Genomic DNA, 112278 nt, shown 5'->3' on the forward strand with positions numbered 1-112278 from the left:
GGCCAGGAGAACATGAGCGCGTCGCCGCACGTGCTGCCGGGCTCGCGCGACGGGTTCCGGATGGGCGACGCGAAGCTGGTCGACACGATGATCGTCGACGGCCTGTGGGACGTGTACAACCAGTACCACATGGGCATCACGGCGGAGAACGTCGCGAAGGAATACGGGATCACGCGCGAGGAGCAGGACGCGTTCGCGGCGCTGTCGCAGAACAAGGCGGAAGCCGCGCAGAAGGCCGGGCGCTTCGACGACGAGATCGTGCCGGTGGCGATTCCGCAGCGCAAGGGCGAGCCGCTGCAGTTCGCGACGGACGAATTCGTGCGTCACGGCGTGACGGCGGAATCGCTGGCGGGGCTGAAGCCGGCGTTCTCGAAGGACGGCTCGGTGACGGCGGCGAACGCGTCGGGGCTGAACGACGGCGCGGCGGCGGTGCTGGTGATGTCGGCGCAGAAGGCGGCGGCGCTGGGCCTGACGCCGCTGGCGCGGATCAAGGCGTACGCGAACGCGGGCGTGGATCCGAGCGTGATGGGGATGGGCCCGGTGCCGGCCTCGCGCCGGTGCCTGGAGCGAGCGGGCTGGACGCCGGGCGACCTGGACCTGATGGAGATCAACGAGGCGTTCGCGGCGCAGGCGCTGGCGGTGCACAAGCAGATGGGCTGGGACACGTCGAAGGTGAACGTGAACGGCGGGGCGATCGCGATCGGTCACCCGATCGGTGCGTCGGGCTGCCGGATTCTGGTGACGCTGCTGCACGAGATGGCCAAGCGTGACGCGAAGCGCGGGCTGGCGTCGCTGTGCATCGGCGGCGGGATGGGCGTCGCGCTCGCGGTCGAGCGCACCTGAGCGGGGCCTGACACACGTCCCGCATGTGGCGCCGGCCGGCGCCGCACGCGGGTGGAGCGGTTTTCGCGCACGACAAGCAGTGAACAACACGCGCGAGGTGCCGGTGCGTGCCGCGCCCGCGACGCGAGCGGCGGCGCATCGAAGCGGTGGGGCGGCAGCCTGTGCGATGCCGTCGCCCCACCTTCATCGATTACTTTTTTGTCGGTAATTAATAGGATGACTAAGCGAATTGCAGTTGTGACTGGTGGAATGGGCGGTCTTGGCGAAGCGGTCAGCATCCGGTTGAACGACGCGGGCCACCGGGTAGTCGTCACGTATTCGCCGAGCAACACCGGCGCCGACCGCTGGCTGACCGAGATGCACGCGGCCGGCCGCGAGTTCCTCGCGTATCCGGTGGACGTGGCCGATCACGATTCGTGCCAGCAATGCATCGAGAAGATCGTGCGGGACGTCGGCCCGGTCGACATTCTCGTGAACAACGCGGGCATCACGCGCGACATGACGCTGCGCAAGCTCGACAAGGTGAATTGGGATGCCGTGATCCGCACGAACCTCGATTCCGTGTTCAACATGACGAAGCCCGTCTGCGAAGGCATGGTCGAGCGCGGCTGGGGGCGCATCGTCAACGTCTCGTCGGTGAACGGCTCGAAGGGGTCGGTCGGCCAGACCAACTACGCGGCCGCGAAGGCCGGCATGCACGGTTTCACGAAATCGCTGGCGCTGGAAGTCGCGCGCAAGGGTGTGACGGTGAATACGGTGTCGCCGGGCTACCTCGCGACGAAGATGGTCACGGCGATCCCGCAGGACATCCTCGACACGAAGATCCTCCCGCAGATTCCGGCGGGCCGGCTCGGCAAGCCCGAGGAAGTCGCGGCGCTGGTCGCTTACCTGTGCTCGGAGGAGGCCGGCTTCGTGACGGGCTCCAACATCGCGATCAACGGCGGCCAGCACATGCACTGACGCACGGTGGCCCGGGCCGCATTCGCGTGCGTTTCGGGCCGCGTTCCGCTATATCCAGTGCCGGAGCGGCGGCAGGCACGCCGCTTCGGCCTCGCATTCCGGAGAAGGCATGGGTGACACCTGGATGGGACTCGTGATCGGCGGCACGGCACTGGCCGTCGGGTTGACGATGGCGATCGTGCTCCACTGGCTGGAGCGGCGTCGCGCGCGGTTGTTGCGGAACTTCGATCATCGCGACTGCTGGTTCGTCGCGTATGGCAAGTGCTTTGCCCGCCGGCCGGCGAGGCTGGCACGCCGCATGCACGGCGTGCGTTGACGCCGGCGACGTCGTGCCAACGCGACGCCGCGATTGACGAACGGTCACGCATCGCGCGCATGCGGTCGGTGATGCGCGCGATGCGCTTGATCAATGGCTTGTTTCGCTCTTTCCGGCCGACTCGCCCGCGTCTTTCTTGTGGAAGATCCGCTTCGTCGTGCGCTTGGTGGCATCCCAGCCTTCACGCGACACGTGTGCGACCCCGTGCCCGACCGCCTTCGCAGCGCTCGCGGTCGCGTGGCCGAAGCTGCGGGCCGCCTCGCCGGTCTTGTGCGCGGCTTCCTTCGAATCGCGCTTGATGTCCTGCTTCACTGCCGACATGTCCGCATGCGCGATCGGGCTGATCAGCGCCAGAACGAGCGCGGTGCCAATGAACTGACGAACTTTCACGATCGGGTTTCCTTCCGTTGAGCAAGCGGCGTCATCGAGGATTCGCATCGCCGGCTGGCGCCGGGCGAAACGCGCCGGCCGCCGACGCGCGCTGCACCGTAGCGTGCGACGGCCGCCGCGACGCGCGCGTCGAAGCCGTCCTGGGTGAGGCCGAGCCGTGCGAGGCGGTTGTTGTGGCACGCGAAGTCGGCGAGGCCGGCACGCGCGGGCTGCGCATCGACGCCGCCCACCGCACCGATCCATGTGTCGAGATCCGCACGCTCGAAGTCGCAGGGCCGCGGCCCGCTGCGCGCGTCGTGGCGCAGCGCATCGAGGGTCGCGTCGAGGCCGCGGCAGATGCAGCCGGTGACGGTGAAGCGCGAGAGCAGGAGAGGTTTCACGAGGGGCGCATCCGGTGGCCGGAACGGGTGCCGCAGCAGGGCTGGCAGGCGCGCCGTTCGAGGTCGGATTTTATCAAACGGGGGGGGCCGAACCGGCCGGCACGCCCGGCTCGCCGGGCGGCTCAGGCGCGCGCGCCGCGCGCAGCGTGGTCCATCGCAACTGCGCGTCGACGGCGAGCGCGATCGACGTGCCGCGCAAGTCCGCACGTGTCGGCAGCGGTGCGTGGCGCGCGACCTCGACGTCGGTGATGAACGGCGCGAACCGGTCGGGCTTGACAGCGATCCCGCGCGGCGATTGCTCCGTTTCCGTCTTCAATCCCGCGCCGGGGTGCCGCTTCGTTTCAATTCGGCCAGTAATGAACGTGTCATCGGATGTAAACATCTGGTAATTTTCTGCCGGATTATGCAAAATCGCCGCTCCCAAATACAACTATCGAGGGATTCCGGGATGCAACTCAAGAAAGCGGTGGCAGCGTGTGGCGTGGCGTTTCTGTTGAGCGCGTGCGGCGGGGTGCAGAGCCTTGACGCGAACAGCCTGACGTCGGCGGGGGCCAGCCTGTACAAAGCAGCGACGCTGTCGGATGCCGACATCGCCGCACTGTCGAACGAATCGTGCAAGTCGAGCGACGCCGAATCGAAGGTCGCGCCGGCGAACAGCGCGTACGCGAAGCGCCTGACGAAGGTGATGAAGGGGTTCGGCGACATGACGCTGAACGGCCAGAAGATCAACTACAAGGTCTACATGACCAAGGACGTCAACGCATGGGCGATGGGCAACGGCTGCGTGCGCGTGTACAGCGGCCTGATGGACATGATGAGCGACGACGAGCTGCGCGGCGTGATCGGCCATGAAATGGGCCACGTCGCACTCGGTCACTCGAAGAAGGCGATGCAGACCGCCTATGCGGTCAGCGCGGCGCGCACCGCGGCCGGCGCGGCATCGCCGGGCGTCGCAGCCCTGACGAGCTCGCAGCTCGGCGACATCACCGAGAAGTTCATCAACGCGCAGTTCTCGCAGACGCAGGAAAGCGCGGCCGACGACTACTCGTTCGACCTGATGAAGCAAAAGAGCATGAACCAGAAGGGCCTCGTCACCGCGTTCCAGAAGCTGGCGAAGCTCGACGGCGGCCAAAGCTCGATGATGAGCTCGCACCCGTCGTCGACGAGCCGCGCGCAGCACATCGAGGATCGCATCGCGAAGGGCAGCTGATCGTCCGTTCGACCGCCGGCCCGCGCCGGCGATCGGCATGCGAAAAGAACAACCCCACGCCCGCCCGGGCGTGGGGTTTCGTTTTGTTGGGCCTGGCTGCGCGCCGCTTACGGCACCATCCCCGGCAGCACATACGCCTGCGCGAGCGTGATCAGCCCGACGATCACCGCGAACAGCAGGCTGTGTCGCACCGTGAAGCGGAACAGCTCGGATTCCTTGCCGACGAGGCCCGTTGCCGCGCAGGCGACCGCGATCGACTGCGGCGAGATCATCTTCGCGGTCACGCCGCCCGTCGTGTTCGCGGCCACCGCGAGCGTCTCGGGCACGCCGAGCTGGTGCGCGGTGGCCTGCTGCAGCGAGCAGAACAACGCGTTCGACGACGTGTCCGAGCCCGTCAGGAACACGCCGAGCCAGCCGAGGAACGGCGAGAAGAACGGGAACGCGGCGCCGGTTGCGGCCAGCATCAGCGCGAGCGTCGACGACATCCCCGAATAGTTCGCGACGAACGCGAACGCGAGTACGAGGCCGATCGACAGGATCGGGCGCGTCAGTTCCTTCAGCGTCTCGCCGAACGTGACGAGCGCGTCGCGCGGCCTCATCCGCAGCAGCGCCATCGAGATCAGCGCGGTCACGAGGATCGCGCTGCCCACCGCCGATACGAGATCGATCTTCAGCACGGCGTCGAGCGCCTTCGGCGTCGCGGCGATCGGCGCGGTCTTCACGACGAGCTGGTCGAGCCCCGCCACATGGAACTTCAGCACGGTCGACGCGAGCGCGCCGTGCGCGGCGAACAGCGCCTTGAACGGCGCGAGGCTCCATACGGTGACGACGGCCGTCAGGATCAGGAACGGCGACCATGCACGAACGGTCTGCGCGAGCGTGTACGGCGACGCCTGCCGGCTCGTGCCGGCGCCGAAGCCGTTTCGCGAGCCTGCGCCGCCGAAGCCCGCGAGCGCGGCACTGCCGCCCGACGCGACGAGGCCGTGGGCCGTCTGCTTCGCGGTGCGCGGCTGCCAGACCTTCAGGAACGCGGCGAGCGCGACGAGGCTGACGAGCGACGACGTGATGTCCGGCAGTTCGGGCCCGATGTGGTTCGACGTGAAGTATTGCGTCACCGCGAAGCTGCCGCCCGCGACGAGCGCGGCCGGCCACGTTTGCCGCACGCCGCGCAGCCCGTCCATCATGAACACGAGCCAGAACGGTACCGCGAGCGACAGCAGCGGCAGCTGGCGGCCGGCCATCGCGCCGATATGGAACGGGTCGATGCCCGTCACCTGCCCGGCGACGATGATCGGGATGCCCATCGCGCCGAACGCGACCGGCGCTGTGTTTGCAATCAGACACAGTCCCGCCGCGTGCAGCGGCTTGAAGCCGAGCCCGACGAGCAGCGCGGCCGTGATCGCGACGGGCGCGCCGAAGCCGGCCGCGCCTTCGAGGAACGCGCCGAACGAGAAGCCGATCAGCAGCATCTGCAGGCGCTGGTCGTCGGTGATCGACAGCACGGACGCGCGAATGATGTCGAACTGGCCGGTCTTCACGACGATCTTGTACAGGAACACGGCCGCGACGATGATCCACGCGATCGGCCACAGTCCGTAGGCGAAGCCGAAGCCGGCCGCCGCGAGCGCCTGCGGCACGGGCATCCCGTACGCGAGGATCGCGACGCCGAGCGAGAGCAGCAGCGTGATCGCCGCCGCGACGTGGCCCTTGAGCCGCAGCGCGGCCAGCGCGACGAAAAAGAAGATGATCGGGATTGCGGCGACGAACGCCGACAGCCCGAGGCTGCCGAGCGGCGTGTAGATCTGGTGCCAGGCCTGCATGGATGTCTCCTCCATAGGTTTTGTCGGTACGGCTTGAAAAACGGAACGGCTACTCGGGCTGGCCGCGTGCGCGCAGCAGGTCGGACAGGCTGCGCGGCGCCGGTTCGAGCGGCGTGCGGTGCTGCGTCCAGCCCATCTGTTTCGCGGGCGTCAGCGCACGCAGCCGCGTTGCGGTCCAGCGGAACGCGCGGTACGCGCGCGGATGCGCGAACGCACCCGACCAGAAGCGCCAGACGAGGTCTTCCGCGCGGGTGTAGTTCGCGCCCTGGCCGCGCAGCGGATGCGCAACGGGTTCGTCGGGCTTGCGGTTTGCTTCAGTGCGCAGCCGCACGAGCAGTTGCGGGATCGGGATCCGCACCGGGCACACCTCGCCGCAGGCGCCGCACAGCGTCGATGCGGTCGGCAGGTCGGCCGTCGCGTCGAGGCCGAGCAGGTGCGGCGAGATGATCTTGCCGATCGGGCCCGGGTAGGTCGTGCCGTATGCGTGGCCGCCGATGCGCGTATAGACAGGGCAGTGATTCATGCATGCGCCGCAGCGGATGCACTGCAGCGTCGCGCGCAACTGCTCGTCCGCGTAGGCCTGCGTGCGGCCGTTGTCGAGCAGCACGAGATGCAGCTCGCGCGGGCCGTCGCGTTCGCCGTCGCGGCGCGGGCCCGAGATCAGGTTGAAGTAGGTCGTGATCGCCTGGCCGGTGGCCGAGCGCGTGAGCAGGCTCGACAGCGGCACGATGTGCTCGAGCTTCTCGACGACCTTCTCGATCCCCATGATCGCGACGTGCGTGTCGGGCACCGTCGTCGACAGGCGGCCGTTGCCTTCGTTCTCAACGAGCCACAGCGTGCCCGTGTCGGCCGCCGCGAAGTTCACGCCCGACAGGCCGATGTCCGCATCGGCGAACGCGCGGCGCAGCGCGCGCCGGCCGGTCTGGATCAGCTCGTCGACGTCTTCCGTGTAGCGCGTGCCGGGGATGTGTTCCTCGAACAGCTCGGCGATGTCGGCGCGCGTCTTGTGGATCGCCGGCATCACGATATGCGACGGCTTCTCGCCCGCGAGCTGCACGATGAATTCGCCCATGTCGGATTCGATGCAGTCGACGCCGTGCTCCGCGAGGTAATGGTTCAGCTCGATTTCCTCGCTCGCCATCGACTTGCCCTTGATCACGCGGCGCGCCTTCTTCGCCTGCGCGATGCCGAGCACGATCGCGTTCGCGTCGGCCGCCGTTACGGCCCAGTGCACATGCACGCCGGCTTCGGTGAGCTTCGTCTCCAGCCGTTCGAGCAGCGCGGGCAACTGCGCGAGCGCATGCTGCCGCACCGCTTCGCCGAGGTCGCGCAGTTGCTGCAGCTCGGCGTCGTCGGGGAACTGCGTCGAGCGCTTGCCCTGCAGGAAGTCCATCGCGCCGCGAAAGCTCTTGCGCAGCGCGGGATCGTCGAGCGCGGCGCGCGCGCGGGTCTTGAAGTCGCCGGGGGCGACGAATTGCAGCGTGTGGTCGCTCATTGCGGGAGATCCTCGCTGGCGGCGGCGGCCGGGCGAGCGGTTGCCGTATCGGTGACGATCACGACCCACAGACGGCGCGGGCCGTGTGCGCCATAGGCGAGCGTTTGCTGGATGTCGGAGGTCTTCGACGGGCCCGACACCAGCACGAGGTTGGTCGGCATGCCGGCGTGCCAGCGCTCCGCGTGCACGGCCGCATGCAGGTCAGGATGCAGCGTGCCCGCGTGGACGAGCGCGACATGCAGCGGCGGCACCAGCGACACCGTGCGCGGCGTGCCGGCATCGGGTGCGAGCACGACGGTGCCGGTAGCCGCGATGCCCGAGCGCGCAACGGTGAAGCCCGCGTCGATTGTGTCGAACAGTTCGGCCATCCACGTGTCGATCGGACGGTCGAACGGCACGGGCGCGACCGTGTCGGGCAGCGCGCGGGCGAGCGCCGCGGATTCGGCGCGGGCCGGGTCGAGCAGCAGGCGGCGCACCCCGGCCTCGGCGAGTCGTGCGGCTAGCTGCGCGGGCCATTCGTCACCGGTCGCGCACCAGATGTCCGCATGAGACGCGGCAAGCGCGGCCTGCATCGCGTGGGCCAGCGTGTGCGGATCGCGTGCGGTTCCGGCCTGCGCGCGGCGCGTGTCGTAATGCGTGTCGATGCGTGCGTCGAGCGCGGGGGCGGCCTCGGCGGCGACACCCGGCGCGGCGGCGCGCAGCCGCTGAAGGATTGTGTCGCGCGCGCTCATGGCTTGTCTCCGCGCAGCGACGCGGCGCCTGCCGTGCGGCGCCACAGGAAGCTCGCGAGATGCTCGACCGGCAGCGGCGCGCCGGACTTGTCGGCCGCGTGGCCGATGTTCAGCAGGCAACCGCAGTCGGCGGATACGAGCCGGTCGCAGCCCGTCGCGCAGGCCGACGCGACCTTGTCGCGCACCATCGCGCCGGAGATGTCGGGATGCTTCAGCGAGAACGTGCCGCCGAAGCCGCAGCATTCGGATTCCCGTTCATGTTCGATGCGCGTCACCCCAGGCAGCGCGTCGACGAGCGCGACGCCGTGCACGCGTGTGCCCATCTCGCGGCGGGCCGCGCACGACGTGTGCAGCACCACGCGCTCGTCGGCGCCGGCTGGCGCGGCGAGCGCATCGAGCCGCACGTCGAGCACGTGCACGAGGAATTCGGTGAGTTCGTAGGTACGTTCCGCGATCGCGCGGGCCTTGGGGCCGTGGACGGGATCGTCGGCGAACAGCGCCGGCCAGTGGTGCCGGATCATGCCGCCGCACGAGCCGGACGGCACGATCACGGGCCACGATTCGGCGAACAGGTCGAGCTGCGCGGCCGCGACGCGGCGCGCTTCGTCGGGATTGCCGCTGCTGTAGGCCGGCTGCCCGCAGCAGCTCTGGCCGCGCGGATAGTGGACGGTCAGGCCTTCGCGTTCCAGCAGGCGGACCGCATCGAGCCCGGCTTCGGGGACGAACAGGTCGACCAGGCATGTCGCGAACAGGTAGACGTGCGCGGGGGCGGCGGCGGGGTACTGCCTTTCGTTCATGTCTCGCTCCAGAGGCGCCGGCCCGGCATGCGGATGCGGGACGACGATTTCGCTGCATAATTCCCGCGACGGCGCCGTAGCTCAAATTGGTTGGGCCAATCGGCGCGGCAGGCATTCCGCAGGAGACGCGACGATGGCAGCGATGACGGCACGGGGCCGGACCGAAGTGGTGATGCGCAAGATCGAGACGGCGCTGCTCGACGGCACGTGGCCGGCCGGCGCGCGCCTGCCGGCCGAGCGCGTGCTCGCGCAGGAATACGGCGTCGCGCGCAATACGGTGCGCGAGGCGACCCAGCGGCTCGTCGCGCGCGGGCTGCTGCAGAGCCGGCGCGGCGCGGGCGTCTACGTGACGGACCAGTTGCGTGCCGGGATCGCGTCGCCGTGGGGCCAGCTGGTCGCCGATCATCCGGCGCTGCGCGACGACATCCTCGAGTTCCGCCGCGTGCTCGAAGGCGCGACCGCCTATTTCGCCGCGCTGCGCGCCGATGCGAACGACCGGCGCCGGATCCGTGCGCTGCTGCGCGAGCTCGAAACCGCGCACGCGACCGGCGCCGCGGCCGTCGAAGCCGCGACCGACGCGAAGCTGCACGAGGCGATCGCGCTCGCGTCGCACAACACGATGTTCCTGCACCTGCATACGAGCGTGATCGGGATGCTGCGCGAGCACATCTCGATCAACGTGGCGGGCATGACGACGCACGACGAGCAGGCGTCCGAGCTGCTGTTGCTGCAGCACCGCGTCGTGTGCGACGCGATCTGCGCGCAACGGCCCGAGGAGGCGCGCACCGCGATGCAGACGCATATCGACTATGTGCGCAGCCATTTCGAACGCAGCGGCGATGGCGCCTGATATTGGTTGGACCGCTTCGACGCCTGGCCCGCCCTGCGGGCGCTTCCGGCGCGGTGGGGGATCGATAGCCGGCAGGCGGGTGCAAGTCGGCGGTCTGAAGCCCGGTCGGTGCCGCTTGCGCGATTGACCGGTTCGTCCGGCGCCCACTAGAATCGGCCGGAACCGTGCGCCAGCCGCGCGTTGCGGCGCATGCGGGCCGTTTGTTCCGCCAGTCGAGGAAGTTTCCGTGTTCACGTCTTTGATCCGGCGCGCACCGGCCGCGCTGTCGTGGCGCGCCGCATGCCGCCTGGCCCGCACGCTGGCCGCCGGTGTGCTGCTGTCGCTCGTCGCCGCCTGCGCGACACATCCGCCCGCCACCACGCTCGATCGCCCGGTCTCCCATGCGTTGCCGCCCGATACCGCGACGCCGCTGCGCGAGGCGCTGGTCGCGCCCGAGGCCGCGCATCCGGGCCAGTCGGGTTTCCGGCTGCTGCCGGAAGGCGCCGAGGCGCTGCAGATGCGCATCGCGCTCGCACGGGCCGCGACGAAGACGCTCGACATGCAGTACTACATCGCGACCGAGGACACCACGGGCAAGCTGCTGCTCGCCGCGGCGCTGTACGCGGCCGATCGCGGCGTGCGCGTACGGATGCTGGTCGACGACCTGAACTTCCGCGACATCGACCGCATCATGGCCGCGCTGAACACGCACCCGAACATCGAGATCCGCGTGTTCAACCCGTTCGGCGCGTCGCAGCACGGCATGGTCGAACGCACGGCCAACTTCCTCACGCGCATCGACAGCTTCACGCGCCGGATGCACAACAAGGCGATGATCGCGGACAACCAGATTGCGATCGTCGGCGGCCGCAACCTCGGCGACGAGTACTTCAATGCGAGCCCGACGCTGCAGTTCCGCGACCTCGACGTGCTGGCCGCGGGCCCCGTGACGAACGACGTTTCGGCGAGTTTCGACGCGTACTGGTCGAGCGCGAGCAGCTATCCGCTGCGTGTGCTGAATCACCAGTCGTTCGATCCGAAGGACCTCGACGCGACGCGCGACGAGCTGCGCAGCCATTGGCGCCAGAACGCCGACCCGTACAACGCGAAGCCGCTGAACGCGACGCCGCTCGCGCAGCAGATCGCGCGCGGCGAGCTCGCGCTCGTGTGGGCGCCGGCCGAGTTCAAGGCCGACGCGCCCGACAAGGTCGCCAAGCCGACCGACGCGTACGTGAGCCCGCCGATGCAGCGCCTCGTCGAGCTCACGCGCGGCGCCCAGCAGGAATTCCTCGCGTTCTCGCCGTATTTCGTGCCGCACGACGCGGGCGTGAAGATTCTCGGCGAGACGACCGCGCGCGGCGTGCGCGTCGCGATCCTCACCAATTCGCTCGCCGCGACCGACGCGGTCGCCGTGCAGGCCGGCTACGGACCGTACCGCGTGCCGCTGCTGCAGCACGGCGTCGAGCTATACGAGTTCAAGGCGCAGCCGGGCCGGCAGCGCCCGCGCCTGTTCGGGTCGCGCTCGCGGGCGAGCCTGCATGCGAAGGCATACGTGATCGACCGGAAGATCCTCGTGATCGGCTCGATGAACCTCGATCCGCGGTCGGCGCACCTGAATACCGAACTGGCGCTCGTGATCCACAGCCCGGCGCTCGCGCAGCAGGTCGCGACGATCTTCGCGCGCGTGACGCAGCCGGATGACAGCTACCGCGTGAGCCTTGTGACGCCGGCGGGCGGCGGGATGCCCGAACTCGAATGGACGGGCACCGACAACGGCCGGCCGGCCACCTATCACGTCGATCCGCACGCAGGGCTGCTGCGCAACCTGATGACTGGCATGTTCATGCTGCTGCCGGTCGGCGACCAGCTTTAAGGGGACGGAAGCGCTTTGGCTAAACCCGCGTTTCCGGTGCGCGGGGAATGATGATATGGTTGTGTGCGCAACTAATGTGGCGTGCAAGACGGTGCCTCCAGGCAGCCCACAGCCCGCGTACCGCGCACACCCGCAACCGGAGTTCCCCCATGCAACGTGTCCCGAACCAGCCGTTCACGCGTCCCGCCCGTTTCTCCGAAGCCGAATGGCAGGCACGCGTGCAGCTCGCGGCGGCTTACCGCATCTTCGATCATCTCGGCTGGACCGAGCTGATCTACAACCATATCTCGCTGCGCGTGCCGGGCGAGGACGGGCATTTCCTGATCAACCCGTTCGGGCTCCATTACCGCGAGGTGTGCGCGTCGAACCTCGTGAAGATCGATATCGACGGCAACGTGATCGGCCATTCCGACTGGCCGATCAACCCGGCCGGCTTCACCTTCCATAGCGCGATCCATGCGGCGCTGCCCGATGCGCACTGCGTGATGCACGTGCACACGACGCCGACGATGGCCGTGTGCTGTTCGCGCGACGGGCTGTCATTCTCGAATTTCTATTCGGCGCAGCTGTACGGGAAGATCGCGTATCACGACTTCGAGGGCATCACCGTGCATCTCGAAGAAGGGCGGCGCATCGTCGAGAGCGCCGGCGGCCGGCCGGTGCTGCTGTTGCGTAACCACGGGCCCGTGACGATCGGCGCGACGCTCGCGCAGACGTTCTCGCTGATGTGGCTGCTCAATCGCGCGTGCGAGGTGCAGGTCGCCACGCATGCGATCGGCGACGCGCGGTCGATCGCGCCGCCCGTGCTCGAAGCGTGCGTGCGCGATTCGCTGAATTTCGATCCGAAGCATGGCGCGGGGCAGGACGCGTTCGACGCGCTGCAGCGTATCGTCGATCGCATCGATCCCGGCTATCGCGCGTGACGCGCAGCGGTCAGAAACGGTAGCCGAGGCCGGCCTGGATCACGTCGGTGTCGCGGTTGTACCGCGTGACCACACGGTTCCACGTGATGCGCGTGAGCCAGCGATCGGATATGCGGTAGCTGGCCGAGATCGACACGATGCCCGAGAACCGGCCGTCGCCGGGCCCTGGCTGGTCGCGCCGGTTGCGCTGGTCGATCGTGAAATAGGCGCCTGCGCCGGCCGCCAGCGTGACCCTGTCGTTCAGGAACGCGCGCGTGAGCCACAGCTCGGACGCGATCCCGTTGCGGCGGATCGATTGCTTCGCGCCTTCGTACATCCAGGTCGCGGTCCAGTCGACGGTGCGCGTCAGGCCGCGCCGGTACTCGAGACTGCCGCCGAGCGTCGATGGCGACGAGCGGCTGTTCAGGATCGTCTCGCCGAGCATCGCGGTGACTTCGTTGTTCGTGACCTTGCCGGTGCGCGTCAGCGGCGCATCGCGCGGGCCCGGCGTATCCGGTGCGTCGAGCTGGTAGCCGATGCCGAACATGACGGAAGTGGTATCCGGCCCGCTGAACACTTGCGCGCGGTTGAGCTGCAACTGCGCGACCCAGCGGTGCGACGTGTAGTACGCGGCGCGCACGCTCATCAGTACGCCCCAGCCGTGCGAGTTCGCGTAGCCGCGGCCTTCGACCGCCGGCACCGTGTCGAAGTAGCGGTAAGGGCCTGCGCCGGCCGATAGCACGAAGCGGCGGTTCTCGAGCGGCAGGCGCCCCCAGAACTGGATCGACTGGCCGTCACGGTGATGGTTCGGAATGTGGCCCTCGTTGTACCAGGTAAAGCCGAGCGCGGTATACGGGCTCAATCCTTCCTGATAGTCCATCGCCCACGAATAGGTGCGGTCGCCACCGCCCCGGAGCGAGCCGGCGAGCAGCGAGAATTCCTGCGCTTCGGCGGGGGCGGCATGAAGGGCGGCGACGGAGCAAAGACATGCCAGCACCGGTCGCACGCGGGCGGGGCGGATCGGGCGAGGCGTGGGGTGACGGATCGGCATGGTGTTGTTGTTCCAGTCACGGTGGCACGCAGTCATTTTCTCGTGAGCGCGGCGGCCTGTCGATGGATGCTCGCACAACGTCCTGTTACATATCATCACCGGCACGACGGCGACGTGATGTCATCGTCGTGCAACGATCGACGGAATCGTTTGCGTTTCGTCCGTGCAGTGCAATCGCGTGGCGCGCGAGCCGTTCGCGGCGGGCAGGTGCTTCGGTATCCTTGGTTTGATGCGCGGTGGTGCGCGTCGCGATGCATGTCCGCGTGGCCGGGCCTGCCGGGCCAGCGAGCGGCGCGCCCCAAAAAAAACGCGGCCGGGCGGCCGCGTGAATACTCGCAGACTCCTTCGGACGAAGGAAACAAGCAACTGTGAGACGCAGTGTAGCGAAAGGTCGCGCGTGGATTGAGTCATCGGGCTGCAAAGGTCCGTTCCAGGTTGACGCAGACTGACACGTCGCGCGCCGCGCGAGATAGCCGGCCGTGCGTGGCGCGGCGATTCGCTGCATGGCCGTTCGGGGGACTCCCGGAGCGGCGGCGATCGACTACCATCATGTCTGGCGCCCCCGCTCGGGCGGCGTACAACGTCGTACAAGGAGAGTCCATGCTCAAGCTGCGTTTGCTCCAGGTCGCGTTACTCGCGGGGGTGCTCGCCGCCGGCAGCGCCGCTGCCGAAACGGTGCGCCTGACCGCCAATCTCCAGCCGTCGAGTGAAGTACCACCGACGGCGACCAAGGGTTCGGGCGACGTCGAGGCCACCTACGACACGGCCACCCACATGCTGCAGTGGAAGGTCACTTACGAGCACCTCACGGGGCCGGCCACCGCCGCGCACTTCCACGGGCCGGCACCGGTTGGCCAGAACGCCGGCGTGCAGGTGCCGATTCCGAAGGACGAGCTGGCAAGCCCGATCAAGGGTTCGAAGGAGCTCACCGACGCGCAGGTCACCGACCTGATGGGCGGCAAGTGGTATTTCAACGTCCATACGAAGGAGCACCCATCCGGCGAGATCCGCGGCCAGGTGATGCCGGCGAACTGAGTGCCGGCGTTTGATATAGAGGCACCTGTCGAGCGATACGGGTGCGATCGCACGTACCATCGTCACACTGTGATTACGGAGTGCGTCCGATGAGTTGGCAAAGCAAATTCGCGTGCTGGCTGCTGCGCTGGCAGTTCCGTCCCGAGACCACGCGCGAGGTGCTCGATCCTGCCCGCGCACGGCGCTTTACCGACCTGCGAATGTATGTGCCGCGCCGCGCGCCGTCGGGCTACCGGCTGCGCCAGTGCTACGGCGCTGGCGACGCGCCGCTGCGCGGCGAATGGCTCGAACGCACCGATGCGGGCGCGGGTCGCGGGCCCGGCCGTACGCTGCTGTACTTCCACGGCGGCGGTTACTACTTCTGTTCGACGAAGACTCACCGGCCGCTCGTGTTCGGCCTGACGAAGCGCGCGGGCGTGCGCTCGTTCTCGCTTGACTACCGGCTCGCGCCCGAAAACCGTTTCCCGGCCGCGCTCGACGATGCGCTCGCGGCGTACCGGCAATTGCTGGCGCTCGGCACGCCGCCCGAGTCGATCGTGCTCGGCGGCGATTCGGCGGGCGGGGGCCTCGCGCTCGCGACGCTCGTTGCGCTGCGCGACCGTGGCGAGCCGCTGCCGGCCGGCGCGATCCTGTTCTCGCCGTGGACCGATCTGGCGGCCACCGGCGCGACGCTGCGCACGAACGACGGCGCCGATCCGATGTTCGCGGGCGCGGCGCTGCCGAAGGCCGCGAAGCTGTACCTGGGTGACGAGCCGGGCACGAATCCGTACGCATCGCCGCTCTATGCGGATTTCGCGGGCCTGCCGCCGTTGTATATCCAGGTCGGCAGCACCGAGGTGCTGCTCGACGATTCGCGCCGCGTCGCCGAGAAGGCGAAGGCGGCCGGCGTGGCGGTGGAGATCGAGGTGTGGCCGGACATGCCGCACGTGTGGCAACTGTACGCGCCGATGGTGCCGGAAGCACGCGACGCGCTCGACCGTGCGGCCACGTTCCTGCGCCGCGTCGCGGTCGAACGTGCGGTTCAGCGTGCCGGCGAGGCGTCGATCGCCTGATAGGCCGCCTTGACGGCCACCGAGCCGTACTTGCGCTCGAGCCGGCGCACGGTGAAATGGCCGTGCGCCATCTGCTGGAAGTGGTCGATGAACAGCGTATTGACGGTCGCGCCGAGCACGGCGCCGATCGCCGGAATCGATTTCGCGGCCATCTGCTCGGTCACCTGCACCGAGAAGCGCGACGCCACCGTCTGCACGAGCTTGAACACGGCCGCCGAGCTGTGCGCGGCGATGCCCTTCGTCGTGATGTCCGACGATGCCTTCGAGATCGCCTGCGCGAGCGCGCCGCGCAGCACGAAATAGCCGAGATCGGCGTCCTCTTCCTGCTTGTCCGGGTTGCCACCCATGCCGAGCACGGCCAGGCATTGCAACTGCGTATCGACCGAGCTCAGGTCTTCGCCCTCGCTGCGCGCGATGTCGCACACCGAGCGGAAGATCAGCGTTGTCGTCACCGGCAGTTCGACCGGCAGCGCGAGAAAGCCGAACGCGCCGCCCGCCGCGCCGGTGGTCGCCACTGCGAGCTTGTGCAGCAGGTTGCTCGGCTTGTCGGGCTCGGCGTCCGGCGCCGGCGGCTTGCCGAGCGTGCGCAGCGCGATGTTCAGGCACTTGCGCAGCGCGAGCTGCGTCGCGTCGTTGATCTTGCCTGTCGCGAAATCCGGCAGCCGGGCGATCATTTTCTCGACCGGCGCGCCCAGCATGCCCGTCAGCTTCATCGTCAGCGACGGGCTTTCCAGCACCTGCTTCGCGCGCCACAGCGCGTCCCGATCCTCCTGCGACAGCGTGGTCGCGGGGGTGATTGAAATCGGTTCCATCTTTCTCCTTGGGGGGCTGAGCCAGTTTGACCGTCGCCGGCCTAGATTACTCCGGCATGCTAGAATTTTGAGATTGTTTGACTCGTCAAAAGTTGCGCCAACAAAAAATGGCCGTCCATACTGCCGCCCACCATTCGAGCGGGCAAGTCCTGCCGTTCCGTGAATCGCTGCTGGCGATGATCGGGATCTCATTTGTCACCATGCTCGTCGCGCTCGACCAGACCGTCGTCGGCACGGCGCTGCCGACCATCGTCGCCGAGCTTCGCGGATTCGAACTGTACGCGTGGGTCGCGACCTCGTACCTGCTCAGTTCCGTGATCACGGTGCCGATCTTCGGCCGCCTCGGCGATTATTACGGCCGCAAGCCGTTCGTCATCGCGTCGATCGTCGTGTTCACCGGCGCGTCCGTGCTGTGCGGAATGGCGAACGACATGCTGATGCTCGTGCTCGCGCGCGGGCTGCAGGGGATCGGCGGCGGGATGCTGGTCGGCACCGCGTTCGCGTGCATTCCCGACCTGTTCCCCGATTCCGTCGTGCGCCTGCGCTGGCAGGTGCTGATGAGCTCCGCGTTCGGCATCGCGAACGCGGTCGGCCCGTCGCTCGGCGGCGTGCTGACCCAGTCGTTCGGCTGGCGCTCGGTGTTCTACGTGAACCTGCCGGTCGGCCTGCTGTCGCTGCTGTTCGTGTGGCGTTACCTGCCGCACCTGCGCCACGTCGAGCACGATCGCAAGATGCGGCTCGACTGGCCGGGCGCGCTGCTGATCGCGCTGTCGCTCGGCGCGCTGCAGTTGTTCGTCGAATGGCTGCCGAAGTACGGCGTCGCGAGCTGGGCATCGCTGCTGCTCGTCGTCGCGGTCGCGGCCGGTTTCGGCCTGTGGCACTGGGAGCGGCGCTGCGCGCAGCCGATCTTGCCGTTCGACATGTTCGGCAACCGCGCGCTGTCGGCACTTTTCGTGCTGGCGATCCTCGCCGGCTTCTCGATGTTCTCGCTGCTGTTCTATGCGCCGCTGCTGTTCCAGGGCGGGTTCGGGATGTCGCCGAAGGAGGCGGGGCTCGTGATCACGCCGCTCGTCGTGTTCATCACGATCGGCAGCATCATGAACGGCCGGGTCGTCACGCGCATCCGCAATCCGAACGCGATGCTGCACGTCGGCTTCGTGCTGTTCGCGATTACCTGTGCGGGCATCGTCGTATCGACCCACACGACGCCGAAGTGGGTGCTGATGGCGCTGATGGTCGCGGGCGGCATCGGGCTCGGCTTCGTGCTGCCGAACCTCACCGTCTTCGCGCAGCAGACGGCTGGCCGCGAGCATCTCGGCATCGCGACGGCGCTGTTGCAGTCGCTGCGGATGGTCGGCGGGATGGTCGGCACCGCGCTGACCGGCACGCTCGTCAACCAGATGTACTCGAGCGGCGTGCGCAGTGCGCTGTCGGCCGATCATGCGACCTCGTGGCATGCGCAGCTCGCCGATCCGCAAATCCTGATCGATCGGGCCGCGCAGGGCGGTCTGGTCGCGGAGCTGACGCGTGCCGGGCATAATGGCGCGCTGCTGCTGGAAGCGGCCCGCGAGTCGCTCGTTGGCGCGATCCACCTGGGCGTCGCAATGGCGGCCGTCGTCGCCGTGGTGTCGGTGTGGCAGTGCCGCCGCGTGCCGCCGATCGTACTGCGGCACAAGATCGAACCGCATGTCGCGGCCGACTGAACGATTGAACGAGTAGAACTGAGCGCATGGAAGAACAGGACCGCGTCGCGATCTTGCAGCAATTCGGACGCACGTATCGTGCGTTCACGATCGCGTTCGAGGCGCACGTCGGGCAACCGATGCCGCGCTGGCGCATCATGGTCGCATTGCACACGATGGGCGGCCATTCGTCGCAGAAGAAGCTCGTCGAAGTGCTGCGCATCGATCCGGGCGCGCTCACGCGCCAGTTGAAGTTGCTCGACGCGCTCGGTTGGATCCAGCGTGAATCCGACGCACGCGACAATCGTGTGACCAACGTGACGCTGACGGACGACGGCCGCGCCGCGTTCGACGCATGCCTGCCACGCCGCAAGGCGTTTCTCGAACAGACGATGGCGCAATTGCCGGACGATGTGCTGAATGCGCTGTCGGGCGCGCTGGCGATGCTGGAGGCGCGGATCGCGGACGTCGGCTCGACACCGGCCGCGCGCTGAAGCGCGCGGCAGGGCGGCGCGAGCACGCCGCCGGCCGGCCCTTCATCTCAGTTCACTTCCGATTTACAGCTCGATGCGCGTCCCCAGCAGCGCGAGGAACTGCGCGAGCCAGGCCGGATGCGCGGGCCACGCGGGCGCGGTGACGAACGGCGCGTCGGTCACGGCCGCGTCGACCGGGATGTCCGCGTATTCGCCGCCCGCGAGCTTCACCTCGGGCGCGCAGGCCGGGTAGGCCGAGATGCGCTTGCCGCGGATCACGTCGGCGGCCGCGAGCAGTTGCGCCGCGTGGCAGATCGCGGCGATCGGCTTGCCGGCTTCGGCGAACTCGCGCACGAGCGAGATCACCTTCGGATCGAGTCGCAGGTATTCGGGGGCGCGGCCACCCGCGATCGCGAGCGCGTCGTAGCGCGATGCGTCGACGTCGTCGAACGCCGCGTTCAGCGTGAACTGGTGGCCGGGTTTCTCCGTGTAGGTCTGGTCGCCCTCGAAATCATGGATCGCGGTCTTGATCTTGTCGCCCGCGCGCTTGCCCGGGCAGACTGCATCGACGTGGTGGCCGACGGCCTGCAGCGCCTGGAACGGCACCATCGTTTCGTAGTCTTCGGCGAAATCACCGGTCAGGAACAGGATCTTCTTCGCGGCCATGGCTTTCTCCAGTGGAACTGCGTTGAGGGCCCGCGCGGCAGGCGCGTGCAACGCCCGCCTGGGGCCCCGAGGACGAAAGCGCAGTGTACTCCGGCCGCTTGAAGCGCGCGTGACGGCCGCCCCCCGCGCGAGCGGCGGGGCGGTACGCGCGACGGGCGTCAGAAGAAGGTTTCGACGACTTCCGTCACGCTGAACTGCGGATCGAGCACGAGCACCTGGCGCCACTTGTCGAACGTCAGGCACGGGTGCGAGATGTCGAACGCGACCATGTCGCCCACTTTCACGTCCGCGCCCGGCGGGATCTGCAGGTACGCATGCTGGTCCATCATCCCGGTGACGGCCCAGCCTTCGGCGGCGGCGACGTCGCGCGGCGCGGTATCGCGGCCCGGGCGGAAATGGCGCGCCGGCTCCGGCAGCCCCGCATCGAACGCCGCGTCGCGCTTGCCGAGCGCGACGATCGCGCGATCGGCCTCCGGCACCGACTGCACATAGGCCCACAGCTGCAGCGCGGGCAGCAGCCCTTCGCCCATCGTGCGTGCGATCGGGTTGCGCGCGAACACGTCGGTCTGCGCCTTCTTGTAGATGCCGACATCGTGCGTCAGGTAGCAGCCCGGACGCAGCACGACTTCCGCGAAGCCGGCGTTCGAGGCCTTCGCGAATTCCTCCGCGACCACGTCGTACCACGCCGACCCGGCGCCGGACAAGATCGCCGGCGACCGCGCGAAGCGGCCTGCTGCGGCCAGCTCGCGCGTGAGCGCGACCGCTTCCTGCAGGAACGTGCGGATCTCGCCTTCCTCCTTCAGCACGCCTTCGTACAGTTCGATCCCGGCCAGCTTCAGCGTGTCCGGATAGCGCGCGATCGCGGCCAGCACGGCCTCGCGCTGCGCGGCATCGCGCACGCCTGCGCGGCCGCCCGGCACGCCGAGCTCGAGCAGCACGTTCAGCGGCTTCTTCAGTGCGCCAAAGAAGCGGCCGAGCTGGTCGACGCCCTCCGCCGAATCGACGAGGCAGAAGAACTCGAAGTCGGGATCGGACAGCAGCCCGGCGATGATCGTCATGTTCTGGCGGCCGACCAGCTGGTTGGCGAGCAGCACGCGCCGCACGCCGCCGTGATACGCGGCCTGCGTCTGGTGCGCGGTCGCGAGCGTGATGCCCCACGCGCCGGCGTCGAGCTGGCGGCGGAACAGTTGCGGCGCCATCGTCGTCTTCCCGTGCGGCGCAAACTTGACGCCGTACTTCCGGACGAATGCCTGCATCCAGTTCAGGTTGTGTTCGATGCGGTCCTCGTAAAGCACGGCGGCCGGCAGGCTGACGTCTTCCGCAAGCAGGTTCCATTCGAGGCGGCTTGCGTCGCCGAGCGGCACGCTCGCGCTCGGCAGATTGCCGAGACCCTTGCCGAACGGATCGATCGTCGCTTCCTGATAGTTTGTAACTTTCATGTCATCCCACTCCATCATCACTATGCATTGCACTGAAGTTGACACGCCGATGGTACAGAAAGTAGCATCGGCGCGGTGATGTTATTTAGTAACATAGAGCTTCGCACTCCTTTCCGCAGATGAATACGCCCGTCACCCCGTCCGTTCCGCCCGCGGCCGAGCTCCATCCGGCGCCTGCCGCTACGCCGATCCTCGACATCGTCGCGCGGATCGCCGAATGCGCGCCTGAGCTGCGCGAAGCCGAGCGAAAGGTCGCCGCGTATATCCTCGCCGATCTCGCGCGCGCCGCGCATGCAAGCATCGGCGCGCTTGCTCGCGACGCGGAGGTCAGCGTCGCGACGGTCACGCGTTTCGCGAAAGCGGTCGGCTGCCGCGACGTGCGCGAACTGAAAGTGCTGGTCGCGCAGGCGGCGGCCGTCGGGCAGCGCTTTCTGGTGCCATCCGATGACGCGCCGGCCGACGACGCAAGCCCCGCGTCGATGGTCTACGACGAGATCCGCGTGGCGCTCGCGCACAACCATCAGTTGCTGCGCAATACGTCGTTCGACGAAGCGGCCGACCTGCTCGCCGGCGCGAAGATGACCTATGTGTACGGGCAGGGCGGCGGCTCGACGGCGCTTGCCGACGAGCTGCGCTTCCGGCTCGTGCGCTTTGGCCGGCCGGTCGCGAGCTACCAGGACAGCGTGCTGCAGCGGATGGTGGCCGCGACGCTGTCGCGCGACACCGTCGTCGTCGCGCTGTCGGTGAGCGGCCGCGTGCCCGAGCTGCTCGAGAGTTGCCGGCTCGCGAAGCGCTACGGCGCGACGCTGATCGCGATCACCGCGCCGGCTTCGCCGCTCGCGAAGCTGGCCGACCACCTGATTCCGGTCGTCGCGTTCGAAACCGATTTCATTTACAAGCCGTCGACATCGCGTTACGCGATGATGATGGCGATCGACGTGCTCGTCACCGGAGTCGCATTGCGGCTCGGCGATGCGGGCCGAGAATCGCTGCGTCGCATCAAGCACGCGCTCGATGCTCATCGTGGCGGCGGAGACCGTCAACCGGTAGGAGACTGACCATGCATTCGCATCCCGAAGCCGCCGATACGCTGATCGTCGGCGCGCAGCTTTACGACGGTACCGGTGCGCCGCCCGTCACGCGCGACGTCGCGATCCGCAACGGCGCGATCGCGGCGATCGGCAACCTGTCGAACTGGCTTGCCGAGACCGTCGTCGATGCGGACGGCCGTGCGCTTGCGCCGGGCTTCGTCGACGTGCACACGCACGACGATACGCACGTGATCCGCGCGCCGGAGATGATCCCGAAGATCTCGCAGGGCGTGACGACCGTGATCGTCGGCAACTGCGGGATCAGCGCGTCACCGGTGACGCTCGCGGGCGATCCGCCCGATCCGATGAACCTGCTCGGCGAGCGCAATGCGTTCCGGTACCCGACCTTCGCCGACTACGTCGCGGCCGTGAACGACGCGCGTCCGGCCGTGAACGTCGCGGCGCTCGTCGGTCACACGGCGCTGCGCAACAACCAGATGGACCGCCTCGACCGCGCGGCGACCGACGCCGAGATCGCCGGCATGCGCGCGCAGCTCGAGGAGGCGCTCGCGAATGGCGCGCTCGGCCTGTCGTCGGGCCTTGCGTACGGCTCCGCGTTCGCGGCGCCCACCGAAGAGGTGATGGCGCTCGCCGAGCCGCTCGCGAACGCGGGCGCGCTGTACACCACGCACATGCGCACCGAGTTCGACGCGATCCTCGATGCAATGGAAGAGGCGTACCAGGTCGGCCGCCATGCGCGCGTGCCGGTCGTGATCTCGCACCTGAAGTGCGCGGGGCCGTCGAACTGGGGGCGCAGTACCGAAGTCCTCGCATCGCTCGAAGGCGCGCGCCGCTACCAGCCGGTCGGCTGCGACTGCTATCCGTACAGCCGCAGCTCGTCGACGCTCGACCTGAAGCAGGTGACGGGCGACATCGACATCACGATCACGTGGTCCGAGCCGCACCCGGAAGTGGCGGGCAAGCTGCTGAAGGCGATCGCGGCCGAGTGGGGGGTGACCGAGCAGGAAGCCGCGCAGCGCATCCGCCCGGCGGGCGCCGTGTACCACAACATGTCCGAGGACGACGTGCGCCGGATCCTGTCGCACCCCGCGACGATGGTCGGCTCCGACGGCCTGCCGAACGACCCGCTGCCGCACCCGCGGCTGTGGGGCGCGTTCCCGCGCGTGCTCGGCCACTACGTGCGCGACACGAACCTGCTGCCGCTCGAGGAGGCGATCCGCAAAATGACGTCGCTTTCCGCGCGCCGCTACGGGATCGTGCGGCGCGGCGAGGTGCATGTGGGTTACCACGCGGATCTCGTGCTGTTCGACCCGGCGCGCGTGATCGACGCCGCGACATTCGAGAAGCCGCAGCAGCCGGCGCACGGGATCGACGCCGTGTGGGTGAACGGCGTGCTCACTTATGAAAACGGCCGGCCGACCGGCGAGCGCGCGGGCGGCTTCGTCGCGCGCGGCGAGCGCGTGCCGGCGAGTGCCGAGGCCGCGTTCTGAGTCCGGGCGCGGCTGTTGTTCCGATCTTCCCGCGCGCGCCGCTGCAGGCGTGCGCATCCGCAACCGTGCGTTGCATGGGACTCGGGGCGGCGCTGAAGCGCCTGCCCGGGTCGACGAAACAAGGAGTGAAACGATGAAGCGATATGGCGTAGGCGAAGCGAAGGGCACGGGCGGCCAGGTGATGCCGTTCGCACGCGCGGTCGAGGCCGACGGCTGGCTGTACGTGTCGGGCCAGACGCCGATGGTGAACGGCGAGGTCGTCGAAGGCGGGATCGTCACGCAGTCGAAGCAGACGATCGAGAACGTGATCGCGATCCTGAAGGAAGCCGGCTACGGCCTCGAGCACGTCGTGCGCTGCGGCGTGTGGCTCGACGACGCGCGCGATTTCGCGTCGTTCAACAAGGTGTTCGTGTCGTACTTCGGCGAGCATCCGCCGGCCCGCGCGTGCGTGCAGTCGAGCATGGTCATCGACTGCAAGGTCGAGGTCGACTGCATCGCGTACAAGGCGCCGGCGAAGTAACGCGGCCGCGCTTCCCCGCGCACAGTAAGGCAGCCCGGTCGGTTGAACCCGGCCGGGCTGTTTCGGTTGGTCCTTGCGTGCCCGCCGCCGTCACTGCCGCGCGTTGCGCGCGTTGTCCGGCATCGGCTGGTTGTAGTTCGTGCGGAACGGGTTGATGTCGAGCCCGCCGCGGCGCGTATAGCGCGCATACACCGCGAGTTTCACCGGTTTGCACGCATGCAGGATGTCGAGGAAGATCCGCTCGACGCACTGCTCGTGAAAGCCCGTGTGATTGCGGAACGAGATGATGTAGCGCAGCAGGCCCGCGTGATCGATCTGCGGCCCGACGTAGTGGATCTGCACGCTGCCCCAGTCGGGCTGGCCGGTGACCGGGCAGTTCGAGCGCAGCAGGTCCGACACGAGCGTCTCCTCGACCGGCGCTTCGTCCTCGGCGGCCGACAGCAGCGACGGATCGGGTTCATACACATCGGTGTCGAGGTCGAGCCGGTCGAGCGACAGCCCGTCGAGTTCGTCCATCTCGAGCTTGCCGAAATCGTGCGGCGACACCAGTTGCACGGAAACGGTCGCGCCGCACGCGGCCGACACGTCGCGCTTGAGCGTGTCGCGCACCGCGTCGATCGAGTCGAACTTCGTCTGCGCGAACGAGCCGAGATACAGCTTGAAGGACTTCGATTCGACGATGTTCGGCGATTCGGCCGGCACGTAGAAGGTCGCAACCGCAATCTGCGGCTTGCCGCGCGCGTTGAGCCACGACAGCTCGTAGGCGTTCCAGATGTCGGTGCCGAAGAACGGCAGCGCCGACGTGATGCCGAGCTGCTCGCGCGCGCCGGCGCGCGGGATCGGGAACAGCAGCGACGCGTCGTACTGGGCGGCGTAGACGGTGGCCTTGCCGAGCGGGGAATGTTCGGGATTCATGCGTGACGCCCTTACGACAGGAAGAGACGGTAAGCCGGGTTGGCGCTCTCCTCGACATACGGATAGCCGAGTGCCGCGAGGAAGCGTTCGAATTCGGCGCGATCGGCCTGCGGCACCTGCAGCCCGACGAGGATCGAGCTGTAGTCCGCGCCCTGGTTACGGTAATGGAACAGGCTGATGTTCCAGTCCGGCGCCATCGACGACAGGAACTTCATCAGCGCGCCCGGCCGTTCCGGGAATTCGAAGCGGAACAGGCGCTCGTCGAGCGCGAGCGGCGAACGGCCGCCCACCATGTAGCGGATGTGTTCCTTCGACAGTTCGTCGTGCGTCAGGTCGACGGTCTTGAACCCGTGCGATTCGAAGTTCGCGGCGATCTCGGCCGATTCACCGCGGCGCTTGATCTGCACGCCGACGAAGATATGCGCGGCCTGCGCATCGGCGATCCGGTAGTTGAACTCGGTGACGTTGCGGTCGCCGACGAGCGAGCAGAAGCGCTTGAAGCTGCCGCGCTCCTCGGGGATCGTGACCGCGAACACGGCTTCCCGCGCTTCACCCACTTCCGCACGTTCCGCGACGAAGCGCATCCGGTCGAAGTTCATGTTCGCGCCGGACGTGACCGCGACGAGCGTCTGGTTCTCGATGCCTTCGCGTTCCGCATAGAGCTTCGCGCCCGCCACCGCGAGCGCGCCGGACGGTTCGAGCACGCTGCGCGTGTCCTGGAAGACGTCCTTGATCGCCGCGCACAGCGCGTCGGTGTTGACCGTCACGACGCCGTCGAGGTATTCGCTGCAGAGCCGGAAGGTTTCCTCGCCGACCAGCTTCACGGCGGTGCCGTCCGCGAACAGGCCGACCTCGCTCAGTTCGACGCGCTTGCCGGCTTCTAGCGATTGCGCCATCGCGCACGAATCCTCGGCCTGCACGCCGATCACCTTGATCTCCGGCCGCACCGCCTTCACGTAGGCCGCGACGCCGGACGCGAGTCCGCCGCCGCCGATCGGCACGAAGATCGCGTGGATCGGGCCCTGGTGCTGGCGCAGGATTTCCATCGCGATCGTGCCCTGGCCGGCGATCACGTACGGATCGTCGAACGGGTGGACGAACGTGAGGCCGCGCTCCTCCTGCACCTTGACCGCGTGTGCATACGCGTCGCTGTAGGATTCACCGGCCTGGATCACCTCGACGCTCGGGCCGCCGTGCGCGCGCACCGCATCGACCTTCACCTGCGGCGTCGTGACCGGCACGACGATCACGGCCTTCACGCCCATCCGGGCCGCCGAGAACGCGACACCCTGCGCGTGGTTGCCGGCCGACGCCGTAATCACGCCGCGCGCGAGCGCGTCCGCCGGAATGTGCGCCATCTTGTTGTACGCGCCGCGCAGCTTGAACGAGAACACCGGCTGGTTGTCCTCGCGCTTCAGGTAGACCGCATTGCGCAGCCGGGCCGACAGGTTGCGGGCGGATTCGAGTTCCGTCTCGATCGCGACGTCGTAGACGCGCGCGGTGAGGATTTTCTTCAGGTAATCGTGGGATGCCATGGGCGCTCGCGTGCAGTGCGGAAGCAGACGGTAAAGGATCAATGATAGCGCCAAGGGTCCGCCCGCATGCAAGCGGCGTGCCGAGCGCGCGCTCGCGGGGCCGTGCCGGCGGGGCGTCGGCGCGCTCGATGGCCCGTTTTTACCGGTTTAACCGCGTAGTTACCGACCGGACGGACGGCGAATGATCGCGCGAAATCGCGCCGAGCCAGGCCTGGAGCGGCTCGCGGCGATAGCCCCACGACCTGTCCGGGGTGTCACGCGTGACCCGATCATGGGTTAGAATTCCGTTTTGAATCAAGGATCGGAAGATGCAGAGGCACCCTCGGATCGCCCCGTTGAAGCCGACGCCGCGCGCAGCCACCCCCGCGGCGGAACGGCATGCGCGCCGCGCGCGATCGTGCTGATGGTTCCGAGTGCCGCCAGGCCCTGTCGCCGGCCACGAGGGGCGAGTCAACGCCCGCTCCGGCCCCATGAAGGACAGCCGCGCGCCTGGTAACAGAACAGATTTCCCCAAGATTGCGCCCACGCGCTTGCCGACGCCCGTGCACGGGGTATCGGCCCTCCGAGTCGTCCGAACATGAACGCACCACAAGTTTTCGATCCGAATGGCGCGGCCGCCGCCGTCGCCGCCGACCCCGCGCCCCGGTTGCGCGAGATTCCCTACAACTACACGTCTTTCTCGGATCGCGAGATCGTGATCCGCCTGCTCGGCGAAGAGGCGTGGTCGGTGCTCGACGAACTGCGCGCCGAACGCCGTACGGGTCGCTCGGCGCGGATGCTGTATGAAGTGCTCGGCGACATCTGGGTCGTGCGCCGCAATCCGTACCTGCAGGACGACCTGCTCGACAACCCGAAGCGCCGCGCGCTGCTGATCGAGGCGCTGAACCACCGCCTGACCGAGATCGGCAAGCGCCGCAGCGCGGATCTCACCGAGCACCGCGACGACGCGGGCCGCGAACGCGCGTCGCGCGTCGCGATGCTCGAAGCCGCCGCGCAGCGCGCGGTCAACGAGTTCGCCGACGAATTCGAGAAGATGGCCGACCTGCGCCGCCGCGCAACCAAGGCGCTCGGCCGCTGCACGCAGAAGGACAACATCCGTTTCGACGGGCTGTCGCGCGTGTCGCACGTGACCGATGCGACCGACTGGCGCGTCGAATACCCGTTCGTCGTGCTGACCCCCGATAGCGAAGCCGAGATCGCCGGCCTGATCAAGGCCTGCTTCGAGCTCGGCCTGACCGTGATCCCGCGTGGCGGCGGCACTGGCTACACGGGCGGCGCGGTGCCGCTCACGCCGTTCTCCGCGGTGATCAACACCGAGAAGCTCGAGCAACTCGGCGCGGTCGAGCTGACCGAGCTGCCGGGCGTCGCGCACAAGGTGCCGACGATCTTCTCCGGCGCGGGCGTTGTCACACGCCGCGTGACCGAGGCGGCGGAAGCGGCCGGCTACGTGTTCGCGGTCGATCCGACCTCGCTCGACGCGTCGTGCATCGGCGGCAACGTCGCCATGAACGCGGGCGGCAAGAAGGCCGTGCTGTGGGGCACCGCGCTCGACAACCTGGCCTGGTGGCGGATGGTCGACCCGGACGGCAACTGGCTCGAAGTCACGCGCCACGAGCACAACCAGGGCAAGATCCACGACATTGCGGTCGCGCGGTTCGAGCTGAAGTGGTTCGACGGCGCCTACGCGCCGGGCGAGAAGCTGCTGAAGAGCGAGATGCTCGAGATCGAAGGCCGGCGCTTTCGCAAGGAAGGGCTCGGCAAGGACGTGACCGACAAGTTCCTCGCCGGCCTGCCGGGCGTGCAGAAGGAAGGCTGCGACGGGCTCATCACGTCCGCGCGCTGGGTGCTGCACAAGATGCCCGCGCACACGCGCACGGTCTGCCTCGAATTCTTCGGCCAGGCGCGCGAGGCGATCCCGAGCATCGTCGAGATCAAGGACTACCTGTTCGAAACGTCGAAGCAGGGCGGCGCGATCCTCGCGGGCCTCGAGCACCTCGACGAGCGCTACCTGCGCGCGGTCGGCTACGCGACCAAGAGCAAGCGCAACGCCTTCCCCAAGATGGTGCTGATCGGCGACATCGTCGGCGACGATGCCGATGCGGTCGCGCACGCGACGTCCGAAGTGATCCGGATGGCGAACGGCAAGAGCGGCGAAGGCTTCGTCGCGGTCAGCGCGGAGGCGCGCAAGCGCTTCTGGCTCGACCGCAGCCGCACGGCCGCGATCGCCAAGCACACGAACGCGTTCAAGATCAACGAGGACGTCGTCATCCCGCTGAACCGGATGGGCGAGTACACCGACGGCATCGAGCGGATCAACATCGAGCTGTCGCTGAAGAACAAGCTGCAGCTCGTCGACGCGTTGGAAGCGTTTTTCCGTGCCGGCAACCTGCCGCTCGGCAAGACCGACGACGCGAACGAGATCCCGAGCGCCGAACTGCTCGAAGACCGGGTCCAGCAGGCGCTGGAGCTGCTCAAGCGCGTGCGTGCGCGCTGGGAATTCGTGCGCGACCGCCTCGACCAGCCATTGCGCGAGGCGCAGCACTACCTCGTGCAGCTTGGCTACGAGGCGCTGGCCGAGAAGTTCGCGGACCGCGCGGACGAGCAGCCGGGCGCGACCGTGTTCCACATCACGCAGGACCGCACGGTCCGCATCTCGTGGAAGCAGGAGATCCGCGCCGAGCTGCGCGCGATCTTCAACGGCGGCGCGTTCAAGCAGATCCTTGACGAGGCGCAGGCGATTCACAAGCAGGTGCTGCGCGGCCGCGTGTTCGTCGCGCTGCACATGCACGCGGGCGACGGCAACGTCCACACCAACCTGCCGGTCAACTCCGACAACTACGAGATGCTGCAGGACGCGCACGCGGCGGTCGCTCGCATCATGACGCTCGCGCGTTCGCTCGACGGCGTGATTTCCGGCGAGCACGGCATCGGCATCACGAAGCTCGAGTTCCTGACCGACGACGAGATCGCCGAATTCCGCGCGTACAAGCAGCGCGTCGACCCGAACGGCCGCTTCAACAAGGGCAAGCTGCTCGAAGGTGCTGATCTTCGCAATGCGTACACGCCGAGCTTCGGGCTGATGGGGTACGAGTCGCTGATCATGAAGCAGTCCGACATCGGCGCGATCGCCGATTCGGTGAAGGATTGCCTGCGCTGCGGCAAGTGCAAGCCGGTGTGCGCGACGCACGTGCCGCGCGCGAACCTGCTGTACAGCCCGCGCAACAAGATTCTCGCGACGTCGCTGCTGGTCGAGGCGTTCCTGTACGAAGAGCAGACGCGCCGCGGCGTGTCGATCAAGCACTGGGACGAGTTCAACGATGTGGCCGACCACTGCACGGTGTGCCACAAGTGCGCGACGCCGTGCCCGGTGAAGATCGACTTCGGCGACGTCACGATGAACATGCGCAACCTGTTGCGCAAGATGGGCAAGAAGAAGTTCAACGCCGGCAATGCGGCGGGCATGTTCTTCCTGAACGCGACCAATCCGCAGACGATCAACATCGCGCGCGGCGTGATGATGGGCGTCGGCTACAAGGTGCAGCGCTTCGCGAACGACATGCTGAAGAAGGTCGTGACGAAGCAGACGCAGCACCCGCCGGCGACGGTCGGCAAGCCGCCCGTGGTCGAGCAGGTGATCCACTTCGTCAACAAGAAGATGCCGGGCAACCTGCCGAAGAAGACGGCGCGCGCGCTGCTCGACATCGAGGACAACAAGATCGTGCCGATCATCCGCAACCCGAAGTCGACCACCGTCGATTCGGAAGCGGTGTTCTACTTCCCGGGCTGCGGCTCCGAGCGCCTGTTCTCGCAGGTCGGTCTCGCGACGCAGGCGATGCTGTGGGAAGCCGGCGTGCAGACGGTGCTGCCGCCGGGCTACCTGTGCTGCGGCTATCCGCAGCGCGGCTCGGGCCAGTACGACAAGGCCGAGAAGATCGTCACCGACAACCGCGTGCTGTTCCACCGGGTCGCGAACACGCTGAACTACCTCGACATCAAGACGGTGGTCGTGTCGTGCGGCACCTGCTACGACCAGCTCGCGGGCTACGAATTCGACAAGATCTTCCCGGGCTGCCGGATCATCGACATCCACGAGTTCCTGCTCGAGAAGGGGATGAAGCTCGATGGCGTGACGGGCACGCGTTACATGTATCACGACCCGTGCCACACGCCGATCAAGACGATGGACCCGGTGAAGCTCGTCAACGAGCTGATGGGCGCGGAGAAGGACGGCTACAAGATCGAGAAGAACGAGCGCTGCTGCGGCGAATCGGGCACGCTCGCGGTGACGCGCCCGGACGTGTCGACGCAGGTCCGCTTCCGCAAGGAAGAGGAGATCCGCAAGGGTGCCGCGAAGCTGCGCAGCATCCCGGTCGTGGCCGGCAACGCGCCGGCGCCGGCCGCCGCGGCCGCGAACGGCCCGGACGTGAAGATCCTGACGAGCTGCCCGTCGTGCCTGCAGGGCCTGTCGCGCTACAGCGAAGACGCGAACCTCGAGGCCGACTACATCGTCGTCGAAATCGCGCGTCAGGTGCTCGGCGAGAACTGGATGGCCGATTATGTCGCACGTGCGAACCATGGCGGGATCGAGCGCGTGCTGGTCTAATGCGGGCATGACGACCGCCCGACCGGGCTAGGGATGAGCGGGCGCCCGCGCAGCAATGCGGGCGCCCGTCCACATGGGAGCGACGATGGAATGCGTGTTTTGCCGTGAAGACGGCGGCGAGGTGCTCTGGCGGGACGATGCGCTGCGTGTCGTCCTCGCGACGGGCGAGCACGAGTATCCGGGCTTCTGCCGGGTGATCTGGGGCGCGCACGTGGCCGAATTCTCCGATCTTGGCGAGCCGGAGCGGGCGCATTTGATGCGCGTGGTCTACGCGGTCGAGCGGGCTGTGCGTCGCGTGATGCAGCCGAACAAGGTGAATCTCGCGAGCCTCGGCAACATGGTGCCGCACGTGCACTGGCACGTGATCCCGCGCTTTTCCAACGACGCCCATTTCCCGCAGCCCGTATGGGCGCCGCGCCAGCGCAGCGTGTCCGAGGCGCTGCTGCGCACGCGCGCGGCGCAGGCCTCGCTGCTGCACAATGCGGTGCGCGAGGAAATTCAACGCATGACCGATTCGAGGCAGCCATGAGCGGTTTGACTTCCACGACGCCGATTCCGTCCGGCGTCGTCGTGCACGCGGTGTCGCGCGTGCTCGAATTGCAGTACCCGAACGGCGACAGCTACCGGATTCCGTTCGAGCTGATGCGCGTGTATTCGCCGTCGGCCGAGGTGCGCGGCCACGGGCCCGGCCAGGAGACGCTGCAGACGGGCAAGCGCGAAGTGACGATCACCGCGCTCGAGGGCGTCGGCAACTACGCGCTGCAGCCGACGTTTTCCGACGGCCATTCGACCGGCATCTACTCGTGGGACCTGCTGTACGAGCTGGCGACGCAGCAGGACGCGCTGTGGCGCGACTATTTCGACAAACTGAAGGCGGCGGGCGTCGAGCGCGACGCCCCGATGCCGGCGGCGGGCGCGTCGCACGGCCACTGCCACTGAAATTCGACGGCGCCCGCTCGGCGCCGTCTTGCCATTTACTGAGGATCAACGCGATGAGCAAAACCCACTTCGGCTTCGAAAGCGTCGAGGAAAACGAAAAAGCGAAGAAAGTGGCGGGTGTGTTCCATTCGGTCGCGAGCAACTACGATCTGATGAACGACCTGATGTCGGCGGGCATGCACCGCGCGTGGAAGGCGTTCACGATCGCGCAGGCGAACGTGCGCCCCGGTTTCAAGGTGCTCGACCTTGCGGCCGGCACCGGCGACCTGACCAAGGCGTTCGCGAAGGCGGCCGGGCCGACGGGCGAGGTCTGGCACACGGACATCAACGAATCGATGCTGCGCGTCGGCCGCGACCGGCTGCTCGACAAGGGCATCGTGACGCCGTCGCTGCTGTGCGACGCGGAGAAAATTCCCTTTCCGGACAACTACTTCGATGTGGTCACGGTCGCGTTCGGGCTGCGCAACATGACGCACAAGGATGCCGCGCTGGCCGAGATGCGCCGCGTGACGAAGCCCGGCGGCCGCGTGATGGTGCTGGAATTCTCGAAAGTATGGGATCCGCTGAAAAAAGCGTACGATCTGTATTCTTTCAAAGTATTACCGTGGCTTGGCGACAAGTTCGCGAAAGATGCTGAAAGTTACCGGTATCTTGCTGAATCTATCCGGATGCACCCCGATCAGGACACGCTGAAGACGATGATGGAACAAGCGGGCCTCGATGCCGTCAAATATTACAATTTGTCAGGTGGCGTGGTAGCTTTACACATGGGAGCCAAGTACTAAGGGGCTCTTTCCATACATTTGTCTTACATTCGGAGAAGCTGATGTTCGAATCGCGTTCGTTGTTCAACCGTGGCAAGCCGTCGAAGCCGTGGGCTCGACGGGTCGGCACCCTGCTGATGGTCGGCCTGCTCACGGCCGGCACGTTCGCATCGCTCGACGCCGAAGCCAAGCGCATGGGCGGCGGGCGCAGCATCGGCCGCCAGAATTCCACCGTCACGCAGCGCCAGGCCACGCCGCCTGCGCAGCAGCCGATGCAGCAGGCCGCGCCGTCGCAGGCGCAGCGTGCGAATCCGGCCGCACCCGCGCCGGCCGCGCAGCCCAACCGCTCGCGCTGGCTCGGGCCGATCGCCGGCCTCGCGGCCGGTCTCGGCATCGCGGCGCTGCTGTCGCACTTCGGCCTCGGCGAGGCGTTCGCCGGCATGATGTCGAACCTGATCGTGATCGCGCTGCTCGCGTTCGTCGGCATCTGGCTGATCCGCAAGTTCATGAACCGCCGTCGCTCGCAGGAGCCCGCGTATTCGGCAGGCGGCTCGGCGTCGTCGTCGGGCGGTTACTCGCAAAGCCCGTCATTCCAGCAGGGCGGCACCGGCAGCAACTATGCGGGTAGCGGCAGCAGCTACGCGAACGAAGCGCAAGGCGTGTTCGGCGGCGGTGCCGTGGCCACCGGCGCGGCAGCGGCTGCGGCAGCGCCGCTCCAGGTGCCGGCCGGTTTCGACACCGAAGCGTTCCTGCGCAGCTCGAAGGTCTATTTCGTGCGTCTGCAGGCCGCGTGGGACCAGGGCAACCTGCCCGACATCCGCGAGTTCACGACGCCCGAAATGTTCGCCGAGATCAAGATCGACCTCGATTCGCGCGGCAACGAGTCGAACCAGACCGACGTCGTGCAGCTCGACGCGGAACTGGTCGCGATCGAGGATCGCGGCATCGAGCAGTCGGCGAGCGTGCGTTTCCACGGCCTGATCCGCGAATCGGCGAATGCGTCGGCCGCGCCGTTCGACGAAGTGTGGAACCTGTCGAAGTCGGGCAGTCAGGGCTGGCTGCTCGCGGGCATCCAGCAGATCAACACGCACTGAGCGTGACCGGCGGCCCGCGCCGCCGGTCACCCGGGCAACGGCCGCCGCACTGCGACCGCTTGCCGCCCGGGTGTGCGGTCAGGCACGGTCTGCCGACGATCCGACGTTACAATAGAAACCCGCGTGGGCGCCCGGCCTGCGCGGGTTTTTTCTTTCCCAGCCCGATGACCTTTGCCGCCAAGCCTTTTGCTGCTGCTGTCAATCACCTGCTCGCCCGCGAATCGTGGGCGCGCGACCGCCTGATTCCGTATGCGGGCAAGACTGCCCGGATCGACGTGCCTCCCGTCACGCTCACGCTGCTGGTGCAGCCCGACGGCTATCTGTCGGCCGTCGACGCGCACGATGCGCAGCAGGTCGACGTGTCGATCGCGCTCGCCGGCGACACGGTCGCCGCGTTCCTGCAGGGCGGCCAGGCGGCCGTGATGAAGCATGTGAAGATCGAGGGCGACGCGGAGTTCGCGACGCAGATCGCGAAGCTGGCCGAGCACCTGCGCTGGGAGCCTGAAGAAGATCTCGCGAAGCTGGTCGGCGACGCCGCGGCACACCGGATCGCGACGGTTGTGCGCGACGCCGGCGCGCGCGCGCGACGCACCTGCCGCAACGTGCTCGATTCCGTCGCCGAATACTGGCTCGACGAGAACCCGCAAGTCGTCAGGCGCACGTCGCTCGGCGGCTTCGACGCCGAACTGGCGCGCGCACGCGATGCGCTCGCGCGGGTCGAAAAGCGGGTCGAGCGACTCGAACAAAAAATCGGCGCGCGCACGGGTTCCGGCCCGCGCGGCGCGCACTGAGGGGCCGCAGGGCATGCGCATTTTCCGTTTCATCAAGATTGTCTACACCGTCATCCGCTTTGGCCTCGACGAAGTGATGCTGTCCCGGATCGACGACCGGCGCGTGAAGCTGCTGCTGCGGATCACGACGATCGGCCGCCGCTATTCCGATCCGCCCGCCGTGCGGCTGCGTCACGCGCTCGAGAGCCTCGGCCCGATCTTCGTGAAGTTCGGCCAGGTGCTGTCGACGCGCCGCGACCTGCTGTCGGTCGACTTCGCGAACGAACTCGCGAAGCTGCAGGACCAGGTGCCGCCGTTCGAGTCGGCGGTCGCGATCGGCATCATCGAGAAGTCGCTCGGTGCGCCGGTCGATGAGTTGTTCGACGAATTCGAGCGCGAGCCGGTCGCGAGCGCATCGATCGCGCAGGTGCATTTCGCGAAGCTGAAGCAGGGCCAGCACGCGGGCAAGGCCGTCGCCGTCAAGGTGCTGCGCCCGAACATGCTGTCCGTGATCGATTCCGATCTCGCGCTGATGCGCGACATCGCGATCTGGACCGAGCGCATGTGGGCCGACGGCCGGCGCCTGAAACCGCGTGAGGTCGTCGCCGAATTCGACAAGTACCTGCACGACGAGCTCGACCTGATGCGCGAGGCCGCCAACGGCAGCCAGCTGCGCCGCAACTTCGCGGGCCTCGACCTGCTGCTCGTGCCCGAGATGTTCTGGGATTTCTCGACGTCGCAGGTGCTGGTGATGGAGCGCATGACCGGCGTGCCGATCAGCCAGGTCGAGACGCTGCGTTCGGCCGGCGTCGACATCAAGAAGCTCGCGCGCGAAGGCGTCGAGATCTTCTTCACGCAGGTGTTCCGCGATGGCTTCTTTCACGCGGACATGCACCCGGGCAACATCCAGGTGAGCCTCGCTCCGAACACGTTCGGCCGCTACGTCGCGCTCGATTTCGGGATCGTCGGCGCGCTGTCCGATTTCGACAAGAACTACCTCGCGCAGAACTTCCTCGCGTTCTTCAAGCGTGACTACCACCGCGTCGCGACGCTCCACCTCGAATCGGGCTGGGTGCCGCCCGAAACGCGCGTCGAGGAACTCGAAAGCGCGATCCGCGCGGTGTGCGAGCCGTATTTCGACCGGGCGCTGAAGGACATCTCGCTCGGCCAGGTGCTGATGCGCCTGTTCTCGACGTCGCGCCGCTTCAACGTCGAGATCCAGCCGCAGCTCGTGCTGCTGCAGAAGACGATGCTGAACGTCGAGGGGCTCGGCCGCTCGCTCGACCCTGAGCTGGACCTGTGGAAGACCGCGAAGCCGTACCTCGAGCGCTGGATGACCGAGCAGATCGGCCTGCGCGGCTGGTACGAGCGCTTCAAGGTCGAGGCGCCGCAGTGGAGCAAGACGCTGCCGCAATTGCCGCGCCTGATCCACCATGCGATGGCCGCGCGCCATGATGCGCCGCGCGCGGCGAGCGAGGACCTGATGCGCCAGATCCTCGTCGAGCAGAAGCGGACGAACCGGTTGCTGCAGGCGCTGCTGATCTTCGGTCTCGCCGTTGGCGTCGGGGCGCTCGTTGCGCGTGTGCTGCTCGCGCTCGCGTACGGCACATGACCGAAAGGAGCAGGGCGATGTCCGATCCGAAGCAACCCGCTACACCGTCAGCCGCCGATTTCGCGACACGCGATCCCGGCAACGCATCGTTCTGGGACGAGCGTTTCGAGCGTGGCGTGACACCGTGGGAATTCGGTGGCGTGCCCGAGGGTTTTGGCGTGTTCGCGCACCGGCTCGAGCCGTGCACGGTGCTGATTCCCGGCTGCGGCAGTGCGCAGGAAGCCGGGTGGCTGGCCGAAGCCGGCTGGCCCGTGCGTGCGATCGATTTCGCCGCGCAGGCGGTGGCTGCCGCGAAGGCGCAACTCGGCGCGCATGCGGGTGTCGTCGAGCAGGCCGATTTCTTTGCGTACCGGCCGCCGTTCGACGTGCATTGGGTGTACGAGCGCGCGTTCCTGTGCGCGCTGCCGCTGGCCATGCGCGCCGGCTATGCGGCGCGCATGGCCGAGCTGCTGCCTGCGGACGGATTACTGGCCGGCTATTTCTTCCTGACGGCGAAACCGAAGGGGCCGCCGTTCGGAATCGAGCGGGCCGAACTCGATGCGCTGCTCACGCCGCACTTCGAGCTGATCGAGGATTTGCCCGTGACCGATTCACTGCCCGTGTTCGAAGGACATGAGCGCTGGCTCACGTGGCGTCGCCGCTGATGCGCGGGTGTCGCGGCCATTGCCGGAGCGCGGCAGGGTTTCGGCTATAATTCAAGGTTTTGCAAGCTGTTTCCAGTTTCCGCGGGAAAAATATCATGCCGATCTACGCCTATCGATGCGAAGCGTGTGGTTTCGCGAAGGACGTACTCCAGAAGATGAGCGACGCGCCGCTGTCGCAGTGCCCGGAATGCGGGAAGGACGCGTTTCGCAAGCAGGTCACTGCTGCGGGCTTCCAGCTGAAGGGTTCGGGTTGGTATGTCACCGATTTCCGCGGCGGTTCGGGCGGCACCAGCGCGCCGGCGACGGCGTCGGGCGACGCAGCACCGGCGGCAGCGACGGAAGCGGCGCCCGCCGCGGCTGCACCGGCTGCATCGAGCAGTTCCGAAAGCACGACGACGAGCGCCGCGCCCGCCCCGGCTGCAGCGCCCGCCGCCGGCAGTTGACCGTCGCGGCCCGGCCGGGCTGCGACCAACCCGCGCCGCTGGCGCGGTTCATTGACGGCAGATGATGAAAAAGACGACCCTGAAATCGGTGTTTCTGACCGGCCTGCTGGTTCTCGTCCCGCTCGCGATCACGCTGTGGGTGCTCGGTCTCATCATCGGCACGATGGACCAGACGCTGCTCCTGCTGCCCGAATCGTGGCAGCCCGAGCGGCTGCTCGGCTTCCATCTGCCGGGGATCGGCGCGGTGCTGACGCTCGCGTTCATCTTCGTCGTCGGGCTGGCCACGCAGAATTTCATCGGCCAGAAGCTCGTCACGTGGTGGAACGCCGTGGTGCGTCACATCCCGGTCGTCGGGCCGATCTACACGAGCGTCAAGCAGGTGTCGGACACGCTGCTGTCGAGCAGCGGTAACGCGTTCCGCAAGGCGCTGCTGATCGAATACCCGCGTCGCGGCTCGTATACGATCGCGTTTCTGACCGGCACGCCGGGTGGCGACGTGCTCAATCATCTGACGGAAGAATACGTGAGCGTCTATATCCCGACGACGCCGAACCCGACGTCGGGCTTCTTCCTGATGCTGCCGAAGAGCGAAGTCATCGAACTCGACATGTCGGTCGATGCCGCGCTCAAGTACATCGTCTCGATGGGCGTGGTGGCGCCCCCGGCGCCGGTTCCGGCGCCTGCACGCCGCCCCGTCGAGCCGCCGCTGTAAGTAAAGAATCATCGCCCGGGCCGCGCGTTGCGGCGCCCGTTGATCAAACCGAACGAAAGCAAACATCATGTCGATGCGTACTGAATACTGCGGTCTCGTGACCGAACACCTGCTGGGCCAAACCGTGTCGCTGTGCGGCTGGGTGCAGCGCCGCCGCGATCACGGCGGTGTGATCTTCATCGACCTGCGCGATCGTGAAGGCCTCGTGCAGGTGGTGTGCGACCCGGATCGCGCGGAAATGTTCGCGACCGCCGAAGGCGTGCGCAACGAGTTCTGCGTGCAGATCAAGGGCCTCGTGCGCAACCGTCCGGAAGGCACGGTCAACGCCGGCCTGAAGAGCGGCAAGATCGAAGTGCTGTGCCACGAACTGAACGTGCTGAACGCGTCGGTCACGCCGCCGTTCCAGCTCGACGACGACAACCTGTCGGAAACGACGCGTCTCACGCACCGCGTGCTCGACCTGCGCCGCCCGCAGATGCAGCACAACCTGCGTCTGCGCTACCGCGTCGCGATCGAGGCGCGCAAGTACCTCGACGAGCAGGGCTTCATCGACATCGAGACGCCGATGCTGACGAAGAGCACGCCGGAAGGCGCGCGCGACTACCTCGTGCCGTCGCGCGTGAACGCAGGCCAGTTCTTCGCACTGCCGCAATCGCCGCAGCTGTTCAAGCAGCTGCTGATGGTCGCGAACTTCGACCGTTACTACCAGATCACCAAGTGCTTCCGCGACGAAGATCTCCGCGCCGACCGTCAGCCGGAATTCACGCAGATCGACTGCGAAACGTCGTTCCTCGGCGAGCAGGAAATCCGTGACCTGTTCGAAGACATGATCCGTCACATCTTCAAGACGACGATCGACGTCGAACTCGACGCGAAATTCCCGGTGATGCCGTACTCGGAAGCGATGGCGCGTTTCGGTTCGGACAAGCCGGACCTGCGCGTGCAGCTCGAGTTCACCGAGCTGACCGACGCGATGAAGGACGTCGACTTCAAGGTGTTCAGCACGCCGGCCAACGCGAAGGACGGCCGTGTCGCGGCACTGCGCGTGCCGAAGGGCGGCGAGCTGTCGCGCGGCGACATCGACGGCTACACCGAATTCGTGCGCATCTACGGCGCGAAGGGTCTCGCATGGATCAAGGTCAACGAGAAGGCGAAGGGCCGTGACGGCCTGCAAAGCCCGATCGTCAAGAACCTGCACGACGCGTCGATCGCGGCGATCCTCGAGCGCACCGGCGCGGACGACGGCGACATCATCTTCTTCGCGGCCGACCGCGCGAAGGTCGTCAACGACAGCCTCGGCGCGCTGCGCCTGAAGATCGGCCATTCGGAATTCGGCAAGGCGAACGGGCTCGTCCAGGCCGGCTGGAAGCCGCTGTGGGTCGTCGACTTCCCGATGTTCGAATACGACGACGAAGATGCGCGCTACGTCGCTGCGCACCACCCGTTCACGAGCCCGAAGGACGAGCACCTCGAGTACCTCGAGACGGATCCGGGCCGCTGTCTCGCGAAGGCGTACGACATGGTGCTGAACGGCTGGGAAATCGGCGGCGGCTCGGTGCGTATCCACCGCGAGGAAGTGCAGAGCAAGGTGTTCCGCGCGCTGAAGATCGGTGCGGAAGAAGCGCAACTGAAGTTCGGCTTCCTGCTGGACGCACTGCAGTACGGCGCGCCGCCGCACGGCGGTATCGCATTCGGTCTCGACCGCATCGTCACGATGATGGCCGGCGCCGATTCGATCCGCGACGTGATCGCGTTCCCGAAGACGCAGCGTGCGCAGGATCTGCTCACGCAGGCGCCGAGCCCGGTCGACGAGCGTCAGCTGCGCGAACTGCACATCCGTCTGCGTCAGCCGGAGCAGCCGAAGGCGTAACGCGCTTCGTACCCGGTCGTGTGTGCGTTCGCGCGCACACGACGCACATGAAACAGGCGCAGCGATGCGCCTTTTTCGTTTTTTGCGGTACAGTCGCAGCACTTGCCGCCCGTTCGGAGTACATGCCCGGCGCGCGGCCCCGTGCTGCATGAAACAACGATGACGAAGCCGCCGAAAATCCCCGAATCCGTTCTTGTCGTGATCTACACGCCCGACCTCGATGTGCTCGTGATCAAGCGTGCCGACCAGCCCGATTTCTGGCAATCGGTGACCGGCTCGAAGGACGCGCTCGACGAGCCGCTCGCGGTCACCGCCGCACGCGAAGTGGCCGAAGAAACCGGCATCGCGATCGGCACGCCGGACGTGCCGGCCAGCGTGCTCGTCGACTGGCGCCACCGGATCGAATACACGATCTATCCGCAATACCTGCACCGCTATGCGCCGGGCGTCACGCGCAACACCGAACACTGGTTCGGCCTGTGCGTGCCGCATCGCGTCGACGTGACGCTGTCGCCGCGCGAGCACGTCGACCATGCATGGCTGCCGTTCCGCGAGGCGGCCGCGCGCTGCTTCTCGCCGTCGAACGCCGAAGCGATCCTGCAACTGCCCGCACGCGTGGCACTCGCGCGCGCGCCGCACGGCTCGTCCGCATGACGGCGGAAGCCCGCAAGCGCTTCGCGCAATTGCGGCAGATGTTCCTGCAGGAACGCGGTTCCGCGTCGCGGCTCGCCTTCACGTCGGGCAACACCGTCAGGCTGTGCGAGGGCGGCGGCGCATTCTTCCGGGCATTGATCGAACGGATCGATGCCGCCCGCGAGCAGGTGATGCTCGAAACCTACATCTTCTGCGACGACGCGGCCGGCCGGCCGGTGTCGGACGCGCTGATCCGCGCGGCGCAGCGCGGCGTGCGCGTGCGCGTGATCACCGACGGCATCGGCACCGCACGCCTGCCGTTGTTTGACACATGGGTGGCGGCCGGCGTCGAGCACTGCATCTACAACCGTTTCCTGTTCGGCCGTTTCGGCTTTTCGCGCACGCATCGCAAGCTCGCGGTGATCGATCATGCAGTCGCATTCTGTGGCGGCATCAACATCATCGACGACTACGCGCAGGGCGGCGCGACGCTGCCGTTTCCGCGCTGGGATTTCGCGGTCGAGATGGCGGGGCCCGCGGTGTCCGACGTGCGAGCCGCGTTCGAACTGCAGTGGCACCGGATCATGTTCGGCCACAAGCCGTATGCGCAATACGCGGCCGGGCTGCATGGCGGCGAGGCATTCCCCGAGATGTTCCGGCGCTGGATGCGCAGCCACCGGTGGATCAAGGCCGGTGCGCTGCGGGTCGTGACGGAGCCGAGCATCGCGTTCGTCGCGCGCGACAATGTCGTGAACCGCCGCGCGATCGAGAAGGCGTATCTCGCCGCAATCGGCCAGGCGCGCCAGCGGATCCTGCTCGCCAATCCGTACTTCATGCCGGGCCGCAAACTGCGCCGTGCGCTGTCGGGCGCCGCGCGACGCGGCGTCGACGTGCGGATCCTGATCGGCCGCAAGGAATTCGCGGCACTCGATACGGCCGTGCCGTTCCTCTATCACGCGCTGCTGCGCGCAGGCGTGCGCGTGGCCGAATACGACAAGACGATGCTGCACGGCAAGGTGGCCGTGATCGACGACAACTGGGCGACGGTCGGCTCGTCGAACCTGGACGCGCTGAGCCTGATGTTGAACAACGAGGCGAATGTCGTGCTGGTGCGCTACGATGCTGTCACGAACGAACTGCGCGACGCGATCGCGGCCGCGTTTGCCGACGGCCGGGAAATCGATCCCGCACGATTCGCCGCGCGCCCCCGGATCGAGCGCATGCTGAACTGGCTCGCCTATACGACCTATCGCCTCGTGATGAAGGCGCTGACGGTCGGTGGTTACGACTGACGAAGACTAAGCGTTCGCTTTAAAAATCTGTCCGCACGTTCGTGCGGAAAAGCCGCTCCGGTCCCGCCGGAATCGCGCAAAATAGCGGCTCGGTTAGACACCGGTTTCTAATAATTTCCTTGTTTCGCGAGCGGCCGCACTCAATAATAGTACGGCCGTTCGATTTTATTCGAACCCCCGAACGGTTACAGAAATAGCTATGCGAAAAGGCGAACAGACGCGTGCCGCGATACTTGAAGCTGCTTTGGACCTCGCCAGCCGGGACGGGCTGGAGGGGCTGACGATCGGCCTGCTGGCCGAGCGCATGCAGATGAGCAAGAGCGGCGTGTTCGCGCACTTCGGATCGCGTGAGGATCTGCAGGTCGAGGTCGTCCGCGAGTACCACCATCGTTTCGAAAACGAGGTGTTCTTTCCGAGCCTGCGCGAGCCGCGAGGCTTGCCGCGCCTTCGGGCGATGCTGGCCCGCTGGACGGAGAAGCGCATCCAGGAGGTGACGACCGGATGCATCTACATCAGCGGTGCCGTCGAGTACGACGACCGGCCTGACAGCCCCGTGCGCGAGCAGTTGATCGCAAGCGTGACGGCCTGGCGTGCCGCGATGCTGCGTGCCATTTCGCAGGCGAAGGAAGAAGGCCATCTGCGTGCGGATACGGATCCGGACCTGATGCTCTTCGAGTTGTACAGCTTCACGCTCGGCCTGCATCACGACGCACGCTTCCTGCATTCGCCGGACGCCGTGCGCCTCACGTGGGCCGCGCTGGAAAAGACGATTGTTTCGTATCAGAGCGAGAGCCGTTAGCGGCGCGTGATCCGCCCGCCAGGAGCTCGAGCCGTTTTGCCCACCTTTGGAGAGAGTCATGGGACAGTACGCCGCGCCGCTGCGCGACATGCAATTCGTGTTGCACGAGCTTCTGAACGTCGAAGCCGAAGTCAAGCAAATGCCCAAGCATGCGGACCTCGACGCCGACACGATCAACCAGGTCCTCGAGGAAGCGGGCAAGTTCTGCTCCGAGGTACTGTTCCCGCTGAACCAGGTCGGCGATCGCGAAGGCTGCACGTATGAAGGCGACGGCGTCGTGAAGACCCCGACCGGCTTCAAGGAAGCCTACCAGCAGTACGTCGAGGCCGGCTGGCCGGCACTCGGCTGCGATCCGGAGTACGGCGGCCAGGGCCTGCCCGCGTTCGTGAACAACGCGCTCTACGAAATGCTGAACTCGGCGAACCAGGCCTGGACGATGTATCCGGGCCTGTCGCACGGCGCCTACGAGTGCCTGCACGCACACGGTGCGCCGGAACTGCAGCAGCGCTACCTGCCGAAGCTCGTGACGGGCGAATGGACGGGCACGATGTGCCTGACCGAGCCGCACTGCGGCACCGACCTCGGCATCCTGCGCACCAAGGCCGAACCCAACGGCGACGGCTCGTACTCGATCAGCGGCACGAAGATCTTCATCTCGAGCGGCGAGCACGACATGTCGAAGAACATCATCCACCTCGTGCTCGCGCGCCTGCCGGACGCGCCGCAGGGCACCAAGGGGATCTCGCTGTTCATCGTGCCGAAGTTCATCCCCGACGCGGCGGGCGAGCCGGGCGAGCGCAACGGCATCAAGTGCGGCTCGATCGAGCACAAGATGGGCATCCACGGCAACTCGACGTGCGTGATGAACCTCGACGGCGCGAAGGGCTGGATGGTCGGCGAGCCGAACAAGGGCTTGAACGCGATGTTCGTGATGATGAATGCCGCGCGCCTCGGCGTCGGCATGCAGGGCCTCGGCCTCACGGAAGTCGCATACCAGAACTCCCTCACGTATGCGAAGGAGCGCCTGCAGATGCGCTCGCTGACGGGCCCGAAGGCACCGGACAAGCCGGCCGACCCGATCATCGTGCACCCGGACGTGCGCCGCATGCTGCTCACGCAGAAGGCCTACGCCGAAGGCGCGCGCGCATTCACGTACTGGTCCGCGCTGCAGATCGACAAGGAACTGTCGCACGGTGACGAAGCGGTGCGCAAGGAAGCAGCCGATCTCGTCGCGCTGCTCACGCCGATCATCAAGGCGTTCCTGACCGACAACGCGTTCGAGTCGACCAACCACGCGATGCAGATCTACGGCGGCCACGGCTTCATCTCCGAGTGGGGCATGGAGCAGTACGTGCGCGACGCGCGGATCAACATGATCTACGAAGGCACGAACTCGATCCAGTCGCTCGACCTGCTGGGCCGCAAGGTGCTCGGCGACATGGGCGCGAAGCTGAAGAAGTTCGGCAAGCTCGTCACGGAATTCGCGGAAGCCGAAGGCGTGAAGCCGGAAATGGCCGAGTTCATCAACCCGCTCGCCGACATCGGCGACAAGGTGCAGAAGCTGACGATGGAAATCGGCATGAAGGCGATGCAGAACCCGGACGAAGTCGGCGCTGCCGCCGTGCCGTACCTGCGCACCGTCGGCCACCTGGTGTTCTCGTACTTCTGGGCGCGCATGGCGCGCCTCGCACTCGACAAGGAAGCGTCGGGCGATCCGTTCTACAAGTCGAAGCTCGCGACGGCACGCTTCTACTTCGCGCGCCTGCTGCCCGAGACGGCGTCGACGATCCGCGCCGCGCGCGCCGGTTCGAAGACGCTGATGGAAGTCGACGAATCGCTGTTCTGACGCGAGCCCGGGCGGCGCGCGCTGCGCGTCGCCCGAACGCAACGGTTCCTGGTACTCACTTCGCCGTGCAGCCCACACCTCCCGCGCTGCACGACACTATCCGGAGACATCCCGTGAGCAATTTCCTGATTCGCAAGGTCGCCGTGCTGGGCGCCGGCGTGATGGGCGCGCAGATCGCCGCGCACCTCATCAACGCGCGCGTGCCGGTGCTGCTGTTCGACCTGCCGGCCAAGGAAGGCCCGAAAAACGCGATCGCGCTGAAGGCGATCGAGAACCTGAAGAAGCTGTCGCCCGCGCCGTTCGGCGTGAAGGACGACGCAAAGTACCTCGAGGCAGCGAACTACGAAGACGACATCGCGAAACTCGCCGAGTGCGACGTCGTGATCGAGGCGATCGCCGAGCGGATGGACTGGAAGCACGACCTGTACAAGAAGGTCGCGCCGCACATCGCACCGAACGCGATCTTCGCGACCAACACGTCGGGCCTGTCGATCACGAAGCTGTCCGAAGGTTTCTCGGACGAGCTGAAGTCGCGCTTCTGCGGCGTGCACTTCTTCAACCCGCCGCGCTACATGCACCTCGTCGAACTGATCCCGACCGCGCATACGCGTCCGGAGATCCTCGACCAGCTTGAGACGTTCCTGACGAGCATCGTCGGCAAGGGCGTCGTGCGCGCGAAGGACACGCCGAACTTCATCGCGAACCGCGTCGGCATCTTCTCGATTCTCGCGGTGATCACCGAGGCCGCGAAGTTCGGCCTGCGCTTCGACGAAGTCGACGACCTGACGGGCAGCCGCCTCGGCCGCGCGAAGTCGGCAACGTTCCGCACCGCGGACGTGGTCGGCCTCGACACGATGGCGCACGTGATCAAGACGATGCAGGACAACCTCGCCGACGATCCGTTCTTCCCGGTCTATCAGACGCCTGCCGTGCTCGCCGAACTGGTGAAGCAGGGTGCGCTCGGCCAGAAGACGGGCGGCGGTTTCTACAAGAAGGAAGGCAAGGCGATCAAGGTGCTCGACGCGAAGACGGGCACCTACGTGGATTCGGGCGCGAAGGCGGACGAAACCGTCGGCCGCATCCTGAAGCGCCCGCCGGCAGAACGCCTGAAGCTGCTGCGTGAAACGGACCATCCGCACGCGCAGTTCCTGTGGTCGATCTTCCGCGACGTGTTCCACTACATCGGCGTGCATCTCGAATCGATCGCCGACAACGCGCGCGATGTCGACCTCGCGATCCGCTGGGGCTTCGGCTGGAACGAAGGCCCGTTCGAAGGCTGGCAGGCCGCCGGCTGGAAGCAGGTCGCCGAGTGGGTGCAGGAAGACATCGCGGCCGGCAAGGCGCTCGCGAACGTGCCGCTGCCGTCGTGGGTACTCGACGGCCCGGTTGCCGAGAAGGGCGGCGTGCACACGGCCGAAGGCTCGTGGGCACCGGCAGCGAAGCGCTTCGTGCCGCGTTCGGACCTCGCGGTCTACGACAAGCAGGTGTTCCGCGCACCGCTGCTCGGCGAAGCCGGTGCCGATCCGAAGACGTACGGCAAGACCCTGTTCGAGACCGATGCCGTGCGTGCATGGGTCGACGACCGTGCGGGTGAAGACGACGTCGTGATCGTGTCGTTCAAGTCGAAGATGAACACGATCGGACCGAGCGTGATCGACGGCCTCGTGCAGGCGATCGAACTCGCGGAGAAGGACTACAAGGGTGTCGTGATCTGGCAGCCGACGTCGCTGAAGCTCGGCACGCCGGGCGGCCCGTTCTCGGCTGGCGCGAACCTCGAAGAGGCGATGCCCGCGTTCATGATGGGCGGCGCGAAGGGGATCGAGCCATTCGTGAAGAAGTTCCAGGAAGGCATGCTGCGCGTGAAGTACGCGAACGTGCCGGTCGTCGCGGCCGTGTCGGGCATCGCGCTCGGCGGCGGGTGCGAGCTGATGCTGCACAGCGCGAAGCGCGTCGTGCACGTCGAGAGCTACATCGGTCTCGTCGAAGTGGGCGTCGGCCTCGTGCCGGCGGGCGGCGGCCTGAAGGAAGCCGCGCTGCGCGCAGCGGAGGCCGCAACGGCCGCGAACGCGACCACCGACATCCTGAAGTTCGTCACGAAGTCGTTCGAGAACGCGGCCATGGCGAAGGTGTCGGCGTCCGCGCACGATGCACGTGCGATGGGCTACGTGAAGCCGTCCGACACGATCGTCTTCAACGTGTTCGAACTGCTCGACACCGCGAAGAAGGAAGCGCGCGCGCTGGCGGCAACCGGCTACCGCGCGCCGCTGCGCGCGAAGGACGTGCCGGTCGCAGGCCGGTCGGCGATCGCGACGATCAAGGCATCGCTCGTCAACATGCGTGACGGCCGCTTCATCAGCGACCACGACTACCTGATCGCGAGCCGCATCGCCGAAGCCGTGTGCGGCGGCGACGTCGAAGCCGGCAGCCTCGTCGACGAGCAGTGGCTGCTCGCGCTGGAGCGCCGCGCGTTCGTCGAGTTGCTCGGCACGCAGAAGACGCAGGAACGGATCATGGGCATGTTGCAGACCGGCAAGCCGGTGCGTAACTGAGCGAGCGGATAAGGCAAGGAGTCTCAAATGAGCAAACAATTGCAAGACGCATACATCGTCGCCGCCAGCCGCACGCCGATCGGCAAGGCCCCGCGCGGTGTCTTCAAGAACACGCGCCCGGACGAGCTGCTGGTCCATGCGATCAAGTCGGCGGTTGCGCAGGTGCCCGGCTTCGACACGAAGCTGATCGAGGACGCGATCATCGGCTGCGCGATTCCGGAAGCCGAGCAGGGCCTGAACGTCGCGCGGATGGGCGCGCTGCTCGCGGGCCTGCCGCAGACGGTCGGCGGCGTGACGGTCAACCGCTTTTGCGCGTCGGGCATCACGGCGCTGGCGATGGCGGCCGACCGCATCCGCGTCGGCGAGTCGGACGCGATCTTCGCGGGCGGCTGCGAATCGATGAGCATGGTGCCGATGATGGGCAACAAGCCGTCGATGTCGCCGCACATCTTCGATCGCAACGAAGACTTCGGCATTGCGTACGGGATGGGCCTGACGGCCGAGCGCGTCGCCGAGCAGTGGAAGGTGAGCCGCGAAGACCAGGACGCGTTCTCGGTCGAGTCGCACCGCAAGGCGCTTGCCGCACAGCAGGCCGGCGAGTTCGACGACGAGATCGCCGCGTACACGATCACCGAGCGTTTCCCGAACCTGGCGACGGGCGAGGTCGACGTGAAGACGCGCGAGATCAAGCTCGACGAAGGTCCGCGTGCGGATACGTCGATCGAAGGCCTCGCGAAGCTGCGCACGGTGTTCGCGAACAAGGGCTCGGTCACGGCCGGCAACAGTTCGCAGACGTCGGACGGCGCGGGTGCGCTGCTCGTCGTGTCGGAGAAGGTGCTCAAGGAGTTCAACCTGACGCCGCTCGCGCGCTTCGTGAGCTTCGCGGTGCGTGGCGTGCCGCCGGAAATCATGGGCATCGGTCCGAAGGAAGCGATCCCGGCCGCGCTGAAGGCTGCCGGCCTGAAGCAGGACGATCTCGACTGGATCGAGCTGAACGAAGCGTTCGCCGCGCAATCGCTGGCGGTGATGCGCGATCTCGGCCTCGACCCGTCGAAGGTCAACCCGATGGGCGGTGCGATCGCACTCGGCCACCCGCTCGGCGCGACCGGCGCGATCCGCGCGGCGACCGTCGTGCACGGCCTGCGCCGCCGTAACCTGAAGTACGGGATGGTCACGATGTGCGTCGGCACCGGCATGGGCGCCGCGGGCATCATCGAACGCCTGTAAGCGGGGCGGAACAAGAGCGACGACGGTGCGCGGGCCACGAGCTCGCGCACCGTTTTTTCATTCCGATAGAGGAAAGTCAAAGGAGACGGTTGTGGCCGAAATTCAAGTGGAACGCGCCGATGGCGTGATGACGATCACGATCGCGCGCCCGGCGAAGAAGAACGCGCTGACGGCGGCGATGTACCAGGCGATGGCCGACGCACTCGCCGAAGCCCAGGAAGACAAGGCGATTCGCGTGATCCTGCTGCGCGGTGGCGACGGCAATTTCACCGCGGGGAACGATCTCGAGGATTTCCTGAAGTCGCCGCCGAAGGACGACACCGCTCCGGTGTTCCAGTTTCTTGCGCGGATCAGCAGCGCGAGCAAGCCGATCGTGGCCGCGGTGCCGGGCCTGGCGATCGGTGTCGGCGTGACGATGCTGCTGCATTGCGATCTCGTGTACGCGGCCGACACCGCGACGTTCTCGCTGCCGTTCACGCAGCTCGGGCTGTGCCCGGAAGCCGCGTCGAGCGTGCTGCTGCCGCGTCTGGCCGGCCATCAGGTAGCGGCCGAGAAGCTGCTGCTCGGCGAGGCGTTCGATGCGCTGGAGGCGCACCGGATCGGCATCGTCAATCGCGTGCTGCCGGCGGCCGAGCTCGACGCGTTCGCGGCGAAGCAGGCGGCGAAGCTCACGGCGCTGCCGGCGGCATCGCTGCGTGTGACGAAGGCGCTGCTGAAGGATACGGGCGGTGTGGCGACGCACGCGCGGATGGCCGAAGAGGCGGCCCACTTCTCGGCGATGCTGCGCGCGCCGGAAGCGCGCGAGGCGATGACGGCGTTCTTCGAGAAGCGCAAGCCGGACTTCCGTCAGTTCGACTGACGGAGCGGGTCGCGCTGGCGGCGTATCGTCGGCGTGAGTTCGCGCTCGCGATCAGGCCGTGCCGTAGTCGACGTGCCCGGTTTCGCGGCAGAAGCTGACGAGCCGCAAGCCGGCCGCTTTCGCGATTGCGATCGCGAGCGACGATGGTGCGGAGATCGTCGCCACCAGCGGGATGCCGACCCGTGCGGCCTTGCGCACGAGCTCGTAGCTCGCGCGGCTCGACAGGAACACGAAGCCGTCGGTCGCGTCGGCGCGTGACAGCACGAGCGAGCCGATCAGTTTGTCGAGTGCGTTGTGGCGGCCGACGTCCTCGAACGCGATCCGGATCGCGCCTGTTGCGTCGCACCACGCGGCCGCATGCAGGCCGCCCGTGAGCTGCGTGAGCGCCTGGTGGGCCGGCAGCCCGTGCGCCGCGCGCGCCAGCGCGTCGGGCGCGAGGCGCGCGAGAAAGCCCGTGTCGGGCACGCGTTCGGGCGCGAGGTCGAGCAGGTCGATGCTTTCGATTCCGCACACGCCGCAACCGGTGCGCCCGGCGAGCGCGCGGCGCCGGTCCTTCAGCGCGGCGAATGCCTGCTGGACGACCTCCAGGTGGACTTCCGCATGCGGCAGCGGCGCGTCGGCGTGCAGGATCACCTCGATGTCCTTGATATCGCTGCCGCGCGCGACGATCCCTTCCGAGATCGCGAAACCGACCGCGAACGCTTCGAGGTCGCACGGCGTACACATCATCACCGCATGCGAGATGCCGTTGAAGACGAGTGCGACGGGCCATTCCTGGCCCACGTAGTCGTGTGCGGTCTCGACGGCGCCGCCGCGCGTGCGGCGCACGGTCAGTTCGATCGCGCCGCGCGGTTCGTCGCGCATGTCACCGGATTCGGTCGGATTCACGAGCACTCCCGTTGATTCGGCGCGAGGCCGGCGGCAATCGTGTCCGCCGCCCGCGCGCAGAGGTTCTAAAATACCTCAGGCAAGCCGGCCGCGCCGGCATCCGCCACGTCAGGTAACGACCATGGGACTCAGCGACGCTCCGTTGCTATTCAACTTCGAACACGATTCGTCGGAAAACTTCACGTACATCCCGATGATCGTGCGTTTCAACCTCGACCGCTTCGGTCTGCGGATTTCGCTCGAGCAGTGGCAGCTGCTGCCGCTCGAGGACCGCAAGCTGCTCGCGCGCTTTCCGGCCGACGACGACACCGCGATCGAGCCCAACTTCGATCACGCGCTGTTCGAGATGCTGCGCACGCACGCGGATCTGGAACCATCGTGGTTCCAGCCGGACGAGCAGCCGACCTGGCGCGCCACCGATACGGTGCCCGAGTCGCTCGTGCAGCAGAGCGCGCTGGCCGGGCTGTCGGCGCCCGCGCTCGCGCAGTGGCAGCGGCTCGCGCCGTTCCAGCGCTACGTGCTGGTGAAGCTGTCGCGCAAGCCGAAGCTGAACCACGATTTCCTGCCCGCGATGCGGGAGTTCGGGCTGACGGCCACGCACTGAGGTGGCCGCCGGCAGGCGGAGGGCGCCGTCGCGCGGTGCTCGCCCGTCAGAGCGGCGGCAGTTGCCGCGGCTTGCGGTCGGTGCCGGTGGCGACGTAGGTGAGCGTCGCCTCGGTGACTTTCACGACTTCACCCATCAGGCGCATGCGCTGTGCGTACACCTCGACGTCGATCGTGATCGACGTGTTGCCGGTGCGCGTGATGGTCGCGTAGAAGCTCAGCAGGTCGCCGACGAACACCGGCTGCTTGAACACGAACGAGTTGACCGCGACCGTCGCGACGCGACCGTTCGCGCGCTGGCTCGCGGGGATCGAGCCGGCGATGTCGACCTGCGACATGATCCAGCCGCCGAACACGTCGCCGTGGACGTTCGCGTCGTGCGGTTGCGGGACGACGCGCAGCGCGGGCTGCTTTGCCGGAAGTTCGAGGGTCGAATCGGTCATGGCGGGGGCTTTCATCCTGTAATGAATTTGCCGCCGCGCGCAGCCCGGCCGGCGAGGGCGCCGGCAGCGGCGCGAAGCGGCTTCTGCGACAATACAACGTTCGCAAATTGTACGAGAAAGTGAGCGAGCCGGCCGCCGTTGCACGCGTCCGGCACCGCCGCCGATCCTTCCCCCCATGCGCCGATTTCCTGCTTCCGGTGAGCCCGCGCCGGCTTCAACCGGGCCCCGCAACGACTGGCAGACCATCCGGTCGCTGCTGCCGTACCTGGCCACCTACAAATGGCGCGTCGCGCTCGCGCTCGGCTGCCTGATCGGCGCGAAGGTCGCGAACCTCGGCGTGCCGGTCGTGATGAAGCGCATCGTCGACCACCTGTCCTACGTACAGCAGATCACCGCGATCGGCCGCGCCGAACAGTCGGCCGGCATCGTGCTCGCGGGCGGCGTGGGGCTGCTGGTCGTCGCGTATGCGCTGGTGCGGTTGTCCACTTCGCTGTTTACCGAGCTGCGCGAGATCCTGTTCTCGAAGGTCACCGAGAGCGCGGTGCGCCAGCTCGCACTGCAGGTGTTCCGGCACCTGCACGGACTGTCGCTGCGGTTTCACCTGGAGCGCCAGACGGGCGGCATGTCGCGCGACATCGAGCGCGGCACGCGCGGCATCCAGCAACTGATTTCGTATTCGCTGTACAGCATCCTGCCGACGCTCGTCGAGGTCGGGCTCGTGCTCGGCTTCTTCGTGGTCAAGTACGAGGCGTATTACGCGTACGTGACGTTCGCGGCGCTGGTCACGTACATCGTGTTCACGGTGAAGGTCACCAACTGGCGCACGCATTTCCGCCGCACGATGAACGAACTCGATTCGCGCGCGAATTCGCGGGCAATCGATTCGCTGATCAACTACGAGACGGTGAAGTACTTCGGCAACGAGGAGTGGGAAGCGCAGCGCTATGACGAGAACCTGAAGCGCTACCGCAAGGCCGCGATCCGCTCGCAGAACTCGCTGTCGGTGCTGAACTTCGGCCAGCAGGCGATCATCGGCACGGGGCTCGTGTTCATCCTGTGGCGCGCGACGCAGGGCGTGCTCGCGGGCAAGCTGACGCTCGGCGATCTGGTGCTGATCAACACGTTCATGCTGCAGCTGTACATTCCGCTGAACTTTCTCGGCGTCGTCTACCGCGAGCTGAAGCAGAGCCTCACCGACATGGACCGGATGTTCGGGCTGCTGTCGGCCGCGAAGGAAGTCGCCGACCTGCCCGATGCGCGGCCGCTTGCGGTCGCCGGCGCGCAGGTGCGCTTCGAGCACGTGAATTTCGCGTACGAGCCGGCGCGGCAGATCCTGTACGACGTGTCGTTTACGATCGACGCGGGCACGACGACCGCGGTGGTCGGCCACAGCGGCTCCGGGAAGTCGACGCTGTCGCGGCTGCTGTTCCGCTTCTACGATCTCGACCGGCAGGCGGGCGGTGCGATCCGGATCGACGGGCAGGACATCCGCGACGTCACGCAGGACTCGCTGCGCGCATCGATCGGGATCGTGCCGCAGGATACCGTGCTGTTCAACGACTCGATCTACTACAACATCGCATACGGCCGGCCGACCGCGACCCGCGACGAGGTGATCGCGGCCGCGCGTGCCGCGCACATCCACGATTTCATCGAAAGCTTGCCGAAGGGTTATGACACGCCGGTCGGCGAGCGCGGGCTGAAGCTGTCGGGCGGCGAGAAGCAGCGCGTCGCGATCGCGCGCACGTTGTTGAAGGATCCGCCGGTGCTGCTGTTCGACGAAGCGACGTCGGCGCTCGATTCGCGCTCGGAGCGCGCGATCCAGCACGAACTCGACCAGATCGCGCGGCATCGGACGACGCTCGTGATCGCGCACCGGCTGTCGACGGTCGTGCACGCGCAGCAGATCCTCGTGATGGACCACGGGCGGATCGTCGAGCGCGGCACGCACGACGAACTCGTGCGCGCCGACGGGCTGTATGCGCAGATGTGGGCGCTGCAGCAGCAGCGCGCGGCGGCGGGCGGGGAAGAGGCGGAAGCCGCGTGAGCGGCGGTGCTGCGCGCAGCGGGAAGGCAGTAGGCTTGGCGGGCGGGAGTCGCGCCGGCATGAGGGGCCGGCAGGCGCTGGTCCTGTTGTTCAGCCAGGCCAACCCGGCCGGTTTGCCGGTCGGCCAACCAGCGGACCAACCGGCCATCCGATCGATCGTCCCGACGACCCGTCAGCCGGTCACTCCGCGGCGCGCAGCCGCGCATCCAGCTCGCCGAGCTGCGCGGGTGTGCCGATGTTCTCCCAGATGCCTTCGTACAGTTCGCCGCTTGCGCGGCCGGCTTCGATCGTCGCGCGGAAGTACGGCGTCAGTGCGCGTCGCGTGCCGGGCGCGAGACCGCGGAACATTCGCGTGTCGTACAGGCCGATGCTGCCGAACGTGACGCGCTCGCCACCGTCGAGCGACAGGCGCCCGTCGCCATCGAGCACGAAATCGCCGGACGGATGGAATGGCGGATTCGGCACCATCACGAGATGCATCGCGGGCGCGTCGAGCGCCGACATGCGCGCTGCAGGGGCGGCGAGCGTCCCGTAATCGAACTCGGCGAACACGTCGCCGGCCACCGCGACGAACACCGTCGACCGCCCGTCGCGCTCGAGCAGCGGCAGCGCCTTCGCGATGCCGCCGGCCGTTTCCAGTGCCTCGCCCTCGGCCGAATACGCGAGCCGCACGCCCCAGCGCGAACCGTCGCCGAGCGCAGCCTCGATCAGTTCGCCTAGCCACGCGTGGTTGATCACGATCGTCTCGATGCCCGCGCGGGCGAGCGCTTCGATCTGCCACACGATCAGCGGCTTGCCGCCCGCTTCGAGCAGCGGCTTCGGGCGAGTGTCGGTGAGCGGGCGCATCCGTTCGCCGCGCCCGGCGGCGAAGATCATCGCCGTGGTCAGGGTGTTGCTCATGTTCGGCCGGGTTTCAGGAGAGTCGGAGCGATCAGAACGTATAGCCCACGTCGGCCGGTGCGTTGCCCTCGAACTCGTCGAGCAGCTTCGCGAACGGCACGAGCGGGCGGTAGCGCAGCGCGACCTTGCGCGCATACGCGATGAAGCGCGGCAGGTCGTTCAGGTAGTGCGGCTTGCCGTCACGGTAATTGATACGCGCGAACAGGCCGAGCACCTTGATGTGGCGCTGCAGCCCCATCCATTCGAGCTGGCGGTAGAACTCGCCGAAATCGGGGTCGACCGGCAGGCCGGCCTTTTTCGCCTTTTCCCAGTAGTACGCGAAGCAGTCGAGCTCGAACGCCTCGTCCCAGCTGATGAAGGCGTCGCGCAGCAGCGACACGACATCGTACGTCAGCGGCCCGTAGACGGCGTCCTGGAAATCGAGGATGCCCGGGTTCGGCTCGCACACCATCAGGTTGCGCGGCATGAAATCGCGCAGCATGAAACCCTGCGGCTGCGCGTGCGCGCTGGCGACCAGCAGCGCGAAGGTGCGGTCGAGCGTGCCGCGCATCGCGTCGGTGACGGGCTTGCCGAGGTGGCGGCCGACGAACCATTCGGGCATCAGCTCCATCTCGCGGCGCAGGAATGCCTCGTCGAACGGCGGCAGCACGTCGGGCTTCGACGTGAGCTGGAAGCGGATCAGCGCGTCGAGCGCCGCACGCATCAGCGGTTTTGCGGCGGCCGGGTCGGCCGGATCGAGCACCGAGATGTACGACGTGCGGCCGAGATCGGTCACGAGCATGAAGCCCGCGTCGAAATCGTGGGCCAGCACGTCGGGCACATGGTTGCCGGCCGCGACGAGCAGTTGCGCGACCTGGACGAACTCGCGGCATTTCTCGGGCGGCGGCGCGTCGACGGCGATCAGCGTGCCGCCGGCGCTCGTGGCCGATGCGACACGGAAATAGCGGCGGAAACTGGCGTCCGACGATGCGGGCGAGAGGGTCGACAGGTCGAGCGCATGGCGTTCGGCGAGCGGGTGCAGCCACGCGGTGAGCGCTTCGAGGCGGGCGTCGGGCTGGGATGCGGCGGATGGGGGCGTCATGAAACTCGGAGGAGGGGGGAACGTCTTGCCATATAATACCCCACGACTTTTTTGACGCGCCCCGCGTCAGCTTCCGCCGTGCAGGCCCGCTGCCTGCCGCGCCGTCCGCCCGATCGCCTCCCCGGTTTGCGCTCAGCCGCAGTCGCGGTGCGACGGTGCGGGCCGCCGCGCGCGAATGTGCCGTGACGGCGCGGTTGACAAGGGGCGATTCGCCAAACGATAGATGCCGCCCAAACCGCTATTCCCGAATGTTTTCCCCGGTGACGGGGCGCCGCGCAAACGGCGGCTCGCGCTCGCGCTCCTGGCCGTGCCCGGGCTCGTGCCGGCCGTGTCGTACGCGCAGCTGTCGGGCGCGGCCGCGCAGCCGCAGCCGCTCGACTCGCCGTGGGATCTGCGTCTCGCGCCCCAGCTCGAGGATCATCCGCTGAAGGACGGCTCGAAGCCGGCCGCCTTCGTGATCGCCGACCACACGAGCGGCACGGCCGAGCAGGATCTCGCCGCGAAGGGTTCGGCCGAGCTGAGGCGCGGTGACGCCATCGTGAAGGCCGACGCGATCCACTACGATCAGGATACCGACATGGCCGATGCGTACGGCCAGGTCAGGGTGATCAATGGCGGCATGTCGTTCGCGGGCCCCGAGGCGCACCTGAAGATCGAGGCGAGCCAGGGCTTCATGACGGCGCCGAAGTATCACTTCAACATGACGGGCGGGTCGGGCAGCGCGGAGCGCGTCGACATGGTCGACGACGAGCGCTCGGTGTTCGTCAACGGCACGTACACCGCGTGCCAGTGCTCGACGAACCCCGCGTGGTACATCAAGGGCAGCCGCTTCGACTTCGATACGGGCGCCGACGAAGGCACCGCGCGCAACGGCGTGCTGTTCTTCCAGGGCGTGCCGATCTTCGCGAGCCCGTGGATGACGTTCCCGCTGTCGGGCGAGCGGCGCAGCGGCTTCCTGCCGCCGACGTTCTCGATGAACTCGAGCAACGGTTTCGAGCTGACGCTGCCGTACTACTTCAACATCGCGCCGAACCGCGACCTGACGCTCACGCCGCGCATCATCTCGCGGCGCGGCGTGATGGCCGAGGCGACGTTCCGCTACCTGTCGCCGTCGTATTCGGGCACGTTTACGGCCAATTACCTGCCGGATGACCGGCTCGCGCACCGCAACCGCTACGCGATCTACTGGCAGCACCAGCAGAACTTCGGCGGCGGCTTCGGCGGCTACGTCTACTACAACAAGGTTTCGGACAACACCTATCCCGAAGATCTCGGTTCGGCGAACCAGTTCATCAACGGGACGCAGACGCTGTACCAGCAGGAAGCCGGCCTCACGTACAACAACGGCCCGTGGTCGGTGCTCGCGCGCTACCAGCACTGGCAGACGCTGCCGCCGTCGATCGCGCCGTATAGCCGCGAGCCGCAGTTGAACGTGAAGTACACGAAGTACAACGTCGGCGGCTTCGACTTCGGCGCGGAAGCCGACTATTCACGGTTCCGCATCACGACCGCCGATGCGACCCAGGGTGACCGGATCGCGTTCAATCCGTACATCGCGTACGGCGTGTACGGCCCCGGCTACTTCGTCGTGCCGAAGGTCCAGTACCACTTCGCGTCGTACGACCTGAACTACCTGTCGTCGACCACGCCGAACAACCCGAAGCGCTTCACCGAGTCGATCCCGACCGTGACCTTCGACTCGGGCCTGATCTTCGACCGCTCGGTGCGCCTGTTCGGCCAGGACTTCATCCAGACCCTCGAGCCGCGCCTGTACTACGTGTACACGCCGTATCGCAACCAGTCGAACGCACCGCTGTTCGATACCGCGGAATCGGACTTCGGCCTCGCGGAGATCTACCAGCCGAACACGTTCGTCGGCAACGACCGGATCGCCGATGCGAACCGGATCACGGCCGGCCTCACGTCGCGCTTCATCGATCCGCGCACCGGCGACGAGCGTGCGCGCTTCGTGATCGCGCAGCAGTATTACTTCGCCGATCAGCGTGTCACGCTGAATTCCGGGCAGAGTGCCGTACTGGCGCGCCACTCGGACCTGATCGTCGGCGCCGCGCTGAAGCTCGGCTCGGGCTTCATGTCGGAGACGGCGTTCCAGTACAACCAGAACAACAACCAGCTCGTGAAGTCGAGCGTCGGTTTCGGCTACAGCCCGGGCGAGCGCCGCGTGATCAACGTCGGCTACCGCTATACGCGCTCGAACACCACGCTCGACAACCAGCCGATCAACCAGTTCCTGGTATCCGCGCAATGGCCGCTCACGCGCCGCCTGTATGCGATCGGCCGCTTCAACTACGACCTCGCCGGCGATCGCGTGGTCGACGGTCTGGTCGGCTTACAATACGACGCGGACTGCTGGGCGCTCGGAGTCGGGGTGCAACGGGCCGCGAACGGCATCAATTCGTCGGGACAGCAGAACTCGTCGACGCGAGTCATGATGCAGCTGACGCTCAAGGGCCTGTCGACCGTCGACAACGGCCTCGTGTCCGCATTCCGCGCCGGGGTGCCGGGCTACACGCCGCTGCCGCCGCCGCCGCCGCCGATGTCCCGCTTCAGCAACTACGAGTAACGCCGGCTTGTCTGCACCGGTCAGCACGATTTCAATGGAGTTCCAGTGGCAATGAAGAAAACCCTTCGTTTCGCGGCAGTCGTGTCCAGCCTCGCTGCGGCCTCCGCGCTGCTCGCCGCCGCGCCGGCCGCGGCACAGGCGCTCGGTTCGCAAGGTGCGCAGCTCGCCGACGAAGTCGTCGCGGTCGTCAACAACGACGTGATCACGGGCCGCGAACTCGACCAGCGTGCCGGCCTGATCGCGCGCCGGCTGCAGCAGCAGAACGCACCCGTGCCGCCGACCGACCAGTTGCGCGCGCAGGTGCTGAACCAGATGGTGCTCGAGCGTATCCAGGTGCAGAAGGCCAAGGACGACGGGATCCGCATCGACGACGCGACCGTGCAGTCCACGCTGCAGCGTCTCGCGCAGGCGAACGGCATGACGCTCGAGCAGTACCGCGCGCGTCTCGAGGCGCAAGGCGTGCCCTGGAGCATCTTCACGAGCGACGCGCGCACCGAACTGATGCTGTCGAAGCTGCGCGAGCGCGAGGTCGACGGCAAGATCACCGTGTCGGACGCCGAGGTCGCGAACTACATCGCGAGCCAGCGCGGGCCGAACGCGTCGCAGCAGCAGGACCTGCGCTTCCAGCACATCTTCATCAAGGCGCCGACCAACGCGCCGCAGGCCGACATCGAAGCCGCGCAGAAGAAGGCTGACGCGTTGCTGCAGCAGGCGAAGGCGGGCGCCGATTTCGAGAAGCTCGCGAAGAACAATTCGGAAGCGAACGACGCGAAGAACGGCGGTGACCTCGGCTTCAAGGCGCCGAGCGCACTGCCGGCCGACGTCGTCGACGCCGCATCGAAGCTGCGCCCGGGCGAGGTCAACCCGACGCTGATCCGCGTGCCGGACGGCTTCGAGATCGTGCGTCTCGTCGATCGCCGCCAGAGCCAGGGCGCGACGGCCGCCGCACCGAAGATCGTCCAGACACACGTGCGCCATATCCTGTTGCGCGTGGGCGAAGGCAAGTCGGAAGGCCAGGCGCGCCAGCAACTGATCGACATCCGCAACCAGGTCGAGGCCGGCGGCGATTTCGCGAAGTTCGCGCGCACCTACTCGCAGGACGGTTCGGCGTCGCAAGGCGGCGATCTCGGCTGGATCAGCCCGGGCGAGACCGTGCCGGAGTTCGAGCGCGCGATGAACAACCTGCAGGACGGCCAGATCAGCCAGCCGATCCGTACCGAGTACGGCTATCACCTGATCCAGGTGCTGAGCCGGCGCGAAGCGGAAGGTTCGGTGCAGCAGCAGATGGATATCGCGCGCCAGGCGATCGGCCAGCGCAAGGCCGAGCAGGCGTATGCCGACTGGCTGCGCGAACTGCGCGATTCGTCGTACGTGCAGTACAAGATCGGCGGCGTCGGCCCGGCGAACTGAGCGCGCTTCAGATGACCACGCCCGCGCTGCAGATCGCGATCACGACTGGCGAACCCGCGGGGGTCGGCCCGGAGCTGACCGTGCAGGCGCTGCGTGATGCTGCGCAGCGCTGGCCCGACGCGCATTTCACCGTGCTCGGCGATGCGGCGCTGCTCGACGCGCGCGCGGCGGCCGTCGGCGCCGAGCTGGCCACGCTGGCCGGCGGCGGGCCGGTGTCGGTCGCACATCACGCGCTCGCCGTGCCCGTGCAGGCGGGCAAGCTGGACGCGGCGAACGGCCCGTACGTGCTCGGGCTGCTCGACGCGGCGATCGACGGCGCGCTGGCAGGCCGGTACGACGCGATCGTCACCGCGCCGCTGCAGAAGAGCACGATCAACGATGCAGGCGTGCCGTTCACCGGCCATACCGAATACCTGGCGGAGCGCACGCATACGCCGCGTGTCGTGATGATGCTGGCCGGTACCGGCCACAAGCCGCTGCGCGTCGCGCTCGCGACCACGCACCTGCCGCTGAAGGACGTGTCGGCCGCACTCACGATCGACGGGCTCGTCGAGACGCTTGCGATCATCGACCGCGACCTGCGGCGCGACTTCGGCCTGGCCGCGCCGCGCATCCTCGTGACGGGCCTGAACCCGCACGCGGGCGAGAACGGTTATCTCGGCCGCGAGGAGATCGACGTGATCTCGCCGGCGCTGGCCCGCGCGAACGCGCAGGGCATCGACGCGCGCGGCCCGTACCCGGCCGATACGCTGTTCCAGCCGCGCCATCTTGCCGACGCCGATTGCGTGCTCGCGATGTTCCATGACCAGGGCCTGCCCGTGCTGAAGTATGCGACGTTCGGCGAGGGCATCAACGTGACGCTCGGGCTGCCGATCATCCGGACGTCGGTCGATCACGGCACGGCACTCGATCTGGCCGGCACGGGCCGCGCGGATCCGGGCAGCATGATCGCCGCGCTCGACACGGCCGTCACGATGGCGCGCCATCGCCGCACGGCCTGACGCGGCCCGGCTTCCCCTCTTTCGTCGTATTTTTCGTTTTACTCAGTCGATGTCGAACAGCAGACAGCACCAAGGCCATTTCGCGCGCAAGCGCTTCGGGCAGAACTTCCTCGTCGATCACGGCGTGATCGACTCGATCGTCTCGACGATCGGCCCCGCGCGCGGCCAGCGCATGGTCGAGATCGGCCCCGGGCTCGGCGCGCTGACCGAGCCGCTGATCGAGCGGCTCGCGACGCCGGAGTCGCCGCTGCATGCGGTCGAGCTCGACCGCGACCTGATCGGGCGCCTGCAGCAACGCTTCGGCGCGCTGCTCGAACTGCACGCGGGCGACGCGCTCGCGTTCGATTTCCGTTCTCTCGCGGCGCCCGGCGACAAGCCGTCGCTGCGGATCGTCGGCAACCTGCCGTATAACATTTCCAGCCCGCTGCTGTTTCACCTGATGACGTTCGCCGATGCGGTCATCGACCAGCATTTCATGCTGCAGAACGAAGTCGTCGAGCGGATGGTCGCGGAGCCGGGCACGAAGGCGTTTTCGCGTCTGTCGGTGATGCTGCAGTACCGCTACGTGATGGAGAAGATGCTCGACGTGCCGCCGGAATCGTTCCAGCCGCCGCCGAAGGTCGATTCGGCGATCGTCCGGATGATTCCGTACGAGCCGCACGAACTGCCGGACGTCGATCCGGTGCTGCTCGGCGAAATCGTCACCGCCGCGTTCTCGCAGCGCCGCAAGATGCTGCGCAATACGCTTGGCGACTATCGCGAGACGATCGACTTCGACGCGCTCGGTTTCGATCTCGCGCGCCGCGCGGAGGACGTGAGCGTGGCCGAATACGTCGGCGTCGCGCAGGCGCTCGCGGCGGTGCGCAAGGCCGGTTGAGGCCGGTCGCGCGAGCTGGATCGGATGTGTGCCGAAGAGGCTGCCCTGCGGGCAGCCTTTTTATTTGCGTGGACGCGCGCGTGTTGCGCACGGTCGTCATGTACGACGCACTCGTCAGCGTCAGCCCGAAGAACACAACGCACCGATGAATTCGCCGGCGAACAGCACGCCGGCCGCAAGACCCGCATCGAACGTGCCGTCGGCCCGGAACAGCGGCGTACCGCGCGAACGGGCCCAGCCCCCACAGCAGCACTGCCGCGATCACCGGGCGCAGCCCGCCTGGAACGTCGGCGCGATCGCGGCGTTCGTGCGCTTGATCGCGACCTGCTGGAGGCCCCGGATTGCGCGCAGCAGCATCAGGCCGACGGCGCGCGTGTCGAGCGCGCGGCGCACGGGGGCGGCGAGCGTGGTCACCGGCGAACCTCGCCGGTCCGGTATGGCGGCTGCAAGATCGGGAGGGCGGCGCATCCGGCGCGCTCGAATCGGCGGTTTCGCACGGCAGTGTGGCCGCAGGGGAGAGTGGCGGCCGCGTTCGGGCGGCGGGTCGCATGCCCGTTTTGGGTGCGAGGCGGAAGGATGTTCCCCGATCGGTACGGTAGCCGGGTGAGCCGGATGGTGCCGGTTTCCGCCGTCGTACTTGCGCCGCCCGGCGCCGACGGGCCGTACCGGCCGCGCTCCGGGCAAGCGCCCCGGTTGGCCGTTCCAGGCTAGGCGCCCCCGGCTGGGCGCCCCCGGCGAAGTTCACCCGACTCTGGTAGAGTTCCCGGTTCTGGAAAGTCCCCACAGGAGTACAACACATGCGATTGCTGCATACGATGCTGCGAGTCGGCGATCTCGACCGCTCGATCAAGTTCTACACCGAATTGCTCGGCATGAAGGTGCTGCGCCGCGACGACTATCCGGAAGGCAGGTTCACGCTCGCATTCGTCGGCTACGGCGATGAAAGCGATAACACGGTGATCGAACTGACCCACAACTGGGATACGCCGTCCTACGACCTCGGCACGGGTTTCGGTCACCTCGCACTGGAAGTCGACGACGCGTACGCGGCCTGCGACAAGATCAAGGCGCAAGGCGGCAAGGTCACGCGTGAAGCGGGCCCGATGAAGCACGGCACGACCGTGATCGCGTTCGTCGAGGATCCGGACGGCTACAAGATCGAGTTCATTCAGAAGAAGGCGCACTGAGCGCCGGATGAACCGGGCGGCGGCGCGCGACGTGCGCCGCAGCAGCAAAAAGGGCGATGCGGGGTGACCCGCGTCGCCCTTTTTCGTTGGCGGCGAAGCCGCGCGCGTCAAAGCGACGGCAGCAACTCGGGAGGATGATGCTTGAGCGTGTGCCGCGCCTCGCGGAACTCGGGGAAGATCGATTCGACGGTCTGCCAGAAGGCCGGGCTGTGGTTCATCTCGCGCAGGTGCGACAGCTCGTGCGCGACGACGTAGTCGATGATCGACATCGGGAAATGGATCAGCCGCCAGTTCAGGCGGATCTTGCCGTCGCTCGAGCAGCTGCCCCAGCGCGTCGCGGCCGACGACAGCGCGTACACCGAATACGTGACGCCGAGTTTCTCCGCGTAGACCGCGAGGCGTTCACCGAAGATCCGCTTGGCTTCGCCCTGCAGCCAGCCCTGCACGCGATCCTTGATCTGCTGCATGTCGGCCTGCACGGACAGCGGCAACGAGAGCCGCAGCGCATCGGCATCGAACGAGACGGCGCCCGCGCCGAGCGCGATCGTCACCGTCTTGCCGAGATACGGAAGCTGCGCGCCGTCGCGCCAGTCGATCTGCGGCAGCGCGCGCTGCTCGGTGCGCGTCTTCCACTCCGCGAGCTTCGCGAAGATCCAGCGCTGTTTCTCGGAAATCGCGGCTTCGATGTCGGCGAGCGTGACCCAGCGCGGCGCGGTGATCGACAGCCCGCTGCCGTCGATCGTGAAGCCGATCGTGCGGCGCGCGGAGCGCTTCAGGCGGTATTCGAGCACGCGGCTGTCGAGTGCGAACGTGCGCACGCGCGAGCGGTCGGGTGCCGGACCCGGATCGAGGGGCGCGGCGGGTGCCGCTTCGGGCGGCGCCGGCGGCGTAGCAGGCGCCGACGGTGCGGCGGCCGGCCCGTCGAAGAGCGGCAGGTCCATCTGGCGATGATCGAGGGCCACGACGGCAGGCCGTGGCCGCGGACGCTGTTTCATCAGTTCGCTTCTTTTTGTCGTACGCAACGGCTGCAACCTGGAGGCGTCAGACGCGCGCGGCATCGCGCGTGCCGGCATTGCCCGCCTGGCGATACGAATCCGGATCGATCCGGCGCATTTCCGCTTCGATCCATGCTTCGACCTGCGAGTTCAATGCATCGGGCGTCAGCCCCTCGCTGGGGATCGGCTTGCCGATCGACACGGTGACGACGCCCGGGAATTTCGTGAACGAGTTGCGCGGCCACACCCGGCCTGCATTGTGCGCGATCGGCACGACGGGTGCGCCGGTTTCGATCGCGAAGCGCGCGCCGCCCGTCTTGTACTTGCCCTGCTTGCCGACCGGCGTGCGCGTGCCTTCCGGGAACATGATCATCCATGCGCCTTCCGACAGGCGCTTCTTGCCCTGGCGGATCACCGAAGCGAACGCGTTCTTGCCTTCCTTGCGGTTGATGTTGACCATGTGCAGCAGCCCGAGCGCCCAGCCGAAGAACGGCACGTACAGCAGCTCGCGCTTGAACACGTAGCAGAGCGGCTTCGGCATCAGCGCCGGAAACGCGAGCGTTTCCCATGCGGACTGGTGCTTCGACAGCAGCACGGCCGGGCCGTCGGGCAGGTTCTCGAACCCTTCGATCCGGTAGCGGATGCCGTTCAGCCAGCGCACGACCCACAGCGTCGACTTGCACCAGCCGGCCGCCATCCAGTAGCGCGCGTCGGGACGCATGAACGGAAAGGCGATGAAGCACGCGGTGGCGTACGGCACCGTGTACAGGATGAAGTAGATCAGCAGCAGCAGGGAGCGGACGAAGCGCATCGGCGTGAGTCTGGCGTTAGGGAGGATGCGCGCGGCGGCCGCATCACTCGTGTTCGTGTGAAAGGAAATCGAGCGCGAACGCGCGCAGGTCGTCGTGAACCTTCGTGCCGGGCGGCAGGTTGCCGGCGGCGAGCGTCTTCTTGCCCTTGCCGGTGAGCACGAGGTGCGGCTGGAAGCCGACCGCGACGCCGGCCTGCAGGTCGCGCAACGAATCGCCGACGGCCGGCGTGTGACCGGGGTCGATCTCGAAGCGCTCGGCGATCATCTGCATCATGCCGGGTTTCGGCTTGCGGCAGTCGCAGTGATCCTCGGCCGTGTGCGGGCAGAAGAACACCGCGTCGATACGTGCGCCGACCGAGGCCGCCGCGCGATGCATCTTCAGATGCATCTCGTTGAGCGCGGCCATGTCGAACAGCCCGCGACCGATGCCGGACTGGTTGGTCGCGACGACCACGCGATAACCCGCGTGGTTGAGCCGGGCGATCGCCTCGAGGGCGCCGGGCAGCGCGATCCATTCGTCGGGCGTCTTGATGAACGCATCCGAATCGACGTTGATCACGCCGTCCCGGTCGAGGACGACGAGCTTTCGGTTGGGGCTGGTCGGCATCGTGAGGCCCTTATGCGGCGAGCTTCGAGATGTCGGCGACGCAGTTCATCTGCTGGTGCAGCGCGGACAGCAGTGCAAGACGGTTCGCGCGCAGTGCCGGATCTTCCGCGTTGACCATCACGTCGTTGAAGAACGTGTCGACCGGCACGCGCAGCGCGGCGAGCGCCGACAGCGCGCCCGTGTACGCACGCGCCTCGAGCTGCGACTGCACGTGCGGCGTCACGGCCGCGAGTTGTTCGTGCAGCGCCTTCTCGGCGGCTTCGACGAGCAGCGCCGGCTGCACCGCGCCGTTCGCGCCGCCTTCCGACTTCTTCAGGATGTTCGAGATCCGCTTGTTCGCGGCCGCGAGCGCTTCCGCTTCCACGAGATGCGTGAATTCGCGCACCGCGTCGAGGCGTGCGACGAGATCGTCGATGCGCGTCGGGTTCAGGCTCAGCACCGCGTCGATTTCACCGGCCGAATAGCCGCGCTCGCGCAGCAGGCCGCGCAGGCGATCCATGAAGAACGCGAGGATCGCATCGGTCGATTCGGCCACGCCCGGCACGCCTTCGAAGCGCGCGTGGGCCGTGCGCAGCAGCGACACGAGATCGAGCGGCAGCTGCTTCTCGAGCAGCAGGCGCAGCACGCCGAGCGCGTGGCGGCGCAGCGCGAACGGATCCTTCTCGCCGGTCGGCGCGAGGCCGATGCCCCAGATGCCGACGATCGTCTCGAGCTTGTCGGCGAGCGCGACGGCGGTCGATACGGGCGTGGTCGGCAGTGCGTCGCCGGAGAAGCGCGGCTGGTAGTGCTCGGCGCAGGCGAGCGCGACGTCGTCGGCTTCGCCGTCGTGGCGCGCGTAGTACGTGCCCATCGTGCCCTGCAGTTCCGGGAACTCGCCGACCATGTCGGTCAGCAGGTCGGCCTTCGCGAGACGCGCGGCGCGCTTCGCGAGCGTGGCGTCGGCGCCGATCGCGGGCGCGATCTCGCCGGCCAGCGCTTCGAGGCGCTCGACGCGTGCGAGCGCCGAACCGAGCTTGTTGTGATACACGACATTCGCGAGCTGCGGCACGCGGTCGGCGAGCGGCTTCTTCTTGTCCTGCTCGAAGAAGAACTTCGCATCGGCGAGGCGCGGGCGCACGACGCGCTCGTTGCCTTCGATGATCTCGCCCGGCGTCTTCGTCTCGATGTTCGACACGATCAGGAAGCGCGAGCGCAGCTTGCCGCCGACGTCGGTCAGCGCGAAGTACTTCTGGTTCGTCTGCATCGTGAGGATCAGGCATTCCTGCGGGACCTGCAGGAATTCGTCCTCGAAGCGGCAGGGATAGACGACCGGCCATTCGACCAGCGACGTCACTTCGTCGAGCAGCGACTCGGGCATCACGACGGTATCGCCGTTTGCATGTTCGTTCAGCTGCGTGCGGATCGTTTCGCGGCGATCGGCGAAGTGCGCGATCACGCGGCCCTTGTCGCGCAGCGTGTCGGCGTACGCGCGCGCATGCTGGATCGCGACGAGGCCGTCGGACAGGAAGCGGTGGCCGAGCGTCGTGTCGCCGGCGTCGACGCCGAATGCGGTGACGGGCACGATGCGATCGTCATGCAGTACCGTCAGGCGATGCACCGGGCGCACGAACTTCACGTCGGAGCCGTCCGGGCGCTGGTAGGTCATCACCTTCGGGATCGGCAGCTTCTCGAGCGTTTCGTCGAGCGCGGCCTGCAGGCCGTCGGCGAGCGTCGCGCCGGCTGCCGAATAGTTGATGAAGAACGCTTCGGCCTTGCCGTCCTGCGCGCGCTCGAGATCGGCGATCGACAGGTTCGGATGGCCCAGCGCCGCGAGCTTCTTCGCGAGCGGGGCAGTCGGCTTGCCTTCGGCGTCGAGCGCGACCGACACGGGCAGGACCTTTTCGCGGACCTGCTTGTCAGGGGCGACGGCGCGCACGTTCTGCACGACGACGGCGAGGCGGCGCGGCGTGGCGTAGCGTTCGAACACGAGTTCGCCTTCGACGAGGTCGCGCGCCGCGAGGCGTTGCGCAAGACCTTCGGCGAATGCGTCGCCGAGGCGCGCGAGGGCCTTCGGCGGCAGCTCTTCGGTCAGCAGTTCGACGAGCAGGGGGGCGGGATGATTGTGCGTCATGTTTGGAATGAATCTCGTCTCGTCAGTCCTGATCGATCTTGCGTTCGACCTTGAGCGGCGGCGCCCACGCCGGCTGTGCGGCGTCCTGGGCGTCGGTGGTGAGGCCCGGCACGCCCGGCGGGTTGCCGAGCATCGGGAAGCCGAGCTTCTCGCGCGAGTCGTAGTAAGCCTGTGCGACGAGACGCGACAGCGCGCGGATGCGGCCGATGTACGCCGCGCGCTCGGTGACCGAGATCGCGCCGCGCGCATCGAGCAGGTTGAACGTGTGGCCGGCCTTCAGCACGAGCTCGTACGCGGGCAGCGCGAGCTGGGCGTCGATCATCTTCTTCGCTTCCGCCTCGTAGCTGTTGAAGAACGTGAACAGCAGGTCGACGTTCGCGTGCTCGAAGTTGTAGGTCGATTGTTCGACCTCGTTCTGGTGGTAGACGTCGCCGTACGACAGGCGGCGCAGCTCGGGGCCGTTCGGGCCTTGCTCCTCCCACTCGGTCCACACCAGGTCGTACACGTTCTCGACCTTCTGCAGATACATCGCGAGGCGCTCGAGGCCGTAGGTGATCTCGCCGAGCACCGGCTTGCAGTCGAGGCCGCCGACCTGCTGGAAATACGTGAACTGCGTGACTTCCATCCCGTTCAGCCACACTTCCCAGCCGAGGCCCCACGCGCCGAGCGTCGGGTTTTCCCAGTCGTCCTCGACGAAGCGCACGTCGTTCTGCTTCAGGTCGAAGCCGAGCGCCGCGAGCGAGCCGAGGTACAGGTCGAGGATGTTCTCCGGCGCCGGCTTGAGCACGACCTGGTACTGGTAGTAGTGCTGCAGGCGGTTCGGGTTCTCGCCGTAGCGGCCGTCCTTCGGGCGGCGCGACGGCTGCACGTACGCGGCGCGCCACGGCTCGGGGCCGATCGCGCGCAGGAACGTGTGGACGTGCGACGTGCCCGCGCCGACTTCCATGTCGATGGGCTGGAGCAGGGCGCAACCCTGCTTGTCCCAGTAGGACTGCAGCGTCAGGATGATTTGCTGAAACGTAAGCATGAAGAGCCTTCGTGGCGCTGGCGCTCCGTTGCGGGCGGCGCTCCGGGCGGGGCCCGGAGGGTCGGCTCGCGCGGCGGCGCGGCTTGTTAGTGTGCTGAAACGCGTAATTTTACCGGATCGGCGAGCGGATGCGGCCGGAACGCGGGCGGGCGCACCGCGGGCCCCCGTTCGGGCGGCCTGCACGGGCGCGACCGGCGTGCGTCGGGCGGCCGCGCGCGGCCTGTCGCGACGCGGGTGCCGCGCGACTGCGCGCGGGCGTTAAGATGCGCGTATTGCGGTGCGCGCGCGACGTGTGCCGCGCCACCCGCTTGCCGATTCCGACCGCATGGACGACCCGACCGACATCCTCATTCCCCTGCTTCCGCCCTTTCTCGCGCTGCTCGGGCAGGCCGCCGATGCGCAGGCGCGCGGCGAGCGTGCCGCGCACGATCTGTGGCTCGCCGCCGCCGCGCATCTGCATGCGGTCGACGCCGATGCGCTCGCGCAGCTCACCGGCGCGCTCGTCTCGCGGCAGCGCACGGCCGATGCGGTCGCGCTGGCCGAATGCGCGGCGCGCGTTCAGCCGTGTGCCGCCGCGTACTTCAATCACGGCTACGCGCTGCAGATGGCGGGCCGTCACGCGGACGCCGTGGCGCCGTATCGCGCGGCGCTGGCGCTCGATGCCGGGCGGCCGTCGCTGCGCAACAACCTCGCGATCGCGCTGCGGCTGTCGGGCGGCGACCGCGCGGAGGAGATCGCGCTGCTCGACGCGGCCGTGCGCGCCGATCCGCGCGACGTGCAGGCGTGGATCAACCTCGTCGTCGCGCGGATCGCGACGCACGACCTGGACGGCGCGCTCGCGTCCGCGGCGCGGCTCGTCGAGCTGGCGCCCCACAACGCGCTCGCGATGAACAACATCGCGATGGCGATGAAGGAGGCGCAGCGCTGGGACGACGCCGAGCGCTACGCGGCGCGCGCGTGCGAGCTCGCACCCAGCGACGCGTCGTACCGGTTCAACCTGGCGATCATCCAGCTCGTGCGCGGCAACTACGCAGCCGGCTGGCGCGGCCACGAGGCGCGCTGGGACGGCTCGGGCGAGTTGCGCGGGCGCCGGCCGGTGCTGCCGGGCCCGCGCTGGCAGGGCGAGCCGCTTGCCGGCAAGACGCTGCTCGTGTGGGGCGAGCAGGGGCTCGGCGACGTGCTGCAGTTCTGCCGCTTCGTCGCGCCGCTCGCCGAGCGCGTGCATCGCGAGGGCGGCCGGCTCGTGTGGAATACGTTCCCGCAGGTGGGCACGCTGATGCAGCGCAGCCTGGATGCGCATGCGGATGCGTTCAGCGCGGGCGGCGGCGTCGAATTGCTGCCCGCCTTCGATTACGAAGTGCCGCTGATCGGCCTGCCGCTGATGCTCGGCATGGAAGCGTCGACGCTCGCGTCGTCGGTGCCGTACCTGCGGGCCGATCCGCCCGCGCGCGACGCATGGCGCGCGCGGCTCGCGGGCGAGCGCCGGCTGAAGGTCGGGCTCGTGTGGACGGGCAGCGCGGGGCACCAGCGCAATCCGTTCCGGCGCGTCGGGCTCGAGCGCTATGCCGACGCGTTCCGCGGAATCGACGGCGTCGCGTTCTATTCGTTGCAACCGGGTGCGCAGGCGGATGTCGCGGCGGCGCGCGCGGCCGGGTTCGCGATCGAGGATTTCACGGCGGAACTGACGAGCTTCGACGATACGGCCGCGTTCATCGGCGCGCTGGATCTCGTGATCACCGTATGCACGTCGGTCGCGCACCTGGCGGGTGCGCTCGGCGCGCGCACCTGGGTGCTGCTCGACGTGAATCCGCACTGGCCGTGGCTGCTCGAGCGCAACGACAGCCCGTGGTATCCGACGGCGACGCTGTACCGGCAGCCTGTGTTCGGCGCGTGGGAGCCGGTGATGGAGGCCGTGGGCCGCGACCTGCGGCGCCTGGCCACGCAGCCGGCTCAATCGGCGGAGTCGTCCCGGCAGGCCTGAGCGGCCGGCCGGTTTGCGGCCGTGGGCCGCCGCTGCGTGTTGCATTTGGCGGCGGCCGCCACGCACTGCGCAGCGGCCGCCCGCTGCGTCATTCCGGCTGGTCGTCGCCGTTCTTTTTGCCGTTGCGGCGGCGCAGCCCGGGGCCGAACGTGAAGCCGAACGCGAGCAGCACCAGCGACACCGCGAGCACGAGGTTGTTGCCGCTCGTCACGTAGGGCGTGAAGCCGCTCGTGCCTTCGATCCGCACGTCGAGCGAGCCGATCGTGAACGGCTTCAACTGGCCGAGCACGCGGCCGTGCGCATCGATCGCGGCCGTCATCCCCGTGTTGGTCGAACGCACCATCGGCCGGCCCGTCTCGAGCGAGCGCATTCGCGCGATCTGCAGGTGCTGGTCGAGCGCGATCGTGTCGCCGAACCACGCGAGGTTCGTCACGTTGACGAGCACGCCCGGCGGCTGCGGGTTGTCGCGGATCGTCGCGGCGATTTCCTCGCCGAACAAGTCCTCGTAGCAGATGTCGGCCATCACGGGCTGGTTGTGCACGAGGAACGGCTTCTGCACCGGCGCGCCGCGCGCGAAGTCGCCGAGCGGCATCTTCATCAGGTCGACGAACCACCGGAAGCCCCACGGGATGAATTCGCCGAAGGGCACGAGATGGTGCTTGTCGTAGTGATAGATGTCGCGCGAGTTCGGCGTCACGCCGTACAGGCTGTTCGTATAGTCGACGTAGTGGCCGTCCTCGGTCACCGATGCGCCGACCGCGCCGAACAGCACGGCCGAGCCCGTCGTGTCGCTGAACTTGCGGATCGCGACGGCGAACGGCTCGGGCAGCTCCTGGATCATCACCGCGATCGCGGTTTCGGGAGTGACGATCAGGTCGGCCGGCTTCTCGACGATCATCTGCGTGTACATCTTGATCGCCGCGTCGATGCCCGCTTCCTCGAACTTGATGTCCTGCTTCACGTTGCCCTGCAGCAGCCGCACGGTGAGCGGCTTGTTGGCGGGCACGGTCCATGTGACCTGCGACAGGCCGAGACCGGCAGCGAGCAGCGCGACCGCGATGCCGGCCGGCGCGGCGATGCGCACGCGCGCATTGCCGGCGCGGGGTTCGGCAAGCGGCGACGGCCGGGCGGCGGCGAGCGCCTGCACGACGAGCGCGGCGAACAGCGCCAGCACCCAAGCGATCCCGTACACGCCGGCGACCGGCGCGAAGCCCGCGAACGGGCCGTCGACCTGTGGATAGCCGCTGGCGAGCCACGGGAAGCCGGTGAACACGGTGCCGCGCAGCCATTCGCCGAGCGCCCATGCACTCGCGAACGCGAATGCGCCGTGCCAGGTCGGCGAGTACGGCCGCGGGTCGGGCATGCGGCGATGCCACGCATGGCCGGCGCAGAACGACCACAGCCCGGCGGAGAACGCCGGGTATAGCGACAGGTACAGCGAGAACAGCACGAGCGCGCCGCCCGCGAGCGGCGCGGCCATCTCGCCGTACACGTGCATGCTGATGTAGAGCCACCAGATGCCGGTGATGAAGTTGCCGAAGCCGAACGCGCCACCGGTGAGCGCGGCGCTGCGCCAGCTTGCGGTGCGCGTGAGCTGCGCGAAAAACCAGACGAATACGACGAGTTGCAGCCAGCCGCCGTGCGGCGTCGGTGCGAAGCTGAGCGTATTGGCGGCGCCGGCGAGCAGCGCGGCCGGGTAGTGCCAGCGCGGCAGCGCGCGGCCGGGTGCCGGCGCGAGCAGGCCGCCAGCCGGGCGGGACAGGATCGGATCGTCCATGTGAAGCGAAAGTGGGCGAGCGGTTGTGGAATGCGCGGCTGGCGCGCGACGGTCAGTCTTCGTGCGAGGTTTCGGCGCGACGGCTGGCGAGCGGGTTGCGGCGCACCAGCAGCACGTGGACCTGGCGCGCATCGCCGCGCTGGATCTCGAACACGAGGTTGCCGAGCTGCAGCTTTTCGCCGCGATGCGGGACGCGGCCGAAATGATGCGTGATCAGCCCGCCGATCGTGTCGACTTCGTCGTCGGGGAAATCGGTGCCGAACGTCTCGTTGAACTGTTCGATCTCGGTGAGCGCGCGCACGCGGTAGCGGCCATCGGGCCCCGAGATGATGTTGCCGGCTTCCTCGTCGAAGTCGTACTCGTCCTCGATGTCGCCGACGATCTGCTCGAGCACGTCCTCGATCGTGATCAGGCCGGCGACGCCGCCGTATTCGTCGACGACGATCGCGAGGTGATTGCGGTTCACGCGGAAGTCGTGCAACAGCACGTTCAGGCGCTTCGATTCGGGAATGAACACGGCCGGGCGCAGCATCCCGCGCACGTCGAATTCCTCTTCGGCATAGAAACGCAGCAGATCCTTCGCGAGCAGCACGCCGATGACGTTGTCGCGGTTCTCCTCGTACACGGGGTAGCGCGAGTGTGCCTTCTCGAGGACGAACGGGATGAAATCTTCCGGCTTGTCGGCGATGTTGATCGCGTCCATCTGTGCGCGCGGCACCATGATGTCGCGTGCGCACAGGTCGGATACCTGGAAAACGCCTTCGATCATCGACAGCGAATCGGCGTCGATCAGGTTGCGCTCGTGGGCGTCCTGGAGGATTTCCAGCAGCTCGCCGCGGGATTCGGGCTCGGGCGAGATGAAGTCGGTCAGGCGTTCGAGCAGCGAACGCTTTTCTTGCGGTTTGTCGGTTGGCTTACGACTGGGATACGAATCGTTCATGGTGGTGCGCCCGGGTCATGCCGGAGCGCGCTGTCACGGAGTAGGCAAGGATACACCAAGGGCACGACGCGGCCGTGTCACACCGGCCGCCCGGCCAGGGTGGGCAGCTCGCGCGGGCCCCGCTCGCGGACGGCCGCGCCGGGCGACGTCGTCCTTGCGTCCATCCTATCCCAGAAAAGGGCGGCGGCGCAGCAGCGGCCAAAAAACGGGTGCGCGAAGCGCGGGGGCGAGCGGCGCGGGAAGGCGGTCGGCCGATGGGGCGGCGTGACGGCGGCATTCTGCCGCATGCGGGCGCAGTCGGGCCGCGGATCAGAACCGCAGGCCGGTCGAGCAGCCGCCGCCGGCCGCGCCGTTGGTCGCGGCGCCGCCGCAACCGATTATTCCGCAACCGGACAGCACGACGCTCGCGGCGACGAGTAGCGCGGCGACCTTGCAGCGCGACCAGCGGGACGGTTTCATCGGTCATCTCCTCGTTCGAACGGGCGAGTGGCGCGGCGCGCGGCAAGCCGGGCGCCGCGTTGCGTCATCGGCATCGCGCGAGCAGCCCTTCCAGCGCGCGGTCGGGAATGCCGCTCGCGCGCAGCGCGTCGACGGTGCGGCTCACGTAGTCGAGCGTCGTGCCGTAGCGGCCGGCCGCGCAGCCGAACACTTCCTTCACGACGGCGTCGGGCAGCTTGCCCGTATAGGTCGGCGCGTCGCGGCGCATCACGAACGCGAGCGCGTTTACGCGTTCGCCGTTCTCGAGCGAGCACGGCAGCCACGCGGGCCGGTACGAACCCATCGGCATCTCGCGCTTCCACAGCGTCTCGAGGTGCGGCTGCGCGGTCGGGCCGGCAAGCCGGAACGCGATGCCCGAGCACGAGCCGCCGCGATCGAGCGCGAGCACGAGGCCCGGGCGTTCGGGCGTGCCGCGGTTCACGCGCGACCACAGATAGAGCCCGCGATGGTAGCCATGCACCTTGCCGCGCACGGCGGCGACGGTCGGCAACCCGGGGTTCCAGATCAGCGAGCCATAGCCGAACAGCCAGAGGTCCTGCCGGCCGTCCCAGTCGCGCATCGTGTGCGCGAGCGACGCCGCGAGCTCGTCTTCCGTCAGCAGGCGCCCGTCGCCGATCGACGGCGGGTAGGCGGGCGGAAGCATCGCGGCGTTGCGCATCGTGCAGATGGCTTACTGGTACGGGTTCGGGAAGCCCAGCTTCGCGAGGATGTCGACTTCGAGCGCTTCCATTTCGGCCGCGTCCTCGTCGCTCGTCTCGTGGTCGTAGCCTTGCGCGTGCAGCGCGCCGTGCACCAGCAGATGCGCGTAGTGGGCCGTGAGCGGCTTGCCCTGGTCGTGCGCTTCCTTCTCGATGACCGGGCAGCACAGCACGAGGTCGCCGATCACGGTGCCGTCGGGCGCCGCGTCGTACGCGAAGGTCAGCACGTTGGTCGGGTAGTCCTTGTGGCGGTAGCCGGCGTTCAGCGTGCGGCCTTCTTCTTCGCCGACGAAGCGCACGGTGAGCTGCGCGCTGGCGAACAGCGCCGGCTCGATCCATTCGGCGATCAGCTTGCGTTTGGGCAGCGTCTTGCGCACGTCGCTCGTGATTTCGTCGCCGTATTGCACGGAGAGATCGAGCTCCGGCTCGCGCAGCGCGTCTTCGGTGTCGTCTTCGCGCGGTGCGGGCTCGGCGCCCACGTGCAGCGTCACGCTGTCGTAATGCTCGGGCTGCAGCGCGAGCTTCGCGCGCATGGCCGGATCATTGTGCTGCGCGACGATCGCGACGGCCGCTTCCCCCGAACTGCCCGACAGGTCGAACATCAGGCTGCGGCCATCCGGGAAGTCGATTCGCAGCCCTTGCGCGTTGACGGTCCGGGCCTTGCCTTTCGCATCGAACAGCGAAAGGCGGGGGGAGGCGGGCGCGGCGGACTGGGCGCGCCCGGACTTGCGAGAACGGGAGGATTTCATGACGCGTGCGGCGATTAGGACGCGTTGAGGATACACCAAACGGCCGATCGCACCCGAATTCACGCAGGCGAAAAAATGCCCGGCGCGCCGTCTGGTGGGCCGGGCCGGGCTGTCTGGCCGGGGCGGCGTGCAGGTGCCGCTGGCCGCTCAGCCGTCCTGGTGCTGCGCGTGGAATTCGTCGTACGCCTCGACGATGCGCGCGACGAGCGGATGGCGCACGACGTCCGCGCTCGTGAAGCGCGTGAGCGCGATGCCGCGCACGCCGCCGAGCACCTGCTGCGCCTCGACGAGGCCGCTCTTGTGGCCGCGCGGCAGGTCGACCTGGCTCGTGTCGCCGGTCACCACCGCCTTCGAACCGAAGCCGATCCGCGTGAGGAACATCTTCATCTGTTCGGGCGTCGTGTTCTGCGCCTCGTCGAGGATGATGAACGCGTGGTTCAGCGTGCGGCCGCGCATGTACGCGAGTGGCGCGATCTCGATCATCTGGCGCTCGAACATCTTCGCCGTCTTGTCGAAGCCGAGCAGGTCGTACAGCGCGTCGTACAGCGGACGCAGGTACGGGTCGACCTTCTGCGCGAGATCGCCCGGCAGGAAGCCGAGCCGCTCGCCGGCCTCGACGGCCGGGCGCGTCAGCACGATCCGCTTGACCTGGTCGCGCTCGAGCGCGTCGACCGCGCATGCGACCGCGAGGTAGGTCTTGCCGGTGCCGGCCGGCCCGATGCCGAACGTCACGTCGTGCGACAGGATCTGCTTCAGGTACTCGCGCTGCGCCGGCGTGCGGCCGCGCAGGTCGGCGCGCCGTGTGTAGAGCTTCGGCGCGGGCTCCTCGTCCGGCTCGCTGGCGTCGAGCTGCACGACCGGGTCGTCGAACGGATGGTCGGGGTCGCCGCGAAAGCGCACGTCGAGCGTATCCTGGCGGCCGTTGCCGGACGTGTGGCGCACTTCGACCAGCGCGAGCTGGATGTCGTCGACCGACAGCACATCGCGCGCGCGGTTGTAGAAATTCTCGAGCGCGGTGAGCGCGAGCTTGGCGCCGCGCCCGCGGATCGTGATCCGGTGGCCGCGTCGCGACAGCGTGACGTCGAGCGCCTGTTCGATCTGCCGCAGGTTCTCGTCGAGCGGGCCGCAGAGGTTGGCGAGGCGCGCGTTGTCGTCGCGCGGCGCGACGAATTCCAGTGCTTGGGTCGGCTTCAAAGTGGCGTCGGGCTCCTGTTGAGCATCAGTCAGTGGGTGGCTGCGCTCGCGTCGTCGCTCACGAGCACGAGCTCGCCGCGCAGCGAATGCGGGTACGCGTGGTTGATCTTCACGTCGATCATCTGGCCGATCAGGCGCGGGTGCGACGCGAGCGGCGCCGGGAAATTCACGACCCGGTTGTTCTCGGTGCGGCCTGCGAGTTCGTTCGGGTCCTTGCGCGACGGGCCCTCGACGAGGATCCGCTCGACCTTCCCGACCATCGACTGGCTGATGCGCGCGACGTTTTCCTCGATGGTCGCCTGCAGATGTTGCAGGCGTTTGAGCTTCACCTCGCGCGGCGTGTCGTCGTGCAGGTTCGCGGCCGGCGTGCCGGGGCGCGGGCTGTAGATGAACGAGAAGCTGGTGTCGTAGCGCATCTCGTGCACGAGCGCCATCATCTTGTCGAAATCTTCCTCGGTCTCGCCGGGGAAGCCGACGATCATGTCGGTCGACAGCGACAGGTCGGGGCGGATCGCGCGCAGCTTGCGGATCACCGACTTGTATTCGAGCACCGTGTAGCCGCGCTTCATCGCCATCAGGATGCGGTCGGAACCGTGCTGGACGGGCAGGTGCAGGTGGCTCACGAGCTTCGGCACCTTCGCGTAGGTGTCGATCAGGCGCTGCGTGAATTCCTTCGGGTGCGACGTCGTGTAGCGGATCCGCTCGATGCCGGGGATGTCGGCGACGTATTCGATCAGCGTCGCGAAATCGGCGATCTCGGACGCGCCGGCCGTCAGCGCGCCGCGATAGGCATTGACGTTCTGGCCGAGCAGCGTGACTTCGCGCACGCCCTGGTCAGCGAGGCCGGCCACTTCGGTCAGCACGTCGTCGAGCGGGCGCGACACTTCATCGCCGCGCGTGTACGGCACCACGCAGTAGCTGCAGTACTTCGAGCAGCCTTCCATGATCGACACGAATGCGCTCGGCCCCTCGACCCGCGCGGGCGGCAGGTGGTCGAACTTCTCGATTTCGGGGAACGTGATGTCGACCTGCGCACGGCCGCTCGCGCGGCGCGCGTCGATCATCTGCGGCAGGCGGTGCAGGGTTTGCGGGCCGAACACGAGGTCGACGTACGGCGCGCGCGACACGATCGATGCGCCTTCCTGGCTCGCGACGCAGCCGCCGACGCCGATCAGCAGGCCGGGCTTCGCTTCCTTCAGCTCGCGCACGCGGCCGAGATCGGAGAACACCTTCTCCTGCGCCTTTTCACGCACCGAGCACGTGTTGAACAGGATGATGTCCGCGTCTTCCGGCGTATCGGTCTTTTCGAGGCCCTCGGCCGCATTCAGCACGTCCACCATCTTGTCCGAGTCGTACTCGTTCATCTGGCAGCCGAAGGTCTTTACGTAAACTTTCTTGGTCATGGGGGTTCGCCGTTCGCAGTGGTTGACCTGGGGGCGTCGTCAAGAGTGAATCGGGACGGCCGTGCGCGGCGCGCAGGTTGCGCACGCGAAGCATGAAAAGCCGTCGGGAAAGCCTTCCATTATAGCTTTTCGCGCTGCTCCGGGCGGGCGGCGGGTTGCGGCCGCGCGACGTCGTCGGTCGCCGGGTTCGGACCCCTGAACGGCGTGGCCGCGGCCGTCAGCGGCACGCGTTCAGCAGGTCATCGAGCGCGGCTTCCTCGCGCGCGAAGCGTTGGGCGAGAAAATCGAGCAGCACGCGCACGCGCGGCGCCATGTAGCGCTTGCTGTGATAGATCGCGTGCAGCGGCGCGTCCTGGTGCCGCCAGTCGGGCAGCAGCACGCGCAGCCGGCCCGCGCGGACGTCGTCGGCGATGTCCCACAGCGATTTCAGCGCGATGCCGTGGCCGCGCAGCGTCCATTCGCGCGTGAGGCCGCCGTCATTGGTCTCGAACGCGGTCGCGATCGGCACCCGGTGGATCTGCACCTCGTCGCCGCGCGTGAAGTGCCAGACGTTCATCGGCCCGGACGCGATCGTGATCACGTTGCACGGGAAGCGGGCCAGATCATGCGGATCGGCCGGCATGCCGTGGCGTTCGACGAACGACGGCGCCGCGCACAGCACGCGCCGGTTCGTCGCGAGCCGGCGGGCGATCAGCGCGCCGTCGGGCGGCGCGGCGAAGCGGATCGCGAGGTCGATCTCGTCCTGCCACAGGTTCGACGACGAATCGGACGCCGTCAGCGAGAACGTGACGTCCGGATGGCGCGTCGTGAATTCGTCGAGCCAGTCGAGCAACTGGTTGCGGCCGAAATCGGAGGTCGACGACAGCCGCACCTTGCCGCCGACCACGTTGCGGCCTTCCTGCAGCATCGCGTCCGCGTCGTCGAGCGCCTGCAGCGCCTGGCGGCAGCAGTTCAGGTACAGCCGGCCTTCGTCGGTGAGCCGCAGTTGCCGCGTCGAGCGCTCGAAGAGGCGCGTCGCCACCTTGGCCTCGAGCTTGGCGAGACGCGCGCTCGCGGCGGCCGGCGTCAGATTCAGCTTGCGTCCGGCAGCCGACAGGCTGCCGAGTTCGGCCGCCTCGACGAACAGCCGGATATCGCCCAGTCGATCCATTGGATTTTCCAAAGATTTTTGAAAATGATTCAAATGCCACGCCAGTTATCAAATATAGGCGTATTCGGGACAATGCGCGCACATCCCGCTTCTTGTGCGGTGCGGCACCGACCGGGCGCCGCGGCCGCCGCCTCCCGGAGAACGTCATGCCCATTCCGTTACTGGCGCTCGCGATCAGCGCCTTCGCCATCGGCACCACCGAGTTCATCATCATGGGCCTGCTGCCCGAAGTCGCGCACGATCTCGCCGTGTCGCTGCCGTCGGCCGGCCTGCTCGTCACGGGCTACGCGCTCGGCGTCGCGGCCGGCGCGCCCCTGCTCGCGGTGCTGACGAGCCGCATGCCGCGCAAGGCCGCGCTGCAGCTGCTGATGGCGATCTTCATCGTCGGCAACGTGCTGTGCGCGACCGCGTCCGGCTACGCGATGCTGATGGTCGCGCGGGTCGTCACGTCGTTCGCGCACGGCTCGTTTTTCGGGATCGGCGCGGTGGTCGCCGCGTCGCTGGTGCCGGCCGACAAGCGCGCGAGCGCGATCGCGCTGATGTTCACGGGGCTCACGCTGGCGAACGTGCTCGGCGTGCCGTTCGGCACCTTCGTCGGCCAGCTGCTCGGCTGGCGCGCGTCGTTCTGGATCGTCGCCGCGCTCGGCGTGCTGGCGCTCGGCGGCGTCGCCGCGCTCGTGCCGAACCGCCGCGACAGCGGGCCGGTCGGCCTCGGCCACGAAGTGCGCGTGCTGAAGGAGCCGCAGGTGTGGCTCGCGCTGCTGATGACCGTGCTCGGCTTCGGCGGCGTGTTCGTCGTGTTCACGTACATCGCGCCGATTCTCCAGTCCGTGTCGGGCTATTCGCCGCGCGCGGTTGCACTGATCCTCGTGCTGTTCGGCGTGGGCCTGACGATCGGCAACACGCTTGGCGGCAAGCTTGCCGACCGCGCGCTGATGCCGTCGTTGATCGCGATCCTCGTCGCGTTGATGGCCGTGATGGTCGTGTTCGCCAAGACGAGCCACCATCCGGTCGCGGCGGCCGCCACCGTGTTCGTCTGGGGGATCGCCGCGTTCGCGACGGTGCCGCCGCTGCAGGCGCACGTGGTCGAGAAGGCCGCGAGCGCGCCGCATCTCGCATCGACGCTGAACATCGGCGCGTTCAACGTCGGCAACGCTCTCGGCGCGTGGCTCGGCGGCCTCGCGCTCGATCGCGGCTTCGCGCTCGATGCGCTGCCGTGGGTCGCCGTCGCGGTGACGTTCGCGGCGCTCGTCGTCACGTGGTGCGCGATGCGGCTCGACGCGCGCGGGCCGGCACGCGGCGCGGCGCCGGCGGCGCAATGAGCGACGCGATAGCGGCGGGAAAAGGTTCGCGAGGAACGCATTCCTCCGCGATGCTGATAACGGTGTGAAGATAACTTCGTTTGCCGGCGCAAGGCCGGGTGATAGCGTCTCGATACGCGCCGTTGCTGGCGCACCCCGATTCCGATCCCGGCTTACCCCATACGCAGGGCTGCACAAGCGGCCCGGAGGCAATGCTATGTCTTCATCCCTGGCGCTCGTGCGCGACGTGTCTTCCTTCGAGTCCGGCAATGCCGCCGATGCGCGGGCGTCCGCGTCGCTCGACGTTCTCGAGCAGGTCGTCGGCGTGAACCTCGCACGGTTGCGCGCCGAGCGGCAGTTGTCGCTCGATGCGCTCGCGCGGCTGTCCGGCGTGTCGCGCGCGATGCTCGCGCAGATCGAGTCGGCGCGCAGCGTGCCGTCGATCAAGGTGCTGTGCAAGATCGCCGCGGCGCTGAAGGTGTCGGTCGCCGCATTCCTGCGCCGCCATGCGGTGAACGGCTTCGAGCACCTGGCGGCCGAGCGCGCGTCGCGTGTCGTCAGTTCGAATGGCCGCTTCTCGGCGCGCGCGCTGTATCCGGAAGGCGAGCCGGCCGCGGCCGAGTTCCACGAGCTGCGGATCGCGCCGCTGCATACGGAGCCCGGCGCCCGCCGCGCGCCCGGCACGACGGTCAACCTCGTGGTCAGCGAGGGCACGCTCGAAGTCAGTGTGCATGAGCGCCGCCAGTTGCTCGCGACCGGCGACGCGATCGTGTTCGATGCCGACCAGCCGTACAGCCTGCGCAATCCGGGCGACAGCGAGGCGCGTGCGTTTCGCGTGACGGTGAGCCCCGAGGTGCCGCCGCGCTGGCTCGTGCCCGATGCGGCGCACGCCGCACATGCAGCGCACGCGGCCGGCTGAGCGCGCAGGCAGCACGAAAGCGGGCCGCGTTCCCGTCGTTCGGGCGAGATCGCGGTGCGCTTGTCGGCGGTTTGGACGATGCCGTTAGACGGGGTCGTCGGTAAGGTTTTAGGCGGTGTTCGCTGCGCCGCGCGCGCAGCTGTTGTATGCTTGGCCCGCCGCTGATGGGGTTGGCCCATCCGGCAATCAGTGCGTCTTCAGGGCGGGGCGAAATTCCCCACCGGCGGTAGGCTGGCGTAAGCCGGCGAGCCCGCGAGCGCCCGCGCATCCGCGCGGGGTCAGCAGATCTGGTCGAATGCCAGAGCCGACGGTCATAGTCCGGATGAGAGAAGATGTGCAGATAGTCATGTCCGCCAGGGCCGCTTCGCCACGTGTGCGAAGCGGGTTGTCGTTCTGTCTGTTTGCAATGCCCTGAAACGTTTTTCGCCCAAATCGTATTAGCGAGGAGCGTTTCACATGTCCTTGATGTCCATTTCGTCGGCACCCGCCGACGCCTTTGCCGATCTCCCGTTGCTGGATTCCGAACCGGTGCCGCCGCGCATCGCCGCCGCGCTCGATGCGATGCGCGCAGGCCGTGCGGTCGTGTTGCAGGACGACCACGACCGCGAGAACGAAGCCGACCTGATCGTTGCCGCCGAGCGCATCACGCCCGAGACGATGGCGCTGCTGATCCGCGAATGCAGCGGCATCGTGTGCCTGTGCCTGACCGACGACACGGTGCGTGCGCTCGAGCTGCCGCCAATGGTGCAGACCAACGAGAGCCGCAACGGCACCGCGTTCACCGTCTCGATCGAGGCACGCGAAGGCGTGCATACGGGCGTATCGGCGGCCGATCGCGTCACGACGATCCGCGCGGCGATCGCGGAAGGGGCGAAGCCGCACGACATCGTGCGCCCCGGCCACGTGTTTCCGTTGCGTGCGCAACCGGGCGGCGTGCTGGCGCGCCGCGGTCACACCGAAGGCACGGTCGACCTGTCGATCCTCGCGGGCCTGAAGCCGGCCGGCGTGCTGTGCGAGCTGATGAATCCGGACGGCACGATGACGCGTGGCGACGATGTCGAGCGTTTCGCGCAACGGCACGGGCTGCCGATGCTGACGATCGCGGAGCTCGTCGAGTTCCGCGAGGCGCTGGCCGCCGCGCGCGAGCGCTGCTGCGAACCGGCTTGAGGGAAGGCGGGCGCGTTCGCGCGCCCGCAGCACGGCGTGCGTGAACCGGCGCACGCCGGACTGGCCCGATCAGCCTGATCGGGCCGGCGCGACCATCAGGACTGCACGTCGCCGAATTCGCCGCGGATGCCGGCTTCGACGAACGCCGGCAGTTCGTCCATCTTGCGCATGATCCGCGTGATGCCCATCGCGCGCAGCGCGTCCGCGTAGTTGTCGGGGATGTGGCTCGCGCCGACGAATGCGATCGTCTTCATGCCCGCCGCACGCGCGGCATTCAACCCCGACACGCTGTCCTCGACGACGATGCAGCGCTCCGGCGCGACGCCGAGCGTGTGCGCCGCATGCAGGTAGACGTCGGGGTAGGGCTTCGGCCGCGCCACCTGCTCGGAGCTGAACACGCGATCGCCGAAGATCTCGGTGAGCGATGCGCGCTTCAGCGAGCTGCGCACGCGCACGAGCCGGCTGTTCGACACGACGGCCGCCGGCAGGCTCACCTTCAGCAGCGCGTCGCGCACGCCCGAGATCGGCGCGAGCGACTGGGCCAGCGCGCTCTCGATGCTGTGTTCGATGGTCTCGATGAAGTCGGCGGGCATCTCGACCCCGAAGCGGGATTCGATTCCCGCCAGGAAGCGCGACGTCTGCTGGCCGAACGCCGACTTGGCGGCGGCTTCGAAATCGAGATTCGGGAACGTGGCGGACAGCGTGTCGAGCAGTACGCGGTCGGCGATGACTTCGCTGTCGACGAGCACGCCGTCGCAGTCGCAGATGAGGTGATCGAGCATGGTGGTGAAAAAGCGGGATGTCGGCGACGCAGATCAATGCGCCATCATACGTGCTTTCACGCGCATGCCGCGCGCCGCTTCGGCAAATTTTCCCGATGCGGCCGCGCGCTCGCCGCGCATCGTCCAGGCGGGTTGCCGATCGTCCGGCGGCGGCCCGCCTGCGCGGTTCGCCGCCACTTGCGACCGGTGACGTTACAGCGCGATTACGCGCCCCGTTTTCCACGAGGTCATCGCGGCCTCGGCCAGTTCGAGCGCGGCGAGCCCGTCGTCGATCGTCGTCCTGACCGGCATGCCGTCGCGCAGCGCGTCGACGAAGTGCGCGATCTCTGCCGCGTACGCATGCCGGTAGCGCTCGAGGAAGAACGGCTCCGGCACGTCCGTCGCAATGCCTCCCGCGAGCCACGCGCTCACCTCGGTCGGCCGCACGTTGCCGGCCTGCAGCATCCCGTTGCTGCCGAGCAGCTCGAAACGCTGGTCGTAGCCGTACGCGGCGCGCCGGGACGTGTTGATCTGGCACAGCAGCCCGCGCCGCGTGCGGATCGTCACGGCGGTCGAATCGATGTCGCCTGCGTCGTGCACGGCCGGATCGGTCAGGCAACTGCCGGTCGCGTGCAGCGTCTGCGCTTCGTCGCCGAGGATCCAGCGGAACACGTCGAAGTCGTGGATCAGCATGTCCTTGAAGATGCCGCCCGAGCTGCGGATGTAATCGACGGGCGGCGCGCCCGGGTCGCGGCTCGTGACGACCAGCATTTCCGGCGCGCCGATCTCGCCGCGCTCGACGCGCGCCTTCAGCGCGGCGAACGTCGGGTCGAAGCGGCGCTGGAAGCCGATCATGCAGGTCACGCCGCTGCGCCGGACGACGTCCGCGCAGGCACGCGAGCGCTCGACGCTCAGGTCGACGGGCTTCTCGCAGAACACGGCCTTGCCTGCGTTCGCGGCCGCGACGATCAGGTCCGCGTGCGTGTCGGTGCTCGATGCGATCACGACCGCCCGGACGGCCGGATCGCCGAGCGCGCGCTCGACGTCGGCCACTTGCGCGCCATGCGCGCGGGCCAGCGCGTCGGCCGACGGCGCATGCCGGTCGACGACGTACTTCAGCTTCGCGCCCGGATGGCGCGCGAGATTCGCCGCGTGGATCTTGCCGATCCGTCCCGCGCCGAACAACGCGAATTCGATCATTCCGTTCTCCTGTTGATGATGTGATTTTGCGCCGGCACGCGGCTCGAGTCGGCCGCGTACGTTGGCGGCGGTCATTGATCCGACAGTTCGCCGCGCACGTAGTCGATGCTGGCCCGCAACCGCTCCTCGATGTCGTCGGCTTCGGCGATTTCGTTTGCGAACGGCTCGAACGAGCATGCGCCGCGGTAGCCGCGCGCGAGCAGTTCGCGCAGTTGCCGGAGATTGCCGAGCCGGTCGGCGCGGCCGACCAGCACGCGATGGCCGTCGCGCATCCGGTCGGCCGGCAGGTCGTCTTCCTCGACGCCCGAGATGTGCACGAGGCCCGTCAGGTTCGGGAAGAAGATGTCCTCGCCGGCCAGGTGATGGTGGAACGTGTCGTGCACGAGCCGGAACACCTCCTCGCCCGCCGCGTCGTAGATGCCTTTCACCGCATCCGACTTGCGACGCAGCGCACATTCCTCGAAACCGAGCGGCTCGATGAAGCCGAGCAGGCCGCGCGCGTCGAGGATCGGCTTGAGCGCCTTCAGCGCCTTCACGAGATCCGCGTGGCGCACGTCTGCGCTGCGCGTGTCGCCACGGCTGTTGGTCGGGCACAGCACCAGCGCATGCGCGCCGCATTGCGCCGCGTAGTCGGCCAGCACGGCCGCCTCGTCCGCGCGCTCGGCGTTCCATTGCTCGAAGCGCTGCAGCGCGTTGATCGTCAGGATCGTCACGCCGCCGGCTTCGGCGGTCGCGCGAACGGTGGCGGGTGGCGTGCCGTCGGCGATTTCGACGCCGTCGAGATCGTTGCGGATTTCGATCGCGGCGACGCCGAGGCGCTGGCACAGCGCGACGTAACGGTCGAACGGCAAGCGCGGTGCGCTCATCCGGTTCAGCGAAAAATGGAAGGCTTGCGTCATCGTTCTGTCCTTGGGTCTCGAGTGGGGGCCGGGTTCGAATCAGGTGCCGGTGCGCGCGATGTCGGCGGCGCGGCGAGTGCATGCCACGTGTCGCGCAGCCAGTGCGCGCACGCGACGTTGTTGTCGAAGATCGAATAGCGTGCGCCGCCGCCGTAGTCGGGAAACGGGATGAACTCGCAGCTGATCTGTTCGACCTGCGCCGGCCGTACGTGGGCCTGCGCGTGCAGCAACTGCCGAAGCGCGGCCTTCCACGTATCGAGCGCTGCCGCGCGCCATGCACCGTGATAGGCGCCCGGCGCCGGGGCGACGAACGGATACTGGATGCCGCGCCCGGGCCTGCCGTCGGCGCGGCGCATCCACGGATTGTGCGGATTGTTCGGCATCACGCTGCGCGCATGCGCATGCCGGACCCAGCCGCGCGCGATCCAGTCGGCGTAGAGGGCGTCCGGCGACGCAGGGTCGAGCAACCGGCGGCCGCCGTCGGCCGCGTCGCGCATGCCCGATGCGGCGAGTTCGGCGCGATTGCCGATCTTGAACAGCAGGTGAGAATGATCGAGCGTGATCCGGAACGGCACGCCGGCCTGTTCGACATGCCGCGCGACGCGTGCGACACGCGTGAAATCCTCGCTCCACATGTCGACGTGCACTTCGAGACTCGGCAGGCAGCCGGCCGGCTCGCCGCGCTCGTAAGTGCGAAGGTAGAAATCGGCGACCTCGCGGTCGGACAGCGGATGGCCGTCCGCGTGATGCGCGTGCAACTGACAGTTGAGCACCGTGCTGCCGAAATGCGCGCCCGCGTCGACGATCTCGGCCACGTGTGCTTCGTCACGGCCCGCGCACCAGACGCCGCCGATCACGCGAATCGGCAGCGCATGGCGTTCGACCAGCGCGAAATAGGGCGACAGGTCTTCGCCGCGCGCCGGGTTCTTTTCGACGTAGTCGAACACACCGGCGCCGGCGACCATGCGGAAGCGTTCGGCGGGCGGGGCCGGCGGCAGGCCGTCGTGTTCGAGCACGCCGTCGAGGTTCACGCCGATGAGGATCGGTTCGGCCATCGTCTCCTGTCCGCCGTTGTCATGGGATTGGCTGCCCAATGTACGGATGCGCGACGCGGGCTGCATGACAAACGTTGACGAAAAATCGCCAATGCGGCGGTCGATTTTTTCGCAACGCGCATGCGGTGCGACAGACGGTGTGCCGGGCGTCGGAATTCAGGCCGGCAGGTAGGCGCTCGTCCTCACGTTTGCCGGACAGAACACGCGGAATTCGACCGGATCGGCCGGCGGCGGCTGTTCGACGATCCCGCACGCATGCAGCACGTGTTGCAGTGCGGAAATCACCTGGCCGTCCGGATCCTGGTCGATCGCGAGATCCATTGCGCCGGCCTCGATGAAGGTGCGGTGCAGGTCGATCATCTCGTGGCCGATCCACACGACGCGGCCGGCCGCGCCGGCCTTGCGCAGCGCCGCTTCGATGCCGGCGGAGCCGGCACCGCTGTTGTAGATCGCGACCACGTCGTCGTGCGCTTGCAGCGCCTTCGTCACGGCGCGGTAGCAGCGGTCGTCCTGGTCGAGCGTCTCGATCGGCTCGTCGTCGCAGCGGACGGCGGCGAACGCTTCGGCGAGCTGGTCGCGGCAGCCGGCCATCCGGTCCGCGTGCGCGCGGTAGCCCATGCGCCCGCCGAGCAGCAGCACGCGGCCGTGGCGGGCCGCCAGGCGGCCGATGTAGTAGCCGGCCGTGCGCCCGGCCCGGTAGTTGTCGATGCCTGCGAAGTGCACGCGGTCGATGCCGCCGATGTCGGTGACCATCGTGACGACGGTTTCGCCGCGCGCGATCGCGCCGGCCAGCGCGTCGCGCACGCGGGCGGTGTCGCGCGCCGTGACGATCAGCGCCGCGCGCCGGTAGGCGGGCCGCTCGATCAGCGTGGCGGCGCGCTCGTCGTCGGCGGCGGGCAGGATCGTCCGGTGCACGACCACGCGCCGGTCGAGCATCTGCAGCGAGCGCTGCAGCGCCAGCTGCAGCCGGCGGAAGAACGCCGCGTCGGTGTCCGGCAGCAGTACGTCGACGTGGATCAGCCCGTGCCGCGTGTCGGGTAGCTGGCGCGGCACGCCGAGCTGCCGCGCGGCCGCCACCACGCGTTCGCGGGCCTGCGCCGAGACGCTGCCGCGCTCGTTCAGCACGCGGTCGACGGTGGTCGTGCTGACGCCGGCGAGCGTCGCGATCTCGTCGAAGCGCGCGGTGCGCTTGCGCCAGCGCGGCCCGGATTCGCCTGCCATGGTTGTCTCCATCGTGGTGTCGCCATCGAGACGTGGCGATGCGAGGAACGCTAAAGCGATGGCGAAATTTCGTCAACGTTTCGATTGAGCGGGGGAGGCCGCGGGCCTAATTTTGATTCCATGCCGAAGCGCTTGCCGCGCTTCCCACGGACAGGGAATCCAGGAGACGCACGTGGTTCATATCGACGATCAGGCGCACGACCGCACGGCGGCGCGGCGCGAGGCATACCGGATGATCGGCGGCGCCGGCGAGCGTGCGCAGGCGGCCGGGCTCGTTAACGCCGAGTGGTACCGGTGCCCGGTACCGCGGCCGCTGATGAAGCAGCTGATGCAGCGCGGCGATGCGCGCGCGATCCGCGATACGCTGCTCTGGTACGCGGCGATTGCGACCAGCGGCGTGCTCGCGTGGCTGGCATGGCGCGCACATTCCGCATGGGCGATCCCCGCGTTCTTCGTGTACGGCACGCTCTACTGCAGCCCGGCCGACTCGCGCTGGCACGAATGCGGGCACGGCACCGCGTTCCGCACGCGCTGGATGAACGACGTGCTGTACCAGGTCGCGTCGTTCCAGGTGTTCCGCCGCGCGACGGCGTGGCGCTGGAGCCATGCACGCCATCACACCGATACGCTGGTCGTCGGGCGCGATCCGGAAATCGCCGCGCCGAAGCCGACCGACTGGCTCTCGCTCGCGCTGAATATCGTCGCGCTGAAGCATGTGGCCGGCGAGCTGCGCAAGATGATCGCGATTGCCTTTACCGGCCGGCTCGACGACGAGGAGCGCACCTACGTGCCCGAATCGGAGCGGCCGAAGGTGGTGCGCGAGTCCCGCATCCATCTCGCGGTCTATGCGATGGCGGTCGGTGCGTCGTGGTACTGGCACACGATCCTGCCGCTGCTCTACATCGGGCTGCCGAGCCTCTACGGCGCGTGGCTGTACCTGTATTTCGGCCTCACGCAGCACGCGGGCATGCCCGAGAACGTGCTCGATCACCGGCGCAACTGCCGGACCGTGATGATGAATCCGGTGTTCCGCTTTCTGTACTGGAACATGAACTACCACGTCGAGCACCACATGTTCCCGATGGTGCCGTTCCACGCGCTGCCGAAGCTGCACGACGCGGTGAAGGCCGACATGCCGCCGCCGTACCGCAGCACGCTGGCCGCGTATGCGGAGATCGTGCCGGCGCTGGTCAGGCAGACGCGTGACCCGTCCCATTACGTCGTGCGGCCCGTGCCTGACGCCGCGCGCGCCTGACCGACATCGAACCTGCCAACCGAGGAGACACGCAACATGACGCAATGGATCGACACCGGCGCGCTCGACGAGATCGACGATGAAGACGTCGCGCGCTTCGACCATGCCGGCCACACGTACGCGATCTACCGCATCGCCGGCGAAGTCTATGCGAGCGACGGCCTGTGCACGCACGAGCACGTGCATCTCGCGGACGGGCTCGTGATCGACCACGTGATCGAATGTCCGAAGCACAACGGGCGCTTCGACGTCCGCGATGGTCGGCCGCTGTCCGCTCCCGCATGCGAGAAGCTGCGCACGTACCGCGCGAAGATCGAAGACGGCCGCATCCTGATCGAGGTGTGACGCGATGACGAACGACCGGGTGATGGCGATCGTCGGTGCGGGCCACGCGGGCGGCCGCGCGGCGCAGGTGCTGCGTGAATCCGGCTGGCGCGGGCGGATCGTGCTGATCGGCGCGGAGGCGCACCTGCCGTACGAGCGGCCGCCGTTGTCGAAGGGGGTGCTGACCGGCGAGCGCAGCGCGGCGCAGTGCCGGTTGCGCGATCCGGACGCATGGGCGGCCGATCGCATCGAGCCGGTCGTCGCGACGGTCGAGCGAATCGATCCGTGCGCGCGTGAGCTGCGCGTGTCGGGCGCTCGCGTGTTCGGCTACGACGCGCTGCTGCTCGCGACCGGCGGCCGCGCGCGTCGCCTCGCGATTCCGGGCGCGGCGCTCGACGGCGTGTTCGCGTTGCGCACGCTCGACGACGCGGCGGCGCTCGGCGCGCGGCTCGTGCCCGATGCGCGGGTCGTGCTGATCGGCGGCGGCTTCATCGGTCTCGAGGTCGCGGCGTCGGCGCGACTGCGCGGCTGCCGCGTGACGGTGCTCGATGCGGCGCCGCGCCTGCTCGGGCGCGCGGTGCCGGAGTCGATCGCGGCGCGCGTGCACGCGCTCCACGAACGGCAGGGCGTAGCCATTCGCGTGAGCCGGAAGCCGGTTACGATCGAGCGGACGGCGAGCGGGGCGCTGGCCGTCATGCTCGACGACGGCGACACGCTGATCGCCGACACGCTCGTCGCCGGCATCGGTATCGAGCCGGCCGACGAACTGGCGCGCGACGCGGGCCTCGCAGTCGAGGGGGGCATCGTCGTGAACGAGCGGCTCGAGACTTCGGCGCGCGGCATCTACGCGGCCGGCGACGTCGCGGTGTTTCCGAGTGCGTTGTCGGGGCGGCTGGTCCGGCAGGAGACGTGGCACGGCGCCGAGACCCAGGCGCGCGTCGCCGCGCGCAACATGCTCGGCGCCGCCGAGCCGTATCGCGAGACGCCGTGGTTCTGGTCGGATCAATACGACGCGCAATTGCAGGTGGCCGGGGATCCGGCACTCGGCGAGCGGTCGGTCGCGCGCGTGCTCGGCGACGACGCGGAAATCCATTTCCATTTCGACGCCGGCGCGCGGCTCGTCGCCGCGAGCGGTTTCGGCCGCGCGTCGGAGTTCGTCAAGGACATGCGCGTGGCGAGAGCGCTGGTCGAGCGCGGGATCGACGTGAGCCCGGCGGCCGTGGCGGATAGGGGGGTGAAGCTGAAGTCGCTGATATCGGCCGAGGGCGGCCGGTAGCGGAAACGAGGCGGCGAAGCGCGAGAGAACGGGAGGGAAACGCGCGGCGGCGAATGCCGCGCGTTTTGGTCAAGCCACGATCAGATCGTCGTGTGCAGGTGCAGGTACAGGCCGGCCGCCGCGGCGCCGCCGAGCAGCGGGCCGACGACGGGCACCCATGCATAGCGCCAGTCGCTGTCGCGCTTGCCGGGGATCGGCAGCAGCGCGTGCATGATGCGCGGCGACAGGTCGCGTGCGGGGCTCATCGCATAGCCGGTCGGGCCGCCGAGCGAGATGCCGATGCCGAGCACGAGCAGGCCGACGGGCAGTGCGTCGAGCGCGCCGAGGCCGACTTGCGGCGACGCGAGGTACAGCACGCCGAGGATCAGCACGAACGTGCAGATCGCTTCGGTCAGCACGTTGTGCGTGACGCTGCGGATCGCGGGCGCCGTGCAGAACACCGCGAGCTTCAGGTCCGCATCGGCTTCCTTCGCGAAGTGCTGGCGATAGGCGAGCCACACGAGCAGCGCGCCCGCCATCCCGCCGAGCATCTGCGCGAGGATGTAGCCACCGACTTTCGACCACGCGAACTTGCCCGCGAGCGCGAGACTGATGGTGACGATCGGGTTCAGGTGCGCGCCGCTGAACGACGCGGTCACGTAGACGGCGACGAATACGGCCATCGCCCAGCCCATCACGATCACGATCAGGTCCGCGCCTTTGCCCTTGGTCTTGGCAAGCAGCACGTTTGCGACCGCGCCGTTGCCGAGCAGCACGAGGATCGCTGTGCCGATGAACTCTGCAATATAAGGTGACATGGTTGTCTCTCGTATGTCATCGCGGACTCGCGCGTTGCGCGGTCCGCCGGTGTTGTTGTATTTCGTCTGGAAGTCTCGGGGTTACTGGGCGTCGTCGGCCCATGCCTTCGCGGCGCGCACCGCTCGCTGCCAGCCCGACATGCAGCGTTCGACCTGCTCCTTCGGCATCGACGGCGAGAAGCGGCGATCGAGCTGCCACTGGTCGCGCACTTCGTCGAGGTTCTTCCAGTAGCCGATCGCGAGGCCCGCGAGGTAGGCCGCGCCGAGCGCGGTCGTCTCGGTGATCTGCGGGCGCACCGCGTCGACGCTGAGCAGGTCCGCCTGGAACTGCATCAGCAGGTCGTTCGCGCTCGCGCCGCCGTCGACACGCAGCTCGCCGATGCTGATGCCCGAATCGGCTTCCATCGCGGCCAGCACGTCGAGCGACTGGTACGCGATCGAATCGAGCGCCGCGCGCGCGAGGTGTGCGGAGGTCGTGCCGCGCGTGACGCCGAACACCGAGCCGCGCGCCCGCGGGTTCCAGTGCGGTGCGCCGAGGCCGGCGAAGGCGGGCACCAGGTAGACGCCGTCGGTGTGCGGCACGCTCGCGGCGAGCGCCTCGATTTCAGCGGCCGACTTGATGATGCCGACGCCGTCGCGCAGCCACTGCACCACCGCGCCCGCGATGAAGATGCTGCCTTCCAGCGCGTACTGCACGTTGTCGCCGATCTGCCAGGCGATCGTCGTCACGAGGTTGTTCTTCGATTCGATCGGCTTGTCGCCGGTGTTCATCATCAGGAAGCAGCCGGTGCCGTAGGTGTTCTTCACCATGCCGGACTGCGTGCACATCTGGCCGAACAGCGCCGCCTGCTGGTCGCCCGCGATGCCCGCGAGCGGGATCTTCGACGCGAACACGGTGGTCTTCGTATGGCCGTAGATTTCCGACGATGCCTTCACTTCCGGCAGCATGCTGCGCGGGATGTCGAGCAGCTCGAGCAGTTCGTTGTCCCACTCGCGCGTGTGGATGTTGAACAGCATCGTGCGCGACGCGTTCGTCACGTCGGTCACGTGCAGTTCGTGCTTCGTGAAGTTCCACACGAGCCAGCTGTCGACGGTGCCGAACGCGAGCTTGCCCTGCCGGGCCTTCTCGCGTGCGCCGGGCACGTTGTCGAGAATCCAGCGGATCTTGGTCCCTGAGAAGTACGAATCGATCGGCAGGCCGGTCTTCGCGCGCACCTTCGCCTCGAGGCCCTGTGCTTTCAGCGAATCGCAGAAGTCGGCCGTGCGGCGATCCTGCCAGACGATCGCGTTGTAGACGGGCTGGCCCGTCTCGCGGTCCCAGACGATCGTCGTTTCACGCTGGTTGGTGATGCCGATCGCCGCGATCGACGTGCCGTTCAGGCCCGTGCGCGTGACCGCTTCGGCGGCGACGCCGGCTTGCGTCGACCAGATTTCCTGAGGGTCATGCTCGACCCAGCCGGGTTGCGGGTAGATCTGCTCGAATTCCTTCTGGGCGATCGAAACGATATTGCCCTGGCGATCGAACAGCATCGCGCGGGAACTCGTGGTGCCCTGGTCAAGCGCGAGGATGTACTGATCCTGCATGTCTCTCATCTCCATCCGTGGATTTGGCTTAGTTGTGATGCGCGCCGCATGTGGGGCGGCGCGTCGGTGAGTCAACGTCGGTACGGCAACTGCAACTGCATTCCGATCAGGCCTGCGGCGCGTGCGCGGCGGCGAACCACGCGTCGACCGCGGCGGTCACCGCGTCGAGCGTGCCGGGCGCCACGTGCAGGCCGAGCTTCGAGCGGCGCCACAGCACGTCCTGCGCGCGGGTCGCCCACTCGGCGTCGCGCAGGTAGCGCAGTTCGGCGTCGTAGATGCCCGGTGCGATTTCGGTGCCGAGATCGGCAAGCGACTTCGCGTCGTCGATCACGCGCTCCGCGCGCGTGCCGTATGCACGCGCATAGCGGCGGGCGAGCGGGGCGGGCAGCCACGCGTGGCGTTTGGCGAACGTATCGGCGAATGCGTCGAACTTCGCGTTCGCGATGTCGCCGCCCGGCAGCGGGACGCCGGCCGTCCAGGTCTTCGCGTCGCGGCCGAGTGCGCGGCACAGCATGTCGCCGGCTTCTTCCGCGAGCTTGCGGAACGTCGTGATCTTGCCGCCGAACACCGACAGCAGCGGGGCGCCCGCGCCGTCGTCCAGCTCGAGGCGGTAATCGCGCGTGACGGCCGATGCGTTCGCGGCGTTCTCGTCTTCCAGCAGCGGGCGCACGCCCGAGTAGGTCCAGTGCACGTCGGCCGGCGAGATCTTGCGCTTGAAGTAGCGGTTGATCGAGTCGCACAGGTACTGCGTCTCGTCGCGATCGATCGCGACCTTCGCGGGATCGCTCGTGTATTCGACGTCGGTCGTGCCGATCAGCGTGAAATCGTGCTCGTACGGAATCGCGAAGATGATCCGCTTGTCCGGGTTCTGGAAGATGTATGCGTGGTCGTGATCGAACAGCCGGCGCGTGATGATGTGGCTGCCCTTCACGAGCCGCACGCTGTGGTGCGCGCCGCGGCCGAGCGCGCCTTTCAGCACTTCGCCGACCCACGGGCCGGCCGCGTTCGCGATCGCGCGTGCATGCACGACGCGGATCGAGCCGTCGGCGTGCTGCAGTCGCGCTTCCCATTCGTCGCCGCGACGTTCGGCACTGACGAGCTTCGTGCGCGTCAGGATCTCCGCGCCACGCTCCTTCGCATCCATCGCGTTCAGCACGACGAGGCGCGCGTCGTCGACCCAGCCGTCCGAATAGACGAAGCCGCGCTTGATCGAATCGATCAGCGGCGCGCCGGCCGCATGGCGGTGCATGTCGATGCCGCGCGAGCCGGGCAGCAGTTCGCGTTTCGCGAGGTGATCGTAAAGGAACAGGCCGATGCGGATCAGCCAGGCCGGACGCAGGTTCGGCATGTGCGGCATCACGAAGCGCAGCGGCCACATGATGTGCGGCGCCGCGCGCAGCAGCGTCTCGCGCTCCTGCAGCGCCTTGCGCACGAGCCCGAACTCGTTGTACTCGAGGTAGCGCAGGCCGCCGTGAATCAGCTTCGTGCTGGACGACGACGTGTGCGACGCGAGATCGTCCTGCTCGCAGAGCATGACCGACAGGCCGCGGCCGGCCGCATCTCGCGCGATGCCCGCGCCGTTGATGCCGCCGCCGACGACGAGCAGATCGTAGCGATTCGGTTGGGTCACCTGCTGTCCTTATCGTCTGAGGGAAATAGTTGAACAGAAAATGTTCGAATTCGAAATTTAACGAACGAAATCGAAAAAGTAAAGTTCGAAAAAGCGGGGCCAGTAGCGCGCGGCGCGATCCCGGACGATACTGGCGGAATCGACCGTTTCACGAGGTGAATCATGCGTATAGGGATGTGGGCCGGCGTGTGCGCCGTCCTTCTGGCGGGGTGCAGCGCCGGCATGCCGCCGCTCGTCGGCAACTGGCGCACGCCGTCGTTCGTCGACCTGCAGACGTCGTGCGGCGGCACGGCACGCGACTGGGGCGCGGACGCGCAGCCGGTCTACTCGACGCTGGTCGACGCGTACGTGGCGAAACGGTATCGCGGGCTGACCGAAGCGAACTATTGTGCGTTCGTAAACGAACTTTCGACGCACTATGCGGCGCCTGGCGCGGCGACGCGCGCCGGCTGGGTCGCGTATTTCAACGGTGCGCGCGCGCAGGCGATCAGCTGGCGGGCGGCGGTCGATCCGACGCTGCGCGGCGGCTGAAGCAGGCTGCGGCGGGGCGGCGAGCGGGAAACAGGAATGGCCGCGCGGCCCGGAATCCGGGCGGCGCGGTCAGGTTACGAGCGGTGTGGCTTTTTACGAATAGCGGTATTTGATGGATCGCAGCGCGGCGTCGCCGGTTTCGGTCACGCAGTATTTGCGCCCCGACCCGAGTCCTTCCAGACGAACGAGCTGCTGTTCGAGCAGTGCGTCGATTTCGTCCCGATCCATGTTGGTTTGATCGGGAGCGTCCTTCACAAGCAATAGCGTGGCGAATTCATGCGGACTCAGCATCGTTCTCTCCATGGCGACCAGTCAGCCCGCGCGGCCGGCGCGAAAGCCGGCGCGCGATACCCATCGGGGTATGGCTTGGGGGGAAAAGCTGCATTCGCCGGCCATGCCATTCGTCCGCGCCCTGGCACAGGCGGAACGGTCGAATGGGCCGGGGAACTGGAGTCTAGTCGAGCAAGCAGGCAACGACAAATCGTGCCCCGTTAATTTTCCCTTTGACAGCCGGGCCGCGTGCAAGCGGTTTGCTCGCGACGCCAACTTCTTGATTTCACTTGAAGTTCAGGGTGCGGCGCAGCATCGGCGCCGTCACTCCGCGACGTACACCTGGGTGCCGGCGGCCGCCACGGTGTCGGCCATCTCGGGCGGCAGCGGCTTGTCGGTGAACAGCGCGTGCACCTGGCTCAGGTGGCCCTGACGCACCAGCGCGGGGCGGCCGACCTTCGAATGGTCGGTCACGAGATAGACGGTGCGCGCATGCTGCATGATCGCCTCGGCCACGCGCACCTCGCGCGTATCGAAGTCGCGCAGCGTGCCGTCGGCCTCGATCGCCGACGTGCCGATGATCGCGTAGTCGACCTTGAACTGGCGGATGAAGTCGATCGCGAGTTCGCCTACGATGCCCTTGTCCCACGGCCGCACGATGCCGCCCGTGATCAGCACCTCGCAGTCGGGGTAGCCGCTCATCATCGACGCGACGTTCAGGTTGTTCGTGATCACGTGCAGCCCGTGGTGGCGGTTCAGCGCACGCGCGACTTCCTCGGTGGTCGTGCCGAGGTTGATGAACAGCGAAGCCTGGTCGGGAATGTGCGATGCCGCGAGCGCCGCGATGCGCCGTTTCTCGTCATGGAACATCCGCTGGCGTGCCGTGTACGACACGTTCTCCGAGCTGGTCGGCAGGCTGGCGCCGCCGTGGTAGCGGCGCAGCAGGTTCAGGTCGGCGAGCCAGTTCACGTCGCGGCGGATCGTCTGCGGCGTCACCGCGAAGTGTGCGGCGAGATCGTCGACGGTCACGAAGCCGTCGCGCTGCACCCATTCGAGCAATTCCTGCTGGCGCGCGTTGAGGGTGAGGCGGGGATCTCGGGTCATGGCTCGATGGTCGTGTCGTGAGACGGAGCGGGTATTGTAAGGGCGGCAATGGCGTTAGGCCGTCCCGGCCCGCAGGGTCGCCCGTTATTCATGCGGAAATGGCATTGATTCATGTGATAAATGAATTTGTGCGATTGCGCCGATCGCGCTGCAATGACGGCTTGCCCGCGCACGCGGGCGCGCGTCCGGCGCGTTCATTCAGCTTTCGACGAGGTGGCATCGATGACTGGCTTCAACTGGCACAACCCGTATCCGACGACCCGCATTCCGGTGTTCGCGCGCAACGTCGTGTCGACGTCGCACCCGCTCGCCGCGCAGGCCGGGCTGCGGATGCTGTGGAAGGGCGGCAACGCGGTCGACGCGGCGCTGGCCGCCGCCGCCGCGATCACGGTCGTCGAGCCCGTGTCATGCGGGCTCGGCGGCGACGCGTTCGCGCTCGTGTGGGACGGCGAGCGGCTGTCCGGGCTGAACGCGTCGGGCGTCGCGCCGGCCGCATGGAGCGTCGACTATTTCCGCAAGCGCCACGGCGAGGCGGCCAACGGCATCGCGAACAAGCCGACGCGCGGCTGGGACACCGTCACCGTGCCGGGCGTGATCGCGGGCTGGGAAGCGCTGCATGCGAAGTTCGGGTCGCTGCCGTTCGCGGACCTGCTCGAACCGGCGATCGAGATCGCGGAGCGCGGCTATGCGGTGCCGCCGATCGTCGCGCACAAGTGGGCGGCCGCGGTGCCGGAACTCGAGGGGCTGCCGGGTTTCGCGGACACCTTCATGCCGCACGGCCGCGCACCGCAGGTGGGCGAGTGCATGTGCCTGCCGGGCCATGCGCAGACGTTGCGCACGCTGCAGAAGGAAGGTGCGCGCGCGTTCTACGAAGGTGCGCTCGCCGAGCGCATCGCCGCGTTCTCCCGCGAAGGCGGCGGCGCGCTGACCGCAGCCGACCTGCATGCGTACCGGCCCGAATGGGTCGAGCCGATCGGCAAGCGCTTCGGCCGTCACACGATCCACGAGATTCCGCCGAACGGGCAGGGTATCGCCGCGCTGATCGCTCTCGGGATCGCCGAGCACGCGGGCGTGACCGAATGGCCAGTCGACTCGGCCGACTCGCAGCATCTGCAGATCGAGGCGATGAAGCTCGCGTTCGCCGATGTCTATCGCTACGTCGCCGATCCGCGCGCGATGGAAGTCACGCCCGAACAGATGCTCGACGATGCGTATCTCGCCGAACGCGCGAAGCTGATCGATCCCGCGCGTGCGACGCATTTCGGCGCCGGCCGGCCGCATTCGGGCGGCACGGTCTACCTGTCGGCGGCCGACGAGCGCGGGATGATGGTGAGCTTCATCCAGTCGAACTACATGGGCTTCGGTTCGGGGCTCGTCGTGCCCGGCACCGGCATCGCGCTGCAGAACCGCGGGCACGGCTTTTCGATGGATCCGGCCTCGCCGAACGTCGTCGCAGGCGGCAAGCGGCCGTTCCACACGATCATCCCGGCGTTCGTCACGGAGGAGGTCGATGGCCGCACCGAGGCCGTGATGAGCTTCGGCGTGATGGGCGGCGACATGCAGCCGCAAGGGCACTTGCAGACTGTCGTGCGGATGCTCGGCTACGGGCAGCAACCGCAGGCGGCCTGCGATGCGCCGCGCTGGAAGGTCAACCGCGACTTCACCCTCGACGTCGAGGCAACCATGAATCGCGCGACCGTCGATGCGCTGGCCGCGCGCGGCCATACGATCAAGTCGATCGACGATCCTTACATGGATTTCGGTTCGGGGCAGTTCATCTGGCGTCTCGACCGCGACGATCGCGAGCGCGGCTACGTGGCCGCGAGCGACAGCCGGCGTGACGGTCTCGCGGCCGGTTTCTGACGGATTGCAGCCGGCTTTCGCCGGCATTTCGTGCGCTTCGCGGGCGGCCGAATGGCCGCCCGTTGCGTTTGCGGCAGCCCGTATCGCCGGGCGGGCGCAAGCGGTTTGAAGGACTCGTCTAACGAACGGCAACAGACGCCGAGGAACTGCGCTTGTCGGGTATGGTCAGTGCTCTGGAGCACGAACGTCAAAGTCCGGCTAAGATGCCAGCATGGTTCGGCCGGACCAATCCACTATAAACGCAAGTAAAGCGCCGCCTGCGGGGCGTTTGGCGCCTGTGCCGAAGGCATGGGCCGGCCCCCGCGCGACGACTGGGAGCGCACTACCATGGACACCAAAACGACGCATGTGATGCCGTGGCGAATCGAGGACATCGACCTGAACCGGATCGATCGTCAGCGTGCCGCCGCGAACGAGGATCTGTTGCTGCTGCTGTGCGCGTCGTCGTTCATCGAAAGCGGCTCGGATCTCTACACGAGCAATCTGAGCCAGTTCTTCAACGACGATCCGGAAGTCTCCGCATGGCTCAACAATGCATGGGAGCACGAAGAATTGCAGCACGGGCGCGCGCTGAAGGCGTACATCGCGCACGTGTGGCCGGAGTTCGACTGGGATACCGCGTTCGCGAATTTCTTCGCCGAGTATTCGAAGACCTGCAAGGTCGAGGCGTTCGAGAAGACCCGCGCGCTCGAGATGGTCGCGCGCTGCGTCGTCGAGACGGGCACGGCCACGCTCTATCGCGCGATCAACGAGTGCTCGGACGAGCCCGTGCTGAAGGAAATCACCGACAACATCCGCACGGACGAAGTGCGCCACTACAAGCACTTCTTCAAGTTCTTCAAGAAGTACAACCAGCTCGAAGGCAATGGCCGGCTCGCGGTGCTCGGCGCGCTGGCGCGCCGCGTGATGGAAATCAAGAACGAGGATTCCGAGATCGCGCTGCGCCACGTGTTCGCGGTCCGCTATCCGGATCGTGTCGGCGACAGCCAGTACAACCGTGAGCGCGCCGCGCGCATCAGCACGCTGGTGCGGCGCAACCTGTCGGCCGACATGTGCGTGAAGATGCTGCTCAAGCCGCTCGACCTGCCCGCGAAGATCCAGCCGGGCGTCCACTATCCGCTCACGAAGATCACGCGGCACGTGTTCCTGCGCTGACCGCCGCGGCGCGGCCCGTCGCGCGTATGCTGCGGCTTTTTCATCCGCTCACCACCGGGGCCCCGCCATCATGACCGATACCCATCGCCACGCGCTCGAACAATGGACGTTCGATGCGTGGCCGCCGGCCGTCGTTGCGTTGTTCGACGGCACTGCGCTCGAGCGTCATGCCGACTTCGCCGCATCGCTGATCGTCGCGACCGACGACGGCCAGTTGCGCACGACGCTGCTCGGCGTCGGCGAAATCTATGCACACGATGCGCGCACGCTGCTGCTGGCGCTCTGGCCGCAATCGCGCGCGGCGCGCGCGATTGCGCAACGGCGTACGGCCGCGTTGACGCTCGTCGCGGACGGCGCGTTCCTTCAGGCGCAATTGAGGATGGAGCCGCTCGAAGGAGACTTCGGCGGACTGGCCGGATTCGCTGCGACGATCGCGCACGGCGATGCGCAGCGGGTGGGCTATGCGCGTCTCGCGACCGGGGTCACGTTCACGCTGGAGGGGGAGCGCGCCGCGGTGCTCGCGCGCTGGCAACGCCAGGTCGAGCACCTGCGGCGCGCAGCCGCGCGGCTTCAGTGACCGCGCTGGCCGCTGCGCGACGAACGGTTGCGGTTCGCGTGCGCGGCGTTGCCGTTTGCCGGGCGTGCGCTGTTGCCGCCGCCAGCCGGACGCCCGCCGCTGCCGCCGGCGCCGCCTTGCCCCTGCGTGCGCGGCTTCGCCGCCTTCTGCTGCGATGCCTTCGGTTGAGACGCCTTCGGTTGCGCGTTGCCGTCGCGTTTCGCGGCCGGCTGGCCTGAGCCGCCTGCGCGCGGCTGGCGATTGCCGCCGCCACCGCCGCCACCGCCGCCGCCGCGCGGCTGCTGCTGCCCGCGGCGCTGCTGGATCGGCTCCGGCTTCGCGTTCGGATCGGGTTCGAAGCCCGCGATCACTTCCTGCGGAATCTCGCGCTTGATCAGCCGCTCGATATCGCGCAGCAACTGCTTTTCGTCGACGCACACGAGCGACACGGCTTCGCCGGTCGCGCCCGCGCGGCCCGTGCGGCCGATCCGGTGCACGTAGTCTTCCGGCACGTTCGGCAGGTCGAAGTTGACGACGTGCGGCAACTGGTCGATGTCGATTCCGCGCGCGGCGATATCGGTCGCGACGAGCACCTGCAGCGTGCTGTTCTTGAACTCCGCCAGCGCGCGCGTGCGGGCCGACTGGCTCTTGTTGCCGTGGATCGCCATCGCGCTGATGCCGTCCTTCGTCAGCTGCTCGGCAAGCCGGTTCGCGCCGTGCTTCGTGCGCGTGAACACGAGCACCTGGAACCAGTTGTGTTCGCGGATCAGGTGCGTGAGCAGTTCGCGCTTGCGGTCGCGGTCGACCGGGTGGATCTTCTGCGCGACGCTTTCGGCGGTCGTGTTGCGGCGTGCGACCTCGATCAGCGCGGGCGAGTCGAGCAGGCTGTCGGCGAGCGCCTTGATCTCGTCGGAGAAGGTGGCCGAGAACAGCAGGTTCTGGCGCTGCGGCGGCAGCTTCGCGAGCACGCGCTTGATGTCGTGGATGAAGCCCATGTCGAGCATCCGGTCGGCTTCGTCGAGCACGAGGATGTCGAGGTCCGACAGGTCGATCGTCTTCTGCTGCATGTGATCGAGCAGGCGGCCCGGCGTCGCGACGACGATGTCGACACCGCGCTTGAGCGCATCGATCTGCGGATTGATGCTGACGCCGCCGAACATCACGGTGGAGCGCAGCTTCACGTACTTGCTGTACGCACGCACGCTTTCCTCGACCTGGGCGGCGAGTTCGCGCGTCGGCGTGAGGATCAGCGCGCGCACCGCGCGCTTCGCGCCGCGATGCTCTGCGTAAAAAGTATGCAGGCGTTGCAGGATCGGCAGCGTGAAGCCGGCGGTCTTGCCGGTGCCCGTTTGTGCGCCGGCGAGCAGGTCGCCGCCGCCGAGGACTGCAGGGATCGCCTGCTGCTGGATCGGAGTCGGCGACGTATAGCCGAGCTCATTGACCGCCTTGACAAGCGGTTCGGCCAGGCCGAGAGATTCGAAAGACATAGATACCACTCTTGAGTTTTATGATCGGCGACACCTCGCGCGGCCCGCGCGGGGACTGGCGTCGCAAAAAGCAAAGGGGCGCGGCTGCGGTTTCCCGCAGCCGCGCCCCGTTTGCATCACGCGTTATTTAGTCAAGCGGCGCGGAACGCAGGTCGCTCACCTGTTGCGGCGAGATCGGCGTACCGTTGTTGCCCCACGACATCCGGATATACGTTACTACGGCTGCGACTTCCTGGTTCGACAGCGACTGTGCGAACGGCGGCATCCCGTACGGACGTGGATTCTTGAACGTGCTCGGCGGATAGCCACCATTCAGCACCATGCGGATCGGGTTGACCGCCGATTCCATCACGATCGAGTGGTTGCCCGCGAGCGGCGGATACGCCGGCGGCTTGCCCGCACCGGTTGCGGCGTGGCAGGTCGCGCAGTTGTCGGCGTAGATCTTCTTGCCTTGCTCGAACAGCGCATTGCCGAACTGCTTCGACGGCTCGTACTGCATGTTCTTCGGCGCTTCAGCCTTCTGCGGGATCGACTTCAGGTACGTCGACATCGCGCGCGTATCTTCGTCGGTCATGTACTGCAGGCTGTTGTGAACCACGTCTGCCATCGGGCCGAACACCGCGCCCTTCTGCGACACGCCGGCCTGCAGCAGGTCGGACAGCTCCTGCACGTGCCAGTCGCCGAGGCCGAGTTCCTTGTCGTTCGTCAGCGACGGCGCGTACCAGTTCTGCAGCGGGATCAGGCCGCCGGCGAACGCCGACGAGTTCACCGGGCCGCCCATCATGTTGATCGACGTGTGGCACATCGAGCAGTGGCCGAGGCCTTCGACGAGGTAGGCACCGCGGTTCCATTCGACCGACTTGGTCGGATCCGGCTTGTACTCGCCTTCCTTGAAAAACAGCGTGCGCCAGCCGATCAGCAGGTTGCGGTTGTTGAACGGGAACTTCAGTTCATGCGGACGGCTCGGCACCGACACCGGCGCGACCGAGCGCAGGTAGGCGTAGATCGCGTCGGAATCCGCACGGGTGACCTTCGTGTAGCTCGCGAACGGGAAGCCCGGGTAGAGCAGGCTGCCGTCCTTCGAGCGACCCGTGTGCATCGCGCGGTAGAAGTCGTCCGACGTCCACTTGCCGATGCCGTCCTGGTCGTCCGGCGTGATGTTCGGCGTGTACATCGTGCCGAACGGCGTCGCCATCGGCAGGCCGCCCGCGAACGGCTTGCCGCCGCGCACGGTGTGGCACGCGATACAGTCGCCGACGCGCGCGAGGTATTCGCCCTTCTTGATCAGCGCGGCCTGGTCGGCCGGCGTGGCCGCCACGGCGGAGGCGCCGTGCAGCGTGTCGTTGCCCGGCCACAGGACCGGCACGAGGGCGGCAGCCGCGACGATCGCGACGGCCGAGAGTGCAAACAGGGACTTGCGTTTCATTGTGTCTGTCTCCCTTGCCTTATTGCGGTTCGCTGCCGCAGGCGAGCGGAGTCTTCATCGAACGCGCCGGAGCCGGCACGGGGTTGGCGGGCGCCGGTTGCGCGGCGAGCCATGCGGTCACGGCCGTCACGTCTTCGTCGGAAAGCTTCGACGCGATGTCGTGCATGCAATCGGGCGCCTTCGCATGGCGGTTGCCCGAGCGCCACGCGCCGAGCTGCGCGCTCAGGTAATCGGCGTGCAGGCCGACGAGACCCGGGATCGCCGGCTGCATGCCGGTCAGCCCTGCGCCGTGGCAGGCCACGCAGGCCGGCAGCTTGCGGGACGGGTCGCCTTGCGTGACGAGCTGCTTGCCGCGTGCGAGCGTCGCGGCCGGCAGCGTCGGCTTCGCCGGCGTCGGGTACGGCGGACGTTCGGCCGAGAAGTGCTCGGCGATTTCCTTCAGGTAATCGTCGTTCAGGTACGTGAGCAGGTAGTTCATCGGCGGGTACTTGCGCCGGCCGTCACGGAAGTTGACGAGCTGGTTGTACAGGTACTCGGCCGGTTTGCCGGCAAGACGCGGGAAGTAGTCGTTGTCCGTGCCCTGGCCATGGACGCCGTGGCAGGCCGTACAGCCGCGCACGCGCTCGGCCATGGTATCGGGTGCCTTGAGCGGCGCCTGCTGGGCGTGCGCTTGCTCCGTGGGCTTGGTCTGCGCTTGGGCAGCGCTCATAAGGCCCGCGCCGCCGAACATCAGAACGGCGAGCAGCGGACGGAAGAGGCGTCTTGAAGACACACGAGACTCCATGTTTATTCGACGGGGACCTGTTGTCCGGGCTACGATCGGCTCGGCGCATGACGGCAGGGCAGCCGGGCTGCTGCGACGCGGCATTCTATCATCGATGGGTAATGACGGCTATTTGGCAAAAGGACATCGGTTCCTGTCCGTTTGCGACTTGCGACAATTTGACGCGCATTGCGACGCGACCGTGTGAACCGGCGTGCGTTTTCACCATCGAAGACCGTACACTCGCGGGTCGCGCGGCGCCGCCTCCGCCGCAGGTCCAGTCATTTCTCCCGTTTCCGGATTCATCGATGACGTTTTCTACCGTGCCGTTGCCTTCCTCACGCTGTCCGTCCCGTTGCCGCCGCTCCGTCGGCCTGCCGCTTTCGGGAGGGTGTGCGCGATGAAGTTCGACAGCTTGTGGATCGGTCAGGTCGCGCTCGCGGCGCTGATGGACGCCGCGTTCGCGATGGCGGTCGGCTCGGCGATGCTCAAGGCATGGCTCGGCAAGGACGGTGCACGTCCGGTCGTCGCGCCGTCGCATCCCGCGTGGCTGCGCGCGCAACATTCGCTGGTCGCGGCGGCGCTGGCGCTGGTGCTCGCGGATCTCGGCTGGCTCGTCTACCAGGCCGCGACGATGAGCGGGGCGGGGCTCGGCGGCGCGTTCGCCGCGATTCCCGTCGTGCTGACGCAGACGCATACGGGCTTCGCGTGGAGCGTCGCGTTCGCCGGCGCCGTGGTGCTCGCGATCGTCTCGCTGGCGAAGCCGGAGGGCCCGGTTGCACACGCGGTGCTGTGGCTCGCGGTGATCGTGGTCGCGGCCGGCAAGGCGTCGCTCGGCCACGCGGCCGATACGGGTGCGCTGTCCGCAGCGGTCGGCGTGCAGACGCTGCACCTGCTCGCGACGGCCGTGTGGGGCGGTCTCGTGCTCGCGGGCGGGCTCGCGGTGCTGCCGGCGCTCGGTGCGTCGGTCGCGCGTGGTGCGCTGATCCGCATCGGCCAGCACCTGTCGCGTACGTCGATCATTGCGGTCGTCTTCGTGCTCGGCACCGGCGCGCTCAACGCGATCCGCGGGCTCGGCGGTTCGCTCGCGCCGCTCGACGGCAGCACATGGGGGCGCGTGTTGCTGCTGAAGCTGCTGCTCGTCGCGCTCGCGCTCGTGCTCGGCGGCCTGAACCGCTTCGCGGCGCTGCCGCGCCTGCGCCGCACCGCATCGACCGAGGATGCACACACGTTCCGCAACATCCTGCATCTCGAAGCGCTGACGATGATCGGCGTGTTCGTCGCGTCCGCCGTGCTGTCGTTCAGCGTGCCGGGGTTCGCGGCCCTCGGCTGACGGCAGGGCTCGTGCGGCGCGGCGCAAGGCCGCCGTCCCGCACCCGGCACGTGCCGGATATCGCACTGCGCATGTAAAAACGGCTGCCCGTCGGGCAGCCGTTCTCGAATCGATACGTGCCGCGCGCGCCGCGCGTCGCGTTCACCACTCGGCGACGCTGCCGTCCGCGTGACGCCACACCGGGTTGCGCCAGCGGTGCCCCGTCTTCGCCATCTCGCGCACCTTCTCCTCGTTCACGTCGATGCCGAGCCCCGGGCCCTGCGGGATCGCGACGAAGCCGTCCTCGTAGCGGAACACCTCGGGGTTGCGCAGATAGTCGAGCAGGTCGTTGCCCTGGTTGTAGTGGATGCCGAGGCTCTGCTCCTGGATGAACGCGTTGTAGCTGACCGCGTCGAGCTGCAGGCACGCGGCGAGCGCGATCGGGCCGAGCGGGCAGTGCAGCGCGAGCGCGACGTCGTAGCTCTCCGCGAGCGTCGCGATCTTGCGGCACTCGGTGATGCCGCCCGCGTGCGACGCGTCGGGCTGGATGATGTCGACGTAGCCGCCTGCAAGGATGTGCTTGAAATCCCAGCGCGAGTAGAGCCGCTCGCCGAGCGCGATCGGCGTGTTGGTCTGGTTGACGATGTCGCGCAGCGCCTCGGCGTTTTCCGACAGCACCGGCTCCTCGATGAACATCAGCTTGTACGGGTCGAGCTCCTTCGCGAGCACCTTCGCCATCGGCTTGTGCACGCGGCCGTGGAAGTCGACGCCGATCCCGACGTGCGGGCCGACTGCGTCGCGCACCGCCGCGACGTTCGCGATCACCTGCTCGACCTTGTCGTAGGTATCGACGATCTGCAGCTCCTCGGAGCCGTTCATCTTCACGGCCTTGAAGCCGCGCTCGACCACCGCGCGCGCATTGTTCGCGACGTCGCTCGGCCGGTCGCCGCCGATCCACGAATACACCTTGATGCGATCGCGCACCTGGCCGCCGAGCAGCGCGTGCACGGGCACACCGTGATGCTTGCCCTTGATGTCCCACAGCGCCTGGTCGACGCCCGCGATCGCGCTCATCATGATCGGGCCGCCGCGGTAGAAGCCCGCACGGTACATCACCTGCCAGTGATCCTCGATCAGCAGCGGATCGCGGCCGACGAGGTAGTCGGCCAGTTCCTGCACGGCGGCCTCGACCGTGTGTGCGCGGCCTTCGACGACCGGTTCGCCCCAGCCGACGATGCCCTCGTCGGTTTCGATCTTGAGGAACAGCCAGCGCGGCGGGACGACGAAGGTTTCGAGGCGGGTGATTTTCACGATGCGGGTCTCCAGGGTTGACCGGCGCGGGCGCTCGGGCGCGTCGCACGGTCGCGTGCTTTCGCGGTTATCCTAGCGCAGCCCGATAAAAAATAGTATTAATAGCACTATTGTGCAGATAGTGGGCAGCCGGCACGCCCGGGGGCCGGCATAACGGAGAACGATCATTCGACGCGACCTGCATGGACAGACGGCCTTCCGGCTCGCCACGGCGATCCTGCGCGGCGACTACCCGCCCGAGTCGCTGCTGCCGAGGGAGCCCGACCTGATGGAGATGTACGGCGTGAGCCGCACGGTGATGCGCGAGGCGCTGCGTACGCTCACGTCGAAGGGGCTCGTCGAGTCGCGGCCGAAGATCGGCACGCGCGTGCGGCCGCGCGGCGTATGGAACCTGCTCGATGCCGACCTGCTCGACTGGTACGCGCGTGTCGCGCCGCCGCTCGCGTTCGCGCTGAAGCTGCAGGAGATGCGCGAGATGGTCGAGCCGTACGCGGCCGCGCTTGCCGCGCGCATGCATACGCCGGACACGTTCGACGCAATCGACGACGCGGCGCGTGCGATGGCCGCCGCGCGCAACGTCGACGAATGGGTGCGCGCCGACCTGCGTTTTCACCTTGGCGTGCTCGAGGCCGGCGGCAACGAGTTGCTGGTGCCGTTCGGCACGCTGATCGATCGCACGCTCGAGGCGCAACTGCATCTGAATGCACGCCGCGCGGACGTGTATAACGCGTCGCTCGCCGAGCACACGGCCGTCAGCGACGCGATCCGCGTGCGCGACGAGGAGGGTGCGCGCCGCGCGATGGCGGCGCTGCTCGCGGTGACGCGCGCACGGATCGAGATGTCCTGACGGGGAGGGGCGTTTTCCCTGGTTTGGGCAGGGCCCCGACGCGCGGCCGTCAGGACGGTTGCGCGGCAGCGGCGCCCGGCGCGGGCGTATCCGCCTGCGGGGCGGGGCCCGCGGTGCGCGTGCCGGCCGGGCGTTCGATCAGCGGCGCGAGCGCCGGGGCCATCGACTTCAGCAACTGCACGGCCATCGCGCTCGTGAAGTCGTAGCGCGCCGCATACGGCTCGTGCGCCGTTGCGGTCAGGACCCCGAAGAAGCGATCGCCGAGCACGAACACGAAGGTGCCGCTGCGGTTCACCTTGCGCGATTCGATCAGCCGCGCGCCGCGCGCATAGACGTTGAAGCGCTGGTCGCCGGTCCCCGTCTTGCCGTACACGTCGAGCGTCTTGCCGTCGGGCAGCGTGAAGCCGCCCGCTAAGCGGCGCGCGGTGCCGTTGAGCACGACGTCGCGCAGCAGCGTGTGCGCCACGTTGACGATCTCCGGCGACAGCATCGGCTGCGGCTGCGCGGCCGCGCGCACGAAGCGCGTTTCGTACGGCGTGCCCTTCGCGAAGTCGAGTCGCGTGATCGTCTCGGTCGGCGCTTTCTGGCCGCCGTTTGCGATCAGGCCGATCAGTTTCGCGAGTGCGTCGGGCTGGTCGCCCGATGCGCCAATCGCGGCCGCGTACGACGGCGTGACTTCCGCGAACGGATAGCCGAGCGCGCGCCACGACTTCGTGATTTCCGCGTATGCGCGCAGCTCGACCATGCGGCGGATGCGGCGGTCCTGGGTCGCGTGGTAGCGCGTCTTGTACAGCCACGAGTACGTGTAGAAACGCGCATCGCGGCTGTCGCGCTGGACGTCGGCGAGCGACGCCGCCGGGTGCGCGCGCAGGTAGTTGAGGGTCCACAGCGCGAGCGGATGCACGCTCGCGATGTAGCCGCGATCGTTGAGGTTGAAGCGGTCGATCGCGTACTTCGCGTAAAGCCTGGCGAGGTCGTCGTCGGACAGCGTCGCGGCGGGCGTGCCCTTCAGTTGCACGCGCATCTGCGTGTCGAACCACGCGAGCGATTCGTTCGGCGCGACGCTGCGCAGCACCGTCGCGATCTTCGGCGGCGACTTGCGCACGTCCTTCAGCAGCAGCGCGAGCGCATCATCGGGCGCCTTGCCCGCATAGCGCGTGTAGTAGCGCTTCACGTAGACCTGGCTTTCGCCGTCGACGAACTGCCGCAGGTAGTGCTCGCGCTGCTCGGGATCGCCGAGCCACGACGACGACGGGCCGGCCGCCTGCAACATCTCGTAGTGGACGATGTCGCGCATCAGCCGCACGAACACGAGGTTCACCGAGTGCTCGAACGCCGTGTGCAGCGTCATGATGCGGCCGTTGTCCGACTTCTCGAAGTTCGAGAATACCTGCGCGCCGCCGCCCGTGTAGAACACGTCGGGGCTTGCCGAATACTTGCGTTCGACGGCCGCGTCGAGCATCGCCTGCAGCGAGCGGTCGCGCGTATGCGACAGGTAGTCGAGCGCCCAGTGCGACAGCCCGTCGATCGGGTCGGGCTTCACGCGGGCCAGTTCCGTGTTCGACAGGTTCGCGTAACGCGCATGCAGGTCGGACACGATCTGCAGATAGGTGATCAGCGTACGCAGTTTCGCGGTCGAGCCGAGGTTGATGCGGCCGCCGCGATTGACGTCGAACGGCTCGTTCACGCTGTCGGTCTGCACGCGCAGCAGGTTTGCGCCGTTGCGGTGTTCGTACAGCGTGAAGCTGTACGTGAGGTGCGACGGGTCGTCCTTCGGCGCGAGCATCTCGAAACCGTACAGGCCGGCTGCCTGCGCGCCGGCGCGCGTCGACGCCTGGGCGAGCCGTTCGGCGACCGCCTGCTGCACGCCGTTGTCGAGCGTGCTGGTCGCCTGCAGGTCGAACTGGTCGAGCTGGTACAGGTCGCTGATGCCGAGCGCCGACAGCAGCGACGCGCGAGCGGACGTCACGGCCTTGCGCGACACGAACGACCGGACGTGCGCGGCGGCCGGCGGCGCGCTGCGTTCGATCTGCGCGTCAAGCGCGGCGTCGCGCAGCGCGGGCGAGATCACGCCGCCGTTGGACAGCAGCCGCAGGTAGCTGTCGGTCAGCTTCTGCAGCGCCGGATAGCCGCGGTTGAGGAAGTACGACGGCGCGCGCTGCGCAATGATCAGCGACAGCACTTCGCGGAACGTCTTGCCCTGTTCGTCGACGTTGTCGCCGGTCGTCGGCGCGGACAGGATCCGGTTCGCTTCGTCGAAGTCGCGGCCGTACCACGCGGCGAGACCGTCGCCGATGCCGGTGATTTCGCCGATATGCGGCCGCGCGGCGAGCGGTACCGAGTTCAGGTAGCGCACGACGATGGTGCGGCGCGCGAGCATCGTCTGCGGACCGTTCAGGTACGCGCGCACCGACGCGGACGCGATCTGCCGCAGCTTCTCGGGCGGCGTCGCGGTGCGGCCCTCGGGCGAATGGCGGAACTTCTCGATCTGCGTCGCGAGCGTGCTGCCGCCCGGGCGCGCCTGATGGCGGTTGACGACGTGCAGCGCCTGGTCGGCCAGCGCGCGGCTGAAACGCCCCCAGTCGATCGCCGGGTTGCGGTTCGGCTCGTTCGCGTCGAGCAGGTAGCGATCCTCGATGAACAGCAGCGAATCGGTGACCACGCGCGGCACCATGTCGAAGTCGGCATAGATGCGCTGCGGGAACACGGTCGCGAACAGCGGCGCGCCGGTCGAGTCGAACAGCATCAGGCCCGCCTGGTCCTTCTCGTCGAACGGGAGGAACAGCCCGCGATCGCCGAGCGACAGCATTCGCTGCGAATCGCGCGCCTGCTTGCCGACGACGAAGCCGCGCGCGAGCAGCCGCTCCTGGAACGCCGGAATCATCGCGTAGCCGAGGCGCTGGTCGTACGGGCCGTTCGCGGGAAAGCGGATGTGATCGCTCGGGCCCGTCTCGACTGTGTAGCCGACGTCGCGGGTGAGCTCGGACAGGTAGCGCGCCTGCAGCCGGGACGTTTCGATCTCGCTCTGCACGAGTCGCGCAACGATCGCCACGGCGATCAGCAGCGCGGCCAGCAAAGACCACTTGACCCACGTCCAGACCGATGCGGGACCGGTCACGCGCGGCAGGATACGATTCAGCGGCCGATTCATGGCGGCGTCTCCCTGAAGGCGCGGGCTCCGGCCGCACCCCATTAAGGATTAGTGTAGTCCTCCGCAGCGGGCTGCCAAGGGCGTTCACTACCGAGATGCGTCGACGCAACGGGCGTGCCCGCGGCGCGCTGTAACCCGCGTTGCGTTGCGGTGGTGCATGCCGTCGCAGCGTAACGTTTGCGCGTGTCGTGCCGGGGCACCCGGCGGGCGGGTGTGTCGGCGGGCAAGCCCGAACGGCCGGGCAGGCGGGCAATGCACCGGTTTCGTGCCGGGCGGCGCAGCGACAATTAGGATCGGAACCCGACCGTAAAACTGTGTCCGGCGAGCGATGCTGCTGCGGGTTTCCGTGATGGCCGCGCGTGTCGGCCACGGGTACGATCGCCGGATGTGCCGCGCTTTTCCGCTTTTGCCGGGAGTCCCATGCCGATCCACCCCGTCGCGCTCGCTTGTACGGCCATCCTTGGGCTGCTGCTGTTCGGGCTCGGGCTCGTCGTCTCCATCACGCGCTTCCGGTGCACCACCGGTTCCGGGTGTGCGCCCGATCCGACGAACGGGTTGCACAAGATCGTGCGCGCGCACGGCAACACGGCCGAATACGCGCCGTTTCTCGCGGTGCTGTTTCTCTACTTCGGCACGCACGATCCATCGGGCGCAATCCTGGCGCTGATCGTCGCGGCGACCGCGTGCCGTTGCCTGCTCGTGATCGGCTTGCTCGCGTGGCCGACGATGGCCAGCCCGAATCCCGTGCGTTTCGTCGGCGCGCTCGGCACGTATCTGTGCGGCGCTGCGCTGTGTATCGCGTTGTTCGTCTGAACGGCGGCACGCGTCGGCATGCGGCACGCGTCCTGATCCGGGGGCGGCTGCGGCGGGCGGTGATATGCTCGCGGGACGCCCGCGACCGACGGGCGGATTCCGACTGCCTGCGCGCTGCCGCGTTGCACGGCATTTCCGAGGGAAGAACCGACAACATGAGCCGCAAATTCATTCTGAAGGGCGACACGACCGACCACGGCGGCGTCGTGCTCGAAGGGATCGCCAATTCGTCGTTCGACGGACGCGAACTCGCCTATCTCGGCGCACCGGTGTTCTGCGCCGCCTGCAAGTCGCCGGGCGTGATCGTGTCCGACGGCGGCGAGCGGACGATGACCGTGATGGGCAAGGTCGTCGCGCTCGAACACGACCTGTGCCAATGCCTGTGCACGCCGCAGCCGAAGCTGATCGCGTCGCAGGCCACCGGGACGATTACCGGATGAAACCCGCCGCGCGGAGGCGGTTGCCACCCGCGCGGCATCGACACCCGGCCGCCGGCCGTCAGACGCTGCCTTCGGTTTCGATCACGAGGATGCGGGCTTCCCCGAGCGGATGCGCGACGTGCTCGGTGCCGGCCGACGCGTGGAACACGTCACCCGTTTCGAGCACCGTCGCGTGCTCGGCGCCTGCTTCGCGATAGCGCATCTCGACGCGACCGTCGAGCACCGCGAACACTTCCTCGCCGTCGTTCACGTGCCACCGATACGGCTGGTCGGTCCAGTGCAGGCGGACCGTGATGCCGTTCAGGTTCGCGATGTCGAGCGCGCCCCACGCGCGGTCCGCGGTGAACGCGGCGCTGCGGATGATGTTCATCGATGTGTTCTCCGGCGCGGATGCGCGTCGTCTTCCCGTCTTCAAGTCTTCCAGTCGATTTTCCGGTGTCCGCATTCAGCGCGACATCGCGCGCAGCGCCTGCTCGATCGTCGCCTTGCGCTTTGCGAAGCCGGCCGCCGACCGTTCGGTGACGCGCTTCACGATCGCTGCCGGTGCCGTGTCGGGCGAACCGGCGTCGAACGGCGGTGCGGGTGCGTATTCGAGCTGCAGCTGGATTGCCTGCGCTGCTTCTTCGCCGGCCAGCTCCGCGGCGATCGTCAATGCGAAGTCGATGCCGGCCGTGACGCCGCCGCCCGTGATCAGGTTGCCGTCGCGCACCACGCGCTCGTGCACCGGCACCGCGCCGAGCGGTTCGAGCAGCGAGTGGAACGCCCAGTGCGTCGTCGCGCGCCGCCCGCGCAGCAGGCCGGCAACGCCCAGCAGCAGCGCACCCGTGCAGACCGACGTCACGTAGCGCGCGGCGGCCGCGCGCTGCTGCACGAACGCGATCGTTTCGGCATCGAGCAGCAACTCGTTGATCCCGATCCCGCCCGGAATGCAGATCACGTCGAGCGGCGGGCAGTCGTCGAACGTGCAGGTCGGCGCGAGCGCGAGCCCGCTGCTCGATGCGACGGTGTCGCGCGACTTCCAGACCAGATGAACGGTTGCGTCGGGCAGCGACGCGAGCACGTCGTGCGGGCCGGTGAGATCGAGTTGCTGGACGCCCGGAAACACGAGAAAGCCGATATGCAGGGTCATGCGAAGACTCCGATTGGAAGGGGAACGGGCCGTAGCCGGTACGGGATGGACAGATCGATTCTAGGCGCGTAGTGTTTGGCGAAATTGCCATATCACCCACGTTTTCAGCCAATCGCCATGCCTGCCGCCCCGCGTTCGATCCTGGTCCTCGCGTTCCCTCGTGCCCAGCTGCTCGACGTGTCGGGGCCGCTGCAGGTGTTTGCGTCCGTCAACGAGCTGGCGCAGGAGCGCGGCCAGCCGGCGCCGTATGCGCCGCGCGTCATCGCGGCCGAGGCGGGGCCTGTCGAGACGTCGTCGGGCCTGGTCGTGATGGCGGAATCGCTGCGCTCGGCTTCGCGCCATCCCGACACGCTGATCGTCGCCGGCGGCAAGGGCGTGCATGCGGCATCCAGGGATGCGCGGCTGGTGCGCTGGGTGCGGCAGCAGGCGGCGCGCACACGGCGCGTGGCATCGGTCTGCACGGGCGCGTTCCTGCTCGCCGAGGCTGGCCTGCTCGACGGACGGCGTGCGGTCACGCACTGGGCGCGCTGCGATGAATTCGCGGCGCGCTATCCGAACGTGCGCGTCGAATCCGATCCGATCTTCATCCGCGAAGGTGCGTTGTGGACCTCGGCCGGCGTGACGGCCGGCATCGATCTCGCACTCGCGCTGGTCGAGGAGGATCTTGGGCGGGCGACCGCCCTCGACGTCGCGCGCGAACTCGTCGTGTTCCTGAAGCGCCCGGGCGGGCAGGCGCAGTTCAGCACGATGCTGTCGATGCAGCGCACCGACGACCGGTTCGGCGAACTGCACGCATGGATGGCCGAGCACCTGACGGCCGACCTGTCGGTGCCCGCGCTGGCCGAG

The 112278-nt window shown here is 67.8% G+C and carries 101 protein-coding genes, 2 pseudogenes and 1 riboswitch (1 of these 104 only partly in view); of the genes and pseudogenes, 55 read left to right on the forward strand and 48 right to left on the reverse strand.

All coding sequences use genetic code 11. The annotated features are described in order from the left end of the window. The 3 genes from HWX36_RS26845 to HWX36_RS26855 all read left to right on the forward strand — a co-directional run. On the forward strand, window positions 1–843 hold an 843-nt coding region (locus HWX36_RS26845), incomplete at its 5' end, for an acetyl-CoA C-acetyltransferase (RefSeq protein ID WP_175956267.1). A 216-nt stretch (window positions 844–1059) separates the two neighbouring features. Continuing rightward, window positions 1060–1803 carry an acetoacetyl-CoA reductase gene (gene phbB, locus HWX36_RS26850; protein WP_175956268.1) on the forward strand — a complete coding sequence of 248 codons (744 nt, stop codon included), beginning with the start codon at window positions 1060–1062 and terminating at the stop codon, window positions 1801–1803. A 109-nt stretch (window positions 1804–1912) separates the two neighbouring features. After that, entirely contained in the window at window positions 1913–2119 is a 207-nt protein-coding gene (locus tag HWX36_RS26855; RefSeq protein WP_175956269.1) for a hypothetical protein, read from the forward strand. Window positions 2120–2209: 90 nt separating this feature from the next. On the opposite strand, the gene HWX36_RS26860 is transcribed toward HWX36_RS26855, so the two are convergent. From HWX36_RS26860 to HWX36_RS26870, 3 genes and pseudogenes are all read right to left on the reverse strand, one after another. Beyond that, window positions 2210–2557 carry a hypothetical protein gene (locus tag HWX36_RS26860; RefSeq protein WP_175956271.1) on the reverse strand — a complete coding sequence of 116 codons (348 nt, stop codon included), beginning with the start codon at window positions 2555–2557 and terminating at the stop codon, window positions 2210–2212. 32 nt (window positions 2558–2589) lie between these two features. After that, a pseudogene (locus tag HWX36_RS26865) lies at window positions 2590–2889 on the reverse strand (beta-ketoacyl-[acyl-carrier-protein] synthase II); the annotation flags it as partial. A gap of 73 nt (window positions 2890–2962) precedes the next feature. After that, complete coding sequence (locus HWX36_RS26870; RefSeq protein ID WP_175956266.1) at window positions 2963–3271, reverse strand: hypothetical protein; 309 nt, start codon at window positions 3269–3271, stop codon at window positions 2963–2965. A gap of 66 nt (window positions 3272–3337) precedes the next feature. On the opposite strand from HWX36_RS26870, the gene HWX36_RS26875 reads away from it, so the two are divergent. Beyond that, window positions 3338–4099, forward strand: a complete 762-nt coding sequence (locus HWX36_RS26875; RefSeq protein WP_175956273.1) for a M48 family metalloprotease — start codon at window positions 3338–3340, stop codon at window positions 4097–4099. 107 nt (window positions 4100–4206) lie between these two features. Here the strand turns inward: HWX36_RS26875 and HWX36_RS26880 are convergent, their stop codons facing one another. From HWX36_RS26880 to HWX36_RS26895, 4 genes are read right to left on the reverse strand one after another with little or no spacing between them, the layout of a single operon-like run. Beyond that, window positions 4207–5919: a lactate permease LctP family transporter gene (locus HWX36_RS26880; RefSeq protein WP_175956275.1), complete on the reverse strand. Its 1713-nt coding sequence runs from the start codon at window positions 5917–5919 to the stop codon at window positions 4207–4209. Window positions 5920–5968: 49 nt separating this feature from the next. Next, the gene (locus HWX36_RS26885) at window positions 5969–7414 is read right to left on the reverse strand and encodes a LutB/LldF family L-lactate oxidation iron-sulfur protein (RefSeq protein WP_175956277.1); all 1446 of its coding nucleotides are present in this window, start codon (window positions 7412–7414) and stop codon (window positions 5969–5971) included. Continuing rightward, window positions 7411–8145: a lactate utilization protein C gene (locus HWX36_RS26890; RefSeq protein ID WP_175956279.1), complete on the reverse strand. Its 735-nt coding sequence runs from the start codon at window positions 8143–8145 to the stop codon at window positions 7411–7413. Before HWX36_RS26890 ends, HWX36_RS26885 begins: the two co-directional genes overlap by 4 nt. Further along, window positions 8142–8942, reverse strand: coding sequence for a (Fe-S)-binding protein (locus HWX36_RS26895; RefSeq protein ID WP_175956281.1), 801 nt, complete (start codon window positions 8940–8942; stop codon window positions 8142–8144). Before HWX36_RS26895 ends, HWX36_RS26890 begins: the two co-directional genes overlap by 4 nt. Before the next feature lie 133 nt (window positions 8943–9075). Between HWX36_RS26895 and HWX36_RS26900 the strand changes: the two genes are divergently transcribed. The 3 genes from HWX36_RS26900 to HWX36_RS26910 all read left to right on the forward strand — a co-directional run bounded on the left by HWX36_RS26900 (window position 9076) and on the right by HWX36_RS26910 (window position 12567). Continuing rightward, a complete protein-coding gene (locus HWX36_RS26900; RefSeq protein WP_175956283.1) occupies window positions 9076–9792 on the forward strand; it encodes a FadR/GntR family transcriptional regulator in 717 nt (238 codons plus the stop codon). 226 nt (window positions 9793–10018) lie between these two features. Continuing rightward, window positions 10019–11644, forward strand: a complete 1626-nt coding sequence (locus HWX36_RS26905) for a phospholipase D family protein (protein WP_175956285.1) — start codon at window positions 10019–10021, stop codon at window positions 11642–11644. 149 nt (window positions 11645–11793) lie between these two features. Next, window positions 11794–12567: a class II aldolase/adducin family protein gene (locus HWX36_RS26910; protein ID WP_175956287.1), complete on the forward strand. Its 774-nt coding sequence runs from the start codon at window positions 11794–11796 to the stop codon at window positions 12565–12567. A gap of 10 nt (window positions 12568–12577) precedes the next feature. Here the strand turns inward: HWX36_RS26910 and HWX36_RS26915 are convergent, their stop codons facing one another. Then, window positions 12578–13597, reverse strand: coding sequence for a hypothetical protein (locus HWX36_RS26915; protein ID WP_175956519.1), 1020 nt, complete (start codon window positions 13595–13597; stop codon window positions 12578–12580). Between the two features lie 600 nt (window positions 13598–14197). Between HWX36_RS26915 and HWX36_RS26920 the strand changes: the two genes are divergently transcribed. Both HWX36_RS26920 and HWX36_RS26925 read left to right on the forward strand, forming a co-directional pair. Then, the gene (locus HWX36_RS26920) at window positions 14198–14632 is read left to right on the forward strand and encodes a CHRD domain-containing protein (RefSeq protein ID WP_175956289.1); all 435 of its coding nucleotides are present in this window, start codon (window positions 14198–14200) and stop codon (window positions 14630–14632) included. 89 nt (window positions 14633–14721) lie between these two features. Then, window positions 14722–15684: an alpha/beta hydrolase gene (locus HWX36_RS26925; RefSeq protein WP_175956291.1), complete on the forward strand. Its 963-nt coding sequence runs from the start codon at window positions 14722–14724 to the stop codon at window positions 15682–15684. On the opposite strand, the gene HWX36_RS26930 is transcribed toward HWX36_RS26925, so the two are convergent. Next, window positions 15654–16496 (reverse strand): EcsC family protein, encoded by an 843-nt coding sequence (locus HWX36_RS26930; RefSeq protein ID WP_043190554.1) that lies wholly within the window; start codon window positions 16494–16496, stop codon window positions 15654–15656. The two genes, HWX36_RS26925 and HWX36_RS26930, sit on opposite strands and share 31 nt — an antisense overlap. Window positions 16497–16603: 107 nt before the next feature. On the opposite strand from HWX36_RS26930, the gene HWX36_RS26935 reads away from it, so the two are divergent. Beyond that, entirely contained in the window at window positions 16604–18199 is a 1596-nt protein-coding gene (locus tag HWX36_RS26935) for an MDR family MFS transporter (RefSeq protein ID WP_175956293.1), read from the forward strand. Window positions 18200–18225: 26 nt separating this feature from the next. Further along, the gene (locus tag HWX36_RS26940) at window positions 18226–18672 is read left to right on the forward strand and encodes a MarR family transcriptional regulator (RefSeq protein WP_175956295.1); all 447 of its coding nucleotides are present in this window, start codon (window positions 18226–18228) and stop codon (window positions 18670–18672) included. 63 nt (window positions 18673–18735) lie between these two features. Here the strand turns inward: HWX36_RS26940 and HWX36_RS26945 are convergent, their stop codons facing one another. After that, entirely contained in the window at window positions 18736–19317 is a 582-nt protein-coding gene (locus HWX36_RS26945; protein ID WP_021161332.1) for a DJ-1/PfpI family protein, read from the reverse strand. Between the two features lie 158 nt (window positions 19318–19475). Continuing rightward, complete coding sequence (locus HWX36_RS26950; RefSeq protein ID WP_175956297.1) at window positions 19476–20756, reverse strand: amino acid deaminase; 1281 nt, start codon at window positions 20754–20756, stop codon at window positions 19476–19478. A gap of 119 nt (window positions 20757–20875) precedes the next feature. Here HWX36_RS26950 and HWX36_RS26955 point away from each other — a divergent pair, with 119 nt between their 5' ends. The 3 genes from HWX36_RS26955 to HWX36_RS26965 all read left to right on the forward strand — a co-directional run bounded on the left by HWX36_RS26955 (window position 20876) and on the right by HWX36_RS26965 (window position 23818). Beyond that, complete coding sequence (locus HWX36_RS26955; protein WP_175956299.1) at window positions 20876–21814, forward strand: MurR/RpiR family transcriptional regulator; 939 nt, start codon at window positions 20876–20878, stop codon at window positions 21812–21814. 2 nt (window positions 21815–21816) lie between these two features. Continuing rightward, window positions 21817–23298, forward strand: coding sequence for a D-aminoacylase (locus HWX36_RS26960; RefSeq protein ID WP_175956301.1), 1482 nt, complete (start codon window positions 21817–21819; stop codon window positions 23296–23298). Between the two features lie 133 nt (window positions 23299–23431). Then, a complete protein-coding gene (locus HWX36_RS26965; RefSeq protein WP_006751946.1) occupies window positions 23432–23818 on the forward strand; it encodes a Rid family hydrolase in 387 nt (128 codons plus the stop codon). Window positions 23819–23908: 90 nt separating this feature from the next. Here the strand turns inward: HWX36_RS26965 and queF are convergent, their stop codons facing one another. Further along, complete coding sequence (gene queF / locus HWX36_RS26970) at window positions 23909–24733, reverse strand: NADPH-dependent 7-cyano-7-deazaguanine reductase QueF (RefSeq protein ID WP_175956303.1); 825 nt, start codon at window positions 24731–24733, stop codon at window positions 23909–23911. Between the two features lie 11 nt (window positions 24734–24744). Further along, a complete protein-coding gene (ilvA, locus tag HWX36_RS26975; RefSeq protein ID WP_175956305.1) occupies window positions 24745–26268 on the reverse strand; it encodes a threonine ammonia-lyase, biosynthetic in 1524 nt (507 codons plus the stop codon). A gap of 577 nt (window positions 26269–26845) precedes the next feature. Here ilvA and HWX36_RS26980 point away from each other — a divergent pair. The 18 genes from HWX36_RS26980 to HWX36_RS27065 all read left to right on the forward strand — a co-directional run bounded on the left by HWX36_RS26980 (window position 26846) and on the right by HWX36_RS27065 (window position 48924). Further along, a complete protein-coding gene (locus HWX36_RS26980) occupies window positions 26846–30871 on the forward strand; it encodes a DUF3683 domain-containing protein (RefSeq protein WP_175956307.1) in 4026 nt (1341 codons plus the stop codon). Between the two features lie 85 nt (window positions 30872–30956). Continuing rightward, entirely contained in the window at window positions 30957–31400 is a 444-nt protein-coding gene (locus HWX36_RS26985) for an HIT family protein (protein WP_175956309.1), read from the forward strand. Beyond that, window positions 31397–31810 carry a DUF971 domain-containing protein gene (locus tag HWX36_RS26990; RefSeq protein WP_122946246.1) on the forward strand — a complete coding sequence of 138 codons (414 nt, stop codon included), beginning with the start codon at window positions 31397–31399 and terminating at the stop codon, window positions 31808–31810. The genes HWX36_RS26985 and HWX36_RS26990 overlap by 4 nt, the downstream gene beginning before the upstream one ends. 53 nt (window positions 31811–31863) lie before the next feature. After that, entirely contained in the window at window positions 31864–32595 is a 732-nt protein-coding gene (gene ubiE / locus HWX36_RS26995) for a bifunctional demethylmenaquinone methyltransferase/2-methoxy-6-polyprenyl-1,4-benzoquinol methylase UbiE (protein ID WP_124498964.1), read from the forward strand. A 41-nt stretch (window positions 32596–32636) separates the two neighbouring features. After that, the gene (locus HWX36_RS27000; protein ID WP_175956311.1) at window positions 32637–33668 is read left to right on the forward strand and encodes a TIM44-like domain-containing protein; all 1032 of its coding nucleotides are present in this window, start codon (window positions 32637–32639) and stop codon (window positions 33666–33668) included. Between the two features lie 164 nt (window positions 33669–33832). Further along, a complete protein-coding gene (locus HWX36_RS27005) occupies window positions 33833–34459 on the forward strand; it encodes an SCP2 sterol-binding domain-containing protein (protein WP_175956312.1) in 627 nt (208 codons plus the stop codon). A 13-nt stretch (window positions 34460–34472) separates the two neighbouring features. After that, window positions 34473–36050, forward strand: coding sequence for a ubiquinone biosynthesis regulatory protein kinase UbiB (ubiB, locus tag HWX36_RS27010; RefSeq protein ID WP_175956313.1), 1578 nt, complete (start codon window positions 34473–34475; stop codon window positions 36048–36050). A 17-nt stretch (window positions 36051–36067) separates the two neighbouring features. Beyond that, the gene (locus HWX36_RS27015) at window positions 36068–36694 is read left to right on the forward strand and encodes an SAM-dependent methyltransferase (protein ID WP_175956314.1); all 627 of its coding nucleotides are present in this window, start codon (window positions 36068–36070) and stop codon (window positions 36692–36694) included. Window positions 36695–36789: 95 nt separating this feature from the next. Continuing rightward, entirely contained in the window at window positions 36790–37137 is a 348-nt protein-coding gene (locus HWX36_RS27020; RefSeq protein WP_175956315.1) for an FmdB family zinc ribbon protein, read from the forward strand. A 61-nt stretch (window positions 37138–37198) separates the two neighbouring features. Further along, on the forward strand, window positions 37199–37849 hold the full coding sequence (locus tag HWX36_RS27025; RefSeq protein ID WP_175956316.1) for a DUF502 domain-containing protein: 651 nt from the start codon (window positions 37199–37201) through the stop codon (window positions 37847–37849). 67 nt (window positions 37850–37916) lie between these two features. After that, the gene (aspS, locus tag HWX36_RS27030; RefSeq protein WP_175956317.1) at window positions 37917–39719 is read left to right on the forward strand and encodes an aspartate--tRNA ligase; all 1803 of its coding nucleotides are present in this window, start codon (window positions 37917–37919) and stop codon (window positions 39717–39719) included. Window positions 39720–39878: 159 nt separating this feature from the next. Then, entirely contained in the window at window positions 39879–40373 is a 495-nt protein-coding gene (gene nudB, locus HWX36_RS27035; protein WP_175956318.1) for a dihydroneopterin triphosphate diphosphatase, read from the forward strand. Continuing rightward, window positions 40370–41644 carry a cardiolipin synthase ClsB gene (gene clsB, locus HWX36_RS27040; protein ID WP_175956320.1) on the forward strand — a complete coding sequence of 425 codons (1275 nt, stop codon included), beginning with the start codon at window positions 40370–40372 and terminating at the stop codon, window positions 41642–41644. The genes nudB and clsB overlap by 4 nt, the downstream gene beginning before the upstream one ends. A 199-nt stretch (window positions 41645–41843) precedes the next feature. After that, window positions 41844–42443 (forward strand): TetR/AcrR family transcriptional regulator, encoded by a 600-nt coding sequence (locus HWX36_RS27045; RefSeq protein WP_006751498.1) that lies wholly within the window; start codon window positions 41844–41846, stop codon window positions 42441–42443. A gap of 58 nt (window positions 42444–42501) precedes the next feature. Next, entirely contained in the window at window positions 42502–44289 is a 1788-nt protein-coding gene (locus tag HWX36_RS27050; RefSeq protein ID WP_069257557.1) for an acyl-CoA dehydrogenase C-terminal domain-containing protein, read from the forward strand. Window positions 44290–44402: 113 nt separating this feature from the next. Continuing rightward, window positions 44403–46838, forward strand: a complete 2436-nt coding sequence (locus HWX36_RS27055) for a 3-hydroxyacyl-CoA dehydrogenase/enoyl-CoA hydratase family protein (protein WP_175956322.1) — start codon at window positions 44403–44405, stop codon at window positions 46836–46838. Window positions 46839–46865: 27 nt separating this feature from the next. After that, window positions 46866–48065: an acetyl-CoA C-acyltransferase gene (locus HWX36_RS27060; protein WP_175956324.1), complete on the forward strand. Its 1200-nt coding sequence runs from the start codon at window positions 46866–46868 to the stop codon at window positions 48063–48065. Window positions 48066–48156: 91 nt separating this feature from the next. Beyond that, window positions 48157–48924, forward strand: a complete 768-nt coding sequence (locus HWX36_RS27065; protein ID WP_175956326.1) for an enoyl-CoA hydratase — start codon at window positions 48157–48159, stop codon at window positions 48922–48924. A gap of 51 nt (window positions 48925–48975) precedes the next feature. On the opposite strand, the gene fdhD is transcribed toward HWX36_RS27065, so the two are convergent. Further along, window positions 48976–49812 carry a formate dehydrogenase accessory sulfurtransferase FdhD gene (fdhD, locus tag HWX36_RS27070; RefSeq protein WP_175956328.1) on the reverse strand — a complete coding sequence of 279 codons (837 nt, stop codon included), beginning with the start codon at window positions 49810–49812 and terminating at the stop codon, window positions 48976–48978. Window positions 49813–49933: 121 nt separating this feature from the next. Between fdhD and HWX36_RS27075 the strand changes: the two genes are divergently transcribed. Further along, window positions 49934–50416, forward strand: a complete 483-nt coding sequence (locus HWX36_RS27075; protein ID WP_047898989.1) for a nitrate reductase associated protein — start codon at window positions 49934–49936, stop codon at window positions 50414–50416. Window positions 50417–50462: 46 nt separating this feature from the next. Here the strand turns inward: HWX36_RS27075 and HWX36_RS27080 are convergent, their stop codons facing one another. Then, window positions 50463–50858, reverse strand: coding sequence for an acyl-CoA thioesterase (locus tag HWX36_RS27080; RefSeq protein WP_175956330.1), 396 nt, complete (start codon window positions 50856–50858; stop codon window positions 50463–50465). A 175-nt stretch (window positions 50859–51033) separates the two neighbouring features. On the opposite strand from HWX36_RS27080, the gene HWX36_RS27085 reads away from it, so the two are divergent. Then, window positions 51034–52905 (forward strand): ABC transporter ATP-binding protein/permease, encoded by a 1872-nt coding sequence (locus HWX36_RS27085; protein ID WP_175956332.1) that lies wholly within the window; start codon window positions 51034–51036, stop codon window positions 52903–52905. A 180-nt stretch (window positions 52906–53085) separates the two neighbouring features. Here the strand turns inward: HWX36_RS27085 and murU are convergent, their stop codons facing one another. Both murU and HWX36_RS27095 read right to left on the reverse strand, forming a co-directional pair. Beyond that, window positions 53086–53805 (reverse strand): N-acetylmuramate alpha-1-phosphate uridylyltransferase MurU, encoded by a 720-nt coding sequence (murU, locus tag HWX36_RS27090; RefSeq protein WP_175956340.1) that lies wholly within the window; start codon window positions 53803–53805, stop codon window positions 53086–53088. Between the two features lie 31 nt (window positions 53806–53836). Further along, on the reverse strand, window positions 53837–54886 hold the full coding sequence (locus HWX36_RS27095; protein WP_175956342.1) for a phosphotransferase: 1050 nt from the start codon (window positions 54884–54886) through the stop codon (window positions 53837–53839). Window positions 54887–55109: 223 nt separating this feature from the next. Here HWX36_RS27095 and HWX36_RS27100 point away from each other — a divergent pair, with 223 nt between their 5' ends. Genes HWX36_RS27100 through rsmA form a run of 4 tightly spaced genes read left to right on the forward strand, consistent with a single transcriptional unit; the run spans window position 55110 to window position 60758 of the window. Continuing rightward, entirely contained in the window at window positions 55110–57470 is a 2361-nt protein-coding gene (locus HWX36_RS27100) for an LPS-assembly protein LptD (protein WP_175956344.1), read from the forward strand. 51 nt (window positions 57471–57521) lie between these two features. Beyond that, on the forward strand, window positions 57522–58880 hold the full coding sequence (locus HWX36_RS27105) for a peptidylprolyl isomerase (RefSeq protein ID WP_175956346.1): 1359 nt from the start codon (window positions 57522–57524) through the stop codon (window positions 58878–58880). 11 nt (window positions 58881–58891) lie between these two features. Continuing rightward, window positions 58892–59881, forward strand: coding sequence for a 4-hydroxythreonine-4-phosphate dehydrogenase PdxA (gene pdxA / locus HWX36_RS27110; protein WP_175956348.1), 990 nt, complete (start codon window positions 58892–58894; stop codon window positions 59879–59881). A 49-nt stretch (window positions 59882–59930) separates the two neighbouring features. Continuing rightward, window positions 59931–60758: a 16S rRNA (adenine(1518)-N(6)/adenine(1519)-N(6))-dimethyltransferase RsmA gene (gene rsmA / locus HWX36_RS27115; RefSeq protein WP_047852199.1), complete on the forward strand. Its 828-nt coding sequence runs from the start codon at window positions 59931–59933 to the stop codon at window positions 60756–60758. Window positions 60759–60855: 97 nt separating this feature from the next. Here rsmA and HWX36_RS27120 read toward each other — a convergent pair. Further along, window positions 60856–61172 (reverse strand): annotated as a pseudogene (locus tag HWX36_RS27120) (EamA/RhaT family transporter); the annotation flags it as partial. 383 nt (window positions 61173–61555) lie between these two features. Between HWX36_RS27120 and gloA the strand changes: the two are divergent. Beyond that, the gene (gene gloA, locus HWX36_RS27125; protein ID WP_175956350.1) at window positions 61556–61945 is read left to right on the forward strand and encodes a lactoylglutathione lyase; all 390 of its coding nucleotides are present in this window, start codon (window positions 61556–61558) and stop codon (window positions 61943–61945) included. Window positions 61946–62052: 107 nt separating this feature from the next. Here gloA and HWX36_RS27130 read toward each other — a convergent pair whose 3' ends face one another. From HWX36_RS27130 to glyQ, 5 genes are read right to left on the reverse strand one after another with little or no spacing between them, the layout of a single operon-like run. Further along, complete coding sequence (locus tag HWX36_RS27130) at window positions 62053–62940, reverse strand: SprT family zinc-dependent metalloprotease (protein WP_175956352.1); 888 nt, start codon at window positions 62938–62940, stop codon at window positions 62053–62055. 46 nt (window positions 62941–62986) lie between these two features. After that, window positions 62987–63751: a lysophospholipid acyltransferase family protein gene (locus tag HWX36_RS27135; protein ID WP_175956354.1), complete on the reverse strand. Its 765-nt coding sequence runs from the start codon at window positions 63749–63751 to the stop codon at window positions 62987–62989. A gap of 43 nt (window positions 63752–63794) precedes the next feature. Further along, complete coding sequence (gene gmhB, locus HWX36_RS27140; protein ID WP_175956355.1) at window positions 63795–64358, reverse strand: D-glycero-beta-D-manno-heptose 1,7-bisphosphate 7-phosphatase; 564 nt, start codon at window positions 64356–64358, stop codon at window positions 63795–63797. Between the two features lie 10 nt (window positions 64359–64368). Next, a complete protein-coding gene (gene glyS / locus HWX36_RS27145; RefSeq protein ID WP_175956357.1) occupies window positions 64369–66468 on the reverse strand; it encodes a glycine--tRNA ligase subunit beta in 2100 nt (699 codons plus the stop codon). A gap of 22 nt (window positions 66469–66490) precedes the next feature. Next, window positions 66491–67495: a glycine--tRNA ligase subunit alpha gene (glyQ, locus tag HWX36_RS27150; protein ID WP_175956359.1), complete on the reverse strand. Its 1005-nt coding sequence runs from the start codon at window positions 67493–67495 to the stop codon at window positions 66491–66493. Between the two features lie 325 nt (window positions 67496–67820). Here glyQ and HWX36_RS27155 point away from each other — a divergent pair, with 325 nt between their 5' ends. Further along, window positions 67821–69476, forward strand: a complete 1656-nt coding sequence (locus tag HWX36_RS27155) for a tetratricopeptide repeat protein (RefSeq protein WP_175956361.1) — start codon at window positions 67821–67823, stop codon at window positions 69474–69476. A gap of 88 nt (window positions 69477–69564) precedes the next feature. Here HWX36_RS27155 and lnt read toward each other — a convergent pair whose 3' ends face one another. From lnt to HWX36_RS27195, 8 genes are all read right to left on the reverse strand, one after another. Beyond that, a complete protein-coding gene (lnt, locus tag HWX36_RS27160; protein WP_175956363.1) occupies window positions 69565–71253 on the reverse strand; it encodes an apolipoprotein N-acyltransferase in 1689 nt (562 codons plus the stop codon). Window positions 71254–71305: 52 nt separating this feature from the next. Continuing rightward, the gene (locus HWX36_RS27165; protein WP_021160150.1) at window positions 71306–72193 is read right to left on the reverse strand and encodes a transporter associated domain-containing protein; all 888 of its coding nucleotides are present in this window, start codon (window positions 72191–72193) and stop codon (window positions 71306–71308) included. Between the two features lie 309 nt (window positions 72194–72502). Next, on the reverse strand, window positions 72503–72652 hold the full coding sequence (locus HWX36_RS27170; protein WP_175956365.1) for a hypothetical protein: 150 nt from the start codon (window positions 72650–72652) through the stop codon (window positions 72503–72505). A 64-nt stretch (window positions 72653–72716) separates the two neighbouring features. Beyond that, on the reverse strand, window positions 72717–73349 hold the full coding sequence (locus tag HWX36_RS27175; RefSeq protein WP_175956367.1) for a gamma-glutamylcyclotransferase: 633 nt from the start codon (window positions 73347–73349) through the stop codon (window positions 72717–72719). Window positions 73350–73361: 12 nt separating this feature from the next. Beyond that, window positions 73362–74138, reverse strand: a complete 777-nt coding sequence (gene ybeY, locus HWX36_RS27180) for an rRNA maturation RNase YbeY (protein WP_175956369.1) — start codon at window positions 74136–74138, stop codon at window positions 73362–73364. A 147-nt stretch (window positions 74139–74285) separates the two neighbouring features. Beyond that, a complete protein-coding gene (locus tag HWX36_RS27185; RefSeq protein ID WP_175956371.1) occupies window positions 74286–75332 on the reverse strand; it encodes a PhoH family protein in 1047 nt (348 codons plus the stop codon). 29 nt (window positions 75333–75361) lie between these two features. After that, window positions 75362–76735, reverse strand: coding sequence for a tRNA (N6-isopentenyl adenosine(37)-C2)-methylthiotransferase MiaB (gene miaB, locus HWX36_RS27190; RefSeq protein WP_175956373.1), 1374 nt, complete (start codon window positions 76733–76735; stop codon window positions 75362–75364). Window positions 76736–76952: 217 nt separating this feature from the next. After that, window positions 76953–77885 carry a LysR family transcriptional regulator gene (locus HWX36_RS27195; RefSeq protein ID WP_175956375.1) on the reverse strand — a complete coding sequence of 311 codons (933 nt, stop codon included), beginning with the start codon at window positions 77883–77885 and terminating at the stop codon, window positions 76953–76955. 146 nt (window positions 77886–78031) lie between these two features. Between HWX36_RS27195 and HWX36_RS27200 the strand changes: the two genes are divergently transcribed. From HWX36_RS27200 to ribB, 3 genes are all read left to right on the forward strand, one after another. Then, the gene (locus HWX36_RS27200; RefSeq protein ID WP_175956377.1) at window positions 78032–79207 is read left to right on the forward strand and encodes an MFS transporter; all 1176 of its coding nucleotides are present in this window, start codon (window positions 78032–78034) and stop codon (window positions 79205–79207) included. Window positions 79208–79403: 196 nt separating this feature from the next. Continuing rightward, window positions 79404–80105, forward strand: coding sequence for an XRE family transcriptional regulator (locus HWX36_RS27205; RefSeq protein WP_011353124.1), 702 nt, complete (start codon window positions 79404–79406; stop codon window positions 80103–80105). A gap of 189 nt (window positions 80106–80294) precedes the next feature. After that, a riboswitch (FMN riboswitch) is annotated at window positions 80295–80443 on the forward strand. 118 nt (window positions 80444–80561) lie between these two features. Further along, on the forward strand, window positions 80562–81272 hold the full coding sequence (gene ribB, locus HWX36_RS27210; protein ID WP_175956379.1) for a 3,4-dihydroxy-2-butanone-4-phosphate synthase: 711 nt from the start codon (window positions 80562–80564) through the stop codon (window positions 81270–81272). Between the two features lie 95 nt (window positions 81273–81367). On the opposite strand, the gene HWX36_RS27215 is transcribed toward ribB, so the two are convergent. From HWX36_RS27215 to HWX36_RS27235, 5 genes are all read right to left on the reverse strand, one after another. After that, window positions 81368–82054 (reverse strand): HAD-IA family hydrolase, encoded by a 687-nt coding sequence (locus HWX36_RS27215; protein WP_175956381.1) that lies wholly within the window; start codon window positions 82052–82054, stop codon window positions 81368–81370. Window positions 82055–82246: 192 nt separating this feature from the next. Continuing rightward, window positions 82247–83233 carry an inositol 2-dehydrogenase gene (gene iolG / locus HWX36_RS27220; RefSeq protein WP_175956383.1) on the reverse strand — a complete coding sequence of 329 codons (987 nt, stop codon included), beginning with the start codon at window positions 83231–83233 and terminating at the stop codon, window positions 82247–82249. A 71-nt stretch (window positions 83234–83304) separates the two neighbouring features. Continuing rightward, window positions 83305–84132, reverse strand: coding sequence for a TIM barrel protein (locus HWX36_RS27225; RefSeq protein ID WP_175956385.1), 828 nt, complete (start codon window positions 84130–84132; stop codon window positions 83305–83307). Beyond that, the gene (locus tag HWX36_RS27230; protein ID WP_175956387.1) at window positions 84129–85187 is read right to left on the reverse strand and encodes a xylose isomerase; all 1059 of its coding nucleotides are present in this window, start codon (window positions 85185–85187) and stop codon (window positions 84129–84131) included. Before HWX36_RS27230 ends, HWX36_RS27225 begins: the two co-directional genes overlap by 4 nt. Window positions 85188–85343: 156 nt before the next feature. Then, window positions 85344–86408 (reverse strand): LacI family DNA-binding transcriptional regulator, encoded by a 1065-nt coding sequence (locus HWX36_RS27235; RefSeq protein WP_175956389.1) that lies wholly within the window; start codon window positions 86406–86408, stop codon window positions 85344–85346. Between the two features lie 172 nt (window positions 86409–86580). Between HWX36_RS27235 and HWX36_RS27240 the strand changes: the two genes are divergently transcribed. The 3 genes from HWX36_RS27240 to HWX36_RS27250 are packed head-to-tail and all read left to right on the forward strand — an operon-like array spanning window position 86581 to window position 89263. After that, entirely contained in the window at window positions 86581–87663 is a 1083-nt protein-coding gene (locus HWX36_RS27240) for a fatty acid desaturase family protein (protein ID WP_175956391.1), read from the forward strand. A 36-nt stretch (window positions 87664–87699) separates the two neighbouring features. Next, window positions 87700–88008 (forward strand): non-heme iron oxygenase ferredoxin subunit, encoded by a 309-nt coding sequence (locus tag HWX36_RS27245; RefSeq protein ID WP_175956393.1) that lies wholly within the window; start codon window positions 87700–87702, stop codon window positions 88006–88008. A 4-nt stretch (window positions 88009–88012) separates the two neighbouring features. Then, window positions 88013–89263, forward strand: coding sequence for an FAD-dependent oxidoreductase (locus tag HWX36_RS27250; RefSeq protein ID WP_175956395.1), 1251 nt, complete (start codon window positions 88013–88015; stop codon window positions 89261–89263). 80 nt (window positions 89264–89343) lie between these two features. Here the strand turns inward: HWX36_RS27250 and HWX36_RS27255 are convergent, their stop codons facing one another. The 3 genes from HWX36_RS27255 to glpD all read right to left on the reverse strand — a co-directional run bounded on the left by HWX36_RS27255 (window position 89344) and on the right by glpD (window position 93274). Continuing rightward, window positions 89344–90060 carry an MIP/aquaporin family protein gene (locus HWX36_RS27255; protein WP_059233266.1) on the reverse strand — a complete coding sequence of 239 codons (717 nt, stop codon included), beginning with the start codon at window positions 90058–90060 and terminating at the stop codon, window positions 89344–89346. Window positions 90061–90141: 81 nt separating this feature from the next. Then, complete coding sequence (glpK, locus tag HWX36_RS27260; protein ID WP_175956397.1) at window positions 90142–91644, reverse strand: glycerol kinase GlpK; 1503 nt, start codon at window positions 91642–91644, stop codon at window positions 90142–90144. 106 nt (window positions 91645–91750) lie between these two features. After that, on the reverse strand, window positions 91751–93274 hold the full coding sequence (gene glpD, locus HWX36_RS27265) for a glycerol-3-phosphate dehydrogenase (protein ID WP_175956399.1): 1524 nt from the start codon (window positions 93272–93274) through the stop codon (window positions 91751–91753). A gap of 162 nt (window positions 93275–93436) precedes the next feature. On the opposite strand from glpD, the gene HWX36_RS27270 reads away from it, so the two are divergent. After that, window positions 93437–93805, forward strand: coding sequence for a hypothetical protein (locus HWX36_RS27270; protein ID WP_175956402.1), 369 nt, complete (start codon window positions 93437–93439; stop codon window positions 93803–93805). Between the two features lie 93 nt (window positions 93806–93898). Here HWX36_RS27270 and HWX36_RS27275 read toward each other — a convergent pair whose 3' ends face one another. Beyond that, entirely contained in the window at window positions 93899–94096 is a 198-nt protein-coding gene (locus HWX36_RS27275) for a hypothetical protein (protein ID WP_006751304.1), read from the reverse strand. Window positions 94097–94399: 303 nt separating this feature from the next. After that, window positions 94400–95179 (reverse strand): DeoR/GlpR family DNA-binding transcription regulator, encoded by a 780-nt coding sequence (locus tag HWX36_RS27280; protein ID WP_006493999.1) that lies wholly within the window; start codon window positions 95177–95179, stop codon window positions 94400–94402. A 222-nt stretch (window positions 95180–95401) separates the two neighbouring features. On the opposite strand from HWX36_RS27280, the gene HWX36_RS27285 reads away from it, so the two are divergent. From HWX36_RS27285 to HWX36_RS27295, 3 genes are all read left to right on the forward strand, one after another. Continuing rightward, window positions 95402–97042: a gamma-glutamyltransferase family protein gene (locus tag HWX36_RS27285; protein WP_175956403.1), complete on the forward strand. Its 1641-nt coding sequence runs from the start codon at window positions 95402–95404 to the stop codon at window positions 97040–97042. 327 nt (window positions 97043–97369) lie between these two features. Further along, window positions 97370–98197 (forward strand): ferritin-like domain-containing protein, encoded by an 828-nt coding sequence (locus HWX36_RS27290; RefSeq protein ID WP_011353107.1) that lies wholly within the window; start codon window positions 97370–97372, stop codon window positions 98195–98197. A 70-nt stretch (window positions 98198–98267) separates the two neighbouring features. Further along, window positions 98268–98774 (forward strand): hypothetical protein, encoded by a 507-nt coding sequence (locus HWX36_RS27295; protein ID WP_175956405.1) that lies wholly within the window; start codon window positions 98268–98270, stop codon window positions 98772–98774. On the opposite strand, the gene HWX36_RS27300 is transcribed toward HWX36_RS27295, so the two are convergent. The 3 genes from HWX36_RS27300 to HWX36_RS27310 form a co-directional block, all read right to left on the reverse strand. Further along, complete coding sequence (locus HWX36_RS27300; RefSeq protein WP_175956414.1) at window positions 98768–100240, reverse strand: DEAD/DEAH box helicase; 1473 nt, start codon at window positions 100238–100240, stop codon at window positions 98768–98770. The genes HWX36_RS27295 and HWX36_RS27300 overlap by 7 nt on opposite strands. Before the next feature lie 127 nt (window positions 100241–100367). Next, complete coding sequence (locus HWX36_RS27305; RefSeq protein ID WP_175956416.1) at window positions 100368–101666, reverse strand: cytochrome c; 1299 nt, start codon at window positions 101664–101666, stop codon at window positions 100368–100370. Between the two features lie 19 nt (window positions 101667–101685). Next, on the reverse strand, window positions 101686–102450 hold the full coding sequence (locus HWX36_RS27310; RefSeq protein ID WP_175956418.1) for a c-type cytochrome: 765 nt from the start codon (window positions 102448–102450) through the stop codon (window positions 101686–101688). Window positions 102451–102829: 379 nt separating this feature from the next. Between HWX36_RS27310 and HWX36_RS27315 the strand changes: the two genes are divergently transcribed. Next, window positions 102830–103762, forward strand: a complete 933-nt coding sequence (locus HWX36_RS27315; RefSeq protein WP_175956420.1) for a CopD family protein — start codon at window positions 102830–102832, stop codon at window positions 103760–103762. Between the two features lie 141 nt (window positions 103763–103903). Here HWX36_RS27315 and dgoD read toward each other — a convergent pair whose 3' ends face one another. Beyond that, window positions 103904–105052: a galactonate dehydratase gene (gene dgoD, locus HWX36_RS27320; RefSeq protein ID WP_021160175.1), complete on the reverse strand. Its 1149-nt coding sequence runs from the start codon at window positions 105050–105052 to the stop codon at window positions 103904–103906. A gap of 163 nt (window positions 105053–105215) precedes the next feature. On the opposite strand from dgoD, the gene HWX36_RS27325 reads away from it, so the two are divergent. Further along, entirely contained in the window at window positions 105216–105899 is a 684-nt protein-coding gene (locus tag HWX36_RS27325) for an FCD domain-containing protein (RefSeq protein WP_175956521.1), read from the forward strand. Between the two features lie 49 nt (window positions 105900–105948). Here HWX36_RS27325 and HWX36_RS27330 read toward each other — a convergent pair whose 3' ends face one another. After that, window positions 105949–109050, reverse strand: coding sequence for a transglycosylase domain-containing protein (locus tag HWX36_RS27330; RefSeq protein WP_175956426.1), 3102 nt, complete (start codon window positions 109048–109050; stop codon window positions 105949–105951). Window positions 109051–109470: 420 nt separating this feature from the next. On the opposite strand from HWX36_RS27330, the gene HWX36_RS27335 reads away from it, so the two are divergent. Both HWX36_RS27335 and HWX36_RS27340 read left to right on the forward strand, forming a co-directional pair. Then, window positions 109471–109863 (forward strand): MAPEG family protein, encoded by a 393-nt coding sequence (locus HWX36_RS27335; protein ID WP_175956428.1) that lies wholly within the window; start codon window positions 109471–109473, stop codon window positions 109861–109863. A 155-nt stretch (window positions 109864–110018) separates the two neighbouring features. Further along, complete coding sequence (locus tag HWX36_RS27340) at window positions 110019–110303, forward strand: PAAR domain-containing protein (protein ID WP_048242675.1); 285 nt, start codon at window positions 110019–110021, stop codon at window positions 110301–110303. Between the two features lie 58 nt (window positions 110304–110361). Here the strand turns inward: HWX36_RS27340 and HWX36_RS27345 are convergent, their stop codons facing one another. Continuing rightward, complete coding sequence (locus HWX36_RS27345) at window positions 110362–110673, reverse strand: cupin domain-containing protein (protein WP_089456869.1); 312 nt, start codon at window positions 110671–110673, stop codon at window positions 110362–110364. Window positions 110674–110748: 75 nt separating this feature from the next. Next, window positions 110749–111432, reverse strand: coding sequence for a DJ-1/PfpI family protein (locus HWX36_RS27350; protein ID WP_175956430.1), 684 nt, complete (start codon window positions 111430–111432; stop codon window positions 110749–110751). A 117-nt stretch (window positions 111433–111549) separates the two neighbouring features. On the opposite strand from HWX36_RS27350, the gene HWX36_RS27355 reads away from it, so the two are divergent. Next, a protein-coding gene (locus tag HWX36_RS27355) for a GlxA family transcriptional regulator (protein ID WP_175956432.1) crosses the window boundary here: on the forward strand, window positions 111550–112278 show its 5' portion. It continues 243 nt past the right edge of the window; only the first 729 of its 972 coding nucleotides appear in the window; its start codon is at window positions 111550–111552; its stop codon lies off the right edge, out of view.

Origin of the sequence: Burkholderia sp. BCC0405 (genome assembly GCF_902833075.1) — a bacterium.
Lineage (GTDB): Bacteria > Pseudomonadota > Gammaproteobacteria > Burkholderiales > Burkholderiaceae > Burkholderia.

Bases quoted from the DNA above. Each gene is read 5' to 3' on its own strand.
- pdxA (WP_175956348.1), top strand. From the start codon at position 58,892: ATGACCACGCCCGCGCTGCAGATCGCGATCACGACTGGCGAACCCGCG.
- HWX36_RS26900 (WP_175956283.1), top strand. From the start codon at position 9,076: ATGGCAGCGATGACGGCACGGGGCCGGACCGAAGTGGTGATGCGCAAG.
- HWX36_RS27175 (WP_175956367.1), bottom strand. From the start codon at position 73,349: ATGCGCAACGCCGCGATGCTTCCGCCCGCCTACCCGCCGTCGATCGGC.
- HWX36_RS27230 (WP_175956387.1), bottom strand. From the start codon at position 85,187: ATGGCCGAACCGATCCTCATCGGCGTGAACCTCGACGGCGTGCTCGAA.
- HWX36_RS27015 (WP_175956314.1), top strand. From the start codon at position 36,068: ATGTCCGATCCGAAGCAACCCGCTACACCGTCAGCCGCCGATTTCGCG.
- HWX36_RS26950 (WP_175956297.1), bottom strand. From the start codon at position 20,756: ATGAAAGTTACAAACTATCAGGAAGCGACGATCGATCCGTTCGGCAAG.
- HWX36_RS27085 (WP_175956332.1), top strand. From the start codon at position 51,034: ATGCGCCGATTTCCTGCTTCCGGTGAGCCCGCGCCGGCTTCAACCGGG.
- nudB (WP_175956318.1), top strand. From the start codon at position 39,879: ATGACGAAGCCGCCGAAAATCCCCGAATCCGTTCTTGTCGTGATCTAC.
- HWX36_RS27270 (WP_175956402.1), top strand. From the start codon at position 93,437: ATGCGTATAGGGATGTGGGCCGGCGTGTGCGCCGTCCTTCTGGCGGGG.
- HWX36_RS26930 (WP_043190554.1), bottom strand. From the start codon at position 16,496: ATGGAACCGATTTCAATCACCCCCGCGACCACGCTGTCGCAGGAGGAT.
- ilvA (WP_175956305.1), bottom strand. From the start codon at position 26,268: ATGGCATCCCACGATTACCTGAAGAAAATCCTCACCGCGCGCGTCTAC.
- HWX36_RS26985 (WP_175956309.1), top strand. From the start codon at position 30,957: ATGGAATGCGTGTTTTGCCGTGAAGACGGCGGCGAGGTGCTCTGGCGG.
- iolG (WP_175956383.1), bottom strand. From the start codon at position 83,233: ATGATCGAATTCGCGTTGTTCGGCGCGGGACGGATCGGCAAGATCCAC.
- HWX36_RS27315 (WP_175956420.1), top strand. From the start codon at position 102,830: ATGAAGTTCGACAGCTTGTGGATCGGTCAGGTCGCGCTCGCGGCGCTG.
- HWX36_RS26960 (WP_175956301.1), top strand. From the start codon at position 21,817: ATGCATTCGCATCCCGAAGCCGCCGATACGCTGATCGTCGGCGCGCAG.
- HWX36_RS27305 (WP_175956416.1), bottom strand. From the start codon at position 101,666: ATGAAACGCAAGTCCCTGTTTGCACTCTCGGCCGTCGCGATCGTCGCG.
- aspS (WP_175956317.1), top strand. From the start codon at position 37,917: ATGTCGATGCGTACTGAATACTGCGGTCTCGTGACCGAACACCTGCTG.
- HWX36_RS26980 (WP_175956307.1), top strand. From the start codon at position 26,846: ATGAACGCACCACAAGTTTTCGATCCGAATGGCGCGGCCGCCGCCGTC.
- queF (WP_175956303.1), bottom strand. From the start codon at position 24,733: ATGAATCCCGAACATTCCCCGCTCGGCAAGGCCACCGTCTACGCCGCC.
- HWX36_RS27060 (WP_175956324.1), top strand. From the start codon at position 46,866: ATGAGCAAACAATTGCAAGACGCATACATCGTCGCCGCCAGCCGCACG.
- HWX36_RS27045 (WP_006751498.1), top strand. From the start codon at position 41,844: ATGCGAAAAGGCGAACAGACGCGTGCCGCGATACTTGAAGCTGCTTTG.
- HWX36_RS27235 (WP_175956389.1), bottom strand. From the start codon at position 86,408: ATGGCAGGCGAATCCGGGCCGCGCTGGCGCAAGCGCACCGCGCGCTTC.
- HWX36_RS26880 (WP_175956275.1), bottom strand. From the start codon at position 5,919: ATGCAGGCCTGGCACCAGATCTACACGCCGCTCGGCAGCCTCGGGCTG.
- HWX36_RS26890 (WP_175956279.1), bottom strand. From the start codon at position 8,145: ATGAGCGCGCGCGACACAATCCTTCAGCGGCTGCGCGCCGCCGCGCCG.
- HWX36_RS27025 (WP_175956316.1), top strand. From the start codon at position 37,199: ATGATGAAAAAGACGACCCTGAAATCGGTGTTTCTGACCGGCCTGCTG.
- HWX36_RS27135 (WP_175956354.1), bottom strand. From the start codon at position 63,751: ATGCGCTTCGTCCGCTCCCTGCTGCTGCTGATCTACTTCATCCTGTAC.
- miaB (WP_175956373.1), bottom strand. From the start codon at position 76,735: ATGACCAAGAAAGTTTACGTAAAGACCTTCGGCTGCCAGATGAACGAG.
- HWX36_RS26860 (WP_175956271.1), bottom strand. From the start codon at position 2,557: ATGCGAATCCTCGATGACGCCGCTTGCTCAACGGAAGGAAACCCGATC.
- HWX36_RS26920 (WP_175956289.1), top strand. From the start codon at position 14,198: ATGCTCAAGCTGCGTTTGCTCCAGGTCGCGTTACTCGCGGGGGTGCTC.
- HWX36_RS27275 (WP_006751304.1), bottom strand. From the start codon at position 94,096: ATGCTGAGTCCGCATGAATTCGCCACGCTATTGCTTGTGAAGGACGCT.
- HWX36_RS27000 (WP_175956311.1), top strand. From the start codon at position 32,637: ATGTTCGAATCGCGTTCGTTGTTCAACCGTGGCAAGCCGTCGAAGCCG.
- HWX36_RS27335 (WP_175956428.1), top strand. From the start codon at position 109,471: ATGCCGATCCACCCCGTCGCGCTCGCTTGTACGGCCATCCTTGGGCTG.
- HWX36_RS27350 (WP_175956430.1), bottom strand. From the start codon at position 111,432: ATGACCCTGCATATCGGCTTTCTCGTGTTTCCGGGCGTCCAGCAACTC.
- gmhB (WP_175956355.1), bottom strand. From the start codon at position 64,358: ATGCCGACCAGCCCCAACCGAAAGCTCGTCGTCCTCGACCGGGACGGC.
- HWX36_RS27340 (WP_048242675.1), top strand. From the start codon at position 110,019: ATGAGCCGCAAATTCATTCTGAAGGGCGACACGACCGACCACGGCGGC.
- HWX36_RS27255 (WP_059233266.1), bottom strand. From the start codon at position 90,060: ATGTCACCTTATATTGCAGAGTTCATCGGCACAGCGATCCTCGTGCTG.
- HWX36_RS26965 (WP_006751946.1), top strand. From the start codon at position 23,432: ATGAAGCGATATGGCGTAGGCGAAGCGAAGGGCACGGGCGGCCAGGTG.
- HWX36_RS26915 (WP_175956519.1), bottom strand. From the start codon at position 13,597: ATGCCGATCCGTCACCCCACGCCTCGCCCGATCCGCCCCGCCCGCGTG.
- HWX36_RS27200 (WP_175956377.1), top strand. From the start codon at position 78,032: ATGCCCATTCCGTTACTGGCGCTCGCGATCAGCGCCTTCGCCATCGGC.
- ybeY (WP_175956369.1), bottom strand. From the start codon at position 74,138: ATGAAATCCTCCCGTTCTCGCAAGTCCGGGCGCGCCCAGTCCGCCGCG.
- HWX36_RS27075 (WP_047898989.1), top strand. From the start codon at position 49,934: ATGGGACTCAGCGACGCTCCGTTGCTATTCAACTTCGAACACGATTCG.
- glyS (WP_175956357.1), bottom strand. From the start codon at position 66,468: ATGACGCACAATCATCCCGCCCCCCTGCTCGTCGAACTGCTGACCGAA.
- HWX36_RS27250 (WP_175956395.1), top strand. From the start codon at position 88,013: ATGACGAACGACCGGGTGATGGCGATCGTCGGTGCGGGCCACGCGGGC.
- phbB (WP_175956268.1), top strand. From the start codon at position 1,060: ATGACTAAGCGAATTGCAGTTGTGACTGGTGGAATGGGCGGTCTTGGC.
- HWX36_RS27050 (WP_069257557.1), top strand. From the start codon at position 42,502: ATGGGACAGTACGCCGCGCCGCTGCGCGACATGCAATTCGTGTTGCAC.
- ribB (WP_175956379.1), top strand. From the start codon at position 80,562: ATGTCCTTGATGTCCATTTCGTCGGCACCCGCCGACGCCTTTGCCGAT.
- HWX36_RS27245 (WP_175956393.1), top strand. From the start codon at position 87,700: ATGACGCAATGGATCGACACCGGCGCGCTCGACGAGATCGACGATGAA.
- gloA (WP_175956350.1), top strand. From the start codon at position 61,556: ATGCGATTGCTGCATACGATGCTGCGAGTCGGCGATCTCGACCGCTCG.
- HWX36_RS26945 (WP_021161332.1), bottom strand. From the start codon at position 19,317: ATGGCCGCGAAGAAGATCCTGTTCCTGACCGGTGATTTCGCCGAAGAC.
- ubiE (WP_124498964.1), top strand. From the start codon at position 31,864: ATGAGCAAAACCCACTTCGGCTTCGAAAGCGTCGAGGAAAACGAAAAA.
- HWX36_RS26895 (WP_175956281.1), bottom strand. From the start codon at position 8,942: ATGAACGAAAGGCAGTACCCCGCCGCCGCCCCCGCGCACGTCTACCTG.
- HWX36_RS27295 (WP_175956405.1), top strand. From the start codon at position 98,268: ATGACCGATACCCATCGCCACGCGCTCGAACAATGGACGTTCGATGCG.
- HWX36_RS27095 (WP_175956342.1), bottom strand. From the start codon at position 54,886: ATGACGCCCCCATCCGCCGCATCCCAGCCCGACGCCCGCCTCGAAGCG.
- HWX36_RS27215 (WP_175956381.1), bottom strand. From the start codon at position 82,054: ATGCTCGATCACCTCATCTGCGACTGCGACGGCGTGCTCGTCGACAGC.
- HWX36_RS26990 (WP_122946246.1), top strand. From the start codon at position 31,397: ATGAGCGGTTTGACTTCCACGACGCCGATTCCGTCCGGCGTCGTCGTG.
- HWX36_RS27310 (WP_175956418.1), bottom strand. From the start codon at position 102,450: ATGGAGTCTCGTGTGTCTTCAAGACGCCTCTTCCGTCCGCTGCTCGCC.
- HWX36_RS27225 (WP_175956385.1), bottom strand. From the start codon at position 84,132: ATGACGCAAGCCTTCCATTTTTCGCTGAACCGGATGAGCGCACCGCGC.
- HWX36_RS27005 (WP_175956312.1), top strand. From the start codon at position 33,833: ATGACCTTTGCCGCCAAGCCTTTTGCTGCTGCTGTCAATCACCTGCTC.
- glpK (WP_175956397.1), bottom strand. From the start codon at position 91,644: ATGCAGGATCAGTACATCCTCGCGCTTGACCAGGGCACCACGAGTTCC.
- HWX36_RS27105 (WP_175956346.1), top strand. From the start codon at position 57,522: ATGAAGAAAACCCTTCGTTTCGCGGCAGTCGTGTCCAGCCTCGCTGCG.
- lnt (WP_175956363.1), bottom strand. From the start codon at position 71,253: ATGGACGATCCGATCCTGTCCCGCCCGGCTGGCGGCCTGCTCGCGCCG.
- HWX36_RS26870 (WP_175956266.1), bottom strand. From the start codon at position 3,271: ATGTTTACATCCGATGACACGTTCATTACTGGCCGAATTGAAACGAAG.
- HWX36_RS27205 (WP_011353124.1), top strand. From the start codon at position 79,404: ATGTCTTCATCCCTGGCGCTCGTGCGCGACGTGTCTTCCTTCGAGTCC.
- HWX36_RS27285 (WP_175956403.1), top strand. From the start codon at position 95,402: ATGACTGGCTTCAACTGGCACAACCCGTATCCGACGACCCGCATTCCG.
- HWX36_RS27330 (WP_175956426.1), bottom strand. From the start codon at position 109,050: ATGAATCGGCCGCTGAATCGTATCCTGCCGCGCGTGACCGGTCCCGCA.
- HWX36_RS27345 (WP_089456869.1), bottom strand. From the start codon at position 110,673: ATGAACATCATCCGCAGCGCCGCGTTCACCGCGGACCGCGCGTGGGGC.
- HWX36_RS27130 (WP_175956352.1), bottom strand. From the start codon at position 62,940: ATGAAACAGCGTCCGCGGCCACGGCCTGCCGTCGTGGCCCTCGATCAT.
- HWX36_RS27300 (WP_175956414.1), bottom strand. From the start codon at position 100,240: ATGTCTTTCGAATCTCTCGGCCTGGCCGAACCGCTTGTCAAGGCGGTC.
- HWX36_RS27170 (WP_175956365.1), bottom strand. From the start codon at position 72,652: ATGAAACCGTCCCGCTGGTCGCGCTGCAAGGTCGCCGCGCTACTCGTC.
- HWX36_RS26925 (WP_175956291.1), top strand. From the start codon at position 14,722: ATGAGTTGGCAAAGCAAATTCGCGTGCTGGCTGCTGCGCTGGCAGTTC.
- HWX36_RS27290 (WP_011353107.1), top strand. From the start codon at position 97,370: ATGGACACCAAAACGACGCATGTGATGCCGTGGCGAATCGAGGACATC.
- murU (WP_175956340.1), bottom strand. From the start codon at position 53,805: ATGAGCAACACCCTGACCACGGCGATGATCTTCGCCGCCGGGCGCGGC.
- HWX36_RS26940 (WP_175956295.1), top strand. From the start codon at position 18,226: ATGGAAGAACAGGACCGCGTCGCGATCTTGCAGCAATTCGGACGCACG.
- rsmA (WP_047852199.1), top strand. From the start codon at position 59,931: ATGTCGAACAGCAGACAGCACCAAGGCCATTTCGCGCGCAAGCGCTTC.
- HWX36_RS27165 (WP_021160150.1), bottom strand. From the start codon at position 72,193: ATGAACGATTCGTATCCCAGTCGTAAGCCAACCGACAAACCGCAAGAA.
- HWX36_RS27155 (WP_175956361.1), top strand. From the start codon at position 67,821: ATGGACGACCCGACCGACATCCTCATTCCCCTGCTTCCGCCCTTTCTC.
- glyQ (WP_175956359.1), bottom strand. From the start codon at position 67,495: ATGCTTACGTTTCAGCAAATCATCCTGACGCTGCAGTCCTACTGGGAC.
- HWX36_RS27280 (WP_006493999.1), bottom strand. From the start codon at position 95,179: ATGACCCGAGATCCCCGCCTCACCCTCAACGCGCGCCAGCAGGAATTG.
- HWX36_RS27080 (WP_175956330.1), bottom strand. From the start codon at position 50,858: ATGACCGATTCGACCCTCGAACTTCCGGCAAAGCAGCCCGCGCTGCGC.
- HWX36_RS26955 (WP_175956299.1), top strand. From the start codon at position 20,876: ATGAATACGCCCGTCACCCCGTCCGTTCCGCCCGCGGCCGAGCTCCAT.
- HWX36_RS26935 (WP_175956293.1), top strand. From the start codon at position 16,604: ATGGCCGTCCATACTGCCGCCCACCATTCGAGCGGGCAAGTCCTGCCG.
- HWX36_RS27100 (WP_175956344.1), top strand. From the start codon at position 55,110: ATGCCGCCCAAACCGCTATTCCCGAATGTTTTCCCCGGTGACGGGGCG.
- ubiB (WP_175956313.1), top strand. From the start codon at position 34,473: ATGCGCATTTTCCGTTTCATCAAGATTGTCTACACCGTCATCCGCTTT.
- HWX36_RS26910 (WP_175956287.1), top strand. From the start codon at position 11,794: ATGCAACGTGTCCCGAACCAGCCGTTCACGCGTCCCGCCCGTTTCTCC.
- HWX36_RS26875 (WP_175956273.1), top strand. From the start codon at position 3,338: ATGCAACTCAAGAAAGCGGTGGCAGCGTGTGGCGTGGCGTTTCTGTTG.
- HWX36_RS27020 (WP_175956315.1), top strand. From the start codon at position 36,790: ATGCCGATCTACGCCTATCGATGCGAAGCGTGTGGTTTCGCGAAGGAC.
- clsB (WP_175956320.1), top strand. From the start codon at position 40,370: ATGACGGCGGAAGCCCGCAAGCGCTTCGCGCAATTGCGGCAGATGTTC.
- HWX36_RS26885 (WP_175956277.1), bottom strand. From the start codon at position 7,414: ATGAGCGACCACACGCTGCAATTCGTCGCCCCCGGCGACTTCAAGACC.
- HWX36_RS27195 (WP_175956375.1), bottom strand. From the start codon at position 77,885: ATGGATCGACTGGGCGATATCCGGCTGTTCGTCGAGGCGGCCGAACTC.
- HWX36_RS26855 (WP_175956269.1), top strand. From the start codon at position 1,913: ATGGGTGACACCTGGATGGGACTCGTGATCGGCGGCACGGCACTGGCC.